Source organism: Psychrobacter sp. KH172YL61 (assembly GCF_007182895.1).
Classification (GTDB): Bacteria; Pseudomonadota; Gammaproteobacteria; order Pseudomonadales; family Moraxellaceae; genus Psychrobacter; species Psychrobacter pacificensis.
In genome coordinates, this window is record NZ_AP019516.1 from 3,056,594 (window position 1) to 3,171,936 (window position 115,343).

Annotated in this window: 89 protein-coding genes, 7 tRNA genes, 9 rRNA genes and 19 pseudogenes (1 of these 124 cut by a window edge); 59 read left to right on the top strand and 65 right to left on the bottom strand. The window is 43.4% G+C overall.

What is annotated here, in order from left to right:
• The 4 genes and pseudogenes from PKHYL_RS16320 to recG all read right to left on the bottom strand — a co-directional run.
• Positions 1-2,870 (bottom strand): annotated as a pseudogene (locus PKHYL_RS16320) (efflux RND transporter permease subunit) (it extends 223 nt beyond the left edge of the window).
• Positions 2,867-4,222: an efflux RND transporter periplasmic adaptor subunit gene (locus PKHYL_RS16325; protein WP_240365627.1), complete on the bottom strand. Its 1,356-nt coding sequence runs from the start codon at positions 4,220-4,222 to the stop codon at positions 2,867-2,869. Before PKHYL_RS16325 ends, PKHYL_RS16320 begins: the two are co-directional and overlap by 4 nt.
• Before the next feature lie 102 nt (positions 4,223-4,324).
• The gene (locus PKHYL_RS16330; protein ID WP_240365628.1) at positions 4,325-5,008 is read right to left on the bottom strand and encodes a TetR/AcrR family transcriptional regulator; all 684 of its coding nucleotides are present in this window, start codon (positions 5,006-5,008) and stop codon (positions 4,325-4,327) included.
• 73 nt (positions 5,009-5,081) lie between these two features.
• Positions 5,082-7,433 (bottom strand): annotated as a pseudogene (gene recG / locus PKHYL_RS16335) (ATP-dependent DNA helicase RecG).
• 301 nt (positions 7,434-7,734) lie between these two features.
• Between recG and PKHYL_RS16340 the strand changes: the two are divergent.
• Together PKHYL_RS16340 and PKHYL_RS16345 are read left to right on the top strand one after the other, a co-directional pair.
• Complete coding sequence (locus PKHYL_RS16340; RefSeq protein WP_240365629.1) at positions 7,735-8,229, top strand: patatin-like phospholipase family protein; 495 nt, start codon at positions 7,735-7,737, stop codon at positions 8,227-8,229.
• A gap of 56 nt (positions 8,230-8,285) precedes the next feature.
• Positions 8,286-8,720, top strand: a complete 435-nt coding sequence (locus tag PKHYL_RS16345) for a patatin-like phospholipase family protein (protein WP_240365630.1) — start codon at positions 8,286-8,288, stop codon at positions 8,718-8,720.
• Positions 8,721-8,861: 141 nt separating this feature from the next.
• Here PKHYL_RS16345 and PKHYL_RS16350 read toward each other — a convergent pair whose 3' ends face one another.
• Positions 8,862-9,335 carry a hypothetical protein gene (locus tag PKHYL_RS16350; RefSeq protein WP_240365631.1) on the bottom strand — a complete coding sequence of 158 codons (474 nt, stop codon included), beginning with the start codon at positions 9,333-9,335 and terminating at the stop codon, positions 8,862-8,864.
• Positions 9,336-9,790: 455 nt separating this feature from the next.
• On the opposite strand from PKHYL_RS16350, the gene argA reads away from it, so the two are divergent.
• The gene (gene argA, locus PKHYL_RS16355) at positions 9,791-11,113 is read left to right on the top strand and encodes an amino-acid N-acetyltransferase (RefSeq protein WP_071002725.1); all 1,323 of its coding nucleotides are present in this window, start codon (positions 9,791-9,793) and stop codon (positions 11,111-11,113) included.
• A gap of 95 nt (positions 11,114-11,208) precedes the next feature.
• Here the strand turns inward: argA and PKHYL_RS16360 are convergent.
• Positions 11,209-11,939: pseudogene (locus PKHYL_RS16360) on the bottom strand (FKBP-type peptidyl-prolyl cis-trans isomerase).
• A 462-nt stretch (positions 11,940-12,401) separates the two neighbouring features.
• On the opposite strand from PKHYL_RS16360, the gene PKHYL_RS16365 reads away from it, so the two are divergent.
• A complete protein-coding gene (locus PKHYL_RS16365) occupies positions 12,402-14,003 on the top strand; it encodes a mechanosensitive ion channel (RefSeq protein WP_240365632.1) in 1,602 nt (533 codons plus the stop codon).
• A 207-nt stretch (positions 14,004-14,210) separates the two neighbouring features.
• On the opposite strand, the gene PKHYL_RS16370 is transcribed toward PKHYL_RS16365, so the two are convergent.
• Together PKHYL_RS16370 and PKHYL_RS16375 are read right to left on the bottom strand one after the other, a co-directional pair.
• Positions 14,211-14,495, bottom strand: coding sequence for a hypothetical protein (locus tag PKHYL_RS16370; protein WP_240365633.1), 285 nt, complete (start codon positions 14,493-14,495; stop codon positions 14,211-14,213).
• A 28-nt stretch (positions 14,496-14,523) separates the two neighbouring features.
• Positions 14,524-15,654 (bottom strand): hypothetical protein, encoded by a 1,131-nt coding sequence (locus tag PKHYL_RS16375; RefSeq protein WP_240365634.1) that lies wholly within the window; start codon positions 15,652-15,654, stop codon positions 14,524-14,526.
• A gap of 308 nt (positions 15,655-15,962) precedes the next feature.
• Here PKHYL_RS16375 and PKHYL_RS17870 point away from each other — a divergent pair, with 308 nt between their 5' ends.
• From PKHYL_RS17870 to PKHYL_RS16390, 5 genes are all read left to right on the top strand, one after another.
• Positions 15,963-16,214 carry an SDR family NAD(P)-dependent oxidoreductase gene (locus PKHYL_RS17870; RefSeq protein ID WP_269778197.1) on the top strand — a complete coding sequence of 84 codons (252 nt, stop codon included), beginning with the start codon at positions 15,963-15,965 and terminating at the stop codon, positions 16,212-16,214.
• Positions 16,207-16,314: a hypothetical protein gene (locus tag PKHYL_RS17875; protein ID WP_269778198.1), complete on the top strand. Its 108-nt coding sequence runs from the start codon at positions 16,207-16,209 to the stop codon at positions 16,312-16,314. The genes PKHYL_RS17870 and PKHYL_RS17875 overlap by 8 nt, the downstream gene beginning before the upstream one ends.
• Positions 16,289-16,747, top strand: a complete 459-nt coding sequence (locus tag PKHYL_RS17880) for an SDR family NAD(P)-dependent oxidoreductase (RefSeq protein ID WP_269778199.1) — start codon at positions 16,289-16,291, stop codon at positions 16,745-16,747. The genes PKHYL_RS17875 and PKHYL_RS17880 overlap by 26 nt, the downstream gene beginning before the upstream one ends.
• A 102-nt stretch (positions 16,748-16,849) precedes the next feature.
• The gene (locus PKHYL_RS16385) at positions 16,850-17,239 is read left to right on the top strand and encodes a helix-turn-helix domain-containing protein (protein WP_240365635.1); all 390 of its coding nucleotides are present in this window, start codon (positions 16,850-16,852) and stop codon (positions 17,237-17,239) included.
• Positions 17,240-17,310: 71 nt separating this feature from the next.
• Complete coding sequence (locus tag PKHYL_RS16390) at positions 17,311-18,198, top strand: IS3 family transposase (RefSeq protein ID WP_240365636.1); 888 nt, start codon at positions 17,311-17,313, stop codon at positions 18,196-18,198.
• Positions 18,199-18,320: 122 nt separating this feature from the next.
• Here PKHYL_RS16390 and PKHYL_RS16395 read toward each other — a convergent pair whose 3' ends face one another.
• The 3 genes and pseudogenes from PKHYL_RS16395 to PKHYL_RS16405 all read right to left on the bottom strand — a co-directional run bounded on the left by PKHYL_RS16395 (position 18,321) and on the right by PKHYL_RS16405 (position 21,836).
• Positions 18,321-19,016: a lysophospholipid acyltransferase family protein gene (locus tag PKHYL_RS16395; protein ID WP_071002721.1), complete on the bottom strand. Its 696-nt coding sequence runs from the start codon at positions 19,014-19,016 to the stop codon at positions 18,321-18,323.
• A 166-nt stretch (positions 19,017-19,182) separates the two neighbouring features.
• Positions 19,183-21,072: pseudogene (gene parE, locus PKHYL_RS16400) on the bottom strand (DNA topoisomerase IV subunit B).
• A gap of 110 nt (positions 21,073-21,182) precedes the next feature.
• Positions 21,183-21,836, bottom strand: a complete 654-nt coding sequence (locus tag PKHYL_RS16405) for a YqiA/YcfP family alpha/beta fold hydrolase (protein WP_071002719.1) — start codon at positions 21,834-21,836, stop codon at positions 21,183-21,185.
• A 188-nt stretch (positions 21,837-22,024) separates the two neighbouring features.
• On the opposite strand from PKHYL_RS16405, the gene PKHYL_RS17885 reads away from it, so the two are divergent.
• Positions 22,025-22,150 (top strand): hypothetical protein, encoded by a 126-nt coding sequence (locus PKHYL_RS17885; protein ID WP_269778200.1) that lies wholly within the window; start codon positions 22,025-22,027, stop codon positions 22,148-22,150.
• Complete coding sequence (locus PKHYL_RS16410) at positions 22,111-22,284, top strand: DUF1289 domain-containing protein (RefSeq protein ID WP_240366558.1); 174 nt, start codon at positions 22,111-22,113, stop codon at positions 22,282-22,284. Before PKHYL_RS17885 ends, PKHYL_RS16410 begins: the two co-directional genes overlap by 40 nt.
• A 22-nt stretch (positions 22,285-22,306) precedes the next feature.
• Here PKHYL_RS16410 and PKHYL_RS16415 read toward each other — a convergent pair whose 3' ends face one another.
• The 16 genes from PKHYL_RS16415 to PKHYL_RS16490 form a co-directional block, all read right to left on the bottom strand.
• Positions 22,307-23,629: a DUF6602 domain-containing protein gene (locus tag PKHYL_RS16415; protein ID WP_240365637.1), complete on the bottom strand. Its 1,323-nt coding sequence runs from the start codon at positions 23,627-23,629 to the stop codon at positions 22,307-22,309.
• Positions 23,630-23,855: 226 nt separating this feature from the next.
• Positions 23,856-23,969, bottom strand: a 5S ribosomal RNA gene (gene rrf / locus PKHYL_RS16420).
• Between the two features lie 161 nt (positions 23,970-24,130).
• Positions 24,131-26,989, bottom strand: a 23S ribosomal RNA gene (locus tag PKHYL_RS16425).
• 352 nt (positions 26,990-27,341) lie between these two features.
• Positions 27,342-27,417: transfer RNA gene (locus PKHYL_RS16430), tRNA-Ala, on the bottom strand.
• Positions 27,418-27,514: 97 nt separating this feature from the next.
• Positions 27,515-27,591 (bottom strand) — tRNA-Ile (locus PKHYL_RS16435).
• Positions 27,592-27,664: 73 nt separating this feature from the next.
• Positions 27,665-29,200, bottom strand: a 16S ribosomal RNA gene (locus PKHYL_RS16440).
• Positions 29,201-29,908: 708 nt separating this feature from the next.
• A 5S ribosomal RNA gene (gene rrf / locus PKHYL_RS16445) occupies positions 29,909-30,022 on the bottom strand.
• A gap of 161 nt (positions 30,023-30,183) precedes the next feature.
• Positions 30,184-33,042, bottom strand: a 23S ribosomal RNA gene (locus PKHYL_RS16450).
• 352 nt (positions 33,043-33,394) lie between these two features.
• Positions 33,395-33,470 (bottom strand) — tRNA-Ala (locus tag PKHYL_RS16455).
• A 97-nt stretch (positions 33,471-33,567) separates the two neighbouring features.
• Positions 33,568-33,644, bottom strand: a tRNA-Ile gene (locus PKHYL_RS16460).
• Positions 33,645-33,717: 73 nt separating this feature from the next.
• Positions 33,718-35,253, bottom strand: a 16S ribosomal RNA gene (locus PKHYL_RS16465).
• 711 nt (positions 35,254-35,964) lie between these two features.
• Positions 35,965-36,078: ribosomal RNA gene (rrf, locus tag PKHYL_RS16470) — 5S ribosomal RNA — on the bottom strand.
• Between the two features lie 160 nt (positions 36,079-36,238).
• Positions 36,239-39,098 (bottom strand): 23S ribosomal RNA (locus PKHYL_RS16475).
• Between the two features lie 351 nt (positions 39,099-39,449).
• Positions 39,450-39,525, bottom strand: a tRNA-Ala gene (locus PKHYL_RS16480).
• 96 nt (positions 39,526-39,621) lie between these two features.
• Positions 39,622-39,698, bottom strand: a tRNA-Ile gene (locus PKHYL_RS16485).
• A 73-nt stretch (positions 39,699-39,771) separates the two neighbouring features.
• Positions 39,772-41,307: ribosomal RNA gene (locus tag PKHYL_RS16490) — 16S ribosomal RNA — on the bottom strand.
• The 16S, 23S and 5S rRNA genes sit together here with 6 tRNA genes alongside, the layout of an rRNA operon.
• A 1,113-nt stretch (positions 41,308-42,420) precedes the next feature.
• On the opposite strand from PKHYL_RS16490, the gene thrS reads away from it, so the two are divergent.
• From thrS to PKHYL_RS17900, 5 genes and pseudogenes are all read left to right on the top strand, one after another.
• A complete protein-coding gene (gene thrS / locus PKHYL_RS16495) occupies positions 42,421-44,355 on the top strand; it encodes a threonine--tRNA ligase (protein ID WP_240365638.1) in 1,935 nt (644 codons plus the stop codon).
• A 23-nt stretch (positions 44,356-44,378) separates the two neighbouring features.
• A complete protein-coding gene (infC, locus tag PKHYL_RS16500) occupies positions 44,379-44,882 on the top strand; it encodes a translation initiation factor IF-3 (protein WP_240365639.1) in 504 nt (167 codons plus the stop codon).
• 332 nt (positions 44,883-45,214) lie between these two features.
• Positions 45,215-46,460 (top strand): annotated as a pseudogene (locus PKHYL_RS18365) (toxic anion resistance protein).
• A 139-nt stretch (positions 46,461-46,599) separates the two neighbouring features.
• Complete coding sequence (locus tag PKHYL_RS16510) at positions 46,600-48,243, top strand: ribonuclease R family protein (RefSeq protein ID WP_269778203.1); 1,644 nt, start codon at positions 46,600-46,602, stop codon at positions 48,241-48,243.
• A gap of 40 nt (positions 48,244-48,283) precedes the next feature.
• Positions 48,284-48,862 (top strand): S1 RNA-binding domain-containing protein, encoded by a 579-nt coding sequence (locus PKHYL_RS17900; protein ID WP_269778204.1) that lies wholly within the window; start codon positions 48,284-48,286, stop codon positions 48,860-48,862.
• 89 nt (positions 48,863-48,951) lie between these two features.
• On the opposite strand, the gene PKHYL_RS16520 is transcribed toward PKHYL_RS17900, so the two are convergent.
• From PKHYL_RS16520 to hisA, 3 genes and pseudogenes are all read right to left on the bottom strand, one after another.
• Entirely contained in the window at positions 48,952-49,251 is a 300-nt protein-coding gene (locus PKHYL_RS16520) for a hypothetical protein (protein ID WP_240365640.1), read from the bottom strand.
• 81 nt (positions 49,252-49,332) lie between these two features.
• A pseudogene (locus tag PKHYL_RS16525) lies at positions 49,333-50,962 on the bottom strand (mechanosensitive ion channel domain-containing protein).
• An 89-nt stretch (positions 50,963-51,051) separates the two neighbouring features.
• Positions 51,052-51,789 (bottom strand): 1-(5-phosphoribosyl)-5-[(5-phosphoribosylamino)methylideneamino]imidazole-4-carboxamide isomerase, encoded by a 738-nt coding sequence (gene hisA, locus PKHYL_RS16530; RefSeq protein ID WP_071002707.1) that lies wholly within the window; start codon positions 51,787-51,789, stop codon positions 51,052-51,054.
• Positions 51,790-52,890: 1,101 nt separating this feature from the next.
• Here hisA and PKHYL_RS16535 point away from each other — a divergent pair.
• The 18 genes and pseudogenes from PKHYL_RS16535 (at position 52,891) to PKHYL_RS16610 (ending at position 71,043) form a co-directional block, all read left to right on the top strand.
• Positions 52,891-54,222, top strand: a pseudogene (locus PKHYL_RS16535) (Na(+)-translocating NADH-quinone reductase subunit A).
• 5 nt (positions 54,223-54,227) lie between these two features.
• Complete coding sequence (locus PKHYL_RS16545; RefSeq protein WP_071002705.1) at positions 54,228-55,463, top strand: NADH:ubiquinone reductase (Na(+)-transporting) subunit B; 1,236 nt, start codon at positions 54,228-54,230, stop codon at positions 55,461-55,463.
• Positions 55,444-56,347 (top strand): annotated as a pseudogene (locus PKHYL_RS16550) (Na(+)-translocating NADH-quinone reductase subunit C). The gene PKHYL_RS16545 and the pseudogene PKHYL_RS16550 overlap by 20 nt, the downstream one beginning before the upstream one ends.
• Before the next feature lies 1 nt (position 56,348).
• Positions 56,349-57,020 carry an NADH:ubiquinone reductase (Na(+)-transporting) subunit D gene (locus PKHYL_RS16555; protein ID WP_071002703.1) on the top strand — a complete coding sequence of 224 codons (672 nt, stop codon included), beginning with the start codon at positions 56,349-56,351 and terminating at the stop codon, positions 57,018-57,020.
• Positions 57,020-57,628 (top strand): NADH:ubiquinone reductase (Na(+)-transporting) subunit E, encoded by a 609-nt coding sequence (gene nqrE, locus PKHYL_RS16560; RefSeq protein WP_058025262.1) that lies wholly within the window; start codon positions 57,020-57,022, stop codon positions 57,626-57,628. Before PKHYL_RS16555 ends, nqrE begins: the two co-directional genes overlap by 1 nt.
• A 122-nt stretch (positions 57,629-57,750) precedes the next feature.
• Positions 57,751-58,987, top strand: a pseudogene (gene nqrF / locus PKHYL_RS16565) (NADH:ubiquinone reductase (Na(+)-transporting) subunit F).
• A gap of 176 nt (positions 58,988-59,163) precedes the next feature.
• Positions 59,164-59,964 carry an SDR family NAD(P)-dependent oxidoreductase gene (locus PKHYL_RS16570; RefSeq protein WP_240365643.1) on the top strand — a complete coding sequence of 267 codons (801 nt, stop codon included), beginning with the start codon at positions 59,164-59,166 and terminating at the stop codon, positions 59,962-59,964.
• Between the two features lie 230 nt (positions 59,965-60,194).
• Positions 60,195-61,292 carry an FAD:protein FMN transferase gene (locus PKHYL_RS16575; RefSeq protein ID WP_442966167.1) on the top strand — a complete coding sequence of 366 codons (1,098 nt, stop codon included), beginning with the start codon at positions 60,195-60,197 and terminating at the stop codon, positions 61,290-61,292.
• A gap of 113 nt (positions 61,293-61,405) precedes the next feature.
• The gene (gene nqrM / locus PKHYL_RS16580) at positions 61,406-61,666 is read left to right on the top strand and encodes a (Na+)-NQR maturation NqrM (protein WP_240365645.1); all 261 of its coding nucleotides are present in this window, start codon (positions 61,406-61,408) and stop codon (positions 61,664-61,666) included.
• 330 nt (positions 61,667-61,996) lie between these two features.
• Positions 61,997-63,211, top strand: a complete 1,215-nt coding sequence (locus tag PKHYL_RS16585; protein WP_240365646.1) for an MFS transporter — start codon at positions 61,997-61,999, stop codon at positions 63,209-63,211.
• A 189-nt stretch (positions 63,212-63,400) separates the two neighbouring features.
• On the top strand, positions 63,401-64,237 hold the full coding sequence (locus PKHYL_RS16590; RefSeq protein WP_240365647.1) for an arylesterase: 837 nt from the start codon (positions 63,401-63,403) through the stop codon (positions 64,235-64,237).
• A 12-nt stretch (positions 64,238-64,249) separates the two neighbouring features.
• Positions 64,250-64,966: an ABC transporter ATP-binding protein gene (locus tag PKHYL_RS16595; protein ID WP_240365648.1), complete on the top strand. Its 717-nt coding sequence runs from the start codon at positions 64,250-64,252 to the stop codon at positions 64,964-64,966.
• Positions 64,963-66,282: an ABC transporter permease gene (locus PKHYL_RS18370; RefSeq protein ID WP_332835907.1), complete on the top strand. Its 1,320-nt coding sequence runs from the start codon at positions 64,963-64,965 to the stop codon at positions 66,280-66,282. Before PKHYL_RS16595 ends, PKHYL_RS18370 begins: the two co-directional genes overlap by 4 nt.
• Positions 66,255-66,641, top strand: a complete 387-nt coding sequence (locus PKHYL_RS18375; protein WP_332835908.1) for a hypothetical protein — start codon at positions 66,255-66,257, stop codon at positions 66,639-66,641. The genes PKHYL_RS18370 and PKHYL_RS18375 overlap by 28 nt, the downstream gene beginning before the upstream one ends.
• Positions 66,580-67,317: a hypothetical protein gene (locus PKHYL_RS18380; RefSeq protein ID WP_332835909.1), complete on the top strand. Its 738-nt coding sequence runs from the start codon at positions 66,580-66,582 to the stop codon at positions 67,315-67,317. The genes PKHYL_RS18375 and PKHYL_RS18380 overlap by 62 nt, the downstream gene beginning before the upstream one ends.
• Positions 67,295-67,591: an FtsX-like permease family protein gene (locus PKHYL_RS18385; protein ID WP_332835910.1), complete on the top strand. Its 297-nt coding sequence runs from the start codon at positions 67,295-67,297 to the stop codon at positions 67,589-67,591. The genes PKHYL_RS18380 and PKHYL_RS18385 overlap by 23 nt, the downstream gene beginning before the upstream one ends.
• 1,087 nt (positions 67,592-68,678) lie before the next feature.
• A complete protein-coding gene (locus PKHYL_RS16605; protein WP_071002696.1) occupies positions 68,679-69,380 on the top strand; it encodes a hypothetical protein in 702 nt (233 codons plus the stop codon).
• Between the two features lie 344 nt (positions 69,381-69,724).
• Positions 69,725-71,043 (top strand): annotated as a pseudogene (locus PKHYL_RS16610) (valine--pyruvate transaminase).
• Positions 71,044-71,514: 471 nt separating this feature from the next.
• Here PKHYL_RS16610 and PKHYL_RS19140 read toward each other — a convergent pair.
• The 6 genes and pseudogenes from PKHYL_RS19140 to hisB all read right to left on the bottom strand — a co-directional run bounded on the left by PKHYL_RS19140 (position 71,515) and on the right by hisB (position 75,456).
• On the bottom strand, positions 71,515-71,742 hold the full coding sequence (locus PKHYL_RS19140; RefSeq protein WP_442966168.1) for an AAA family ATPase: 228 nt from the start codon (positions 71,740-71,742) through the stop codon (positions 71,515-71,517).
• Positions 71,743-71,818: 76 nt separating this feature from the next.
• Positions 71,819-72,034: an AAA family ATPase gene (locus PKHYL_RS16615; protein ID WP_240365649.1), complete on the bottom strand. Its 216-nt coding sequence runs from the start codon at positions 72,032-72,034 to the stop codon at positions 71,819-71,821.
• A gap of 325 nt (positions 72,035-72,359) precedes the next feature.
• Positions 72,360-73,289 carry a DJ-1/PfpI family protein gene (locus PKHYL_RS16620; RefSeq protein WP_240365650.1) on the bottom strand — a complete coding sequence of 310 codons (930 nt, stop codon included), beginning with the start codon at positions 73,287-73,289 and terminating at the stop codon, positions 72,360-72,362.
• A gap of 152 nt (positions 73,290-73,441) precedes the next feature.
• Positions 73,442-73,819: a hypothetical protein gene (locus PKHYL_RS16625; RefSeq protein WP_025645257.1), complete on the bottom strand. Its 378-nt coding sequence runs from the start codon at positions 73,817-73,819 to the stop codon at positions 73,442-73,444.
• Positions 73,820-73,989: 170 nt separating this feature from the next.
• Positions 73,990-74,625, bottom strand: a complete 636-nt coding sequence (gene hisH / locus PKHYL_RS16630; protein ID WP_093070311.1) for an imidazole glycerol phosphate synthase subunit HisH — start codon at positions 74,623-74,625, stop codon at positions 73,990-73,992.
• 184 nt (positions 74,626-74,809) lie between these two features.
• Positions 74,810-75,456, bottom strand: a pseudogene (gene hisB / locus PKHYL_RS16635) (imidazoleglycerol-phosphate dehydratase HisB).
• A 393-nt stretch (positions 75,457-75,849) separates the two neighbouring features.
• Between hisB and PKHYL_RS16640 the strand changes: the two are divergent.
• From PKHYL_RS16640 to PKHYL_RS16655, 4 genes and pseudogenes are all read left to right on the top strand, one after another.
• Positions 75,850-76,200, top strand: coding sequence for a hypothetical protein (locus PKHYL_RS16640; RefSeq protein WP_240365651.1), 351 nt, complete (start codon positions 75,850-75,852; stop codon positions 76,198-76,200).
• Positions 76,201-76,392: 192 nt separating this feature from the next.
• Positions 76,393-76,468 (top strand) — tRNA-Phe (locus tag PKHYL_RS16645).
• 193 nt (positions 76,469-76,661) lie between these two features.
• A pseudogene (locus PKHYL_RS16650) lies at positions 76,662-77,162 on the top strand (DUF4385 domain-containing protein).
• Between the two features lie 229 nt (positions 77,163-77,391).
• Positions 77,392-78,075 (top strand): annotated as a pseudogene (locus PKHYL_RS16655) (phosphoglycolate phosphatase).
• 49 nt (positions 78,076-78,124) lie between these two features.
• On the opposite strand, the pseudogene PKHYL_RS16660 reads toward PKHYL_RS16655, so the two are convergent.
• Positions 78,125-78,570: pseudogene (locus PKHYL_RS16660) on the bottom strand (ATP-binding protein); the annotation flags it as partial.
• Positions 78,571-78,710: 140 nt separating this feature from the next.
• On the opposite strand from PKHYL_RS16660, the gene PKHYL_RS16665 reads away from it, so the two are divergent.
• From PKHYL_RS16665 to PKHYL_RS16710, 11 genes are all read left to right on the top strand, one after another.
• On the top strand, positions 78,711-79,160 hold the full coding sequence (locus tag PKHYL_RS16665; RefSeq protein WP_240365652.1) for a Tn7 transposase TnsA N-terminal domain-containing protein: 450 nt from the start codon (positions 78,711-78,713) through the stop codon (positions 79,158-79,160).
• A gap of 28 nt (positions 79,161-79,188) precedes the next feature.
• Positions 79,189-79,356, top strand: coding sequence for a hypothetical protein (locus PKHYL_RS19145; RefSeq protein ID WP_442966092.1), 168 nt, complete (start codon positions 79,189-79,191; stop codon positions 79,354-79,356).
• A 385-nt stretch (positions 79,357-79,741) separates the two neighbouring features.
• Complete coding sequence (locus PKHYL_RS16670) at positions 79,742-80,218, top strand: helix-turn-helix domain-containing protein (RefSeq protein WP_240365653.1); 477 nt, start codon at positions 79,742-79,744, stop codon at positions 80,216-80,218.
• Between the two features lie 166 nt (positions 80,219-80,384).
• On the top strand, positions 80,385-80,708 hold the full coding sequence (locus PKHYL_RS16675) for a hypothetical protein (RefSeq protein ID WP_240365654.1): 324 nt from the start codon (positions 80,385-80,387) through the stop codon (positions 80,706-80,708).
• 179 nt (positions 80,709-80,887) lie between these two features.
• Positions 80,888-81,304 carry a Mu transposase C-terminal domain-containing protein gene (locus PKHYL_RS16680; RefSeq protein WP_240365655.1) on the top strand — a complete coding sequence of 139 codons (417 nt, stop codon included), beginning with the start codon at positions 80,888-80,890 and terminating at the stop codon, positions 81,302-81,304.
• Between the two features lie 11 nt (positions 81,305-81,315).
• Positions 81,316-81,495, top strand: a complete 180-nt coding sequence (locus PKHYL_RS16685; RefSeq protein WP_240365656.1) for a hypothetical protein — start codon at positions 81,316-81,318, stop codon at positions 81,493-81,495.
• Positions 81,495-82,445 (top strand): TniB family NTP-binding protein, encoded by a 951-nt coding sequence (locus tag PKHYL_RS16690; protein WP_240365657.1) that lies wholly within the window; start codon positions 81,495-81,497, stop codon positions 82,443-82,445. Before PKHYL_RS16685 ends, PKHYL_RS16690 begins: the two co-directional genes overlap by 1 nt.
• Positions 82,420-83,130, top strand: coding sequence for a TniQ family protein (locus PKHYL_RS16695; protein ID WP_240365658.1), 711 nt, complete (start codon positions 82,420-82,422; stop codon positions 83,128-83,130). The genes PKHYL_RS16690 and PKHYL_RS16695 overlap by 26 nt, the downstream gene beginning before the upstream one ends.
• 604 nt (positions 83,131-83,734) lie before the next feature.
• Positions 83,735-84,385: a hypothetical protein gene (locus PKHYL_RS16700; RefSeq protein ID WP_240365659.1), complete on the top strand. Its 651-nt coding sequence runs from the start codon at positions 83,735-83,737 to the stop codon at positions 84,383-84,385.
• 246 nt (positions 84,386-84,631) lie between these two features.
• Positions 84,632-84,907, top strand: a complete 276-nt coding sequence (locus PKHYL_RS16705; protein ID WP_240365660.1) for an excalibur calcium-binding domain-containing protein — start codon at positions 84,632-84,634, stop codon at positions 84,905-84,907.
• Positions 84,908-84,909: 2 nt separating this feature from the next.
• Positions 84,910-85,776 (top strand): thermonuclease family protein, encoded by an 867-nt coding sequence (locus PKHYL_RS16710; RefSeq protein ID WP_240365661.1) that lies wholly within the window; start codon positions 84,910-84,912, stop codon positions 85,774-85,776.
• Between the two features lie 126 nt (positions 85,777-85,902).
• Here the strand turns inward: PKHYL_RS16710 and PKHYL_RS16715 are convergent, their stop codons facing one another.
• From PKHYL_RS16715 to PKHYL_RS16745, 7 genes are all read right to left on the bottom strand, one after another.
• Positions 85,903-86,139, bottom strand: coding sequence for a hypothetical protein (locus PKHYL_RS16715; protein WP_240365662.1), 237 nt, complete (start codon positions 86,137-86,139; stop codon positions 85,903-85,905).
• A gap of 34 nt (positions 86,140-86,173) precedes the next feature.
• A complete protein-coding gene (locus PKHYL_RS16720; protein WP_240365663.1) occupies positions 86,174-86,818 on the bottom strand; it encodes a hypothetical protein in 645 nt (214 codons plus the stop codon).
• 498 nt (positions 86,819-87,316) lie between these two features.
• Positions 87,317-87,541, bottom strand: coding sequence for a hypothetical protein (locus tag PKHYL_RS16725; protein WP_240365664.1), 225 nt, complete (start codon positions 87,539-87,541; stop codon positions 87,317-87,319).
• A 435-nt stretch (positions 87,542-87,976) separates the two neighbouring features.
• Positions 87,977-88,753 (bottom strand): ATP-binding cassette domain-containing protein, encoded by a 777-nt coding sequence (locus tag PKHYL_RS16730; protein ID WP_240365665.1) that lies wholly within the window; start codon positions 88,751-88,753, stop codon positions 87,977-87,979.
• Positions 88,722-89,201, bottom strand: a complete 480-nt coding sequence (locus tag PKHYL_RS16735) for an ATP-binding cassette domain-containing protein (RefSeq protein ID WP_240365666.1) — start codon at positions 89,199-89,201, stop codon at positions 88,722-88,724. Before PKHYL_RS16735 ends, PKHYL_RS16730 begins: the two co-directional genes overlap by 32 nt.
• 103 nt (positions 89,202-89,304) lie before the next feature.
• Positions 89,305-89,856, bottom strand: a complete 552-nt coding sequence (locus PKHYL_RS16740) for a hypothetical protein (protein ID WP_240365667.1) — start codon at positions 89,854-89,856, stop codon at positions 89,305-89,307.
• Entirely contained in the window at positions 89,856-90,101 is a 246-nt protein-coding gene (locus tag PKHYL_RS16745) for a hypothetical protein (RefSeq protein WP_240365668.1), read from the bottom strand. Before PKHYL_RS16745 ends, PKHYL_RS16740 begins: the two co-directional genes overlap by 1 nt.
• A gap of 548 nt (positions 90,102-90,649) precedes the next feature.
• On the opposite strand from PKHYL_RS16745, the gene PKHYL_RS18390 reads away from it, so the two are divergent.
• From PKHYL_RS18390 to PKHYL_RS16760, 3 genes are all read left to right on the top strand, one after another.
• Complete coding sequence (locus PKHYL_RS18390) at positions 90,650-90,814, top strand: DUF4031 domain-containing protein (RefSeq protein ID WP_332835911.1); 165 nt, start codon at positions 90,650-90,652, stop codon at positions 90,812-90,814.
• Positions 90,815-90,910: 96 nt separating this feature from the next.
• Entirely contained in the window at positions 90,911-91,909 is a 999-nt protein-coding gene (locus PKHYL_RS16755; RefSeq protein ID WP_240365669.1) for a thymidylate synthase, read from the top strand.
• A 7-nt stretch (positions 91,910-91,916) separates the two neighbouring features.
• Positions 91,917-92,801, top strand: coding sequence for an alpha-glutamyl/putrescinyl thymine pyrophosphorylase clade 3 protein (locus PKHYL_RS16760; protein ID WP_240365670.1), 885 nt, complete (start codon positions 91,917-91,919; stop codon positions 92,799-92,801).
• Positions 92,802-93,032: 231 nt separating this feature from the next.
• Here PKHYL_RS16760 and PKHYL_RS16765 read toward each other — a convergent pair whose 3' ends face one another.
• From PKHYL_RS16765 to PKHYL_RS16775, 3 genes are read right to left on the bottom strand one after another with little or no spacing between them, the layout of a single operon-like run.
• The gene (locus tag PKHYL_RS16765) at positions 93,033-93,224 is read right to left on the bottom strand and encodes a hypothetical protein (RefSeq protein WP_240365671.1); all 192 of its coding nucleotides are present in this window, start codon (positions 93,222-93,224) and stop codon (positions 93,033-93,035) included.
• Positions 93,205-93,600 (bottom strand): hypothetical protein, encoded by a 396-nt coding sequence (locus PKHYL_RS16770; protein WP_240365672.1) that lies wholly within the window; start codon positions 93,598-93,600, stop codon positions 93,205-93,207. Before PKHYL_RS16770 ends, PKHYL_RS16765 begins: the two co-directional genes overlap by 20 nt.
• A 29-nt stretch (positions 93,601-93,629) precedes the next feature.
• Positions 93,630-93,884, bottom strand: coding sequence for a hypothetical protein (locus PKHYL_RS16775; protein WP_240365673.1), 255 nt, complete (start codon positions 93,882-93,884; stop codon positions 93,630-93,632).
• Between the two features lie 426 nt (positions 93,885-94,310).
• On the opposite strand from PKHYL_RS16775, the gene PKHYL_RS18395 reads away from it, so the two are divergent.
• Positions 94,311-94,526, top strand: a complete 216-nt coding sequence (locus PKHYL_RS18395; RefSeq protein ID WP_332835912.1) for an NUDIX domain-containing protein — start codon at positions 94,311-94,313, stop codon at positions 94,524-94,526.
• Between the two features lie 380 nt (positions 94,527-94,906).
• On the opposite strand, the gene PKHYL_RS16785 is transcribed toward PKHYL_RS18395, so the two are convergent.
• The 4 genes and pseudogenes from PKHYL_RS16785 to PKHYL_RS16800 form a co-directional block, all read right to left on the bottom strand.
• The gene (locus PKHYL_RS16785; protein WP_240365674.1) at positions 94,907-95,197 is read right to left on the bottom strand and encodes a hypothetical protein; all 291 of its coding nucleotides are present in this window, start codon (positions 95,195-95,197) and stop codon (positions 94,907-94,909) included.
• 307 nt (positions 95,198-95,504) lie between these two features.
• Positions 95,505-95,780, bottom strand: coding sequence for a hypothetical protein (locus tag PKHYL_RS16790; RefSeq protein ID WP_240365675.1), 276 nt, complete (start codon positions 95,778-95,780; stop codon positions 95,505-95,507).
• Between the two features lie 87 nt (positions 95,781-95,867).
• Positions 95,868-96,182 (bottom strand): hypothetical protein, encoded by a 315-nt coding sequence (locus PKHYL_RS16795; protein WP_240365676.1) that lies wholly within the window; start codon positions 96,180-96,182, stop codon positions 95,868-95,870.
• Between the two features lie 587 nt (positions 96,183-96,769).
• Positions 96,770-97,349: pseudogene (locus tag PKHYL_RS16800) on the bottom strand (magnesium chelatase domain-containing protein); the annotation flags it as partial.
• A gap of 376 nt (positions 97,350-97,725) precedes the next feature.
• Between PKHYL_RS16800 and hemN the strand changes: the two are divergent.
• Positions 97,726-99,218, top strand: a pseudogene (hemN, locus tag PKHYL_RS16805) (oxygen-independent coproporphyrinogen III oxidase).
• 76 nt (positions 99,219-99,294) lie between these two features.
• Here hemN and PKHYL_RS16810 read toward each other — a convergent pair.
• The 5 genes and pseudogenes from PKHYL_RS16810 to PKHYL_RS16825 form a co-directional block, all read right to left on the bottom strand.
• A pseudogene (locus tag PKHYL_RS16810) lies at positions 99,295-100,055 on the bottom strand (SPFH domain-containing protein).
• Positions 100,039-100,176, bottom strand: a complete 138-nt coding sequence (locus PKHYL_RS19150; protein WP_442966093.1) for a hypothetical protein — start codon at positions 100,174-100,176, stop codon at positions 100,039-100,041. Before PKHYL_RS19150 ends, PKHYL_RS16810 begins: the two are co-directional and overlap by 17 nt.
• Before the next feature lie 90 nt (positions 100,177-100,266).
• Positions 100,267-100,863, bottom strand: coding sequence for an NfeD family protein (locus PKHYL_RS16815; protein WP_071002685.1), 597 nt, complete (start codon positions 100,861-100,863; stop codon positions 100,267-100,269).
• 192 nt (positions 100,864-101,055) lie between these two features.
• On the bottom strand, positions 101,056-101,559 hold the full coding sequence (locus tag PKHYL_RS16820) for a porin family protein (RefSeq protein WP_240366560.1): 504 nt from the start codon (positions 101,557-101,559) through the stop codon (positions 101,056-101,058).
• A gap of 265 nt (positions 101,560-101,824) precedes the next feature.
• On the bottom strand, positions 101,825-102,364 hold the full coding sequence (locus tag PKHYL_RS16825; protein ID WP_071002683.1) for a porin family protein: 540 nt from the start codon (positions 102,362-102,364) through the stop codon (positions 101,825-101,827).
• A gap of 296 nt (positions 102,365-102,660) precedes the next feature.
• Here PKHYL_RS16825 and PKHYL_RS16830 point away from each other — a divergent pair, with 296 nt between their 5' ends.
• From PKHYL_RS16830 to PKHYL_RS16840, 3 genes are read left to right on the top strand one after another with little or no spacing between them, the layout of a single operon-like run.
• Entirely contained in the window at positions 102,661-103,881 is a 1,221-nt protein-coding gene (locus PKHYL_RS16830; protein WP_240366561.1) for an 8-amino-7-oxononanoate synthase, read from the top strand.
• A gap of 15 nt (positions 103,882-103,896) precedes the next feature.
• Complete coding sequence (locus PKHYL_RS16835; protein WP_240365677.1) at positions 103,897-104,355, top strand: methyltransferase domain-containing protein; 459 nt, start codon at positions 103,897-103,899, stop codon at positions 104,353-104,355.
• 40 nt (positions 104,356-104,395) lie between these two features.
• Complete coding sequence (locus tag PKHYL_RS16840) at positions 104,396-104,791, top strand: hypothetical protein (protein ID WP_240365678.1); 396 nt, start codon at positions 104,396-104,398, stop codon at positions 104,789-104,791.
• A gap of 128 nt (positions 104,792-104,919) precedes the next feature.
• Here PKHYL_RS16840 and dnaK read toward each other — a convergent pair.
• Positions 104,920-106,858: pseudogene (dnaK, locus tag PKHYL_RS16845) on the bottom strand (molecular chaperone DnaK).
• 184 nt (positions 106,859-107,042) lie between these two features.
• Positions 107,043-107,642: a nucleotide exchange factor GrpE gene (gene grpE / locus PKHYL_RS16850; protein ID WP_186475348.1), complete on the bottom strand. Its 600-nt coding sequence runs from the start codon at positions 107,640-107,642 to the stop codon at positions 107,043-107,045.
• 449 nt (positions 107,643-108,091) lie between these two features.
• On the opposite strand from grpE, the gene PKHYL_RS16855 reads away from it, so the two are divergent.
• Positions 108,092-108,841, top strand: a complete 750-nt coding sequence (locus PKHYL_RS16855; protein ID WP_240365679.1) for a hypothetical protein — start codon at positions 108,092-108,094, stop codon at positions 108,839-108,841.
• Entirely contained in the window at positions 108,724-109,485 is a 762-nt protein-coding gene (locus PKHYL_RS16860; protein ID WP_240366562.1) for an alpha/beta hydrolase, read from the top strand. Before PKHYL_RS16855 ends, PKHYL_RS16860 begins: the two co-directional genes overlap by 118 nt.
• A gap of 17 nt (positions 109,486-109,502) precedes the next feature.
• On the opposite strand, the gene PKHYL_RS16865 is transcribed toward PKHYL_RS16860, so the two are convergent.
• The 7 genes and pseudogenes from PKHYL_RS16865 to PKHYL_RS16900 form a co-directional block, all read right to left on the bottom strand.
• A complete protein-coding gene (locus PKHYL_RS16865; RefSeq protein ID WP_240365680.1) occupies positions 109,503-110,639 on the bottom strand; it encodes a metallophosphoesterase in 1,137 nt (378 codons plus the stop codon).
• A gap of 87 nt (positions 110,640-110,726) precedes the next feature.
• Complete coding sequence (locus PKHYL_RS16870) at positions 110,727-110,936, bottom strand: DUF1731 domain-containing protein (protein ID WP_240365681.1); 210 nt, start codon at positions 110,934-110,936, stop codon at positions 110,727-110,729.
• A 53-nt stretch (positions 110,937-110,989) separates the two neighbouring features.
• Positions 110,990-111,250, bottom strand: a complete 261-nt coding sequence (locus tag PKHYL_RS16875; RefSeq protein WP_240365682.1) for a hypothetical protein — start codon at positions 111,248-111,250, stop codon at positions 110,990-110,992.
• Positions 111,231-111,698 carry an NAD-dependent epimerase/dehydratase family protein gene (locus PKHYL_RS16880; RefSeq protein ID WP_240365683.1) on the bottom strand — a complete coding sequence of 156 codons (468 nt, stop codon included), beginning with the start codon at positions 111,696-111,698 and terminating at the stop codon, positions 111,231-111,233. The genes PKHYL_RS16875 and PKHYL_RS16880 overlap by 20 nt, the downstream gene beginning before the upstream one ends.
• A 324-nt stretch (positions 111,699-112,022) precedes the next feature.
• Positions 112,023-112,655 (bottom strand): L-threonylcarbamoyladenylate synthase, encoded by a 633-nt coding sequence (locus tag PKHYL_RS16885; RefSeq protein WP_240365684.1) that lies wholly within the window; start codon positions 112,653-112,655, stop codon positions 112,023-112,025.
• A gap of 124 nt (positions 112,656-112,779) precedes the next feature.
• Positions 112,780-114,036, bottom strand: a pseudogene (dprA, locus tag PKHYL_RS16895) (DNA-processing protein DprA).
• Positions 114,037-114,093: 57 nt separating this feature from the next.
• Entirely contained in the window at positions 114,094-115,203 is a 1,110-nt protein-coding gene (locus tag PKHYL_RS16900; RefSeq protein WP_442966169.1) for a LysM peptidoglycan-binding domain-containing protein, read from the bottom strand.
• Positions 115,204-115,343: the final 140 nt, after the last annotated feature.

A 115,343-nucleotide genomic window follows, 5' to 3' on the forward strand; every position in this document is an offset into this window, starting at 1 on the left:
GGTGGTCATGATGATAGGCCGCGCACGCTTGCGACAGGCATCCATAATGGCCTCAAAACGCGCGAGCCCGCGGCGCTGAGCAATCAACGCGTAATCGACGAGTAGGATTGAATTTTTGGTTGCGATACCCATGAGCATAATAAAACCAATCATCGACGGCATCGACAGACTACTATTGGTAATGACCAAACCCACAAACGCACCGCCTATCGATAACGGCAGTGCCATCAAAATGGTAAATGGCTGTAATAAACGGCCGAATAATAAGATCAGCACGCCCAAAATACAGACCACACCGACCGACATGGCAATGACAAAACCACTAAACAGCTCTGCCATGTTTTCTGCCCGACCTTGGTCAATGATGGTAATCGATGGCGGCAGCGTCTGCATCGCTGGTACCGACTTGACCGCCTGCACCAAGTCGCCAAGCTCGCCATCAGAAGGCTGCACAGTAATACTAATGGCGCGCTCACGATCGAGCCGGTTGATCTGGGCCGGGCCTGTCCCAAAATTTAGATCGGCCACCTCGCCCACGCGTACCCCTTGTCCTGCAGGCAGCGCGCTTGGCACGTATAGGCCTTCTAATTGGCTGACGTTTTGCTTGGCAACATCGGGTAGACGCACCACGATAGGAATCTGCCGAGTATCGAGATTAAGCTTAGATAAGCGCTGCTCATAGTCGCCGACCGTCGCCACTCGTAGCGTGGTGGCGATATCTTGCGTGGTGACGCCTTTATCTGCCATCGCCAGTCTGTCAGGCATGACCGTAAGCTCTTGCCTCGGCAGGCTACGGTCACTGGTCACTGCGCCGGCGCTGGGCAGCGCTCGGATTTCAGTCATAATCTGCTGGGCGGTCTGCTCTAGCACCTCTGGATTGGTACTGGTCAAAGAAAAGTTATAGCCTGTCTCACCGCCGCTCGATAGACCAACGGTAAAGCGTGCGCCAGGTACCTCCGCGAGCAGATGACTGATTTTGCGCTCAATCTCTTGCTTAGAGATACGCTCTGCTCGCGGCGCAAGGACGATATCTAGCCCTGCGATATTTTCGGCTTTGCCGCCAGAGCTGGGCTCCATAGCAGCTTGCGCCTCCCCCTACCGAGGTAAAGATATTGGTCACTTCGGGCATGGCCAAGATACGCTCACTGGCCATCGCTGCCACGCGCTCGGTATCTTCGAGCGCCACATCTGGCGTCAGCTCAATCTCAACACGCGTCTGATCGATATCATTGTCAGGGAATAAAGGAAGTTGGTAGCAACTTCACCAGCATCAATGAAGCGACAAACAGCATCAAAGTTGCGCCGATGGTGATCCAGCGTTGTCGTAAGGTCCATGAAACAATCTTAAGATACCAATCCATCAGCGCGCTTTGTTTTTCCACGCGATTTTTTTCTGGTCGCAGTACGTAAGCTGCCATCATCGGCGTGATCAGTCGCGCTACCATCAAGGACGCAAATATCGATAAAGCCGCTGTCCAGCCAAACTGACGGAAGAACTGCCCAACAATACCGCCCATAAAGGCCGTCGGCAAAAACACAGCAATCAAAGTAAAGGTCGTAGCAACCACTGCCAGACCAATCTCATCAGCCGCCTCCATCGCCGCTTCATAAGGGGTTTTACCCATACGCAAATGTCGTATGATGTTTTCGACCTCAACGATCGCATCATCGACCAGTACGCCAATGACGAGTGATAAGGCCAGTAAGGAGATAATATTGAGACTAAAGCCAAAGAGATACATGCCCAAAAAGGTAGGAATCACCGATAAAGGTAAAGCAACAGCGGCGACAATGGTCGCACGGATATTACGCAGGAATAAAAATACGACGACGACCGCTAAAATGCCACCTTCGATCAACATCCGTAGAGAGGCTTCATAATCCTCAGCAATGGGTGTCGCTCGATCATAGACTTTTTCGATACTAATATTGCCAGTATCAGCGGTCAGCTTGGCAAGCTCATCATCAACCAGCGCCATGACATCGACCTCACTGGCACCGCGCGAGCGAGTGATATTAAATGCCACTACTGTTTTACCGTCAAGCTTAGCAATAGAGCTTGGGTCAGCGGCGCCATCAGTGATTTGTGCCATCCGTCCGAGCGCTTGCGTCCCGCCAGTGGGAACTGCGACTTGTACATCGTTAAGCTCATTCGCTCGCTCAACGGCGCCAAGGACACGGATGGTCTGCGTGGTTTTACCGACCTCGGCTTCACCGCCTGAGCTGTCCTGCTGAATCCCAGCGATTTGCTGCGATAGCTGAGAGATAGGAAACTTTAAACCACTGAGCGCAATCGGGTCCGCTGCTACGGTGATCTCACGCTGCAGGCCACCGATACGGCTAACGGTACTGACACCAGGGATATCAGATAACCGCTTAGTGACCGTATCATCAACGAACCAAGACAGATCTGCCACATTCATGTTTTCTGCGGCGACAGAATACGTCACCACCGGAAACCCTGCGGTTGAGACCTTAGTAATAATCGGATCATTGGCCGCGGCTGGCAGATCCCCTCGCACCTCACCGACGGCTGAGCGCACATCATCGACCGCTTCTTGGATGTCTTTTTCTAGGACAAACTCAGTGACCATGGTGGCAGCGCCGGTTTGTAGGGTGGTGCGAATATGCTTGACACCTTCGATACTGGTCAGCTTATTTTCGACTTTTTTGGCAATGTCGTTTTCGAGCTGGGTAGGTGCCGCGCCAGGCAGGGTGACGGTCACTACCACGGCAGGCAAATCAATGTCAGGGAACTGCTGCACCTTCATTTGCATAAAGCCATAGATACCGCCCAACGTCAGCAGTACAAACAGCAAAATAGCGACCAACGGATTTCTAATCGAATAAGCAGATACATTTAGGCTCATGAGCGCGCCTGCGAAGCTGTATCAGCGTTATTATTGGATTGATTAAGACCATCGACGATGCGCACCAAATCGCCATCGTTTAAAAAACTACCGCCTTGCTTGACGATTTGACTGTCGCTCGGCAATGGCTCTGTGACCGCCACACTATCGCCGAGACGCTCACCCAAACTCACACGCTGCTGCTTGATACGGCCTGTTTTTTGCGCTGCGTGGTTGGTGCGAATTTGTGTGACCATCATCACATAGTCATAGCCATCATTGCTGACCACCGCACTGTTAGGAACGGTTTGGGTGTTGCTGCTACCCAATAAAAACTCACCCGTTTGATACATGCCAGCGCGTACTTTTGCGTTGGCCGCTAGGCTAGCATAGATGGTGATTTGGCGATTGTTATCCGCTGTCGGCGCGATGCGACTGACCTTCCCCATTACAGAGTCGCCATCTGGTAGGCTGACACGCACAGGCGTGCCAACAGTGACTTCCCCAACAAGCTTTGGATCGATATCTGCGCGCCATTCTAATTCCCCGCCTTTTATGATGGTAAATAGCGGTTCACCGCCTGCGACCATGCCGACGACCATGCCGACCTCCACCATTTTATCACTGATGACGCCGCTGACTGGCGCAACTACTGTGGCATTATCAAGGGTCAAACGCTGATTGCTTAAACGGGCTTTGGATGCTTGCAAAGCTGCGCGGGCACGTACCTCAGAAGTACGGTAGCGATCGGCTTCTTGTCTACTAATGGCGTCAATATCGATGAGTGGCAATACGCGGGCCGCATCGGCGCTGGCGTTGGCAAGTGTGGCTTCTGCCTCTGCCACATCTGCCTCAGCTTGCAGCACTTGCTGCTCCATCGCATCGGTATCAAACATTGCGAGCACTTGCCCCGCTCTCACGCGGTCGCCCTCTTCGACCAATACACGCTCGATGGCCACACCACTGACTTTTGCACTGACACTAGCGATATCTTTGGCGTTGATGGTGCCATCAGCGCTAAGTGTGCGACCGATATCATCTTGGCTTGGGCTAACGGTTTCTACTGACAAAACAGACTGCTCCATACTCGCAGTGCTATCAGCTTCATTGCCACCTGCCACACCACTAGAGGCAACCGACTCCTCTCGTAACTCGTCTGCACTACCGCCCCAATACTTACCTAGCACAAACCCAATCACCAGCACCGCAATCAATGCAGGTATGAGCCACGGGGGTAGTTTTGCAGATTTATTGGTAGAGGTAGCCTCAGCTTGACGATACGGGGGTAGCTCAGCGTGTTGAGGTGTCTCAATATTGGTTTGCTGTCCGCTAGTCGGTTCTTGCTTATTATCAGGGTCTTTAAAGTCACTCATAGTCGGTCTCTATAAATACGGATAATAATAAAAGCAGCGCTTAAACGCTCACTTAAACCATTACTCAAAAACAATTACTAGACAGCCACTAGTCAGAACAGCTTATGAATTAGTGGTTAGTGCGCTATTTTTTTGTAGCAAGCTCATTGCGAGATTTTTTGCAAACGATTTAAGCTGTTGTTGTAACTCTGGTTGCTCATAAACCGACCCGCCAAGCGTGGCTTGTTGTAGTGACGAGTCTGTAAACATACCGATGGTAAAATAAAGCAAGGTGAACAGGCGCAATGGCTTAGTATGATCGTCAGTTGGACCAAGAAATGTAGACAGATAGCCTTGAAACCGCGCCAATACTTGAATGTCATGTTCAAACAAAGTCACCATTTCTGGGTTATTTTGTACTGAGATATTCTGTGACGCTAGCTTAGCAATCGCTGGATTCTCAATCAGTAAATCCAAAGTTTTATCGATCCACTGCTCTAACGCTTGGGCGGGCTCAAGTGTACTATCTGCAATCGCGGCTTCTGTTTGAGACACAAAAGCCAACAGCTGACGAGCATGCATTCTACATACCGCTTCATACAGCGACCGTTTGCTTTGCCAGTGAAAGTGAATGGTGGAAATATTCTTGCCAGAAGCCTTGGCAATATCTCGAGTAGTAACCGCTTTAAAGCCTTTAGCCGAAAACAGCGCTTCGGCGCATCGTAAAATGGAGGCGGCGCTACTACTAGGTTCAGATTCGACTCGATCAAGCGCGGTTTCAAAGTCAATTTCAGATAATTTTGTCATGGGTCATTATTAATCAATCAATTGATTGAGTCAAACGTTTTAGATATCCAAACGGTATATAATAATAGCCCTTTTAAGCATTGGTATAACGACTCGCCTCAGGCATCCAGCGATGAATCAATTGGCTGACATCCGCTTTTCTGGTAGGGTCTGCAATCAAGTGCTTGGCCAAACGCTGCGCAATCGCAAATAACTGCTCATCACGGATAAGATCGGCCAAATAATAGCCAACATTGCCTGTCTGGCGTTTACCGAGCAGTTCACCCGGTCCGCGCAGCTCTAAGTCTTTTGAGCGATAACAAAACCATCAGTGCTATCACGTAGCACGTTCAAACGCTCCGTGCCTGTTTCTGATAATGGTTTTTGGTATAACAACACACAAAAGCTCTTGGTTGAGCCGCGCCCAACGCGCCCGCGAAGCTGATGCAATTGTGAAAGCCCTAGACGCTCCGCATTTTCGATCACCATGAGTGATGCATTGGGCACATCAACCCCCACCCTCAATCACGGTTGTGGCAATTAACAAATCCAAATCACCCGCCTTGAACGCCTGCATGATGGCTTGTTTATCCGCAGATTTCATTTTGCCGTGTACTAAACCAATGCGAATGTCTAAGCGCTCATTTAAATCTTCATACGTGGCTTCAGCTGCTTGTGCATCGAGCACACTAGACGCCTCGACTAAGGAGCACACCCAATATGCTTGCCTGCCCGCTTCGCAATTCACGGCAATGCGTTCGATCACCTCATCGCGGCGATTACGATCGATGGTCACCGTGGTAATGGGGGTACGTCCTGGCGGCAGCTCATCAATGATAGAGGTATCCATATCGCCATAAACGCTCATGGCAAGCGTTCGTGGAATCGGGGTAGCGGTCATGATTAGCTGATGCGGTGTGCTATTGGCAACGCCTTTATTGGTCAATGCCATACGCTGCTCAACACCAAATCGATGCTGCTCATCAATGATCACGAGCCCTAGCTTGGCAAACTGTACTTGCTCTTGAAACAAGGCATGCGTACCAACGACAATTTGTACCGTGTTTTCCGCAACCGCTTCTAAGGCCTCGCGGCGCTGTTTGGCAGTTTGCTTACCCGCGAGCCAACCAACACCGATACCTAGCGGCTCAAACCATTGCTTAAAGTTCACGAGGTGCTGCTCTGCTAAAATCTCAGTCGGCGCCATGACTGCCACCTGCCAACCACTATCAAGCGCATAACCCGCCGCTCCTGCTGCAACCAAAGTCTTGCCAGCGCCCACATCGCCTTGTACCAGTCGTAGCATTGGGATAGAGGTTGCCATATCAGTCGTGATGTCTTTCATCACTCGTTTTTGTGCACCTGTTAGATCAAACGGCAATGCACCAAACAGCTTATCAGCTAGCGGACTGTGGGTTGTACATTTGGGTGCTTTGTGCTGATGCAGCTGCTGACGACGGTACAACAGGCTAAGCTGATGGGCGGTCAACTCTTCGATAATCAAGCGCTGACAGGCAGCGTGAGTACGCGCAGTCAGTTGGGTCAACAGTTTGTATTGCTGGCTTGCGTTGGTGTAGGTGGGCGGTGTATGTAGCAGTACTAGCGCTTCAAATATCGTTAAGTTATAAACATTGCTATGAGCGATGCGAGCAGCTGCGCTATGGCTATCATTATTGACGTTGTAAACGGACGCAGTAGGCCTATTCACACTATTGCCAATCACATGATCAGGCACACTTCGCGCCAATGTCGAAAAAATATCTTCTGGAAACTCTGTCTCTAGCAGTAAAGATTTGGCTGGCTCAAAAGGTACTAATGGTAAGTCAGCCACGACGGCAAAATCCTCCTTCGTAAACAACGTCATCGGTAGACCCTGACTACGAACCGTTTGCAGGGCCAGCTTGATCAAAGTGCGTAGTTTATTTTGGTGCAAGCCTTTCACACTCGGATAAATGGGCTGTAGACCCGTATCAGTCGTAGCTATATTATCTGTGATAACTTGATATTCAGGATGGTGTATTTGTTTGCCGTAACGACTGACTTTGACTTCACCAAACAGCTGTAATCGCGTCCCCACATTCATGGTCTGCGCAAGGCCGCGATAGACTTTAAAAAACCGCAAAGCTATGGTGCCCGTATCATCGTTCACAGTTACGGTCATGCCGCTACGTTTAGTATCGACATGGACCACACGTCCGGTAATCATAGCCGACTGTCCGTGAGCCACTTCTGCGATTGATACCAGTCGACTGCGATCTTCATAATCACGCGGCAAATGCAGTAGCAAATCAAATATCCGCTTAATATTCAATTGTGCCAATTGCTCCGCTACCTTTGTCCCAACACCTGCCAACGCTGTCACTGGCATATCTAACGCCGAGAGTGGCAAGTCAGGCCTTATATGGTCTGCTGAATTGGCTGAAGAAACATTCATCGATACTGGCATCAAAGATCCTAACAAGGTTATTTATTATTTTTATCTATGTCATCGGCTGTTTTAAATATAACTCACCTAAGAAAGATTGTCATAAAATGACCCGTAAAAACAGCAAAATATAAACATCGATTCATCTCATTATAGCTGAACAGTCAATGACTTATGCTAAGCTATTCCGTCATGACTGCAAAACCCTTTAAGACAACTTGTTTACATCTATTATATAAATAGTAGCTGTCTTATTTTCTACAACATGGTTTTTCTGCATCATGGTTTTTATAAACTACGGTCATTTTATAAGGTGTTTTTTATGTCAGACTCTGCTCTATATCGACCGTCTCATCAAGGTTTAAGTATATTACGTCTTAGCATGCTTGCCATAGTTGGGTTATGCGTCAGTGCTTGCAGCACCCTAACACCCACTGCTCAAACACCTAAAACGCCAGAGCCTATCGTGAAGTTACCTAGCGTCGCATTGGTCTTGGGTGGCGGCGGTGCCAAAGGGTTTGCCCACGTGGGTGTGATAAAGGCATTGGAAGAGAATGGCATCAAACCTACCCTGATCGTCGGCACGAGTGTCGGCAGTTTAATCGGTAGCCTGTATGCCAGTGGATACGCGCCGTTACAGCTTGAGCAGTTGGCACTGACCACCACCGATAGCCAGTTGACAGACTTTACCTTATCCAATCAAGGCTTTGTCGAAGGCATCAAACTCAAAAACTTTGTGAATGAAAAAGTTCGCGGACAAGTCATAGAAGACTTTCCAATTACCTTTGCCGCCGTTGCAGCAGAAAAAACACCCTAAAAAAAGCCGTCTTTACCACAGGTAACGCAGGGCTTGCTGTCCAAGCATCCTGTAGCGTGCCCAATATTTTTATTGCCCCGCGTATTCCAGAAAAAGTCGGCAAAAAATATATTGACGGTGGCGTGGTCAGCCTCGTACCCGTTGACAGCGCACGCGACTTGGGCGCTGATATTGTTATTGCTGTTGATGTGACTGCCGCTCAAGTCAATGGCCCTATTGATAATAGAGCAATAACCATCAGCTCATTAAGCGACTTTTGGGGCTTTCTCGAAACCAATATCGTATCCCCTACCAATCGCTCCCCATCAATAAGCCGCGAACGAGATCGCGCGGACATTGTCATTACGCCTAATGTCGGTCGTAATAGCTCAATAGATACCAGGCAGCGTCGTACGCTGATAGAAGCAGGTGCACAAGCCACAACGCCACAAATCAACGCCATCAAACAGCTGATTCGAGAGAAATCTTCTAGCAAATATGCGACGCTTTGATTAACTCTATTGCGTACTCATCACAAGAGTTAAGCGACATTAGATCCAATGCATAAAAAAGCACCACCGTTATAAACGGTGGTGCTTTATCAATAATAAACATCATTATCTGACGAATTTTTTACTATGAAAGTCTTAGCGTTACTTTACGCGCGCGCGATATTTCACTGCAACGGTGTCGTTCAAACCAACACCTTCAAGATCCCAACGAACCGCTTTATAGTATTTTAGTGCCACATCTTGTAGTTGATTGTCTACCTTGGTACGTAGTGGCATACGGGCGAAGTTGTTGCCATCGACACTCCCATATGGGAACTCAGGTGCCACTGTACCAAGCAATTCTACTTGATCCGGAATACTCATGGTGACCGTCATCTTACGGACGCGATCGGCATTGGTGTTGGTAAAGTAGCCTTGATACTCCAATACGTTACCTGATTGCAAACGAGTATTTGTATCGACAGGGACGAGTACTTCTTGACCATTGGCATCAACACTGACCAACGATGCGGTGATTTTACTATTGACCGCTTGAGCACTTGAGTTGCTGCTCGCATTTGTATTGGCTTGAACTGCCATTGAGCTATCAACTGCTTGCTCTGGTGTCGGCAGCATGGCAGATGCCTGCGTGACTACCATCGCACCGATGAGCGTACCGGCAACAACGTGAAATAAGCGATGACCGCTCCAAGCACTAAATGGGCTAGCAAATTGGTTACTTTTTTCATAGTTCTCATTATCCCTGATTGATATATCGGTAAAGCACAGATGGCAAAAACTGAGTTATCTTAATACATAGTCAATAATTAAAAGAATCAGATTCATCATTTTTATTGATTATCTTCGTTCATTGACAGTAAAGCAATAGCGCTTAGCATAGCAAAAAAGCATTTGTGGGTACATTAACCCCGTGTTGAGGTTGTGTATATCACCGATGGGCAATAAAAAGACCTCAACACAGCTGAAATAAAAGATAGCTCATAACCGCGTTTTTTGCTATGGTAAATCTTTAGCGTTAGGCATTTTTTTGCTACGCCCTTTTTCTTATTCTAACGACTACTGTTCCCATTATGACTACTAGTTCCATGCCACAGATTAACCCTGAATACGTCCATTGGTTCCGTAACTCTGCCCCATACATTAATACGCATCGCGGTAAGACTTTCGTGATTATGTTTGGCGGTGAAGCGGTCAATCATCCTAACTTCAGCACGCTGATTCATGACTTTGCCTTGCTCCATAGTTTGGGTATCAAGCTGGTACTGGTACACGGGGCGCGACCGCAGATCGAAAAAAACCTAAAAGACGATAATATTGAATCTCCGCTGCATCAAGACATTCGTATCACGCCGCGTGCTGCAATGCCCGCTATCCTGCAAGCGGTTGGCGCAATTCGCTTACAGATCGAAGCACAGCTGTCGATGGGACTGGCCAATTCGCCGATGTACGGCTCACGTATTGACGCCATCTCAGGCAATTTTGTCACGGCGCGCCCTTATGGCATTCGTGAAGGCATTGATTATCAAATGACGGGTGAAGTGCGCTCTATTGACGTTGAAGCCATCAAAAACAACCTACTGCATGACCACATCGTGATATTGGGCTCGATGGGCTACTCTGCGACAGGTGAAGTGTTCAATTTGCTCGCTGAAGACGTTGCACTTAGCGCCGCAGTAGAGCTGGGTGCTGATAAGCTGATATTTTTGGGCGAAGAAGCAGGTATCAATGATGGTGATCGTTTGCTACATGAGATGATTCCTAACGAAGTGGATCGCTTCTTACGTGACCGTGATTTGAACTGTGAAATCAATTATTTCTTGAACTGCGCAAGCTTGGCTTGCCGTCAAGGTGTCCATCGCACGCATATCATCTCCTATGCCAAAAACGGTGCACTATTAGAAGAATTATTCACTCGTGACGGTTCTGGTACGCTAATTAGCCATGATCCTTACGAAGAAATTCGCCGTGCCAATATCGATGACGTCGTTGGCCTTATCGAGCTGTTATCCCCTCTAGAAGAGCAAGGTATCTTAGTCAGCCGCTCACGTGAACGCTTAGAGCAAGAAATCGACAACTATAGCGTCATCGAACGTGATGGTATGATTTTGGGTTGTGCAGCCTTGCATACGCTAGACGCAGAGTCCGCAGAAGTCGCTTGTGTTGCCGTACGTCCTGAATATCGCAATGGTAGCCGCGGTGCTGATTTGCTCGCGTTTTTAGAGCAGCAAGCGCGCAGCCATGGTCTACATAAACTGTTTGTACTGACCACGCGTACCGCCCATTGGTTCGTTGAGCAAGGCTTTGCGGAAGTTGAGGCAAGTGCCTTACCAGCAGCACGTCTAGAGAAGTACCACAATGGTCGCAACTCTAAAGTCTTTCAAAAAAACCTATAATTTATAGACAAACTGATATAAAACCTCTGCGCATAAAAAAAGCCTTCATAATCATTATGAAGGCTTTTTTTATAGATGAATGCTTCAGCCGCGCATTACTTTACTTTTAATAGCTCAACCGTAAAGATAAGCGTGCTATTTGGCTCGATACCAGCGTTACCCGCTTCGCCATAGGCGATGTCTGATGGGATATAGAACTCGTACTTGCCGCCCTCTTTCATCAACTGTAGACCTTCCGTCCAGCCAGCGATTACTTGGTTTAGTGGGAACTCAATTGGCTCACCACGCTCATATGAGCTGTCAAATACGGTACCATCGATCAATTTACCTTCGTAGTTCACTTCCACCACGTCAGTTGCTTTTGGCGATTTACCTGTACCTTCTTTTAATACTTTATATTGCAGGCCAGAATCCGTTTGCTTCACGCCTTCTTTTTCGCATTTTCTGCTAAGAATGCTGTGCCAGCAGTTTTATTTTCTGTTGCTTTGGTTTGCATGTCTTTTGCGAACTGCTCTTCTTGCTCTTTTTGATACGTCATCAATACTTCTTGCATTTGCTCTTGGGTCAATGCTGAATCATTGCCTTCGTAACCATCACGGAAACCTTTTTCAAAAGTATCCAGGTTCAAATCTTTGACAGCTTCTTTATTGCCTTCTGCCATCATGAATCCTAAGCTATAGCCCACTTTTTCACTTGCTGAGCTTTGCTCTGTGATAGAAACGCTTTGAGCAGCTGTTTCTTGACTGCCGTTATTGGTGCTACAGCCTGTCATTAACAACATAGCACTAGCAAGGGCACTAATGCTTAAAGTAGTGATTTTTTTCATAGATTACTCTCTGATTGTAAGAATAGTGGCGAGATGTCACATTGCTCTATAATAACAAATCTTAGTTTTGGGAACCACGCTTTACACGAAATTATCGGGCGAATGTACAGTCTGTGTTAATATTTCCTATTATAATAACAAGTTATCACACAAATATAGTGGCAGGTAAAGCTTTCTATCTTTAAATCCATCAATACATAGGCTAAGCTAGATTGGGTAAGGAGATAAGTAATCGAATGTTGGTATTTATCATTGATATATGAGCGTCAGTAGCAAAGCGATAACTAAAAACCAGCCTGATACTTTTGATAATTACCTTTATTCGAAAATGATAATATCTTCCCATAACTCAATTTAAAGACACTATTTATAATAAACCATCTGTATATTTGTCTCATTCAACAGTGATTGTAATCACAATACTTTTGAGTGTTACCTATAGGATGATTCAAGGAGGATAAGATGAACCCAATGTATACATCTTTTAACGGTTATCTTGGTGGGCCTATCGGTTCTATCATTGGCGCTATCTTGATATTTATCATTGGTTGGCTGGTCGCACTTGGTATCGCAGCACTTGTCCGCGGTGTGCTCTCTAAAGTCAATCTTAATCAACGCATGAACTCTTCAACCGGTAAAAATTACGATCTTGAGGGAATTATCTCCAAGATTGTTTTTTGGTTTATCTTTATCATTGCTATTTCAGGGGCGCTTAGCCAACTAAACTTAAACTCAATCTCGGCACCATTTGCAAATATGGTTAATCAAGTATTGGCATTTATCCCTAACCTCATCGGTGCGATCGCGCTTGGTGTAATTGGTTGGGTTATCGCCACTGTCGCACGCACTACAATCAATGCGGCGCTTTCTAAAACGACAATGGACGAGCGTCTAAGCACACAAGCAGGCGTAAAACCGATGAGCAGCACCATCGCTGATATGGTTTACTGGTTCATCTTATTGGTTGTTTTGACCATGGTACTCGGTCAGCTAGAGCTTGATGGTTTGTTTGCACCATTGACTAATATGGTCGACAAAATCTTCAGCTTTATCCCTAACATCCTAATCGCTGGTGTGGTTTTTGTTGTTGGTTATATCATTGCCAAAGTCGTACGCGGCATTGTGACCAACCTTGTTTCTACTTTTAATGTTCAAGAGTTAGCGACGAAAGCTGGCTTAAGTGAACAAAACAGCCTACCTAATATTGCAGGTTCGCTAGCATTTTTAGTGGTTATTATCCCAACGATTATTGCTGCTTTGAACGCATTAAAAATCGACGTTATTGCTCGCCCTGCGACCAATATGTTGAATAAAATCATGGAAGCATTGCCTAACATCTTCATGGCAGTGGCTATCTTATTTGTGACTTTTTATGTTGTACGTATGGTCGCAAATATCGTCAAAGGATTGCTTGAAAACACTCAAATCAATCAAATGCCTGCCAAAGTTGGCTTGCAAGAGACTATGGGTGACAAGAGAATCTCTGACTTAGTTGCTTATGCGATTATCTTCTTTGCTATGCTATTTGCTGCTATCGCAGCTGCTGATTTACTAGGTTTCGAGCCTATCTCAGCTATTATTACGATGTTTATCGCATTTGGCGCTAACATCATCTTAGGTGCGATTATCCTGTTCATCGGATTTTGGCTTGCCAATATTATTGCAGGTGTTGTTGAGCGCTCTGAACAAGGTTCACAATTCTTAGCAAACATTGTGCGTGTATTGATTATGGGCCTTGTACTTGCTATGGGTCTAAAAGCAATGGGTATTGCAGATTCAATCGTGAATCTAGCATTTGGTCTAACGCTAGGTGCCGTCGCCGTCGCCTTTGCCCTATCATTTGGTCTTGGTGGCCAAGAAGCAGCCGCACGTTTCCTACGTAAAATGCAAGATAGAATGGATCGTGAGCGCGACGAAGCAAAAGCAAAATCCACGCTGCAGCCAAGCTCATCAACGCAAGAAAAAGTTGCTGATTCAGTTCGTGACAACACACCTTCAGCTGCTAGCACGTCAACGACTGATTTGCGCACTGATGTGATTGACACTCCCTCGCGTAGATATTGATACCAATGATATCTATAACAGTAATCAAATCCTTCCTGGTAATGATCTTAACGATGACATCAATAAATAAGTATCAATAATTACCTACTCTTAGATAAAAAAAAGACAGCCTAGGCTGTCTTTTTTTGTGAGTGTCAGTATAAGTTAGACTTACAGCAGCTTCTAGCAGAATACTCAGCTCGATTTTCAAAATATGTTACGTGCTCATTATTTCTTTCGCGCTGGTATAGAAAGGCTTAGACGTACTTGAGGCAACTTGTCAGATTGAGGATGACTTTCAGAGTTTTGAGCAGTTTGCTTCTCTGCCTCTTGCGTATTTTGATGCGACTTTTTGCTCTTTAATTGTTGTATTTGCTTGGTTAGCTGTCGCTCTCTTTGCGTCATCGCGTCCACTGACTGAATCCACACATCAATATCGATGAACGTTTCATTTGCCTCAGTAATAAAGTCGATACCGAGTACAACGATATGATGCAGCTCTGCTATTGGCAATCGAGTCGCAACATCCTGTGCAATTTTGCTAGATTCGGTTGAATAACATTTTTGCTATTTTTGCTTGAGCGTCTTGTCCATAGAATATCAGTACATAATGCCGCCCCAAGGTTTCGTAGGAATGCTGATGTACGATATAACCATCTTGTTGCAGCGTCTTACTTTGCTTAGGATGTCTATATAGCGTACGGATCAGCTCATGACGCGAAAATAAAGACTCATCTAATAGTTGCTGCTGCCAACGAAACCCCAACGGCTCAGTTGATGATTCTTGGCCATTACTAGATGTCTGCTTATCAGCATATGCTGCTATCATTTGTGTACTGAGCTGTGACCATAGCGTGGCTGCCTGCTGCATATGCTGTTGGTACATCTGCGCAGTCGTGCTCTGATTCTTATATGCAAGCGCCATGGCCACCAACGCTGGATTAGGTTTGTCCTGAATGTCGTACTTGATAAGTGCATTGTCTACTGTGATCGCAGGTGTGAATAAAGAGGCGCTTTGCAAAAATTCAGCGACTAGCACTTCTTCTGATACAAAACTTGGGACATGGCTGATAGCCGAATATTGTAGTTGCTCTAAGTGATAATTCAAAAACCGCCATAACTCATAGGGTGTCTGTACCGCAACCAGTATTGAGTGCCAGTCATGCCAGCTGAAGACTTGCAATTGCTGCCCGCCCTCACTCATGTCTACAACCAAGTCCTCCAAAAAATAACGAGCACCAAAAGCATGTTGCAAGTGATTTAATTGCTTGCTGTCCTGACTATCAGTATTTTTCTTATGACCATCTACTACATTATCAGTCAGCTGAATATCGAAAACCAAAATATCATGAGTCTGTGCAACATGTTCATTTTGAGACAATGATGATTTATGCCATGCCAGCGCAGCTTTTATAGCAGTCATACGTGCTCGCTCAATATCAGCTGAGCTTGTACTCATTGGCAAGTATAATGTCAGTGCCAGCAGTTGCAGCTTGCCCGACGAAAGCTGGTAATGATACGAGCGTGCGCTATAGCGAGCATCATATTGCTGTTCAATAGTCTGCATACCAGCTAGAGCGATGTCTACCGCTGCTGTCTGTAAGTAACAGGCCAGCTCACTAGCAAGGTCAAGGTAGCCCCCATCGGATATTATAGTAGACGAATGAGACACAGATTCTAGCCCTTTATAATCTTATGATGTGTGATGAATGACATTTTGGCTGATTAAAATGGTGGCATATTTATAAACGCATATTTATAAACATAGTCATCAGCATTTCAACATTTTTACGAATGTAAAATTACGCTACATAAGCACTATCAGACGCAGTCGCTTTCAACGTAATGACTTGTTATGATGATATCAAAGCAGCAATGCTTGTGCGTGGATCTTATAGTTATAAGCTGCGCTCACGTATTAATGTCAGGTACGTTTATCGAATTTTAATAAGCACTATATAATAACAAGGATTGAGCATTATGAAGCGTTTTAAAGAAAAAACCGTCATTGTCACTGGAGCCGGCTCAGGTATGGGACGCGCCACTGCTCTGCGTTTCGCTAATGAAGGCGCGACTGTGGTACTAGTGGGACGAACCTCTGAAACTTTAGAGGAGACCGCAAAACAGTTTCCAGAAGATCATACATGGATTCATACCGACAACTACATGACCATCACCTGTGATATTAGTGTACAAAAGCCAAGTACAAGAAATGGTAAAACGAGTGATTGAGAGGTTTGAAAAGCTCGATATCGTCGTCAATAATGCGGGCAAAGGTATGGAAGGCAAAATAACGGACTTATCTAGTGAGGGATTGGCACGCAGCTATTGATGTCAATTTAAATGGTACTTTTTATGTCTGTCAGGCTGCAATGCCGCATCTCATCAAGACACAAGGCAATATCGTCAATGTCTCATCGCTCTCAGGTATCGGCGGTGATTGGAACATGGCCGCTTACAACGCTGCCAAAGCAGGCGTCACCAACTTGACACGTACGTTAGCGATGGATCATGGCCCTGATGGTGTGCGCGTCAATGCGGTCAACCCTACCGCGACTAAGACCAACATGACCAAAGACATGCGAGAAGATCAAGAAAAGGTCGATAAATTTTTAGCACGCTGCCCTCTAGAACGCTTTGTGACTCCTGAAGATATCGCCGCCGCGATTACCTTTTTAGCCAGTAATGATGCCTCTATGATTACTGGGGTAAATCTACCAGTTGATGGTGGTGTCAGCGCATCTAATGGGCAGCCACAGTTTTAGTATATTGGCTGTCTGATGGATAAGTATTAAAGCGATTCAATTAAAAAAGCCTCACTTATGAACTGCCCCCCATAAGTTGGACACAACTTATGGGGTATTTTTATGCGCTACGATCTAGACTTTAAGCTTGAAGTCATCGCATACTATATGCAAGGACATACTGGTCGTGCTACAGCTGAGGAATTTAACCTAGATAATAAGATAGTTATCAAATGGGTTAAGCAATATCAAAGCGGTGGTATTGAAGCTATCAAACCAAAGACCAGCAAAGCTTACTATAGTCACGAGTTTAAACACAAAGTCATTACAACGATGCTTAGCCAAGGCTTAAGTCAATTGGAAGTTGCTTTAAGGTATAACATCAGCTCACCGGCGCTTATTAGTCACTGGCATAAAGCGTATCGACTAGAAGGCATATCTGGACTCATCTCCAAACCTAAAGGTAGAACCGTCATGAGCAAACCCTTCATTACAGACAAACCAGAGGGATGAAAAAAGCTTAGCAGAATTGAAGCGTGAGAATGAGTACTTACGTGCAGAGGTTGCCTACCTAAAAAAGCTCGATGCCTTGCTCAAAGCGGGAGGAAAAAGCAGGCAAAAAGCAAGGCTCATCGAAGGGACTAAGAGAGCGCTGCTGTTTATCTGACTTACTTAAAGCCGCTGGTATGCCTAAAAGCGTCTTTTACTATCATAGAGAAAAGCTTGGTGATAAAGATAAACATGCTGACTTAAAACAGCGTATTACTAAGCTGTATCACCAGCATAAAGGCAGGTACGGCTATCGTAGAATAACGGCAGCGCTAAAGCAGTTAGGTAGCCATTACAATCACAAGCTCATCGCTAAGCTTATGCGTCATTTAAACTTAAGTGCACGGATTCGACGACAAAGATATCGCTCTTATAAAGGTGTACAAGGCAAAATTGCAAAGAATTATTTAAAGCGTCAGTTTCATGCAGATAGACCAAACACACGCTGGCTCACTGATATTACTGAGTTTAAGGTAGGTGATCATAAGCTATATTTATCACCGATACTCGATTGTTATAACAATGAGATCATCAGCTATACGCTCTCAAAGAGACCTACCTATGATTTGGTTAGCAAGATGCTAGATAAGGCGTTAGATAAGATAGATACGCACCAGAACAACCGTTTAATGCTGCATTCAGATCAAGGCTGGCATTATCAGATGAGACCGTTCAGTAAGGCGCTTAAACAGCACGGTATTAAGCAAAGCATGAGCAGAAAAGGCAACTGCTTGGATAATGCGCTGATGGAGGGGTTCTTTGGTACGCTGAAGTGCGAGACGATTTATATTGAGAAACCAAAATCGATTGAGCAGTTAGAACAACAGATTCATGAGTATATGCATTATTACAATAATGAGCGTATTCAACTCAAACTAAAAGGACTGAGCCCTGTGCAGTACAGAACTCAGTCCTTGGTATAAACTAAACCGTCCAAGTTTCGGGGGTCAGTTCAAATTTAGTTTCATATCAGGGGCTTTTTTTGTTTTTAGAGCTAAATTATAAAAACTTATTAAGGCCAGTACCAATAATGCTGTCACAAGCTTTATTCAGCTGCGTTATTAACATCCTGTAGCGGCTGCGATAAACGCTCAGGATGGCGCGGCATCACGCCTTGGTACTGGGCATAAATTTTCGGTAAATCTGCTTCGATATCGCCAGTTGGATGGACCAGAGACAAAAAACGAACTTCTTTAGTATTATAATCTAACGCTACTGGTAAGATAGGTACATTGGCTCCTACTGCCAAGTAATAAAACCCAGTTTTCCAGCTGTCAGTATATTTGCGCGTGCCTTCAGGCGCTAAACCCAAAAACAAAGTCTTATTATTTTTAAACTTATCGATACTCGCTTGTAGCACTGAGCCTTTGGCTTCGCGATTAATAGGTATGATACCAAGCCAGCGCATGAGCTGCGCCAGCACTGGTATTTTGAACAGCGTATGCTTGCCCATAATACTGATTTTGAGATCCAGTGCAAACAAGCAAGGTAGCGCATATATCCCGTCGATGTTGGAGGTATGAGGGACAGCCAAGACCACCGCTTGTGAGATATTAGGGATAGAGCCTACGGTCTTCCAGCCCGCCGACTTCATCAGCATACGACCTATTTTAGGAGTCAGTTTACCGCCGCGCTTAGGGATTAAGTTGCCCAGATCTTTTTTATTAAGCTCAGGCAATACTTTAGAGCGTCTGTTCGCAGTAGGTTTAGCAGTGGGACTGGTTTTTGGGTTTGAGGACATAATAGCACTACACAATGAGAATACCCCATCATAGCATTAACCTGAGCGGACTAACTTATTATTTATATTTTGCTTTATTTGTATAGCTTGACTAGATTTTAGTCATAAAAAGGGATAACGCTTAACGCTTATCCCTGTGTGAAAATCGTTTAAAAACTTTGTAACTCTATAACGCAATATCGGCTAAGTTACCTTTACTCTCAAGCCATGACTTGCGATCAGCGGCACGTTTTTTCGCCAGTAGCATATCCATGATGCCATTGGTCAGTACCATATCGTCCATATCAAGCTGCACCAAGCGGCGCGTATCGCGGCTCATCGTCGTCTCACGTAGCTGCTCAGCACTCATCTCACCCAGTCCTTTAAAGCGCGTGATTTGCGCTTTTTTATTGCCCGATACCTTGGCTAATATATGCGCAAGCTCTGGCTCATCTAGCGCGTAATGCACCTCTTTACCCACATCGACACGGTATAACGGCGGCATGGCAACGAATAAATGACCGGCATCCACTAGCGCAGGGAAATGCTTCACAAATAACGCGCAGATCAGCGTCGCAATGTGCAGGCCATCAGAATCAGCATCTGCTAAGATACATATCTTGTCATAGCGCAGCTCGGACAGATCATCAGAGGCAGGATCCACACCGATCGCAATAGCAATATCATGAATCTCTTGGCTTGATAGTACCGTATCCGAAGAGACTTCCCATGTATTCAAAATCTTACCCCGCAGTGGCAATATCGCTTGATAGTGACGATCACGTGCTTGCTTAGCACTACCGCCTGCCGAGTCACCCTCTACTAGGAACAGCTCTGCGCCATCGCGCAAATCACCGCGACAATCCGCCAATTTTCCCGGTAACGCTGGTCCCTGAGTGATTTTCTTACGAGCGACTTTTTTAGCTGACTTTAGGCGACGTCCTGCTTTATTAATCGCCAATTCAGCAATCTGCGTGCCCATATCCGCATGTTGATTTAGCCACAAGCTAAAGGCATCTTTGCCAAGGTCTGTACAGCGGCTGCAGCTTCGCGGCTAGAGAGACGTTCTTTGGTTTGACCAGAAAACTGCGGCTCAGAAAACTTCAGGGATAAGATATAGTTCACCCCATCCCACACATCTTCTGCGGTTAGCTTCACACTGCGTGGTAATAAATTATGAATATCACAAAACTCACGTAACGCTTCTAAAATACCTGTACGCAGTCCATTGACGTGGGTACCGCCCTGCGCTGTCGGAATCAGGTTGACATAGCTTTCTTGAATCGGTGTACCACCCTCAGGCAGCCAAGACAAGGCAAAGGTCACACCCGCACGTTCGCCCGCTTTTGCATCATAATTATAATAAAACGGTGCTTCAGGTAGTGTCTCAAGACCGTCTAGCTGCTCGCTTAGATACTCGACAACCCCATCGGTAAATTGCCAAACGACCTTTTCATCATTGATATCATCGGTGAACTCAATCGTTAGTCCCGCGGCCAAAACCGCTTTGGCTTTTAAATTATGCTTGAGCTGCTTAACGTTAAATTTGGGCGTATCAAAGAAACTACCATCGGCCCAGAAGTGCACTCTGGTACCACGTTTGCGTTTGTTTGAGCTGACTGATTCCGTCAACGGCGTCACGGCTGCGCCATTTTCAAACGCCATATCAAACTGGGTACTATCACGCCATACCGTCACTTCAACGTGCGTAGATAGCGCATTGACGACAGAGATACCCACACCATGCAGACCGCCCGATACTTCATAATTAGAAGTCGAGAACTTACCACCCGCATGCAAACGGGTCAAAATCAGCTCAATACCGGATTGACCAAACTCAGGGTGAATATCGGTTGGCATACCGCGCCCATCATCTTCGACAGACAGCGATCCATCACTATGCAGCTGCACTTTTGATGGTTTTGGCATAACCCGCCAACGCTTCATCCACCGAGTTATCAATGACCTCTTGCGCCAAATGGTTTGGTCGCGTGGTATCGGTATACATACCTGGGCGACGACGTACGGGTTCCAGCCCTTCTAAAACTTCTAACGATTGCGCATTATATTGACTCACAAATGCATCCTTAACTATTCATGTGCGTTTAACTCTATAAAACCATTATAACCAAAAACAGCGACGTTAAGGTCAATAGTCCATCGTTCACGTCATATAATGTCGTCTATCTAAGACCTTACTAACTCTCGTAGCATCTCTATCACCATCGGTAGCTGCTCACCAAAGTCACTAAAGCGATGGTCTCCTCCTGCTTGTACGGTTACTGATGCGCCCTGACTTTGATAAAAGGCCTGAGACAACTCAGCGTTTAATAGCTCATCACCTTGTTTCAGCAGTACAGCAACTTTATTAGGAGAAGTGACTTGAGAAATTTGATGATCTGCAAACCACTGCAAATCTGACGGCGTAATACGCCAGCCACCTGCCGTCGTATGCAGGACTTTATTATCCGATGACTCATCACTACTATCTTGATTTGATGCTGAGTTATCAGAAAAGCGCTGTAGCGTGATATGAGGCTGTGTGCTAGGATTTAGCAGCAATGCAGGACAATCTATTTGATTACTGATTAAGGTAGAAAAATACCCACCCAATGAGCTACCGACCAATACCGTGTTGGACGATCCCGTCTGTTGGTCTTTGCTATTATTTAACCCTTCTATCAATGACAACAACTGCTCACGCACTTGCGCAGGCGATTTATTAAGATCAGGGCGCAGCACCGTGATATCAGGATGATGCTGCTGGCAATATTTTTCTAACAGCAGCCCTTTAGTCGAGTTTGCATCGCTGTCCAGTCCATGGATATAAATCAGGTTCACGTATCATCTCACTTATTAATTTTGTTATGATTGTCTTATATAGACCAGTGACGCTAAGCATAGCACCCGATGCACAAAAATAATAACAATAAAACGGCACACTATTAGTCAATATTTGCGACATAATAATATAGTCATAATCGTCTGGTACCAGTCAAAGGAATGACGGTAATCGCAATGGAGTCGCCATGAATCAACAGTTTGAGCTGTTCGACATTGACAACCCTTGTATCGGTGTCTGTCAAAGCAATAAAAAGGCTATTGCTTTGGTTGCCTGCGCAGTCGAGCCGAGCGCCAACGATGGCATGATATGACGACTGAGCAGCAACGCGAGGTGCTGAGGCTTATCGCAGGACGTAAGTTACGTATAGAGCTCATGCGACTGCGTAAGAATGAGCAGTTAGGATTTGATTTTGAAGAAAAGTTTGAGATGGGTGAGTTGTTTTGAAAGGTACAGATAATAAGAAAAATTACTCAAGGAACATAAAGCTTATATAAGAAGGTTCTAGCTCATTTTCATTACACCACAGGTCGAATCTATCTCGCTCACTTGCAATAAAACCTTCATCATCATCAGTGATCATAATATAAGTATTTATATTAATTGGTTTCAAGTAGCCTTCCCCAGATATAAACAGCCTTGTTAAAATAAGACTTTCTATTACCTCGTTGAATGTGGTTCCATGATGGTTTCTTAAAAACTCTTCCACTTGATCATCTGATGTTAAATAGCCACCATTCAGCATCATAAGACGGATAGCTGCAACTTCTGCTTTTCCAATAGCAGCAGGTCTCCAACTATTATCATCCTTTCTTTTGAGATGTTTTTCCTTGAGTTCTAATGATTCATATTTCCAACCTACTCTACCTTCGTGTTCTACTACTTCAGCTATCAATAAAGGCTGAATATTATCCATATAAAGTTTATCATTCCAAGGCATATCTACATTGAAATATATAGATATTTTAGACCATATTATTTCAAGTATCATTTTTGCTGGATTATATCTTGTTGAGCAGATAGCTACCCATTCGTTCTTATCCTTGATAACCGAGAAAGGTACGCTATTACTTTTTATAAGGCAAAACTGATTCGACGTAACTAGAGCAGGAATACTCGGTATTCCTAAGCCATCGCCTTCTTCCTGTATTCTTTCTTCTATTATGTCCACAAAAGTGGTACGCAATCCTTGCTCTGTTTTATACCCTTCGTAACCATGAATAATGGTTATGGGAGCTAACGACTCTTGAACCAATACATAGAATAATATGGCATCGCTTTTAGAAAGGTCATGTATATCAGAGTATTTCTTAGGTGCAGTTTTCCCCGTAATTTTTGAAAATTCTTTTGCAGCAATCCTAATATCAGGTTTATAACTTTCGTGTATAAGTCTATGTTCAAAATGTTCAGCAAACTTTGTACGTATAGAGCCAAGATGTTGAATGGCGTCTATAAAATCAGCTTTTCTCAAATTTTTCTTGACCTCAAAGATACAAAGTACCTTATCAATACTATAAACATATTGTTCAGTTAGTCCATATCTATTGCCATCTCCATACACAAGCATACAATCAACTTGTTGTGGTAGCATCTCATCTCCAGTAGAAATAAAGCCAGAAACAACGCGCAACTTCAGAAATTTTGGAATAGTGAACTCATTATCGATACCTTGTTTAGTAACCTCTTCATAGGCAGAGCCTAGAGTAGGCATATGAGGCATCTTAATACCTTGTAACTTTTCGGATTCAGCTTTTATAAACTTCTCAAGTAGCTCAGATGCTTTCTCAATCAAAGTAAATTTCCTAAATTTTTCAAAATTATATAGTCATTTATGAAATGTAATTTAGCATCTATATTAAGAACCAACAATCTATATATAGCAATAAAAGTTATATAATAGTGCAAGTTAGACTTTAAACTAAATATAAAATTTTTACTGAGCAAAATTTAATATTTCCAATAAAATATCACACAAAAGCCCCCTTCTACTTTCGCAGAAGGGGGCTTTTGGAATAGAGAGCTGACGATGACCTACTCTCACATGGGCGAACCACACTACCATTGGCGCAACGATGTTTCACTTCTGAGTTCGGGAAGGGATCAGGTGGTGCCATCGCGCTATTGTCGTCAGCAAAGGGGGTTAGATATGAGTCTGTTCGTGTGACTTTTGATAAGTACCACTTACCCTAACTGAATCAAGGTTAACGGTGATATCGAAATATTCTGTCTGTTTCTATAGCCTGGGCTATACAAGATAGATTAATTAGACTTGATACAAACCACTTGGTGTTGTATGGTCAAGCCAAACGAGCAATTAGTACAGGTTAGCTACACACATCACTGTGCTTCCACACCCTGCCTATCAACGTCCTAGTCTTGAACGGCTCTTTAGGGAAATCTAATCTTGAGGTGGGCTTCCCGCTTAGATGCTTTCAGCGGTTATCCCATCCGAACGTAGCTACCGGGCAATGCCATTGGCATGACAACCCGAACACCAGTGGTTCGTCCACTCTGGTCCTCTCGTACTAGGAGCAGATCCTCTCAAATTTCCAACGCCCACGGTAGATAGGGGACCGAACTGTCTCACGACGTTCTAAACCCAGCTCGCGTACCTCTTTAAATGGCGAACAGCCATACCCTTAGGACCTGCTTCAGCCCTAGGATGAGATGAGCCGACATCGAGGTGCCAAACACCGCCGTCGATATGAACTCTTGGGCGGTATCAGCCTGTTATCCCCAGAGTACCTTTTATCCGTTGAGCGATGGCCCTTCCATACAGAACCACCGGATCACTAAGACCTACTTTCGTACCTGCTCGACTTGTGGGTCTCGCAGTTAAGCGCGCTTTTGCCTTTATACTCTTCGACCGATTTCCGACCGGTCTGAGCGCACCTTCGTACTCCTCCGTTACTCTTTAGGAGGAGACCGCCCCAGTCAAACTACCCACCATACATTGTCCTCGGTATTGTGATACCTGAGTTAGAACCCCAACATGACCAGGGTGGTATTTCAAGGATGGCTCCACCAAGACTGGCGTCTCAGTTTCAAAGCCTCCCACCTATCCTGCACAAGTCAGGTCAAAGTTCAATGTAAAGCTGTAGTAAAGGTTCACGGGGTCTTTCCGTCTAGCCGCGGGTACACAGCATCTTCACTGCGATTTCGATTTCACTGAGTCTCTGCTGGAGACAGCGCTGCCATCATTATGTCATTCGTGCAGGTCGGAACTTACCCGACAAGGAATTTCGCTACCTTAGGACCGTTATAGTTACGGCCGCCGTTTACTGGGGCTTCGATCAAGACCTTCGCTTACGCTAAGCCCATCAATTAACCTTCCAGCACCGGGCAGACATCACACCCTATACGTCCACTTTCGTGTTTGCAGAGTGCTGTGTTTTTAATAAACAGTTGCAGCAGCCTGGTATCTGCGACTGCCAGCAGCTCAAGGAGCAAGTCCTATCACCACCAACAGCGTACCTTCTCCCGAAGTTACGGTACCATTTTGCCTAGTTCCTTCAGCAGAGTTCTCTCAAGCGCCTTGGTATTCTCTACCTGATCACCTGTGTCGGTTTAGGGTACGATTCGTTTATAACTATTGCTTAGAAGCTTTTCCTGGAAGCATGGTATTTGCCACTTCGCTGTACAAGTACAGCTTGCTATCAGATCTCGGTATAGAATAGCCCGGATTTACCTAAGCTATAAACCTACATCCTTTCACCTGGACAACCAACGCCAGGCTGACATAACCTTCTCCGTCCCTCCATCGCATTATAAACAAGTATCGGAATATTAACCGATTTCCCATCGACTACGCCTTTCGGCCCTCGCCTTAGGGTCGACTCACCCAGCCCCGATTAACGTTGGACTGGAACCCTTGATCTTCCGGCGTGGATGCTTTTCACACCCATTATCGTTACTCACGTCAGCATTCGCTCTTGTGATACCTCCAGCATGCTTTACAACACACCTTCACAGGCTTACACAACGCTCCCCCTACCACTTGAAAACAAATTCAAATCCGCAGCTTCGGCTCCTAGTTTGAGCCCCGTTACATCTTCCGCGCGGGCCGACTCGACTAGTGAGCTATTACGCTTTCTTTAAAGGATGGCTGCTTCTAAGCCAACCTCCTAGCTGTCTATGCCTTCCCACCTCGTTTCCCACTTAACTAGGAATTTGGGGCCTTAGCTGGCGGTCTGGGTTGTTTCCCTCTCCACGATGGACGTTAGCACCCACCGTGTGTCTCCCGGATATCACTCATCGGTATTCGGAGTTTGCATCGGTTTGGTAAGTCGGTATGACCCCCTAGCCGAAACAGTGCTCTACCCCCAATGGTGTTCGTCCGAGGCGCTACCTAAATAGCTTTCGGGGAGAACCAGCTATCACCGAGTTTGATTAGCCTTTCACCCCTATCCACAAGTCATCCCCTGGCTTTTCAACGACAGTGGGTTCGGTCCTCCGGTGCCTGTTACGGCACTTTCAACCTGCTCATGGATAGATCACTCGGTTTCGGGTCTATACCCTGCAACTAGTCGCCCTATTAAGACTCGGTTTCCCTACGGCTCCCCTAAACGGTTAACCTTGCTACAGAATATAAGTCGCTGACCCATTATACAAAGGTACGCGGTCACCCAACAAGTGGGCTCCCACTGCTTGTACGCACACGGTTTCAGGTTCTATTTCACTCCCCCTCACAGGGGTTCTTTTCGCCTTTCCCTCACGGTACTGGTTCACTATCGGTCAGTCAGGGAGTATTTAGCCTTGGAGGATGGTCCCCCATCTTCAAACAGGATTTCTCGTGCCCCGCTCTACTTAATATGTTAACGCTAATGTTTCGAATACAGGACTATCACCTACTATGGTCAGCTTTCCCACGCTGTTCTTCTACATTAGCATTAATCGGCTTCTCCCCGTTCGCTCGCCGCTACTAGGGGAATCTCAATTGATGTCTTTTCCTAAGGGTACTGAGATGTTTCACTTCCCCTCGTTCGCTTCCCTAATAAATTAGGATACCTACCTTATGGTAAGTGGGTTTCCCCATTCAGAAATCTCCGGATCACAGGATATTGCCGCCTCCCCGAAGCTTATCGCAGGCTGTCACGTCTTTCATCGCCTCTGACTGCCAAGGCATCCACCATGTGCGCTTCATTACTTGACCATACAACCCCAAGTAGTCTTTCGACTTCTATGTGTCATACAATCTAATTATGATAACGATATCACCTATGTTTATACGCTTGATTCAGTTCTCTTTACTTTTTTAATAACTCACCCCTGGGATAACAAACAATGTCGTTAAGAGGGTGAGTTATTAAGGTTAAGATGGGCGCGTGAATACGCTCATCCTAACCCAGACTCATATCTATGTTTTTAAATAGTTCCTATGCTCTCGTCGAGTCATAGTTTTCTGTATAAAACAGAAAGAAGTAATCGTGTCTTTATTCAAGATGAATCACTTGTTTCTATTTGATACCTATTTTATTTAGCACGCTAAGCTTAGCTGTATGTAGTGGTGGAGCCAAACGGAGTCGAACCGTTGACCTCCTGCGTGCAAGGCAGGCGCTCTACCAACTGAGCTATGGCCCCTGAGCGAGGATACAACCGAAGCACTGCTTCGATCCGAGCGCAAGAGGAAATCCCTTAAAGGGGGATTGACTTAGGGCTCTTTCACCTACATTAATAATGGTGGGTCTAAGTGGACTCGAACCACTGACCCCCGCGTTATCAACACGGTGCTCTAACCAGCTGAGCTACAGACCCTAATACGTCCTAAAACGTAAGCTTAAACTAAAGAACAACTTGTTGTGAATTCTTGCTGAGCGAATGCTGTCTATAAGGAGGTGATCCAGCCGCAGGTTCCCCTACGGCTACCTTGTTACGACTTCACCCCAGTCATCAACCACACCGTGGTGATCGCCCTCACTAAGTTAGGCTAACCACTTCTGGTGCAATCAACTCCCATGGTGTGACGGGCGGTGTGTACAAGGCCCGGGAACGTATTCACCGCGGCATTCTGATCCGCGATTACTAGCGATTCCTACTTCATGGAGTCGAGTTGCAGACTCCAATCTGGACTACGATAGGCTTTTTGAGATTCGCATCACATCGCTGTGTAGCTGCCCTCTGTACCTACCATTGTAGCACGTGTAGCCCTGGTCGTAAGGGCCATGATGACTTGACGTCGTCCCCGCCTTCCTCCAGTTTGTCACTGGCAGTATCCTTAGAGTTCCCACCCGAAGTGCTGGTAACTAAGGACAAGGGTTGCGCTCGTTGCGGGACTTAACCCAACATCTCACGACACGAGCTGACGACAGCCATGCAGCACCTGTATCACAATTCCCGAAGGCACTCTCGTATCTCTACAAGATTCTGTGTATGTCAAGACCAGGTAAGGTTCTTCGCGTTGCATCGAATTAAACCACATGCTCCACCGCTTGTGCGGGCCCCCGTCAATTCATTTGAGTTTTAACCTTGCGGCCGTACTCCCCAGGCGGTCTACTTATTGCGTTAGCTGCGTCACTAAGTCCTCAAGGGACCCAACGACTAGTAGACATCGTTTACGGCGTGGACTACCAGGGTATCTAATCCTGTTTGCTACCCACGCTTTCGAGCCTCAGTGTCAGTATGATGCCAGGAAGCTGCCTTCGCCATCGGTATTCCTTCAGATCTCTACGCATTTCACCGCTACACCTGAAATTCTACTTCCCTCTCACCTACTCTAGCCTAACAGTTTCAGATGCAGTTCCCAGGTTAAGCCCGGGGATTTCACATCTGACTTATCAAGCCACCTACGCTCGCTTTACGCCCAGTAATTCCGATTAACGCTTGCACCCTCTGTATTACCGCGGCTGCTGGCACAGAGTTAGCCGGTGCTTATTCTGCAGCTAATGTCATCGTCCCCGGGTATTAACCGAAGAGTCTTCTTCACTGCTTAAAGTGCTTTACAACCAAAAGGCCTTCTTCACACACGCGGCATGGCTGGATCAGGGTTCCCCCCATTGTCCAATATTCCCCACTGCTGCCTCCCGTAGGAGTCCGGGCCGTGTCTCAGTCCCGGTGTGGCTGATCATCCTCTCAGACCAGCTACAGATCGTCGCCATGGTAGGCCTTTACCCCACCATCTAGCTAATCCGACTTAGGCTCATCTAATAGCGAGAGCAACAAGTTGCCCCCTTTCTCCCGTAGGACGTATGCGGTATTAATTCGAGTTTCCCCGAGCTATCCCCCCACTACTAGGTAGATTCCTAAGTATTACTCACCCGTCCGCCGCTCGACGCCTGATAGCAAGCTATCATCGTTTCCGCTCGACTTGCATGTGTTAAGCCTGCCGCCAGCGTTCAATCTGAGCCATGATCAAACTCTTCAGTTTAATCTATCTGAAGCCTTTACCTATAAATAGGAAGACGACTTCTAATCTTGGCTCATTTAATCTGGCAAAATCGCTCGTAATTATGTTCGTAATGAATTAACTTTGAGTTTTTCTGCTGTCTTAAATGATAATTTTTATAGTTGGTGTTCTACCAAAAGATAGTCGACCAACTTTATTTTTTAGCATTCTGAATCAGCAAAAATCCACACAAGTTGTTCTTTAGTTATGCTTTTAAATAGTCTCAATCACTGTCGTCCAGTCATCGATATATAGGGTATTACTAACGCTATCTGCCTTTTCCGTCTCCGGTTAAGCTATCTAGCGAGCCGACTATCTTATCATAATGATTTGAATTGTCAAGACTTTTTATAATTTGTTTCGCCAGGTTAACTGGGTTATTAATGTGTAATCTACACATCTCTCACTGCCAGTCCGTCTGATGAGGGCGTATTATAGACCCTTTATTTATTTAGTCAAGAAGTATTTTTAATTAGTTTGAAATAACTTAATCGCTTAGGCTTCCTCACCACTTCCCTTTCGACTGGGACGCATTATACGCGGGTTTGAGGCTGGGTCAAGGCTAATTGATCCTTTTTTATAATTATTTTGCCAAATAAAATGAGCAGCTATTGATTAGGAAATTATTATTAAAATGCCGACAAGAAAAGCCCCTTGATACGTTAGTATCAAGGGGCTTTTAGAATAAGGAGCTGACGATGACCTACTCTCACATGGGCGAACCACACTACCATTGGCGCAACGATGTTTCACTTCTGAGTTCGGGAAGGGATCAGGTGGTGCCATCGCGCTATTGTCGTCAGCAAAGGGGGTTAGATATGAGTCTGTTCGTGTGACTTTTGATAAGTACCACTTACCCTAACTGAATCAAGGTTAACGGTGATATCGAAATGTTCTGTCTGTTTCTATAGCCTGGGCTATACAAGATAGATTAATTAGACTTGATACAAACCACTTGGTGTTGTATGGTCAAGCCAAACGAGCAATTAGTACAGGTTAGCTACACACATCACTGTGCTTCCACACCCTGCCTATCAACGTCCTAGTCTTGAACGGCTCTTTAGGGAAATCTAATCTTGAGGTGGGCTTCCCGCTTAGATGCTTTCAGCGGTTATCCCATCCGAACGTAGCTACCGGGCAATGCCATTGGCATGACAACCCGAACACCAGTGGTTCGTCCACTCTGGTCCTCTCGTACTAGGAGCAGATCCTCTCAAATTTCCAACGCCCACGGTAGATAGGGGACCGAACTGTCTCACGACGTTCTAAACCCAGCTCGCGTACCTCTTTAAATGGCGAACAGCCATACCCTTAGGACCTGCTTCAGCCCTAGGATGAGATGAGCCGACATCGAGGTGCCAAACACCGCCGTCGATATGAACTCTTGGGCGGTATCAGCCTGTTATCCCCAGAGTACCTTTTATCCGTTGAGCGATGGCCCTTCCATACAGAACCACCGGATCACTAAGACCTACTTTCGTACCTGCTCGACTTGTGGGTCTCGCAGTTAAGCGCGCTTTTGCCTTTATACTCTTCGACCGATTTCCGACCGGTCTGAGCGCACCTTCGTACTCCTCCGTTACTCTTTAGGAGGAGACCGCCCCAGTCAAACTACCCACCATACATTGTCCTCGGTATTGTGATACCTGAGTTAGAACCCCAACATGACCAGGGTGGTATTTCAAGGATGGCTCCACCAAGACTGGCGTCTCAGTTTCAAAGCCTCCCACCTATCCTGCACAAGTCAGGTCAAAGTTCAATGTAAAGCTGTAGTAAAGGTTCACGGGGTCTTTCCGTCTAGCCGCGGGTACACAGCATCTTCACTGCGATTTCGATTTCACTGAGTCTCTGCTGGAGACAGCGCTGCCATCATTATGTCATTCGTGCAGGTCGGAACTTACCCGACAAGGAATTTCGCTACCTTAGGACCGTTATAGTTACGGCCGCCGTTTACTGGGGCTTCGATCAAGACCTTCGCTTACGCTAAGCCCATCAATTAACCTTCCAGCACCGGGCAGACATCACACCCTATACGTCCACTTTCGTGTTTGCAGAGTGCTGTGTTTTTAATAAACAGTTGCAGCAGCCTGGTATCTGCGACTGCCAGCAGCTCAAGGAGCAAGTCCTATCACCACCAACAGCGTACCTTCTCCCGAAGTTACGGTACCATTTTGCCTAGTTCCTTCAGCAGAGTTCTCTCAAGCGCCTTGGTATTCTCTACCTGATCACCTGTGTCGGTTTAGGGTACGATTCGTTTATAACTATTGCTTAGAAGCTTTTCCTGGAAGCATGGTATTTGCCACTTCGCTGTACAAGTACAGCTTGCTATCAGATCTCGGTATAGAATAGCCCGGATTTACCTAAGCTATAAACCTACATCCTTTCACCTGGACAACCAACGCCAGGCTGACATAACCTTCTCCGTCCCTCCATCGCATTATAAACAAGTATCGGAATATTAACCGATTTCCCATCGACTACGCCTTTCGGCCCTCGCCTTAGGGTCGACTCACCCAGCCCCGATTAACGTTGGACTGGAACCCTTGATCTTCCGGCGTGGATGCTTTTCACACCCATTATCGTTACTCACGTCAGCATTCGCTCTTGTGATACCTCCAGCATGCTTTACAACACACCTTCACAGGCTTACACAACGCTCCCCCTACCACTTGAAAACAAATTCAAATCCGCAGCTTCGGCTCCTAGTTTGAGCCCCGTTACATCTTCCGCGCGGGCCGACTCGACTAGTGAGCTATTACGCTTTCTTTAAAGGATGGCTGCTTCTAAGCCAACCTCCTAGCTGTCTATGCCTTCCCACCTCGTTTCCCACTTAACTAGGAATTTGGGGCCTTAGCTGGCGGTCTGGGTTGTTTCCCTCTCCACGATGGACGTTAGCACCCACCGTGTGTCTCCCGGATATCACTCATCGGTATTCGGAGTTTGCATCGGTTTGGTAAGTCGGTATGACCCCCTAGCCGAAACAGTGCTCTACCCCCAATGGTGTTCGTCCGAGGCGCTACCTAAATAGCTTTCGGGGAGAACCAGCTATCACCGAGTTTGATTAGCCTTTCACCCCTATCCACAAGTCATCCCCTGGCTTTTCAACGACAGTGGGTTCGGTCCTCCGGTGCCTGTTACGGCACTTTCAACCTGCTCATGGATAGATCACTCGGTTTCGGGTCTATACCCTGCAACTAGTCGCCCTATTAAGACTCGGTTTCCCTACGGCTCCCCTAAACGGTTAACCTTGCTACAGAATATAAGTCGCTGACCCATTATACAAAGGTACGCGGTCACCCAACAAGTGGGCTCCCACTGCTTGTACGCACACGGTTTCAGGTTCTATTTCACTCCCCCTCACAGGGGTTCTTTTCGCCTTTCCCTCACGGTACTGGTTCACTATCGGTCAGTCAGGGAGTATTTAGCCTTGGAGGATGGTCCCCCATCTTCAAACAGGATTTCTCGTGCCCCGCTCTACTTAATATGTTAACGCTAATGTTTCGAATACAGGACTATCACCTACTATGGTCAGCTTTCCCACGCTGTTCTTCTACATTAGCATTAATCGGCTTCTCCCCGTTCGCTCGCCGCTACTAGGGGAATCTCAATTGATGTCTTTTCCTAAGGGTACTGAGATGTTTCACTTCCCCTCGTTCGCTTCCCTAATAAATTAGGATACCTACCTTATGGTAAGTGGGTTTCCCCATTCAGAAATCTCCGGATCACAGGATATTGCCGCCTCCCCGAAGCTTATCGCAGGCTGTCACGTCTTTCATCGCCTCTGACTGCCAAGGCATCCACCATGTGCGCTTCATTACTTGACCATACAACCCCAAGTAGTCTTTCGACTTCTATGTGTCATACAATCTAATTATGATAACGATATCACCTATGTTTATACGCTTGATTCAGTTCTCTTTACTTTTTTAATAACTCACCCCTGGGATAACAAACAATGTCGTTAAGAGGGTGAGTTATTAAGGTTAAGATGGGCGCGTGAATACGCTCATCCTAACCCAGACTCATATCTATGTTTTTAAATAGTTCCTATGCTCTCGTCGAGTCATAGTTTTCTGTATAAAACAGAAAGAAGTAATCGTGTCTTTATTCAAGATGAATCACTTGTTTCTATTTGATACCTATTTTATTTAGCACGCTAAGCTTAGCTGTATGTAGTGGTGGAGCCAAACGGAGTCGAACCGTTGACCTCCTGCGTGCAAGGCAGGCGCTCTACCAACTGAGCTATGGCCCCTGAGCGAGGATACAACCGAAGCACTGCTTCGATCCGAGCGCAAGAGGAAATCCCTTAAAGGGGGATTGACTTAGGGCTCTTTCACCTACATTAATAATGGTGGGTCTAAGTGGACTCGAACCACTGACCCCCGCGTTATCAACACGGTGCTCTAACCAGCTGAGCTACAGACCCTAATACGTCCTAAAACGTAAGCTTAAACTAAAGAACAACTTGTTGTGAATTCTTGCTGAGCGAATGCTGTCTATAAGGAGGTGATCCAGCCGCAGGTTCCCCTACGGCTACCTTGTTACGACTTCACCCCAGTCATCAACCACACCGTGGTGATCGCCCTCACTAAGTTAGGCTAACCACTTCTGGTGCAATCAACTCCCATGGTGTGACGGGCGGTGTGTACAAGGCCCGGGAACGTATTCACCGCGGCATTCTGATCCGCGATTACTAGCGATTCCTACTTCATGGAGTCGAGTTGCAGACTCCAATCTGGACTACGATAGGCTTTTTGAGATTCGCATCACATCGCTGTGTAGCTGCCCTCTGTACCTACCATTGTAGCACGTGTAGCCCTGGTCGTAAGGGCCATGATGACTTGACGTCGTCCCCGCCTTCCTCCAGTTTGTCACTGGCAGTATCCTTAGAGTTCCCACCCGAAGTGCTGGTAACTAAGGACAAGGGTTGCGCTCGTTGCGGGACTTAACCCAACATCTCACGACACGAGCTGACGACAGCCATGCAGCACCTGTATCACAATTCCCGAAGGCACTCTCGTATCTCTACAAGATTCTGTGTATGTCAAGACCAGGTAAGGTTCTTCGCGTTGCATCGAATTAAACCACATGCTCCACCGCTTGTGCGGGCCCCCGTCAATTCATTTGAGTTTTAACCTTGCGGCCGTACTCCCCAGGCGGTCTACTTATTGCGTTAGCTGCGTCACTAAGTCCTCAAGGGACCCAACGACTAGTAGACATCGTTTACGGCGTGGACTACCAGGGTATCTAATCCTGTTTGCTACCCACGCTTTCGAGCCTCAGTGTCAGTATGATGCCAGGAAGCTGCCTTCGCCATCGGTATTCCTTCAGATCTCTACGCATTTCACCGCTACACCTGAAATTCTACTTCCCTCTCACCTACTCTAGCCTAACAGTTTCAGATGCAGTTCCCAGGTTAAGCCCGGGGATTTCACATCTGACTTATCAAGCCACCTACGCTCGCTTTACGCCCAGTAATTCCGATTAACGCTTGCACCCTCTGTATTACCGCGGCTGCTGGCACAGAGTTAGCCGGTGCTTATTCTGCAGCTAATGTCATCGTCCCCGGGTATTAACCGAAGAGTCTTCTTCACTGCTTAAAGTGCTTTACAACCAAAAGGCCTTCTTCACACACGCGGCATGGCTGGATCAGGGTTCCCCCCATTGTCCAATATTCCCCACTGCTGCCTCCCGTAGGAGTCCGGGCCGTGTCTCAGTCCCGGTGTGGCTGATCATCCTCTCAGACCAGCTACAGATCGTCGCCATGGTAGGCCTTTACCCCACCATCTAGCTAATCCGACTTAGGCTCATCTAATAGCGAGAGCAACAAGTTGCCCCCTTTCTCCCGTAGGACGTATGCGGTATTAATTCGAGTTTCCCCGAGCTATCCCCCCACTACTAGGTAGATTCCTAAGTATTACTCACCCGTCCGCCGCTCGACGCCTGATAGCAAGCTATCATCGTTTCCGCTCGACTTGCATGTGTTAAGCCTGCCGCCAGCGTTCAATCTGAGCCATGATCAAACTCTTCAGTTTAATCTATCTGAAGCCTTTACCTATAAATAGGAAGACGACTTCTAATCTTGGCTCATTTAATCTGGCAAAATCGCTCGTAATTATGTTCGTAATGAATTAACTTTGAGTTTTTCTGCTGTCTTAAATGATAATTTTTATAGTTGGTGTTCTACCAAAAGATAGTCGACCAACTTTATTTTTTAGCATTCTGAATCAGCAAAAATCCACACAAGTTGTTCTTTAGTTATGCTTTTAAATAGTCTCAATCACTGTCGTCCAGTCATCGATATATAGGGTATTACTAACGCTATTCGCCTTTTCCGTCTCCGGTTAAGCTATCTAGCGAGCCGACTATCTTATCATAATGATTTGAATTGTCAAGACTTTTTGTAATTTGTTTCGCCAGGTTAACTGGGTTATTAATGTGTAATCTACACATCTTTCACTGCCAGCTCGTCTGATGAGGGCGTATTATAGACCCTTTATTTATTTAGTCAAGAAGTATTTTCTATTTAATTCAAACAATTTGCATCGTTCAAATCAGTAAATCACTTCCCTTTCGACTGGGACGCATTATACGCGGGTTTGAGGCTGGGTCAAGGCTAATTGATCCTTTTTCATAATTATTTTGCCAAATAAAATGAGCAGCTATTGATCAGGAAATTATTATTAAAATGCCGACAAGAAAAGCCCCTTGATACGTTACTATCAAGGGGCTAATCAGGAATAAGGAGCTGACGATGACCTACTCTCACATGGGCGAACCACACTACCATTGGCGCAACGATGTTTCACTTCTGAGTTCGGGAAGGGATCAGGTGGTGCCATCGCGCTATTGTCGTCAGCAAAGGGGGTTAGATATGAGTCTGTTTGTGTGACTTTTGATAAGTACCCTTACCCTAACTGAATCAAGGTTAACGGTGATATCGAAATATTCTGTCTGTTTCTATAGCCTGAGCTATACAAGATAGATTAATTAGACTTGATACAAACCACTTGGTGTTGTATGGTCAAGCCAAACGAGCAATTAGTACAGGTTAGCTACACACATCACTGTGCTTCCACACCCTGCCTATCAACGTCCTAGTCTTGAACGGCTCTTTAGGGAAATCTAATCTTGAGGTGGGCTTCCCGCTTAGATGCTTTCAGCGGTTATCCCATCCGAACGTAGCTACCGGGCAATGCCATTGGCATGACAACCCGAACACCAGTGGTTCGTCCACTCTGGTCCTCTCGTACTAGGAGCAGATCCTCTCAAATTTCCAACGCCCACGGTAGATAGGGGACCGAACTGTCTCACGACGTTCTAAACCCAGCTCGCGTACCTCTTTAAATGGCGAACAGCCATACCCTTAGGACCTGCTTCAGCCCTAGGATGAGATGAGCCGACATCGAGGTGCCAAACACCGCCGTCGATATGAACTCTTGGGCGGTATCAGCCTGTTATCCCCAGAGTACCTTTTATCCGTTGAGCGATGGCCCTTCCATACAGAACCACCGGATCACTAAGACCTACTTTCGTACCTGCTCGACTTGTGGGTCTCGCAGTTAAGCGCGCTTTTGCCTTTATACTCTTCGACCGATTTCCGACCGGTCTGAGCGCACCTTCGTACTCCTCCGTTACTCTTTAGGAGGAGACCGCCCCAGTCAAACTACCCACCATACATTGTCCTCGGTATTGTGATACCTGAGTTAGAACCCCAACATGACCAGGGTGGTATTTCAAGGATGGCTCCACCAAGACTGGCGTCTCGGTTTCAAAGCCTCCCACCTATCCTGCACAAGTCAGGTCAAAGTTCAATGTAAAGCTGTAGTAAAGGTTCACGGGGTCTTTCCGTCTAGCCGCGGGTACACAGCATCTTCACTGCGATTTCGATTTCACTGAGTCTCTGCTGGAGACAGCGCTGCCATCATTATGTCATTCGTGCAGGTCGGAACTTACCCGACAAGGAATTTCGCTACCTTAGGACCGTTATAGTTACGGCCGCCGTTTACTGGGGCTTCGATCAAGACCTTCGCTTACGCTAAGCCCATCAATTAACCTTCCAGCACCGGGCAGACATCACACCCTATACGTCCACTTTCGTGTTTGCAGAGTGCTGTGTTTTTAATAAACAGTTGCAGCAGCCTGGTATCTGCGACTGCCAGCAGCTCAAGGAGCAAGTCCTATCACCACCAACAGCGTACCTTCTCCCGAAGTTACGGTACCATTTTGCCTAGTTCCTTCAGCAGAGTTCTCTCAAGCGCCTTGGTATTCTCTACCTGATCACCTGTGTCGGTTTAGGGTACGATTCGTTTATAACTATTGCTTAGAAGCTTTTCCTGGAAGCATGGTATTTGCCACTTCGCTGTACATGTACAGCTTGCTATCAGATCTCGGTATAGAATAGCCCGGATTTACCTAAGCTATAAACCTACATCCTTTCACCTGGACAACCAACGCCAGGCTGACATAACCTTCTCCGTCCCTCCATCGCATTATAAACAAGTATCGGAATATTAACCGATTTCCCATCGACTACGCCTTTCGGCCCTCGCCTTAGGGGTCGACTCACCCAGCCCCGATTAACGTTGGACTGGAACCCTTGATCTTCCGGCGTGGATGCTTTTCACACCCATTATCGTTACTCACGTCAGCATTCGCTCTTGTGATACCTCCAGCATGCTTTACAACACACCTTCACAGGCTTACACAACGCTCCCCTACCACTTGAAAACAAATTCAAATCCGCAGCTTCGGCTCCTAGTTTGAGCCCCGTTACATCTTCCGCGCGGGCCGACTCGACTAGTGAGCTATTACGCTTTCTTTAAAGGATGGCTGCTTCTAAGCCAACCTCCTAGCTGTCTATGCCTTCCCACCTCGTTTCCCACTTAACTAGGGAATTTGGGGCCTTAGCTGGCGGTCTGGGTTGTTTCCCTCTCCACGATGGACGTTAGCACCCACCGTGTGTCTCCCGGATATCACTCATCGGTATTCGGAGTTTGCATCGGTTTGGTAAGTCGGTATGACCCCCTAGCCGAAACAGTGCTCTACCCCCAATGGTGTTCGTCCGAGGCGCTACCTAAATAGCTTTCGGGGAGAACCAGCTATCACCGAGTTTGATTAGCCTTTCACCCCTATCCACAAGTCATCCCCTGGCTTTTCAACGACAGTGGGTTCGGTCCTCCGGTGCCTGTTACGGCACTTTCAACCTGCTCATGGATAGATCACTCGGTTTCGGGTCTATACCCTGCAACTAGTCGCCCTATTAAGACTCGGTTTCCCTACGGCTCCCCTAAACGGTTAACCTTGCTACAGAATATAAGTCGCTGACCCATTATACAAAGGTACGCGGTCACCCAACAAGTGGGCTCCCACTGCTTGTACGCACACGGTTTCAGGTTCTATTTCACTCCCCCTCACAGGGGTTCTTTTCGCCTTTCCCTCACGGTACTGGTTCACTATCGGTCAGTCAGGAGTATTTAGCCTTGGAGGATGGTCCCCCCATCTTCAAACAGGATTTCTCGTGCCCCGCTCTACTTAATATGTTAACGCTAATGTTTCGAATACAGGACTATCACCTACTATGGTCAGCTTTCCCACGCTGTTCTTCTACATTAGCATTAATCGGCTTCTCCCCGTTCGCTCGCCGCTACTAGGGGAATCTCAATTGATGTCTTTTCCTAAGGGTACTGAGATGTTTCACTTCCCCTCGTTCGCTTCCCTAATAAATTAGGATACCTACCTTATGGTAGGTGGGTTTCCCCATTCAGAAATCTCCGGATCACAGGATATTGCCGCCTCCCCGAAGCTTATCGCAGGCTGTCACGTCTTTCATCGCCTCTGACTGCCAAGGCATCCACCATGTGCGCTTCATTACTTGACCATACAACCCCAAGTAGTCTTTCGACTTCTAAGTGTCATACAATCTAATTATGATAACGATATCACCTATGTTTATACGCTTGATTCAGTTCTCTTTACTTTTTTAATAACTCACCCCTGGGATAACAAATAATGTCGTTAAGAGGGTGAGTTATTAAGGTTAATGACGACACGTGAAATGTCATCACTAACCCAGACTCATATCTATGTTTTTAAATAGTTCCTATGCTCTCGTCGAGTCATAGTTTTCTGTATAAAACAGAAAGAAGTAATCGTGTCTTTATTCAAGATGAATCACTTGTTTCTATTTGATACCTATTTTATTTAGCACGCTAAGCTTAGCCGTATGTAGTGGTGGAGCCAAACGGAGTCGAACCGTTGACCTCCTGCGTGCAAGGCAGGCGCTCTACCAACTGAGCTATGGCCCCTGAGCGAGGATACAATCGAAGCACTGCTTCGATCCGAGCGCAAGAGGAAATCCCTTAAAGGAGATTTACTTAGGGCTCTTTCACCTACATTAATAATGGTGGGTCTAAGTGGACTCGAACCACTGACCCCCGCGTTATCAACACGGTGCTCTAACCAGCTGAGCTACAGACCCTGATACGTCCTAAAACGTAAGCTTAAACTAAAGAACAACTTGTTGTGAATTCTTGCTGAGCGAATGCCGTCTATAAGGAGGTGATCCAGCCGCAGGTTCCCCTACGGCTACCTTGTTACGACTTCACCCCAGTCATCGACCACACCGTGGTGATCGCCCTCACTAAGTTAGGCTAACCACTTCTGGTGCAATCAACTCCCATGGTGTGACGGGCGGTGTGTACAAGGCCCGGGAACGTATTCACCGCGGCATTCTGATCCGCGATTACTAGCGATTCCTACTTCATGGAGTCGAGTTGCAGACTCCAATCTGGACTACGATAGGCTTTTTGAGATTCGCATCACATCGCTGTGTAGCTGCCCTCTGTACCTACCATTGTAGCACGTGTAGCCCTGGTCGTAAGGGCCATGATGACTTGACGTCGTCCCCGCCTTCCTCCAGTTTGTCACTGGCAGTATCCTTAGAGTTCCCACCCGAAGTGCTGGTAACTAAGGACAAGGGTTGCGCTCGTTGCGGGACTTAACCCAACATCTCACGACACGAGCTGACGACAGCCATGCAGCACCTGTATCACAATTCCCGAAGGCACTCTCGTATCTCTACAAGATTCTGTGTATGTCAAGACCAGGTAAGGTTCTTCGCGTTGCATCGAATTAAACCACATGCTCCACCGCTTGTGCGGGCCCCCGTCAATTCATTTGAGTTTTAACCTTGCGGCCGTACTCCCCAGGCGGTCTACTTATTGCGTTAGCTGCGTCACTAAGTCCTCAAGGGACCCAACGACTAGTAGACATCGTTTACGGCGTGGACTACCAGGGTATCTAATCCTGTTTGCTACCCACGCTTTCGAGCCTCAGTGTCAGTATGATGCCAGGAAGCTGCCTTCGCCATCGGTATTCCTTCAGATCTCTACGCATTTCACCGCTACACCTGAAATTCTACTTCCCTCTCACCTACTCTAGCCTAACAGTTTCAGATGCAGTTCCCAGGTTAAGCCCGGGGATTTCACATCTGACTTATCAAGCCACCTACGCTCGCTTTACGCCCAGTAATTCCGATTAACGCTTGCACCCTCTGTATTACCGCGGCTGCTGGCACAGAGTTAGCCGGTGCTTATTCTGCAGCTAATGTCATCGTCCCCGGGTATTAACCGAAGAGTCTTCTTCACTGCTTAAAGTGCTTTACAACCAAAAGGCCTTCTTCACACACGCGGCATGGCTGGATCAGGGTTCCCCCCATTGTCCAATATTCCCCACTGCTGCCTCCCGTAGGAGTCCGGGCCGTGTCTCAGTCCCGGTGTGGCTGATCATCCTCTCAGACCAGCTACAGATCGTCGCCATGGTAGGCCTTTACCCCACCATCTAGCTAATCCGACTTAGGCTCATCTAATAGCGAGAGCAACAAGTTGCCCCCTTTCTCCCGTAGGACGTATGCGGTATTAATTCGAGTTTCCCCGAGCTATCCCCCCACTACTAGGTAGATTCCTAAGTATTACTCACCCGTCCGCCGCTCGACGCCTGATAGCAAGCTATCATCGTTTCCGCTCGACTTGCATGTGTTAAGCCTGCCGCCAGCGTTCAATCTGAGCCATGATCAAACTCTTCAGTTTAATCTATCTGAAGCCTTTACCTATAAATAGGAAGACGACTTCTAATCTTGGCTCATTTAATCTGGCAAAATCGCTCGTAATTATGTTCGTAATGAATTAACTTTGAGTTTTTCTGCTGTCTTAAATGATAATTTTTATAGTTGGTGTTCTACCAAAAGATAGTCGACCAACTTTATTTTTTAGCATTCTGAATCAGCAAAAATCCACACAAGTTGTTCTTTAGTTATGCTTTTAAATAGTCTCAATCACTGTCGTCCAGTCATCGATATATAGGGTATTACTAACGCTATTCGCCTTTTCCGTCTCCGGTTAAGCTATCTAGCGAGCCGACTATCTTATCATAATGATTTGAATTGTCAAGACTTTTTATAATTTGTTTCGCCAGGTTAACTGGGTTATTAATGTGTAATCTACACATCTTTCACTGCCAGCTCGTCTGATGAGGGCGTATTATAGAGGGTTTAACTTTTGTGTCAACCTGTTTTGTTGATGTTTTTGGACTTATTTTAGTGGAACATAAAAATGGTAGTTTTTTCAATGGGTTGGAGCTGGCTGCTTTAAAAGGAAAGAAAATAGAAGTGTGCTCTGATTGATAGTTTTATCAGATATGTATTGCCGTTTATTATCTTTGAAGTATTTTTTACCTCTTTGAATTTGCTTTTACTTCTTCCACCTTCAATATTGATATTACTACAAACATCGCTATACAGAAGGTCAATCGCCAAGTTTTATATAGTTTTGCCAACATTCTATTTTGAAATGTTCAAAAATAACTTTCGCAGTTTATCTCTGATTGAGCTTAAGGCTCTACCCCTTGCTATCTAGTCTTGGTAGACGGTTTTTGCTATAATCATCCTTTTATTGCATTACTTATTTTTGCTGATTATCTGTATTAGATAGATGACAGAGTTCTGTCTATGATGTCGTTATTGGTTAGACACTCTTGAATAACCAATAAAACCCACAATATATAGCAGTACAAAGCAGTAGCAAGTAATGTGTCACTCTTACTATATATCACAATAATTAGATATAATTGATGCGGTCTCACGGTTATATGATTGATGGTTGCAATCATCACTGCCAACGGACCCAATAACAGGCGAATAGATTATGGTAGCGATTACTTTACCCGATGGTAGCGTGAAAAACTTCGAAGGTCATACAACAGTCATGGAAGTGGCGCAAAGTATTGGGACAGGGCTCGCTAAAGCGACAGTTGCTGGACGTGTCAATGGTCACCTAGTAGATGCGTACGATCCTATCGTCGCTGATGCCAACGTTGAAATCGTAACGCCAAAAGACGATGACGGTGTCGATATCATTCGTCACTCATGCGCGCATTTGCTTGGTCATGCAGTTAAACAGCTATATCCTGATGTGAAGATGGTCATTGGTCCTGTTATTGATGATGGTTTTTATTACGATATCTTTAGTGAAACGCCATTTACGCCTGAGCACATGGAAGCTATTGAAAAACGCATGATGGAGCTGATCAAGCAAGATTATGACGTTATCAAAAAAATGACGCCACGTGCCGAAGCAATTGAGATCTTTGAATCACGTAACGAAGACTATAAGCTAAAACTGATTAATGATATGCCAGGTGAAGAAGCTTTTGGTCTGTATCATCATCAAGAATACGTCGATATGTGCCGTGGCCCGCATGTGCCCAATACGCGCTTTTTGAAAGTATTTAAACTGACCAAAATGTCAGGTGCTTATTGGCGCGGTGATGCGAAAAACGAGCAGCTGCAGCGTATCTATGGTACTGCTTGGGCTGATAAAAAACAGCTAAAAGCCTATATCCAGCGTATTCAAGAAGCAGAAAAACGTGACCATCGTAAAATTGGTAAAGCGTTAAACCTATTTCATATGCAAGAGCAAGCGCCAGGTATGGTATTCTGGCATGCGAATGGCTGGACAATTTATCAAGTACTTGAGCAGTATATGCGCAAAGTACAATACGACAATGGCTATCAAGAGATTAAGACACCGCAAATCGTTGATCGTAGTTTGTGGGAGCGCTCAGGACATTGGGGCAACTACGCAACTAATATGTTCACAACCTCTAGTGAAAATCGTGATTATGCCGTAAAACCAATGAACTGCCCTTGTCATGTGCAAGTGTTCAATCAAGGCTTAAAGTCTTACCGTGATTTGCCACTACGTATGGCAGAATTTGGTTCTTGCCATCGTAACGAGCCATCAGGTTCATTGCACGGTCTGATGCGCGTACGTGGTTTTACGCAAGATGATGCTCATATCTTTTGCACGCAAGCACAGATTCAGCAAGAAGTAGCAGAATTTATCAAGCTAACGCTTGCTGTCTATGAAGATTTTGGTTTCGACAACATTATTATGAAGCTGTCTACTCGCCCTGAAAAACGTGTTGGTAGTGATGAGTCTTGGGACTTTGCAGAAAAGGCGTTAGCAGATGCGCTTGATAGCTCAGGCCTAGACTGGGATTATCTACCTGGCGAAGGCGCTTTCTATGGTCCAAAGATTGAGTTTAGTCTAAAAGACTCGTTAGGTCGTATTTGGCAATGCGGTACCATTCAGGTAGATCCCAATATGCCTGAGCGCCTCGATGCTGAGTTCGTCAATGAGCAGAACGATCGTGAAGTGCCTATTATGTTGCACCGTGCCATCTTAGGGTCATTTGAGCGCTTCATTGGTATTTTGATCGAACACTATGCTGGTTGGATGCCAGTATGGCTAGCACCGCAACAAGTTGTGGTCATGAACATCACTGATAAGCAAGCTGATGCCTGTGAAAACGTGGTTAGTGAGCTCAAAAATGCAGGTTTGCGTGCGGTTAGCGACTTGCGTAACGAAAAGATTGGATTTAAGATACGAGAGAAAACATTAGAACGTATTCCCTATATGCTAGTATTAGGGGATAAAGAAGTGGAATCGGGCAGTGTCAACGTCCGAACGCGCGAAGGTGAGAACCTTGGCGTGATGAGTGTTTCTAAATTTATTACATTAGTACAGACCGCTGTCAGTAAAAAAGGCCGACAGACCCCAAAAACAGATGAGGAGTAATACCTATTAAACAGTCCAACCGTTTGAACATCAACGAAGATATCAACGTCAAAGAAGTCCGTCTCGTCAAAGAAGATGGCGAGCAAATGGGTGTAGTTGATATCGCAACCGCGATGAAAGCGGCACGTGATGAAAACCTAGATTTGGTTGAATTAGTTCCTGAAGCTAAGCCGCCAGTATGTAAGATCATGGATTATAAACATTTCCTCTATGATCAAAAGCAAAAGGCTAAAGAAGCTAAAAAAAACCAAAAGCAGACTCAGCTTAAAGAGATGAAACTACGCCCTAGTACTGAAGAGGCGGATTATCAAGTTAAGCTGCGTAAAATCATTAGTTTCTTAGAAAATCAAGATAAGGTTAAGATTAGTATTCGTTTCCGTGGACGCGAAATGGCGCACCAAGATATTGGTCGCAAGCAACTTGACCGCATCATTGAAGATACCGCTGATATCTCAAACGTCGAACAATTTCCTAAGATGGAAGGTCGTCAGATGGGTATGTTGCTTGGACCTACAAAGAAAAAGTAGTCTTTTATGAGATTGCTTTAAGTAGTGGCTGTCAGTCCATATAGTTATTTATAACTCTAACCATCAATATGCTACGGGATATTGATGGTTTTTTATTATTTGGACTGCCTACTGTCTCTTTTAAATGTATTTAGCCAGATATAATTGGCTGACGCTATTTTACAAAATCTACCTTCTCAACTATTAGATTACGCGGTAGTCTAAAAGTCTGTTTTATATTTGCTAATCAGCATTTATCAAAATTTTTAGTCAGTGTACAACAATAATCTATATCACGACCAATAGAGTCGTTTATAAAAACACTGCTTTTATCTGACATCAAAGGAAATTTCATGCAAGAATTAACACCACCAGAAAACGCCACAACTCCTAGTATCTCTCTCACAGCGCCTGAACCTGTCAAAGAAATACAAAAAAGTGAAGCCGATCAAATGGTTAAGTTGGATGAAAGCCAAATTCCGGAGCTGGATGCCAAAGTGGATGCGTTCGTCGATCACGTGATTACTAACTCCGTGCACAGTCCAGAATTTCAGCAAAACGTCCAATCCATTCATAATCTGGGCACCAAAGAGATTCGTGAGTCAGCGCAAGTCTCTAATCGTATGCTTGAGCTACCGGCCAAAAGCCTCAATGACAGCTTGTTTGATAACTCCCCTATCGCCAAATCTTTAACCGAATTACGCGGTATCGTCGAAGATTTGGACCCAAGCAAAAAAGAGCTGACCAATTCACGTAAGCTATTCGGTCTGATTCCATTTGGTAATAAAGTGCAAGACTATTTCCGTCAGTATGAGTCAGCGCAATCGCATATCAATGCAGTAGTAACCAGTTTATATAACGGTAAAGATGAATTGCTCAAAGACAATGCAATGATTGAGCAAGAAAAAGTCAATATGTGGGAGCTGATGCAGTCTATACGCCAGTATATCTATGTTGGCAAAAAGATAGATGAGCAACTAGAGCAAAAAGTCTACGCCATAGAAGCGACTGATCCTGAAAAAGCGCGTATTATCAAAGAAGAGATGCTGTTTTATGTACGTCAAAAAAACACTGACTTTTTTAACTCAGTTGGCCGTCAACGTACAAGGTTATCTAGCGCTCGACACCATCCGTAAAAACAATCTAGAGCTGATTAAAGGGGTTGATCGAGCAACGACGACCACTGTTTCAGCACTACGTACGGCGGTGGTAGTTGCTCAAGCCATGACCAATCAAAAGCTGGTACTTGATCAAATCACTGCGTTAAACAAGACCACCAGTAGTTTGATTGAGTCAACCTCTGCCATGCTTAAGCGTCAGTCAGGTGAGATTCATGAACAAGCAACAAGTAGTAGCATTGAGCTTGATAAACTGCAAAATGCCTTCAATAATGTCTATGACACCATGGATATGATTAGTAATTATAAAATCGAAGCATTAGAAAATATGAAACAAACGGTCAATAGCTTGACCACTGAAGTCGATAAAGCACAGAAATACCTGGATAAATCAAATCAAACCACAGTGCTAGAAGTCTCAAAAGAGCTAGACAGTAAAAAAATCACCAATCAATCAAGCAGTGTTGATATCGATATTTGATTGATCCCAATAGCGTTCATTTAAAAATGCAACGCTTTTTGCTATTGAAGGCACATAAGGCAATTGACGCAAGATATTGCGCTGCCGTTCGTGTTAATATAGTCACTATTAATAATTTAAAAAATAGATACGGTAATTTATGAGTTGGAATGATCCAAACGCCTCAAGTGAGGCACAAAAATACGACAACCCAATCCCTAGTCGTGAGTTGATACTCAGTACGATTGGTGAGCATGGGGAAGTCACTCACAAGCAGCTGGCGCAGATCTTTGAGATTGAAGATCCAGATCAGTTTGATGCTTTGGGCAATCGCCTAAAAGCCATGGCACGCGACGGTCAAGTCAATCGCGAAGGCCGTCCCTATCGCTATCGCACAGTCACTAAGCAAGATATCGTTACAGGCACCGTATCTGCACATCCAAAAGGCTTTGGCTTTGTGGTGCTAAGTGATATGCCAGATTTATTTTTGCATGAAAAACAAATGCGCTGGGTATTCAATGGCGATACAGTAGCAGCAGTTGGCACGTCAACAGACAATCGCGGTCGTACTGAAGGTCGTATTGTCGATGTGATTGAGCGCCGCCAGAACAACTTTATCGGTACACTTGCGCGTGATGAAGACGGCTATTGTGTTGAGCTTGGTAGTCCAAACAGTCATCAACCAATCACTGTCACTGATGATAATGTCCAAGCCCTCAATATCAAACAAGGCGCGCCTGTCAAAGTCGATATCATCGACTGGCCGAACCAGCATGAATTTGCCACTGGCAAAATCACTGAGGTATTGTCTGATGATAACGATCGAGAGCTGATTATTGAGACCACTTTACTGAACTATGATATCCCATCAGATTTCAGTGAAGCGGCGCTCAAACAAGCTGCTGAATATCAAGAACCAACTGAGAAAGACATAAAAGGTCGCAAAGATTTGCGTCATCTGCCACTCGTTACTATCGATGGTGAAGATGCTCGTGACTTTGATGATGCCGTATTTGCTGAGAAGCGCTCAGGCGGCAACTACCGCGTCGTGGTCGCAATTGCGGATGTCAGCTATTATGTCACGCCAAACTCACCACTAGATCAAGATGCTTACGAGCGCGGTACGTCTGTATACTTCCCGCATCGTGTGATTCCGATGCTCCCTGAAGTTCTCTCTAATGGTCTGTGTTCATTGAACCCTAACCTTGATCGTCTATGCATGGTGGCTGATATTAAAGTATCACGTGCAGGTAAGGTCACAGGATATGAGTTTTATCCATCGGTGATGCACTCACAAGCGCGTCTCACGTATAACCAAGTGAACGACTATTTTGTCAATCCGACTGATAAGAGACTTCCTAAATCATTAACGGGTAATAAAGACGTCAAAAAATCGATTGATACATTGCATCAGCTTTATGAGTTACTGCTCAAAAAACGTGAAGAGCGTCATGCCATGGAGTTTGAGACGGTCGAAACCTACATCAAATTTAATGAAAAAGGCGGGATTGACGCTATATTACCGCGTACTCGCGGTGACTCTCAGAAGCTGATTGAAGAGTGTATGCTCCTCGCTAATACCTGCGCGGCAAACTTTGCACTCAAACATGAGCTGCCAGTCTTATATCGTAACCACGATAAGCCTGATAATGAAAAATCAATGCGTATTCACGAATATGCAAAAACTTTGGCCTACCCTTCCCACAAGAGAATCCAACGCAAGCCGATTATCAGCGTATTATTGAAGCAACCAAAGACAGACCAGATGCGATTAGCATTCATAGCATGTTGCTGCGCTCGATGATGCAGGCAAATTATGCCCTGACAATATTGGTCACTTCGGCTTGGCTTATGATGAATATAGCCACTTTACCTCGCCGATTCGCCGTTATCCAGATCTAATGCTGCATCGTGCGATCAAAGCAAAAGTAACAAACAGCAAGCAACCTGTCATGGATTTTTCACTTGACGGCGCGGGTACACAGACGTCTGATACAGAGCGCCGTGCAGAAAAAGCATCTCGCTTTGTAGAGTCTTGGCTCAAGTGTCATTATATGACGGATCATGTCGGTGAAGAGTTCGAAGGGGTTGTGACGACCGTGACCAACTTCGGCCTATTCGTTACGTTGACTGATCTATACATCGATGGCTTGGTACATATCTCCAATGTGGGCGATGATTTCTTTGTTTATGATGAGCAGCAACAGCAGCTCATCGGCAAAGACAAAGGCACGCTGTTTGGACTTGGTGACTTGGTCAAGGTACAGGTTGCTGGCGTCAACATGGACTTACTGCAAATTGATTTTGATTTGAAAGAAAAACTTCAGTCTAGTGCCATGAATCAGACCAAAAAACAGCCGTCTAAGAAAGGTCCAGCAAAGAGAAGTAGTCGTAGAAGCTCTAGCAAAAAAAAGCTAATCTGAAACTGTAGCACCATAAATAAAAAAGGGCTAACGATAACGTTGGCCCTTTTTTATGCTTTGTTATTTATAGTTTTAGGCTAAATATTTTTTTACTGTGCATTACTCATCTGTTCCAAACGATCTTGCTCAGATTTCTGCGCTTGATCGATTTTATTGGTTGCATCATCTAAAATGGCTTTTGGCTGTTCGCCAAGTGGTTTGCTGGCGATATTTGCAGAGCTATTCTTAGAGCTATCTGCATCAGATACAGCTGCTGTAGGCTGTTCAGAAACAGTACTGCTAACGGCAACCTCTCTGTTTTTCTCATGACTGTTACCATTAACGATATTAAAGCCCAATAGTGCCACGATTCCGATTACGGCAAATATGATTACATGCTTCATTTCCATAAAAAATCTCGACTTTGATTAATTACCAAATACGAGTTCCATTGCACTTTTTGTGCCTACTTTTAAACCTACTATCTCTTACTATTCTTGCGGACTATTATTATTGAGTAAATCCGTTTCATCTGAGCTTTGAGCAATCTCTTGCTCGACCTTTTCCATCAGCTTGTCATCAGGGCGGGCATCGAGGACCTCATCAGCATTACGGCCTTGCAAAATAACTTTGGCTCGCGCCTTCGCTTGCTTTTTTATCTTTATCATCAACAGGATTCTCATTATCTTGATGGGTAAAAGTAGGCTCAGGCGTGGTTGAGGTTATCGTCATGTCAGATTTAGCGCTGCTCGTACTGTTCTGCATATGTTCAATGGCTTTCTCTAATTTGTCGTTAAACCGCAAACGATAAATGGGTTCAGGCAAGCTAAAGCCTTCGTTTTCTAGTGCATGTTTGGTCTCTCTGATGGCAATACTACGCGCTTTAGCAAAGTCCGTCTCTGATTGATCTACCCAAACCTGAAACTCTAAAACGATATTGGAATCACCCACATTGGTAATCACCGCGATGGCTTTGGGCTCCTCCAATACAAATGCGAGCGTACCTATTGCATCCAGTCCTACTTTGATAGCTGCTAGCGGATCATCATTCGCATCAACACCTAATTCAAAAGTAAAGCGGCGCTCGGGATTTTTAGTGTAGTTGAGAATGGTGCCTTTAAACACCCTCAGCATTCGGAATACGCAACTGATTGCCATCCAATGTCATCAGTATCGTCGCACGTGAGGTCAGACGAACGACAATACCCTCTTGCCCATTGATAACCACCTGATCACGGGCGCGAAATGGCTGGCGGATACTGAGCATTAGTGAGGCAATATAGTTTTCGATAGTGTCTTTGACTGCAAAACCAACGGCAATACCGATGACACCTGCGCCGCCAAGCAAAGTACCTAAGATGGTTTCTGCCCCGATAAGGCTCAGTCCCAAGATCAGACCAAAGATTATAAAAATAACTTTGACGGTCTGCGATAATAGCTCAGCGACAAACGGATTTGGCGTTAAGCGTTGCCACATTCTTTGCAATTGGACAACCAACTACCAAACCATGTGACCAATGCAAATATAACAACGCCGACCAATAGCAAAGGCAGCGCCTTCACTAAATTTTCCAATTGCGCTTTTAGTCCTTGATAAACTGTCGAGACATTTTCTTGGACATCTAATGTGCGATTGATATTGTCATCAACGGTGACTACATCAGTCAAACGGTTGGTCAGATTGATGGCCTGCTGCGCTTTTTTTTCGTTGGCAGTCTCTCCTGCCAAGGTGACCACGCCTTGGCTCACACTGACAGTAACGGCTTGTAGACCTTCGATTTCAGAGAAAATACCATTGATACGCTGACGGATTTCATTATCTTTTTGCGGAGTGGGTGTGGTTTCAATTTGACCGTTATTGGTGCTCTCACCGCTGATGACGGGGGGCTGGGCAGGTGTCGGTGATGAGGTGGCGGGGTCTGATGCTTCCTCGTCTGGCGCAGGATCACTATCAGGTGTTGCCTCTTGTGTACTTTCCATGCCGAGCGCAGTTGCAATGCCAGAGAGTTCTTCACCAGCTGCATAGGCGGGCCACGTACAAACGATGCTTAACAGCAACACCATTTGACCCCACGCTTTTATAAAACGGCGTATCATTGGACGGTCAAAATAACTGGCCATAAGCATCCTTTATTTTTTACGGGTTTTTCTTGCTTAGCTGATTGCTGATAATTAGCTGTCTGATTTTAACCGACTAATTTTTGATTTATTTAGCTATCTAAGTAAAGCTGCGCTTCGCTCAAATTCAACGTGCCTTCATAGATAGCACGACCAGTAATAATACCTTCGATACAATCACCATAAGGCTTTAACAGCTCGATATCTTTCATATCGGTAACGCCGCCTGATGCAATCACTGGTAATCCGCCTTCACGCGCCAAATTAACGGTTTGTTCAACATTCACGCCCTGCATCATGCCATCGCGGGCAATATCAGTATAAACGATTGATGACACACCTACATCAGCGAAGCACTTGGCAAGCTCAGTAGCCTTGGTATCGGTAACATTGGCCCAGCCATGAGTGGCGACCATACCGTCTTTGGCATCGATACCAACAATGATGTGTCCTGCAAATTCACGGCAAGCTTTAGCAACAAAATCCGGATCTTCAACCGCTTTTGTACCGATGATAATATAAGTTAGACCTGCAGTGATGTACTGCTCGATGGTATTCATATTACGCACGCCGCCGCCCAACTGAATAGGCAGGTTCGGATATGCTTTGGTAATATCATTGACCACTTGTCTGTGTACTGGCACGCCATCAAAAGCACCATTCAAATCGACCAAATGCAGACGGCGTGCGCCCTCATCTACCCAACGTGCAGCCATAGCGACTGGGTCATCAGAAAACACCGTATCATCTTCCATACGGCCTTGTTTTAAACGTACACATTTACCATCTTTTAAATCAATAGCCGGGATAATGACAGGCACAGCACACATATAGCATTCCTTATAAAGCACAATATTGGCAATAAATTTAGACAATTACATTGTTGAGAATGAAACGATATTAGAGAATCAAACAACGATAGAAAACACCACGCAAACGTGGCATGGCGTACAGACAGCGTCACCAATCAGGCAAAATAGGGTGAAAGTCTATTCAAACAAAGATGGAATACAACCAAAACCAAATAGTTATGGCCGTCAGTTGTAGTACGTAGAATCACCACCAACATTCGTTAAATTCTATTACTGACTGGCAATTTTAGGTCAATTTAGCGTATAATCCTAGGTAAATTTTTATTTGTTTCTATGTGATAGTAACCATGCGTTACGCTTTTTGTTGAGACGGTATTGCTTAATCGCACTTCATAATGCCTCAGAGACAATGAGCAATGGCTCAATATATCCGTATGATATTAACTGATATATTGCCAAAAAGGGTTATAATAGAAATCTAATCTGGTAGTCTGTATACCACCGATACTGCAGTATAAAGCCCCATTGGTTGCCGTTTAAAACACTATTACTAGCTAACAATATAAAACAGTTATGACTAGAGTTTGGCAGCTCACAAAAATAATGTGATGCTTGCTTATCTAGGTTGTCTTTTAGCCAGTTGATCATCTACTTCAATAGATCGTTTTTAGTCATACCTCTAAAAAATTGCGTATTTTTGAATGATGCTGATTGGATAAAAGTGGCCCATCATACTGGTATTACAAGTTTTTAATTTCAATGAAACGTATGATAAGGCTGTTATTTTCAAAGTAATCTCTGTTGGCAATGTGCTTTTGGCGATTGATTTTGATTCAATAGTTTTAGCATACACCTTGGTAGCCAGTCGCCACTTTGGTAATTCGAATAAGACATTAACGTGTTGTTAAGGAGTCTAAGGTCAGCGTTAATACTCTTAATAGTAGTTATGATCATGTATTATCTTCAGAGAGCTTTCATCCTTATTTCAGTATAGAAATAGATGATTGAAGGCTTTATTGAGTGAGATAAATGTTCAAGCTACCGATGTACCAAACAGGATGTCTGGTATCGTTTTAGACTATGGACTAAGTTTTCGCTTATGATTACCATCAAAAAGGTTTGGATTTGCCCATCACCGGTGAACCCTCCCGCGAGATATCTGAGCACCAACCGACACATGTAGCACTTATTGGCTATGATTACGTGGGCATGAAGCCTACGATGAATGTTAAAGAAGGTGACATTGTAGCCAAAGGTCAGCCCGTTTTTGAAGACAAAAAGCGTGTTGGCGTCATCTATACTGCCCCTGCTGCTGGTAAGGTCGTCGCTGTTAAACGTGGCGAACGTCGAGTGTTTGAGAGTCTTGTGATTGAGGTCGACCCGAATGGTGAAGAAGTAGACTTTGAGCGCTATGACTCACAGCAGCTTGCTGACCTAGACTCTGAAGTCGTTGAAACCCAACTGATTGCCTCTGGCGAATGGACTGCGTTTCGCACACGTCCCTATAGCCGTGCGCCCGAAATCGGCGCTCGTCCACATGCTATCTTTGTGACAGCAATGGACACCAATCCACTCGCCCTTGATCCAATGCTGGTGATCAATGAGCAGCTACAAGCGTTCAATGATGGCCTAGCAGTACTCTCAACACTCACGCCCAAGACCTTTGTCTGCCACCATGGCGACGCCCAGTTGACGCCAGTTGCAAAAACTGCGGCTAATAATGTCACTGAGTATCATGCTTTTGCGGGTAAACATCCAGCAGGTCTTGCAGGTACGCACATTCATTTCTTGCACCCTATCAGCCGCGGCGTGACCGTATGGACGATTGGTTATCAAGATGTGATTGCGATTGGTAAGCTGTTCACAACTGGACGTCTATATACACGTCGTATGCTAAGCTTGGCCGGCCCTGCGGTTACCAATCCGCATCTGATTGCAACCGAGCGTGGTGCTGATATTACGGCATTAACCAAAGGTCAGCTAGCGGCAGGCGAGAACCGTATCATCTCAGGTTCAGTATTGTCTGGTCGCAGAGTATTTGACAATATCGCTTATCTTGGTCGTTTTCATAATCAGATCAGTGCACTGCCTGAAGGTCGTGAGCGTCCTGCGTTTCACTTCTTTAGCCTCGGTAAAAACCGCTTCTCAAAGCTGCCTATCTATATTTCGCAGTTTTTTGGTGGCAAAAGTACAATTTCACCACAACAAGTAATGGCTCACCACGAGCAATGGTACCGATTGGTGTCTATGAAGAAGTCATGCCTCAAGATTACCTGCCCACTCAATTGTTACGTGCTTTGATTGTCGAAGACATCATCAGTGCCACTGATTTGGGTGCACTTGAGTTGGATGAAGAAGACTTGGCACTATGCACCTTTGTATCTCCCTGGCAAATATGAGTTCGGTGATATTTTGCGTGATAACTTAACGCGCATTGAGCTGGAGGGCTAACCACGATGAAATTTTTACACAATATGTTCGATCGTATGGAGCCATCTTTTACCAAAGGCGGCAAACACGAAAAGTATTATGCTATTTTTGAGATGTTTGATACGTTTCTTCGTCAGCCAGGCACCACAACGTACGCTTCATCACACGTTCGTGACGGTATCGACTTAAAGCGTATTATGATTACGGTATGGCTATGTACTTTCCCAGCAATGTTTTGGGGTATGTACAACATCGGTCATCAAGCACTAACCGCTATCGCTCAGCTCGGTCTGCAACCTGAAGGCTGGCGTACCGTCATCACTAGTATGGCAGGCTACAACCCAGACAGTATCTGGGCAAGCTTTGTTTATGGGGCCATGCAGTTTTTGCCGATTTATATCGTGACGTTTGCCGTCGGTATTCTCTGTGAGATTATCTTTGCGGTCGTCCGCGGACACGAAGTTAACGAAGGTTTCTTTGTGACGTCAGTTCTGTTTGCACTATGTTTACCACCTGATATTCCTTTATGGCAAGTTGCCCTCGGTATTATCTTTGGTGTGGTGGTCGCAAAAGAAGTGTTCGGTGGTACTGGTAAAAACTTCTTGAATCCTGCCCTATCAGGCCGTGCGTTCTTATACTTTGCCTATCCAGCCTATATGTCTGGCGACTCAGTATGGACAGCTGTAGATGGCTTCTCAGGTGCGACCCCGCTTGGGCTTGCCGCGCTTGGTGTGGTTCCTCAAGATTTTGTTGATGTCTATGGCAATGCCATCACGTGGAGTGATGCATTCTTAGGCAACATGCAAGGTAGTATCGGTGAAGTATCGACGCTAGCTATCCTAATGGGTGCTGCGGTGTTGCTTTGGACGCGTATTGCTTCTTGGCGCATCATGGCAGGTTGTGTGGTTGGTTTGATTGCTACTTCATTGGTGTTCAACCTGATTGGCTCTGATGACAATATGATGATGAGCTTGCCATTCTACTGGCACTTGGTTATCGGTGGTTTTGCGTTCGGTGCAGTATTCATGGCAACCGACCCCGTTTCTGCTGCGCACACCAATAAGGGCCGCTGGGCTTATGGTATCTTGATCGGTTTTATGACCGTTCTGATTCGTGTTATTAACCCAGCTTTCCCAGAAGGCATCATGCTGGCTATCTTGTTTGCCAACTTATTTGCTCCACTGTTTGATTATTTTGTGACCCAAGCAAATATCAAACGCCAAACTGCTCGGAGGGTTCGTTATGTCCAAGCCCAAAAGTAATAATGCCAAAACCATCAGTGTGGCTTTGACGCTGTGCTTGGTTTGTTCAGTATTGGTCTCAGCTGTCGCTGTTGGCCTAAAACCTGCACAAATCGAAAATGCACGCTTGGATCGCAATAAAAACATCTTGGTCGCCGCTGACATGTACAATACTGAGTCTGATACAGCAGATGATGTCGCCGAACGTTTTAAAGATTTTGATGTCAAAATCATTGATCTAAACAAAGGCAACTACCTTGATGATGATGAGTTAAAAACGGCGGGTATTCCTGATCGTAATGCTTATGACGCCAGTCAAGCGACCAAAAACCAAGCCTTAAGCGAAGACTTGGGCGACAATGATCCTGCTGGTATTGGCCGTAAGCCAAAAATACGCCAAAGTCTATGTCAAAGAAGATGACGCAGGCAAACCTGAACTGGTTGTATTGCCTATTCAAGGCTACGGGCTATGGGGTACGATTTATGGTTTCTTAACGCTTGAAAGTGACATGAATACCATCAAAGGTATCAGTTTTTATGAGCATAAAGAGACCCCAGGTCTTGGCGCTCGTATTGAAGAGCCAGAGTGGCGCGCACAGTGGAATGGCATCCATTCTTATGATGACAATGGCGACGTTGCTACTGGTGTGACCAAAGCGGGTAATCCGAAAGACAATTGGGTCGATGGTATCAGCGGCGCAACACTAACAAGCCGCGGCGTCAGCAACATGATTCAGTTCTGGTTAGGCGATCAAGGCTATAAGCCTTATCTAGATATGCTACGTAAAGAGAGCGGTCAGACCCTTGATGATGCAGATACACAAGCAAATCAGTCAACGTCGGTCGCTCAACTTAACACCGAATTGGCAGCCGCGCTACCAATAGCTAATGGCAAGGAGGCATAAAATGGCTGACACTAAAAGTATTTTAACCACGCCTATTTTTGACAATAATCCCATTGGTCTACAGATTCTTGGTATCTGTTCGGCACTGGCAGTCACAACGAGTATGGCCAATGCCATGGTCATGTGTGTGGCACTCACCTTGGTGACGGCATTTTCAAGCTTCTTTATCTCTATTATTCGTAAGCAGATTCCATCGAGCATTCGTATCATCGTACAGATGACCATTATTGCTTCATTGGTTATCTTGGTAGATCAGGTACTAAAAGCGGTCGCTTATGATGTGAGTAAAGGTCTGTCGGTCTTCGTTGGTTTGATTATCACCAACTGTATCGTTATGGGCCGTGCTGAAGCATTTGCCATGAGTAACCCACCAGTCCCAAGCTTTTTAGATGGTATTGGTAACGGTCTTGGTTACTCGGCAGTCTTGCTATTCGTTGCCACCATTCGTGAGCTGTTAGGCGCAGGAACTTGGTTTGGTATCACTATCCTACAGCCAGTTACTGATGGCGGTTGGTATATACCAAACGGTCTGTTGCTATTGCCACCATCAGCGTTCTTCATTATTGCTTTGTTTATCGCAATCGTCCGTACCTGGAAACCAGAACAAGTGGAAGAAGCTGAGTTTGTAATGAAGCCGCAGTCTAAAGGCATGGCACATGGAGGCGGTCACTAATGGGACATTATATTAGTTTATTTATAACCTCAGTCTTTATCGAGAACATGGCACTTGCCTACTTCTTAGGCATGTGTACTTTTTTGGCCGTATCCAAAAAAGTCTCGACAGCGATTGGTCTAGGGGTTGCTGTGATTGTCGTGATGGCCATCACCGTTCCGCTAAACAACTTGCTATTCCAGTTCATCCTAAAAGATGGTGCATTGGCTTGGGCAGGCTTCCCTGATATCAACTTGAGCTTCTTAGGGTTGCTTAGTTACATCGGTTTGATTGCAGCCACCGTACAGATTCTAGAGATGTTCTTGGACAAGTTTGTACCAAGTTTATACAACGCGCTTGGGGTATTCTTACCACTAATCACCGTAAACTGTGCCATCTTGGGTGGTGTACTATTTATGGTCGAGCGTGATTATAACTTTGGTGAATCTGTCGTCTATGGTGTGGGCGCAGGCTTCGGTTGGGCACTTGCTATTACTGCATTGGCAGGTATTCGTGAAAAGCTCAAATACTCAGACATTCCAGCGCCATTGCGCGGTCTTGGTATTACCTTTCTCACGGTTGGTCTTATGTCGCTCGGCTTTATGTCGTTCGGTGGTATGTCCATCTAAACTACTAAGCTCAAAGCTTCTATTAGCTATTTGATCTATTTAATTCATTTATTCGGTAAGGGTTCGGACACAGCATAAAAAATGTCTTCGCACCCCTACCCCATAGATTAAGGATACCTACCATGGATTACGCTACGGCGATTGGTGGCGTTGCTATGTTTACCTTGATCATCATGGGCCTCGTCGCTATTATTTTGGCGGCGCGCTCAAGACTGGTCAGTTCAGGCGATGTCACTATCCATATTAATGATAATCCCGATAATGACGTGGTGACACCAGCAGGCGGTAAACTACTGCAAACGCTAGCGGGCGAAGGCATCTTTTGTCTTCAGCGTGTGGTGGCGGTGGTACCTGTGCGCAGTGTCGTTGCCGCGTTATTGAAGGTGGCGGTTCTATTTTGCCCACCGAAGAAGGCTATTTTACTCAAGGCGAGATCCGCAATCACATGCGCTTGGCTTGTCAGGTAGCTGTTAAGCAAGACATGAAAATTGAGATTGATCCTGAATTCTTTGATGTACAAAAATGGGAATGTGAGGTTATCTCAAACGATAACGTTGCGACTTTCATTAAAGAGCTGGTGCTAAAAATCCCAGAAGGCGAAGAAGTCAACTTCCGCGCTGGTGGTTATGTGCAGCTTGAAGCGCCACCGCATGAAGTGCATTATAAAGACTTTGTGATTGACGAAGAATATAGAGAAGACTGGGAAAAATTCGGTATCTTCAACTATGTCTCGAGAAAGTTGATGAGCCCGTTATCCGTGCTTACTCAATGGCCAACTACCCTGAAGAAAAAGGCATCATCAAATTCAACATCCGTATCGCAAGTCCACCGCCACGTGGTCCTGACGGCATTCCACCGGGCAAAATGTCTTCATGGGTGTTTAGTCTGGTCCCTGGCGACAAAGTGACGGTTTCAGGTCCTTATGGTGAATTCTTTGCCAAGAAGACTGAAGCTGAAATGATCTTTGTCGGTGGTGGTGCTGGTATGGCTCCCATGCGCTCGCATATCTTTGATCAGCTCAAGCGCTTGAAAACCGATCGTAAGATCAGTTTCTGGTATGGTGCTCGCTCGATCCGTGAAATGTTCTATGTTGAAGATTACGATCAGCTAGAAGAAGAGTTTGACAATTTTGAATGGCATGTGGCTCTGTCTGACCCATTACCAGAAGATAACTGGGAAGGTCCAACAGGCTTTATCCATAACGTGTTGCTCGAAAACTATCTGAAAGATCATCCAAACCCAGAAGACTGTGAATACTACATGTGTGGGCCACCGATGATGAACGCTGCTGTGATCGATATGCTACACAGCTTGGGCGTAGAAGACGAAAATATCATGCTTGATGATTTCGGTGGTTAAATAACCCCGCCAGATAAACTTAAAAGTGTATATAATATATAAAAAGAGTCTCAATTGAGGCTCTTTTTTTGTGTGATTTTAGCAATCATTGTGGTTGTTGAAACTACAAATCTAACTGGTAGATCAGCATTGCTATCCTATATCATGAACGCTCTAAATATTAAGAAAGGACGCTTATGAAAACCAAATACAAAGATCTGACCATTTGGATCACGGGTGCTTCTAGTGGTATTGGGCAAGCATTGGCGATTGCCTTTGCCAAGCGTGGTGCTAGAATTATTCTCAGTGGCCGTGATAACCAAAAACTAGAATCCGTCAAAAAAAGCTGTAAGCGTGCGAATAGGCATATTGTCATTCCGTTTGATATCAGTGACGCTGCTCAAGCAAAAGCCGCCTATGACAATGCCAAAGCTCAGGCTGGAAACATTGATTGGCTCATCAATAACGCCGGTATTAGCCAGCGCTCACTCATCATGGAAACTGACGAAGACGTCGAGCGTCAGATTATGGAGGTAGATTACTTTGCTCAGACGCGACTAACCAGACTGATACTGCCTGATATGATCGCACAAGGTGGCGGCAAAATCGTCATGGTATCGAGTGTGGCAGGATTACTAGGGACACAATATCGCGGTGCTTATGGCGCAGCCAAAGCCGCATTGCATATGTGGGCAAACAGTTTACGGGCAGAGTTGCATGACAAAGGTATAGAGGTTGCGACGATATTCCCAGGATTTATTCAGACCAACATCTCTATCAATGCCTTGACAGGTGATGGCAGCGTTCAGGGCACCATGGATGAAGCAACCAGTAACGGTCTCACGGCAACTGATTTTGCAAAGCAAGTGGTGAAGGCACTCTCAAAAGGTGAAGAATATATCGTGGTCGCTGGCAGTAAAGAAAAGCTGGCCACACGGGTCAATCGTGTCTCACCGCCCAAACTTTATAAGCTCATACGTGAGTCGCAAGTAAAATAGCTTGGTATGCAGTAGATTAGTATGCAGTGGCTTGGTATGCAGTAGATTGTCACCGAACATTGCCATCATTGGTATTTGTGGGGTCAAGGGGTGTAAAATAGGCCTGACCTATTTTATACCCCAACTCATTTCTGCGTTATACCGAAGATCCTATGAAAAATACCCGATACTGCTCCGCCTCCTCAAAACCCATAAATGCTTCTTTGCTTGGCATCGCGGGTCTCGCTAGTATGGTGAGTCTCAGCGCCTGCCAGCAAACACCAGATTATAACTATCTGACTGGTGAAACGATGGGGACAAGCTACCATATCAGTTATCAACTCCCTGATAATGCAGATGAAGCTGCCATACAAGCGTCAATCGATGAACGCTTGAAACAGATTAATGACAGCATGTCGACCTATCAGAGCGACTCAACCATAACCAAATTCAATCAGCTGGGCAAAGGCACACCGATTGCCATCGACGCTGATTTTAGTCGGGTGCTGGATGTGTCAAAGATTGTCTACGAGCAGTCTGGCGGCGCATTCGATCCTACGGTGATGCCGCTTGTCGAGACCTGGGGTTTTGGCAGCACCATGACAGTCGAGCGTCTACAAAGTCCGCCTACAGCGCTCGAGATTGCCCAAGCAAAAGCACTGGTAGACTTTGAGAGTATTATAAAAAAAGATCAAACGGTATCCAAAACTAAAGACGGCGTCGAGCTTGATTTTTCTGCCGTTGCCAAAGGGTATGGGGTTGATGTCATCGCCGATGTGCTGAGAGAGGATTATCAAATTCGTAATTATATGGTTGAGATTGGCGGTGAAATTTCGACATCTGGCGTTAACAACCAACAGCAGCCATGGCAAATTGCGATTGACGCCCCTATTGAAGGCAGCACTGTCAGCGAGCGTCAAACAATCTCTGCCATCCGCCAACCAAAAAATACGGCTAGCCAAATGCATCTGGCAACCTCAGGAAACTATCGCAACTCCGTCATATTTGATGGCAAACGCTATAGCCATACCATCGATCCGACCACTGGCAAACCCATCGCGGGCGGTGCGCCCTCCGTCACTGTCGCGGCTGATTCAGTTGCATTAGCTGATGCATGGGCGACAGCGCTGACAGCGATGCCCTATCATAAAGCACTAGATGTCGCTAAAGCTCAAAACTTGGCTGCTATGTTTGTAGTATTGGCTGACGATATAAAAACAGACGGGTCTGAGAGTAATATTTCTGATAACGTGTCTGATGATAATATCGATGACTGGCAAGTGGTTCAGACACCAGCAATGCAAGCATTACGCGCTGACAAAAAAGCCCTAGTAAGTTTTTGGCATTGAAACAAGAGAATACGATAACGCGCAACGAGCAACACCAAAATTTGCTATACTATTAGTTAGTTGCCATTAAAAGTACATCATTATCATTAACAGCAACCGCCCCACTTTTGACAATGAGGTTTCCTCTATGCTTAGCCAATTGCTTCCCTATGCTTGCCATTACCTTTACAGTGTTTATCCTATTTTTCGTTTTTATGGGCATCGGTTATATGGTCAAAAAAAAGCCGCTCAAAGGCTCTTGTGGTGGTGTTGCCAAATTGATGGGGGATGAGCAGTGCTCATTTTGTGGCGATGATCCCAACAAGTGCGACTCATTGATGGCAGAACAACAAGAAAACGCGTTAAGAGCTGCCCAACTCGGCAAATCTGTGTAAAAACTCATTGGTTACCATACGCGGGTAGTATTTACCTAACATCTGTTCGTATAATAGCGTCAAGTCATTCAAAGTGACTTGGCGTTATTTTCATGTCGCCATCTCTTATTATGCCTATTTAGACACTCTCTATCTAGATATTTTCTATTTAAAAAACTGGCTAGCAAACATATCTGTTTTGCCCTCTGCAAATTTTTAGTTCTGATTGACGTTATTGATTACCGTTTGGGTACGTGTCTGAGTAAATGATCTTTGGTGTTGTTTTTACAAGCGACGATTTTTCGGTGCTGTTTTATAACGTGTCCTTTTCCCTGTTATCGTTGTGCTGTTATGTCTACCTCATCCAATCTGCCTTCATCACGTTTCACCTTTTGGTTAGTGCTATGCGCCATGATTTTGCTAGCGACCAATATGCGTGCCCCTATCGTTGCGCTGGGCGCTATCGCGCCAGTGGTGAAAGAAGCACTCAATATCTCGGAGATACAGATTGGCTGGTTGGGCGCTGTGCCGATGCTGGGTTTTGCCCTTGGTGCGCTGATCTCGCCAGCCATTGGCAAGCGCTTCGGACTTGAAAATACGCTGATTGCCATGATCGCGCTATTAACCACTGGCATGATTCTGCGTACCGTTATCCCGACGTGGACTGGGTTTTTGATGGGGACGTTGTTACTTACCCTAGCCATTGGCTTTGCCAATACACTGGCCGCGCCTGTCATCAAGCAACGTACTCCGCAACATATTCCGCTGATTACGGGTTTGTTTAGTTTAACAATGACGGTGACCGCTGGGATAGTCTCAGGCATCGTCCTCCCTTTGTCTGAGCAAGTAGGCTGGCAATGGGCGTTGGGTGGATGGACGGTTTTAGGTATTTTTGCGTTATTGATTTGGTTATTTTTGCGTGTGCGTTTGGGCTCATCCAACCACCAACCCGTCATATCTACAGATAAAGATGCCTCTGATATCTCTATTTGGCGAACGACGTTTGCTTGGCAAATTGCTGTCTTTATGGGGCTACAATCATTACTGTTTTATACCGTTGCCAGTTTTTTGCCTTCTATTTTGGTTAGTAAAGGGCTATCTGCCGTGAGCGCTGGCCAAATGGGTTCTGTGTTTCAGTTTATGGCACCCATCTCTATTTTGAGTCTGACATGGCTGATTAATCGTGGTCGTCCTATTCAAGCACTCGCCGTGTTTGCCGCTGTGCTCAATGTCATTGGCGTATTAGGTATCAGCTATCTATCTACTGAGTTGGCGTGGCTATGGTCAGCCATGATGGGGATTGGTTGCTCAGCGATTTTTACCTTGAGTATGATGCTGTTTTCCCTGCGTACCTATACTACCAATCAATCAAGTGAGCTGTCTGGTATGGCACAGGCCGTCGGTTATTTGATTGCCTTTTTTGGTCCGCTTGGCACAGGCTGGCTCCATGAAGCGACTGATAGCTGGAGTCTGCCGCTTTTTATTATTCTGATACTGATGATTGCAAACGTTGTGATTGCTTGGCTCGTCAGTCGTCCAGTGATGGTCGATGGCAAATATATTTGATATTAGCTTATCAAAATCTCTACATACTGCTGTCTATAAGTCCTTGATTTCTAACGCGCAATAAAGCTGTCTTGAAATTAACCTTAGGGCAATATTGGTGGCTGTCTTATTTTGCTATAGTCAGTGCAAGATGATTTAAATCTTGAGCTGACTCTACATCAGCTTGATTGCTTATAGGACATAACACCCATGCTAAATACCCCTTCTCGGCTCGCTCAGCGCCTGCCTGCCATCGCCATGCTCGCTGCTGTCATGGCGATCAGTGGTTGTCAAAAAGAGACTGAGCCGACCACACCGAATCAACCGACTGACACCCAACGCTCAGATACTGAAACGACAGACAACCAAGCCAATACAACGTCCGTAGACGCCAATGCTGATGCACCCACCGATATGCAAGTCAACGACGCCCCAATCACTATTTTGGCCCTAGGTGATTCATTGACAGAGGGTCTTGGGGTGGATAAAGATGATAACTACCCTGCGCAGTTAGAAGATCGTCTGCAAGCAATGGGTTATAAGAATACTGAGGTGGTCAACTCCGGACTGAGCGGTGAAACCAGTACGGGACTCGTCAATCGCTTAGACTGGGTACTACAGACCAAACCTGATGTGACGATTTTGACCATTGGGGCTAACGATGCGATACGCGGTATCGATGTGGCGACGATTGAAGCCAATATTCGGACAGCTGTTAAACGTTTGCAAGACAATGGCAGTGTCGTCATTTTGGGCGGGATGTCGATCTATGATAACTTGGGCGATGACTACGTTGCCGCATTCTCAGATATCTATCCTCGCGTCGCTAAAGACATGAGCGTCCCTCTGATACCATTCTTTTTGGAGGGTGTCGGCGGTGAGGCTGAGCTCAACCAAGCAGATGCCATTCACCCAACCAAAGAAGGCTACACAATCATCGTCAATGACAATATCTTACCTATCTTAGAGCCCACGCTACAAGAAGTCACAGCAGCCGAAACCTCTCAGGCCGACACAACCAAAAATACGACAAACGAGTCCACTTAACGAGATACTGTAATGACATCACCTTCGACTGCCCCATCAATACCGCCAGTAGATACTGAAAAATCTGCCCTACTCACCGCCTCCCAGTTAAACAAAACTGTGCAAGTCGGTGAGCAAAAATTGTCTATCATTAAGGACGTAGATATTTATGTCAATGCTGGCGAGTTTGTGGTCATTATGGGCAAATCAGGCTCGGGTAAATCGACCTTGCTGGGCTTACTCGCAGCACTAGATTATCCTGATAGTGGTACGGTATCGCTGGCAGATCAAACGCTCAGCAGCTTGGATGAAGACTCACTTGCGGTTATTCGTCAACAGGACATGGGTTTTGTCTTTCAGTCATTTCATCTACTGCCGACCCTAACTGTCGCTGAAAATATCGCCTTTCCTCTTGATATTGCCAGACGTCCAAACCCAGCACGAGTCAACGAGCTGATCGATGCGGTTGATTTGGGTCATCGCCGTCATAGCTTACCCAATCAGTTATCAGGTGGTGAGCAGCAGCGTACGGCGGTGGCACGAGCGCTAGTATCGCATCCAAAGATTGTCTTTGCCGATGAGCCGACAGGGAACCTCGATGAGCAAAATGCCGATCAAGTCATGCAGCTGCTATTAAATCTACGCCAGCAAGTTGGCTCGGCACTGGTAGTCGTGACTCACGATCCTGCGCTTGCCGAGATGGCAGATCGCGTCATCACCATGCATGACGGCCGGATTGTACCGACATGAATGAAAAGCTGACAGACAACACATCGACTGATATAAAAAAGACTGATACCAGTATGCGTCAAGAGACCAGTTATTCTAGCGGTATCCTCAATCAACTTTTCACCAAAACACTAGGCTCGCAAGCACTCAGCCGTAGCTGGTGGCAGCGCTGGGTGTATCCAGTGTTGTTTCTACTCACATTGACCTTGTCACTTGCAACCTACCTGACCCTCGACTCTGTGCAGCAGTCTGTCGATCGTTATATCAATGACAATCAGCGCGCACTCGTTGGTGGGGATTTGATCTTAAACAGTAAGCAAGACTGGCCAAGCGAGGTATTGGCGCAAGTAGAAACCATCCCCGATACGCAGACCGTGTATGACTATCAGTTTAGCGCCATGCTCGTCACCGATGAGCAAACTTTACTTACCAGCGTCAAAGCCGTCACACCGTCTTACCCTTTGTACGGTACCGCTGAGCTTGCCTCAGGAAAGCCGCTGTGGGAGCAACTAACCGCTGACAATATCGTCGTCGCCCCAGAAGTGCTCAGTAGCCTAAATGCTAGTGTCGGCGACCATATCGATATTGGCGATGCGCAGTTTACGATCAGTGATGTGCTGACCAAAGAGCCTGACAGACCTTTGACCGCCTTTGGTTTTGGTGGGCGGGTCTTGATGAAACAAGATGCGTTAGAGGCCACCAATCTACTCGGTCAGCGCAGCCGCATCAATTACCGTATCGAGATAGCAGGTGATCCTGAACTGATAAGCACGCAGCGCAAAAAGCTCACAGGCATACTGACCAGCTATCCTGATATCGAGCTCTCTGATGCCGAGTCAGCAGATACTTCGGTCTCACGTATCTCTGATAATGTATTGATGTTTTTAAAGTTACTTGTCATCGCAGTGTTGCTACTCTCTGCGGTCGCCATGTACGGCGTCATTAGCGCGTTCGTTAGTAAGCAGCAGTCCAATAATGCCATTCGTTTGGCGTTAGGCGAGCCGCTTGGTTCACTCAAACGTAGCTATTATCAATTGCTTATCGTCACCACCGCCATTGCTTGTATTGCCGCGATTGTACTTAGTCTGGGTTTGCTTAAAATTGGTCAGCCGTATCTCGTGGCTATCTTACCTGCTGACGTGGGTCTATCTATCAATCCAATTAGCGCGATTAAGACCATTGTGATTGCCTTAGCCCTCACGTTGCTGATAGCGCAGCGTGGTTTAACGCGCTTAACACCACCAAACCCGCGACCCTACTCAATCAAGGGGCAAGTACGCAGTCGCAAAACTTGCCTTGGTATCGACGCGTGCCATTACTGTGGTATGGCTTGGTGATGACAGGGCTGTATGCCTTCTTTGCTTATGAAGTGGGCTCGCTGTCATTAGGCGCGCAATTATTGGGCGGCTTGATCGGCTTTGTGGCGATATTTTGGCTATTGGCGCGTGGGTGGCTGTGGTTGCTTAATAAGCTAGCGAGCAATGCCAAGGTCAGTTGGATGCAGCGTATCGCCATTCATAATCTGGCGCGCAAGGGCAATCAGTCCGCATTATTCTTTGTCACTTTATCGCTATCGGTTGCGGTGCTGACGCTCATCACCACACTCAATCACAGTATCAATGCGCAGTTTATCAATGCCTATCCTGAAGACGCGCCCAATCTGTTTTTTGCTCGATGTGCAAAGCGATCAACATGACGATATTGATGCGATCATTGAGGCGCCTGTCACTTATTATCCGGTCATTCGTGCGCGTGTAGAGACGGCGAACGATGTACCGGCAAAAGATATCGAGCCTGAGGATGGCTTTGATGATCCCACGCGGGTGTTTAACTTAAGCTACGCCGATACGGTGATGGATACTGAGTACATCACTGAATCGCTCACAGACGATGCGCTATATACGCCTATCGATGCGACAAATGAACAAATCAAACCCCTATCTATCTTGGACACTGCCGCCAGTATGCTCAATGTCGGCATGGGCGATCAGGTGCGCTTTAACATTCAAGGTATCGAAATCGTCGGGCAGATCACCAGTATTCGCACGCGCTATGAGCGTGGCCCAAGTCCGTATTTTTACTTCTTGTTTGAGCCGTCGGTGCTGTCCGCTGCCCCGCAGATTCAGTTTGCTACCGCGCACGTATCAGAAGATACCATTCCAGAGCTACAAGGCAAACTGGTACGCCAGTTCCCTGCGGTCACGACCATCGATGGCACGGCTATTGCCAAGCAAATTCAAGAGCTGGTGGTACAAATGAGCCGCTTGGTCTATGTGTTTACTTTGCTTGCCCTACTCACTGGCGTCATGGTGCTGATCAGCTCGCTGCTGTCTACCCTCGCAAGATCGTATGAAGGACAGCGCGTCATTTAGACTGCTCGGTATGCAAAAGCGCGATCTGTATATGCTCAATATTTTAGAGTTGGGTGTGCTTGGTATTAGCGCGGCAACCTTTGCCGTCGTTATCGCTAGCGTTGGCGCTTGGGCGGCTATCACGCAGTGGTTTAATCTGCGCTTTAGCGTGCCGTGGGCGAATCTGGCTATTGGTGGCGGATTGCTGCTTGCCTTACTGCTAGGTATTGCTATTATTTATGTACGCTTGGTGATTGGGCGTGGGATTATGGCTCGGGTACGGGCAATGATTTAGTGAAAACTCTAAGTCTTTTATAATTCAATCTTTAATATCAATACCTAGACAAATAGACCGACCCTATGTTACTCAACACTTGCTAGTAGAATAGCCATCATATATATTGACATACCAAAATATTTCTAGCGAACAGGGTTTTTATGGATATACCGAGTAAAGAGGAAGTTATAGATTTTGTGCACAAGAACTTCGGCCAAGAAAGCTCTAAGAATCTAAAAAACATCAGTAAAGGCGGAAATAACAATCAAAAGGCAGAGACTACGAAAACCAATTCTTGCTTTATAAAACTTTTGAAATAGCTAATAAGTACCCTCATAGTTGTGCTAATCAAATCGTTGATTCTCAAGTCATTGGTTTTGTAGATGATATTTGTCATATTGACTATGAGGTAAGCACAAAGTACAATTTTCAAGCTAAAAATTCGTCTGGAGATGCGGCTAAATGGACAGATGAGATTAGCAATCGTTTCCGAAAACAAAGAAGTATTGATGCTAATCTTTTTAAGGTTGACACCACGGAGAACTGCTTATTAGTTTCGAGCAAAAACATGCCTCAGAGAACCAAGAGAAAATCCCTATTGATTTAAAGAATAATGATACTTGTGAATACTTTGAGTTTTACCCAAACATATATGACCTAGTTCGCAATACTGACTTGTATCAATATATTGCCAAACTTATCGAACGTCCTTCTAGTTCTGAGTGTGATTATGCTGCTATCTTAATAAATGGCGTTTTGCAGGCTGGAAAGCATAAAACTATTGAAGATATTTTCAAGCAAGCAGAGTCTGATGCGAACCCAAATCCTTTCATAAAATTTCGTACCCATACTGCTCAAATTCTAATTGGGTACAACAAATATTGACAAAATATTCACATTGTGTTGTGTATAGTTTAAACTATGACAAGTTGATCCTTGATGTAAACGGAATGAAGGTAACATGTAGTGTACAGTTTCTAAGAGAAGTTCCTGAATCCGTAATGAAGAGCACTACAAATATCCAAAAATTAGTGAGCTTGATGCTGTCGGTTACTGGTTATAATATTATGAAATCTCTAGAGTCCTCCAATATGGGAGAGATAAAATGAGTAGAATTTACACCTCTATTGCTACACCTGAAGCACAAAAGCAACTTAACTGTCTTTTGAAAAGCTCAGATGTGCCTAAATTATATCAGTCAGCTATGAAAGAGTTAGGTAGACTCCTAGCTGAAGCTATTTTACCTGATTTTATAAAACAGAAAAGTACTGAGGCTATTGTAGTTTCAACTGCCGAAGATGCTGATTATCTTCAGTATGGCGTATCAGCTACATTGAAAAGCAATAAGGTAAATACTAAGCTCGCTGTATTTTGGAATCATCATTACCAGTTACCTAGCCAAACTAGCGTAGCACCAATTCTTCATAGCTTTATTGAACCAAACTATGAAGATATAGATAATGTTATAATCGTTAAATCTGTTATGTCAGGTAGCTGTGTGGTTCGTACTAACCTTATTGAGATGTTAGACAAAATTAATAAGATTAATAAAATATATATTCTTTCACCTGTAGCTCATGAAAAATCTGAACAAAAATTAAAGGACGCTTTTCCAAAGGAAATTTCTAGTAAATTTGAGTTTATTTGTTTTGCTATAGACGATAGAAAAAATAAGGAAGGTGAAGTTGTTCCTGGCATAGGAGGCCAAATCTATAACTTATTAGGCTTAGATAACCAACCAGCTCTCACAGGATATATGCCTAATGTAGTTAAAGATCTTGCTTTTGCTGATTTAGAATATTCTTGAATAACGAGAAGCTTTGGAAGATACTACTATTTTAAATAAGTAGTTCTTTTTTCTTGCTTCGGAACAATTAATATTAAACTAGCACCTTACTTAATAAATAGAATTTAGTGAGTAGTTATTTACTTCTTTTCTAAACACCCTTACTAGAAATTTTCTTAGCCTCACAAACCCAAAACGCCTTCTACTCCCATAGAAGGCGTTTTTGCTCTCACAATCTGTATAGAAATATAAGTCAATATCTGCCCCGCACTTTGCTTATTTTATAGCCCTCATTTGCTATACTAGCCCCACTTTATCGGTTAAACACCCACTTATAACACCCTCCCAAACAGCATGGTAGCCTTATGAAATTCTCAAAGTTCGGTCAAAAATTTACCCAACCCACCGGCATCTCACAATTGATGGATGATCTGGGCGACGCGCTCAAAAGCGATCAGCCAGTCAACATGCTGGGCGGTGGTAACCCTACCAAAATTGATGCCGTCAATGAGTTGTTTTTAGAGACCTATAAGGCGCTGGGCGTTGACAACGATGCAGACGTGCCCAACAGTAGCGCGATTATTAGCATGGCGAACTACTCCAATCCGCAAGGGGATGCTGGCTTTATCGATGCGTTGGTTGGCTTTTTTTAACCGTCATTATGATTGGAATCTCACGGCAGACAACATCGCTCTGACCAATGGCTCACAAAATGCGTTTTTCTATCTGTTTAATCTGTTTGGCGGTGCTTTCACTGATGAGCAGAACGAATCTGTCGACAAATCCATTCTACTGCCATTGACCCCTGAGTATATCGGCTATAGCGATGTGCATGTCGAAGGTCAGCATTTCACTGCCGTATTGCCGCATATCGATGAAGTGACGCATGATGGCGAAGCAGGCTTCTTTAAATATCGCGTGGATTTTGACGAGTTGGAGAACTTGCCCGCGTTAAAGGAAGGTCGTATCGGGGCGATTTGCTGCTCACGCCCGACCAACCCGACGGGCAACGTGCTGACCGATAACGAAATGGCGCATTTGTCCGAGATTGCGGCGCGCTATGACATTCCGCTGATTATCGACAACGCCTACGGTATGCCCTTCCCGAATATCATCTACTCTGATGTGAATTTGAACTGGGATAACAATACGATTCTGTGCTTTAGTCTGTCGAAGATTGGCTTGCCCGGTATGCGTACCGGTATTATCGTGGCTGATGCTAAAGTGATTGAGGCGGTCAGCGCGATGAATGCCGTGGTCAATCTAGCGCCGACCCGCTTTGGGGCAGCGATTGCCACGCCACTGGTCGAAAACGACCGTATCAAGCAGTTATCTGATAATGAGATTAAGCCTTTTTATCAGCAGCAAGCGAAGACCGCAGTTACCTTACTTAAAAAAGAATTGGGCGATTACCCGCTAGTGATTCATAAGCCTGAAGGCGCGATATTCTTGTGGCTGTGGTTCAAGGATTTACCGATTACTACCCTTGAGCTGTATGAGACTTTGAAAGAAAAAGGGACGCTTATCGTGCCGAGTGAGTATTTCTTCCCCGGTGTCGATGTCAGTGACTATCAACACGCGCATGAGTGTATTCGCATGAGTATCGCGGCAGATGAGGACACGTTGGCCAAAGGCATTGCGGTGATTGGTGAGGGTGGTGCGAAAGCTGTACGATGGTGAGTAGTCCGTTCTAAAAAACATGTTTTGAAAGTAAAAGGTAATAATGAATTATCACTACTACATTTTATTAAGCCTAGTAATAAACCTTCAAAATATATTTATGAATTGCAAGACACTGCTAATGTATTCTAAGACTAATTAGTTAAAAAAACTTCAAATTTATCACTTTTGATTATATCTATCATTTTCTTAGTAGATTCGTGGATTTCTTCTTCTGTATAAGGTTGATTGTACGTATTCTCTGGATGGTGAATACTGTGCCTTATATAAGACATAAGAGTAAGAAGATTCGTACTAGTATTGCCATTGCCATTATCTCTTATCCAGCTTTTACTTTTTTCTACACTGTGCTCTTCATGTAACCAGCTATCTAGTTTTTTAGAGTTATTTTTATTAGTGATAGAAGAGATATATCCATAAAGTTCATTATGAAAATCAGTTGAGCATATTTCGTAAGTAAAATAGTTTATTTCGGCTAATGTAGGCGAAAAGAAAAAGTTCTCATTGTTTCAACCGCGATTGCATGGGCTGATTGATTAACCTTCTTAGTCATGTACGTGCAGATATCATCACTAGCAAAATGTTTTAAAAGAAAAGGGGAATGAGTAGTAATAAAAACCTGTTGGTGCCTTGAAATTGTGATTATAGATTCAATTAAAGTTTTTTGAGCTCTAGGGTGAAGAGAAATCTCAGGTTCATCAATAAAGAAGAATAAAGGTTTTTCAAATCTGAATTGCTTGGATGTTTAATTAAAAAATCAGCATATACTTTCATTACAGCTAGTGCGAATGCTCTCTGCACTCCGCTACCTTTTTGTAATCATCAATAGTTTTATCTTTTGAAACACCAGACCTTAAAAAATCTATCGCCTTAAAAACTGTAGTTTTACCTGTGTTATTCTCTCCAACTAAGCATACGACCGGCTTATTAGTATCAAAAACAATTGTCTCTGCAAAAGCTTTAAAGTTTTCTAAAATTAGCTTGCTAATTTTCATACTCATCCTTGGGTAATATTTTTACGAATTATCATAAGTTTAGAAAAGTTAAATTTTACGTAAAATATACACAACTACTGAAAATAAGTCTATATTTTTGTTTCTTCGACTGAAAACCGTTGTCCATTTGTTCAAAACATAAGTTTAAAAAGGTGGTAGCTAGGTGTTAACAGGGTTATACAAACTCTGACTGATGACATCCATGTGATTGGTGAAGTGGTGCGTGAGCTTTATGATGAAGCTAAGTAAAACCATCTCTTTTTGAATGTAAAAAACGGACTAATAAATAGTCCGTTTTTTTATATAATGACTTTATGAAAACGATCTAACCAAACTCTTTTAGTAAAGCTTTAGCACTCATTTTACCAAAGTCATTTGCCGCGAGTGGCCCATCGCCTGAGATAAGCTTTCTATCTTGATGCGTTTGTCCTGAGACCAGTTTATTATCAATAGTAACGCCTAAATCTTCTAACTTTTTACCAAAGTACCATGGCATCGTACCAGGCAGATAGCCAATTTTTGGCATTTGCTTATCCATGACAGTGGGGAACGCGACCATCTTATAACCTTTAAAAATAAAGTCACGCTTGGAATTGTCTTCATCAGAACTGTCAGGACTATTAAGGTCAGCCGCCAATAACGCTGCAGGCCCGTGACAAATCGCTAAGGTAAAGAGATCATTATCGTGTCCCCAACGTAGCAATGCACCGAGGTTCTTGTCCTCAGGCAAGCCTAGCATCGCGCCATGACCACCCGGGATAAAAATCGCTGCATAGTCGTCGCTATTGGCCATGTCATTTTTGACAAAGTCAGCGATACTATTGGGATTGTTAAACTTGGACTCGTACTCACTATAGATTTGTTTAACGTCGTCATCGTCCTCTGGCATCGCCCACTGCTCGACCTTGACCGCCTCGCCTGTTGGCGTAAACACATCGACATCAAAGCCTGCTTTTTTAAAATGTAATAACGGCACCATCATCTCCACCGGATGATTACCGGTATCAAATTTATTGCCGTTCTCCATAGTCATGTACTGCTCTTCGGTACAGACCATCATGATTTTCTTATCGCCCTTATAGGGATTATCGTAATTAGTATGATCGTAGTTGGTTTTATTCGGCGCAGCTATCTTTAGCGATGATGTTGAGGGAATATAAATGCCTGCTTCAGTTTCTTGCGGCTCTAAGCCTAGAGTATTTTTGGCGTTGTCTAAGGTGTCTTTGGCTTTATCTAATAGATCTTGCATATTCATAGTGGCTTCCTTTTTTATGATTTATATTTATTGAGTAGCTATTTATTAAGTAGCTAGAAATGATCAATCTAAGGTAACAAATGAAGACAGCATTAAATAGATGAGAATTTTTATGTTTCGTAAGCTTTGTAAAGCAGGATTGAAAAACTGTTTTAACGGGTTTTCTTTAGTAGCTTACTTGGTGAGCTGCTCGCTTGAAAAATCCTTGTCCACTTATTTAGAGCAAACAGCACGAAAGGCAGCAGGCAGGTATTAATGAGATCATGAATACTTGCTTTGATATCTGTACCTTTTAGAGCCAGAAGGCCTTTTGGCACGATGATGTGACGATTGTCGAAATATTCACCTAGCAGTGCTACGCTAATGACGACTAATAGTGCTAAAAAGGCTCTGATAGTCTGATTCTTAATGATAGGGCGTAAGATAAACATGCTGAGCAGATAGACGCCGACGCCGACGTAAATGTGTAACGCATCTTTGGCAAGGCCAGTTGTTTCAACAACGTTTATTTTAAAGGTGTTAAAGTCCACTAGAGTATTCCAAATATAAGCGAGCAGAAAATGATTGAGCGTATCACTAAACAATAATAACTAAAAATTGATAGTTAAGAATGACAATAGTGGAGAATAAAAAGGCAGACTATACAAGCGATAACCTACCCTATTCTGAAGCAAATGTGCAATTTACGTTTACTGCCTATCTACACATTCCACTCGACAAAATTCTTTAGCAGTTGCAAGCCAGCGGTATGGCTCTTTTCTGGATGGAACTGGGTGGCAAATAGATTGTCTTTGATGATACTGGCACAAAACGGCTGGCCATAATCACAGATAGCGGCGACTTGAGAGTTATCGTTAGGTGCGCAGTAGTAGCTGTGCACAAAGTAAAAGTGCGCGTTGTCCTCGATACCGTGCCAAAGCGGATGGTCAAAATCCATACCACTAATCGTATTCCAGCCCATATGTGGTACTTTTATCGTTGCGCCTTGTTTGTCTTTCCACGTAGGGTCAAACGCTTCTACCGTACCGTTTAAGATGCCAAGGCAGTCTGTACCTCCATTTTCAGCCGATTGCTCAAATAACGCTTGCATCCCCACACAGATGGCCATCACGGGTTTGTTAAACACTGCATCGCGTACCACGTCATCAATGCCTGCCTCATGCATACCAGCGATACAATCACGCATCGCGCCAACACCAGGGAAGACAATTTTATCTGCTGCCGCGACAACTTTTGGAGCATTGGTGATAGAGACATCTGCCCCGACTACCGACAAGGCTTTGCCAGCTGAATGCAAATTGCCCATACCATAATCTAATAGCGCTACTTTGGTCATCAATTGGTTCTCGTTTTTAAATATTTTGACTACTATACTATTTATACTATTTTGTATACTATTTTCTGTTCCTAAGGTGTAGATAAGGTTTTGCTACAAGGAAGTTAAGCGCAGGCTGTACAACCAGTACGCCAAACTTAACTGACCCTCTTGAGTAACCTTGTAGAACAGCCTTAAATGCGTCTTAGAAAGCCTCTTTGGTCGATGGCAAGGTATTCAGCGCACGCTCATCATATTCGCAGGCCATACGCAGCGCACGAGCAAAGGCTTTAAAGGTTGATTCAATCTGGTGATGGCTGTTTTTACCTTTGAGATTATCCAAGTGCACCGTCATCCACGAGTGATTGACGAACCCATAAAAGAACTCACTGAATAGGTCAACATCGAAGCGGCCAACGTGCGAGCGCGTAAACGGAATATCCATATGCAGCCCTGGACGCCCTGATAAATCCACCACAGCGCGTGTCAACGACTCATCTAATGGCGCATAAAAGTGCCCATAACGACGGATGCCTTTTTATCGCCCAACGCTTTGTTAAATGCTTGACCAAGGGTAATACCGGTGTCTTCAACGCTATGATGGTCATCAATAAAGGTGTCACCGTTGCACTTGATATCCAAGTCAAACAAACCATGACGCTTAATCTGATCGATCATATGATCCAAAAATGGTACGCCCGTGTCTACCACGCCTTTGCCTGTACCATCGAGGTTGATGGTACAAGTGATTTGAGTTTCGGCAGTGATACGCTCAACGGTCGCGATGCGCTCAGGGCGACCGTATAAATTTAGGTTTGTTGCTTGATTTTGCTCAGTTGCATTGGCTGTCATGGCTATTCTCTATCGGTTTTATCAGTGAAAAGCGGTCAATTATAAATAGGGTAAAACATCGCCCATTGCTGTCTGTTACATTGAGGCTAGCGCTGCCATCAGCGCCCACAAAAATGTATGAAAAGTGATATATACAAAGATATCAATATATTAGGGTTGATGTGTATCACATATGATTTAGCCTCATCATAGCAAACCCTAACATTTACTGCCACGACCAAGCACCAAACCACGCACAAATTTACGTCATTCTGCTAAAATAGTGTGTTTAGTATTATCAATCATGACTGGCGCGAACGTTGACAGTCTCACCTTTATGGCACTACTCTCTATGACATAGTGCGGTGTAATACTGACTTTATACTATAAAACCCTCTGTTTATAGGAACTGCTATGCCTTTAGAAGCGATCGCTATTAATAGCTTGGATGCGCCACTTATCAAAAAACCTGCTCGCGATAATGAGCTAGCAGAACGCTTGCAGGCATTGTACGATAGTGATGATGCGCAGCCTGATGGTGCTGAGGTGTTAAGCATAGTGGCGCAAGGATTCAAACGCGGGCAATACCTCTATGTTGGTATGTTCAATGATAAGCCTATCGCTGCGGTTGCCTGTTTTGATGATGGACAGACCGATGCCAAGCGTTTGCAATATCTGACGGTACATCCAGAGAACCGTAAACGCGCCATCGATGCCAAATTTATTAAACTGGTCTATGATGCCGAGGTCAAAAGGCGTGCGTGAATTTGTCCCTGCGGATGCAGATATTCACCGAATTATGAGCGAGTACGAACTCCTGCGCGTAAAAGACTAAATATAGAGTAAATAGGGTTTATTTCGCCAATATTTGTTTATTTATCGACTTTTATGAGATATAACGCAAAAATCACTTGACAGCCGAGCCTATATTTAGTTTAATAGCGCCTCAACGAAGACGGCTCGATAGCTCAGTCGGTAGAGCAACGGATTGAAAATCCGTGTGTCGGCAGTTCGATCCTGCCTCGAGCCACCATTCGTTAATAGATTCTAAAAGCCCCGAACAGCAATGTTTGGGGCTTTTTTTATGTCTGTTATTTATACTCATCGCTCGCTTTACTCACGGTTGTATAACATTTTTGTGCTTTTTTCTACACCGCTTGGCTCAGTATACTCAGTAACTATGAATGAATAGATACCCATCATAGTACAGAGCCTAGGTGGCAGATATGAGAGAATTTGATTACGACTTGGATTATAAAAATCTTGATCTGCGCGCGCATCCTGAGTTATACCGCGTCGGGCGCGGTGAGCAAGGCGTATTACTTGTAGAGCCTTACAAGTCTGAAATCCTCCCGCATTGGCGTTTTGCCACGCCTGATATCGCCCGCGAGAGCAGTGAAACCATTTATCAGATGTTTTTAGATTATTTAGCAGATGATGACTTCGTTGGCGCGGATATGGCACGTAAGTTCATCCAAATGGGTTACACTCGTGCTCGCCGCTATGCCAATCACAAGGGCGGTAAAAAAATATAAAGGGCCAGTACCTGATGACAAAAAGGCCAAAGCGGCGCCCATGGTCGCGAAGAGTTACCACGACAAGCCGAAGACCCGATCAAGGCAGAATCGGCGCGTATTTTTAAGCAAAAATGGGACCAGTGTCGTGAGAACGAAGATTATCTAAGAATGAAAAAGAACACCGCGCGCGTTATAGTTGATCCAATTTAAGAGTGGTACAAGGCAACCGAGTGCAGATGTATACGTCATACTTCAAGCGAGGTTAACGCTGTAACGCTTTTAGTGGATTGACTATATAAAGATGTCGAGTAACTGCTAATGCTCATAAACTTGAGAATATAACAACACTAAATTGACCAGTCTTAAAATACTACCGTGCTAAGGTATAACACGGAATATCTAATACAATAAATATAATGACTTTCAATAGTGAGGAACAATGAATAAGCAACTTTTAATTTTTGATTTTTGATGGCACACTCATTGATAGCGTGCCTGATTTGGCCGATGCCACCAATGCAATGCTGACCACGCTTGGTAAAGACACCTACCCAATTGAGACGATACGCAATTGGATAGGCAATGGTTCACGAATGCTTGTAGAGCGTGCTTTGGTCGGTGATATCACTGTCCCAGAGGGCGCACTGACCAAAGCCGAGGCCGATCACGCGGAGCAAATATTTTTGAGGCATATACTAAGATTGGTGGTAGCAAAACCGTTGCTTATCCCGATGTCGATAGTGGCCTTAAACAACTTCACGCGGCTGGCTACACGCTCGCTCTAGTCACTAACAAACCCATTCGTTTTGTCCCCAAAATATTAGAATCATTCGGCTGGCAAGATCTGTTTAGTGAAGTGATGGGCGGCGACAGTCTATCCACCAAAAAGCCAGATCCAGCGCCCCTACTGCATGTCTGTACTCAATTGGGGATTACTCCTGACCAAGCGATTATGATTGGCGATTCTAGAAACGACATCTTGGCGGGTCAAAACGCCAATATGGACACGCTTGGACTATCCTATGGCTATAACTACGGGCAAGACATTCGTGAACTCGGCCCAACCGAGGCGTTTGATCATTTTACGGATTTGGTTACTTGGATTATGAAAGATAACATCTAACCCATAAAAGCCTCTATCAAACGGATGTGATAGTTGGCTCAAACGAAGACTACTCCTTACTACGATAGCTGAGCGCCTCTGACACATGGGCGCTGTTAATATCTGTACTGTTGGCCAAGTCCGCGATAGTACGCGCGACTCGTAACACCGATGGTAGCCGCGTGCGGATAAATTCAAGCGCTGCTGAGCAAGTTGCAATAGTTGTTTTTCGCTGTCGCCTAATTTGATATATTCATCGATTTCGCTCGGGCTTAGCTCATTATTGACTTTTTGTTGTCGTTTTAATTGATGCTGATGCGCGGCTGCTACTCGCTCGCGTACTTGTTTGGATGTTTCCCCTGCCTGCGCGCTTTGTAAGTCAGCAATCTGCAATGCTGGTACGGTAATATGCAAATCAATACGATCTAATAGTGGCCCTGAGAGTTTGTCTTGATAGCGTTTGATTTGCTCAGGTCGACAGCGGCAGCGCCCTGAGGTATCGCCATCATAACCACACGTGTAATAATCCCAAATTACTGGCACAATACCCTTCAATATCATCTCTTTTCTATTCCAATACCTACCAATTAAATGGCAAATATATACCAAATAGCTGTCATAAATTTCAATAAATGCTAAATAAGCGACAAATTATTATGAAACAAATGCGCAAAATAAAACCGACTAGAATGAGCGTATCAGGAAGAATTCCATATAAAGGTGAATCATTACCTTATGAATCAACTTTAGAGCGCGATTTAATTATAGTCCATGCCTTTCGAGAAGATGTAGAGGATATAGTTGCTCAACCAATTACTATACCTTTCGTCAAGAATGGCATTACTTATAAGTATACCCCTGACTTTTTTATCAAGTTCGCAGAAGATGTTGATAAGCCAAATATGATTATTGAGGTTAAACCACATGATCTATGGCAAGCGCACTGGAGAGACTGGTCGGATAAGTGGAAGACGATGCAGCGCTATTGTAAAAACAATGGTTATGTATTTCATATCTATGACGAGAGTCGTATTAAGAATACAGCTTTAGATAATATCAATCTCTTAATGAGGTTCAAAAACTCTGCAATCGAAGAAGAGGGATAAGGAAGCGGTTTTAGAGCAGGTTATGCTTATGGGTACAACCACCATAGATTACCTATTAACCCGTTTTTACACAGGCTCTTGCTTGCGCAATCACGGATTACGAGTAATTTATCATTTACTTGCCACTAAACGATTAAAATTTAATTTATTCCTTGAAATTAATGACTTAACAGAGGTATGGGTGGATTATGAATAATAGTAGAATTGTAGACACTAATTCATCTATCTTTGACAGGCATTTAGATGATTTTCAAAAATTAGGTATTGATGTAGATACAATAAATGAGTCAATATCAACAACGAAAGGGTATGGTTTCATGATTGACCATGATGATGAGGGGTTTAGATAGGTTTGAGATCAGGCGTGGACGTATTGATTTGCGTAAAGGGAAAACCTATCTAAATAAGTCTGATAATAAACACTATGAGCTAGTCGAGTACTTAAACGAGAGTACAGAGGTCGTAGTTCGTAGTGTTGAAACGGGTAAAACCAGTATTGTTAACATACAAAGTTTGTTAAATATTAAAGATCAGAATAATGATCATATCAATGTTGATATTAGTGCTATTGGCGATGAAGAGTGGCAAAAGCACAGTCTAAGTTTGAGGCAATCAAACCTATTATCAATACTGAGCATAGCTATAACCATCGAAAATTAATTATGGAACGCTCAAAGGAGATCAATGTCTCAATTCGTTCATTATATCGCTGGATTAAGCAGTATCAAGCTGTTGGTTCTATTGCAGGGCTGGTAGAGAAAAAACGGGGTTGGAAAGAAGGTGACTCACGTTTAACCAAGGCTCAGGACGATGTTATTCAAAGAGCCATAAAAGCATTCTATTTAACGAAACAAAGGGCTAGTTTAGAGCAGACTTATCGTGAAGTTTTTCGTCTTTGTTCTATGGAGAAAATCGATAAACCAAGTAAAAAAGCTATCAAATTACGTATTGATCAAATTTCAGAGTATGAACAGCTTAAAAAGCGTGGACAAATAGAGCAAGCTAGGAAAAATTCAAACCCACGCCCCATTCCTTTCCTAACGCAGATTACCCATTGAGCGTGATTCAAATAGACCATACACCTGTTGATTTAATGCTAGTCGATAACGAACACCGAAAATCTATTGGTAGACCATATTTAACACTGGCTATCGATGTCTATAGCCGAATGATTACAGGATATTATTTGTCTTTAGATCCACCGTCAGCAACCTCCGTTGCAATGTGTGTTGCAAGAAGTATCTTACAAAAGAGAGTCTTTTACTTGAGCATGGTATTGACCATACAGAATGGCAAGTGTATGGCTATCCACAAAAAATACACGTCGATAATGGTGCCGACTTTCGATCAAACACTCTGGCTCGTTCGTGTGAGATTCACGGGATTAACCTTGAATTTAGACCAGTAGCAAGACCTCAATTTGGTGGGCATATTGAACGTCTCATTGGTACTTTTATGAAAGAGGTTCATGGCATCAATGGTACGACATTTTCTAATATCAAGGAAAAAGACAATTATGACTCTGAAAAGAAGCGACACTTACCTTAGATGAGTTTGAGGTTTGGCTTCTTACCTTTATAACAAAGGTTTATCACAAGCGAATTCATAGCACTTTAGGGCGAAGTCCTACGGAACAATGGTATCTAGGTATTCATGGTGATGGTGAAAGCATTGGTACAGGCTTACCATCATTACCAGAAGATTCAAAAACCTTACTGTTAGACTTCATGCCAAGTTTTGAGCGAACTATTCAGCATTTTGGTGTAACTATCGACTCCTTACGCTATTACGATCCCTGCTTAAATATTTTTATTAATGCCAAAAATAAAGATGGAAGTAAGAAACACTTTTTATTTAGACGCGATCCAAGAGACATTAGTAAAATTTGGTTCTACGATCCAAGTTTACATCAGTATTTCACCGTCCCCTTTGCTAACCAGCAGCTACCAAGTATGAGTCTATGGGAATACAGAAAAATTCGGAAGCAAATTGCTGATAAAGGAAATGAGTATATAAATGAACATCAAATCTATGAAGCTTTGACCGAGATGCGAGACTTAATCGAAGATTCTTCTAAAAAAACAAAGTCTGCTCGTAGACAAGCGCAACTTCAAAAACACATGCTAAAAGTCAAACTATCGTAGCCAAAACAATAATGGCGAGTAAAAGAAACAATGCCAATACTGCTAGTGATCTAGAGCCGACTAACAGTGATGATATTCAAACAAACTTGCAGCCATCAATAGAGGCTTCTAAAAAATCTGAAAAGAGTGTCGTTGAGCAAAATGGTCTACTTCTAGATACGACTGATTTTGATTTTGGAGATATTGAATAATGAATGAAATTACCGCTGATAACAATGAGTCTTACCTTCATGTATATAAAGATTTTCGTCATCTTGTAGAATATCCTGATGATGATCGATTAGATTTTATTAATGAAGTCCGTTGGGTCAATTATGAGGTAGCAGACAATATAATTTTAGAGCTAAATGGGCTTTTAAGGTTTCCAAAAAGACTAAGAATGCCGAACCTGCTAATAGTCGGTGATTCGAATAACGGAAAAACCAGTATTGCTCATCGTTTTTTTAGAAAGCACGGTATGCCAGTGGAAGAGAACGGCATTTTAGTCAAGCCTGTTATTTTTGCAAATGCACCTTCAAGCACTAATGAAAAAGACCTCTATATGTCTATTCTAGAGGCACTTCATATGCCCTATAGAACGAAAGATTCAGCATCTTCATTGCTCTATCAAGTGCTTCATTTATGCCGCGAGTATCAAGTCAAGATGATCATGGTTGATGAGCTTCACTCATTACTTACAGGTACACCAAGACAGCAACGTCAGGTAATGAATGCTTTGAAGACATTATGTAATGAATTACAGATACCGATTGTCGGTATTGGAACACAGGATGCAAAACGTGTACTACATACTGATCCTCAACACGCTAGTCGATTCGACATTGTAGAAGTCCCTCTTTGGAAATTAGATAAAAAGTTTCAAGAACTACTTTTTCGACTCGAAAGCGTCTTTCCGCTTAAAAAGCCATCTGAGTTACATCAACCGAAAACTGCTGCTCTTATTCATGCTGTTTCAAAAGGAAATTTAGGCAATGTTCATAGGCTTCTATCAGTTTGTGCCAAAGATGCCATCCTTAGCGGTACAGAACAAATTACCGAAGATATTCTAACTAAAAACAAAGATATTCGTCCAACCGAAGGGACTCAGGTGATGGTTAGCGTAAAACCATTACCCGTTGCTACGCCCTCTTTTAGATGGTGAAAGCATAAACTCATGGTTAATACGGGCATCTTTAAATCAAGGCTGTGACCTTTCTACAATTCTTTTTTATCACTGGTCTAAATACAATTTGCGTCATCATGATTTTGATAAAGGCTTTAATCATATTGATAAGCAAATACATCAGGACATGGCAGTGCTTGCTCAAACTAATATTGAATTCTTTGATAATAGAAGCTTAATACAGCTCAACGAAGATATTGGGTTAGAGTATCGATCAAATATTAGTCTTACTTGGGTATTACCTATTCCCAAGTTTCATTCTAAAACTATGGTAGGTCATCAATATTGTGCCCAATGTATGCAAGAGGACAAAAATGCATATTTGAGATTAAAATGGCGATTTAGTTGGATTGTTTACTGTGAACAGCACTTAAAACCACTACAAAATTCGTGTTCTAGCTGTGAATTGCCGTATCAACCACATCTGATTAAAGCAAATCATCGATTTATCAATAGATGTCCTCATTGCCGAGAAAAACTAAGTGCTGAAAAAGTAAATCAAGTTCTATGCGCAGATACTTATGAGTTTCAATTACAGGCTGAACGAGTATTGAGCACCAATCAAGCAGTGATTTTTGGGCATTCAATAACCTCCGGTGACTGGTTTGAGCTGATATTATTTTTTATCAACCTCATAAGAAAGAGTACTTTAGAAAAGATTTAATTTATAAAAACCTAATAGAAACCCTTAATATAGGTATTGACGGTTTTGAGCTAAGTAAAACTAGAACAGGGCTGAAATTTGACTACTTACCCTATGAAGAAAGAGTAATGCTTATGGCCTACGCTAACCGAATGCTCAAAATCACATTTGATAACTGGCTATTGGCCTGTAGGAAAAATAATTTAACGCAAAATAGCTTTCGGTTGGGTAAGCGACCTGTCATACCACAAGCTTTTTGCCCATTTACAATGAGCTTCCTCCAGCTGTAAAGCGTCGAATTAAAGGAAGTAGAATATCTGCTAAACCTAAGTCAGCAAAAGCGGTTAATACTTCTTGGGAAAGAATGCAGATAAGGATTGAGAAGTTGAAAATATATGACAAAGCGAAACCTAACAAGAGAACCAGAAGAGCTACTAAGTCATAATCTTTATCGAAGCTACACTGATTTTAGTGCGTTCCTTAGTAGTCGAACTGGCAAAAGAAACTTCGTTGCCCCTGCGTACAGATTTCTTGAGTTTTTCAAGGAGTGCGATTTACAATGGGGCAAGATACCATCCTATGAGAGTATAACTTACACCTTTGATAATCATTTTATCCAAAAAATATGCCCGTACTTGGATGGCTTTTAAAAACTCATCAAATCTGTGTCGATGACACAACAGAACAAATTATTATTTCACAAGCGGCTATCCAAGAGATGTTCGTAGCCTTCGATGATGACCCGCCATGCATATTGCAAGAATATTTGTATTTTTTGAATGAAAGACAGAAGCGCCGTCAAAGCAAACCAAGCTCTGTTAGAACGACTTTTCAACCTATGATTAGTTTATACTACTACTATGGTTTACACGGCTCACAAACGCCTTCACAAGCTCAAATAGATAGGTATTTGATTATGAATAAAGGTCAAATATCAGCTATGGTCTGTTTTGTTCAATACTTGAACAATCATTATCAACTTAATCTTGTTTGTAAACGGGTGTCTAAACAAGAACCTGTTAGACCAGCTTATAAAATAGTTGGAGATAAGGATCGACAAAAATTTGAAAGGCGATTTATAGCGCTAGCCATGCTAACCGACCCGTTAAACGATAAGGAAAAGATCCAATGGATCAACTATGGTATTAGGTATTTCCATCGATTTTTCGTCAGCATAAAAACGCTATCAGATGTGGATATCAAGCCATGTAAAGAGTACCAAAATCTAATGCTAGTTCAATACGACAATAAACAATTTGCATTACCTAAATTTTAGTTAACTTTCAATAACTTGAATATCAGAGATTACATAAAAATACTAATTCAATGTTCAAGACCAAAGTTTACATAAGATCTCTTGCATAAGTCATTGCTAGCCCTTGATACTCCGTTAACGAAGGTCAATAAAACGGTACTTTTGCAAGAGGTCTATATATAATATATTTTCTTATTGAACAAATATAGAGTTTCTAGTGTAGAGGATAATCCCTCTTCTCTAGAAATTTTTTAAAAGGATTTATTTATGAAAAGATTAATCTTAGCAACAGTAATATCTGTCTTTGCAATGTCGTCAAATGGCACTGTTACTACTACTGATAATCCGTTTTATAATGCCGCTGAGGTTAATCATCCTCTGTTTGCTAAGGATGATGGTGGCTCGCAATGTAAAGGTTTACCGCGTGTTTGTGGTCAGATGGTTAGTTGTGAACAGGCCAAGCAAGCGCTTAAATGCGGTAATACCAGATTAGACCGCGATAAAGATGGCGTACCTTGTGAATCTATCTGTCCGGGCGGTTAAATATGAACCTCTTTATTAAAGGTTTATGCTTAACTATCGCTGTTTCCTTGGTGGGATGCGGTGGTGGTTATGACGAGCTTCCCCCCAATCCTTCTGGCGTCATTGAAAGTAGCTCAGGATCTAATAATAGCGATAGTAATGGAGATGACGGTGATAACGCCATTAAGTGCTTTGATGCTAACGTTCTAAACACCACAGGTATTCGTGTTATTGATGGTGACACTGTTGAGGTCACTCCATTATCAGGGCAAAGTGAGCGTGTACGCCTATTAGGTATTGATGCACCTGAGTCGAAACAAGAATATGGAACTAAAAGCACCACAGAGTTATCTCAGTGCGTGAACAATGCTATTGTAACTATCGAGTGGACTGAACGCGATCGATACGATCGCTTGCTTGGTAAAGTGATTGCTAATAATATTGATTGCAATCTAAATCAGCTACAAAAAGGAGCTGCTTGGCATTATAAAGAGTATCAAAGCAGTCAGACACCTTACGACCGTATTGAATACGCTAACGCTGAAATTGTAGCTCGATTAAATGGACGAGGATTATGGTCAAACTTGTATCCTATCAAACCATCAGACTACCGTAGCGGTAAAAACAGCTCTGATCTTACATTCGATAATGAGCGACTACCATCGAAAGGAGTAAGCAAGTGTTATAGCAAACCAAGTGCAGACTCCTCTAGTGGTTCCGACCATATTATCCCAAATCCACCTAGTAATGCGATTTGTAGCAACTTCATTAAAAAAACTTGTAGCCAAATGTCATCTTGCGTGGAGGCCAAGCAGCAGCTTAGGTGTGGTAATACCACCATTGATGGTGATAAAGACGGTATCCCTTGTGAAGCGTTATGTTCAAATTAAAATACTTGTAGTCAACACGTTGAACACTCTACGGTTCTGATCAGCTTACTTACCACTATCTTTATACTAAAAACCAGAAACTAGAGTTTCTGGTTTTTTACGTTGTCACCGATTGTTTGCAAGCTTTTAAGCCTCAACTTCATTTTCGCTGAGAAGTCCTTTATCTATTAAGCTTTGTCTAAATCTAGCTGATGCTTTACTAGCTATATGGTCTGAAATACGCTCACGATTTTCATAAATATTACTGTACATCTCTTCTTCAGTCAATTTGTCCTGTCCAAGAAGAAATACATCTTTACTCTTTCTGACCGTATTGTAAGCGTTGCTATCAAACGCAAACGGGAATTCAGTTTTGTTTAACATGGTATATCTCCTTATTTGGAATAATTGCAGCAACTCACTGATCAAAGTAGTTTTGAAAGAAATGTTGATTAAGCTTATCTTCAAAGTAATGTTTTCGCTTTTTCCAAATAAAGCCATCGCCTTTACTGATAATTGCTACATCAATCGCACCACCAACACTTTCCAATGAAGACGTCGTTCGTCTTTTCAGGAATGTTAGATAGATCAAACTCTCTGCAAGTTCCGCTAAATCTTCCTTAGATAGAAATCTTAAAGCTTGTAAAGTTGGTTGTATATGGGAGTTATGTAGAACAGATTGTATATTATTCTGCATCGATACCATAATACTTTCTTTAAAATCTTGCTTTAAAGTCTCTAGAAGCTCCTCGTTAACCTCTCCCTCTGTATTCGCAATAATTATATCATTATAAGTATCTAAATTACTCGCTAATGATTTGTACAATGAATCATTGACGACGTTGTACAGCTCAGGATTTATGCCTTGAATAAAAGTATTCATTACATCAGTTTGTGCAAATGGTACAAGGTCGCAGTTATGTTCGTCACTAATTACGATATCGCCAGTAACACTGTAACGAAGGTTCCCACTGACTACACCATCTGTTTGGATAGAATATAGAGCTGGATATAACTGTTCATTACCGTAGCCTACAAAAACTAACCCCGTAAAACCTAACAAAAGTGATTAGATGATAGAATACTAATGAATAAATCAGCAATCTTTGCTCTTAATTCTTCAATATTATCTGAATGTAGTAGTAACGGAGTGCTATTTTTAAATACATCATCAATAATTTCATAAATAAAACTCTTATTACTCTGCTTAAAACTTTTTAGATCTACCTCATTTAGACCTTCTACCTTATCTGAGTCGTTGAAAATTACGATATCTTTATCAATGATGCTTTCTAGTATAGATATTATCCTTTTCACACTATCAATTTTTTCAGAAGGTATATCTTCATGTGAATCTAAATCTTGTAACGCCGATAAAGCGTCATAATCACTCTGAGAGTATAGATGGTTTCTCGTCTCATTTATAATTCCATTGACTATAACCTGTAACTTCGTCGTAAGAAAAGCTTTTTCTTTTTTCTAAAGTTCAACAATTCATTTTTTATAAGAAATTTTCTGAAATCATCGCTGTACTCTTTAACCGTTCTGAATGATTTTTTCTTTAGATTTTTCTATACAACTTGATGATTAGCTCCCAAGGTGTATAAAGAAACTCTGCATTGTTAAAGATCATGATCGCAACTGGATGGTGTTTGGATAAAGTGAAGACTTTGTTAGCTGTATTGAAAACCTTGCTAGTTGATGTATCACCATTAGTAATTGTCGCAGCACTATCTGCGGCTAACGCCATACCTGTCTTATTTAAAATCGCTACAACTGCTGTCATATAATTCTCTTTGGTTTAAAAGCTCAAATACTAAAAATATAAACAAAACCTGATTGGTTTTATTTGTCTATTTTACAATCTATATATACAGCATTAACTCTATACTAATCAACAGCTTAATATGTTAAGCATACACTTTTCCCTATTAATATTTATATCTTAAAACTATTTTTTTAATGTCAGATTATCTATATCACCTATAGCCTCTATAAAACTCTGATCATGAGATACCAAGATAATTGCACCTGTATAGTCGTGTAATGCTTGCTGGAGCAAGTTTTTCGATTCTATATCTAAGTGGTTATCAGGTTCATCTAGTAACAGTAAGGCTGGAGCAGTAGGACCACAAAATAGACATGCAAGGGCTACTTTTAATTGTTCGCCACCGCTTAATGTATTAACTGGCTTTATTGCAGCATCTCCTTTAATCCTCAGTTATGCCAATCGAGTTCGATATAAATCCTCTGTCCAACCAGATGCTTGCTGACGAAAATTATCTAATGCGGACAGATCTTTATCGAGAAAAGAAAAATGCTGATCCATGAGGCGATAGGACTGAGTAACTGCTATTTCACCTTGTAGCGCTTCAAGCTGACCTGATATGACCTTTAGCAAAGTGGATTTGCCACTACCATTCTTACCAGTAACGGCAATACGTTCACCCTTATTCACGATTAAACTCAATGGAGTTGTGATGCCAAAAGGTAAGACAACGTTAGATAGATGTAGCAGTGGATTACTGGCAACTTCGGGAGTAGCCGTTACGATAGCAAGCGGCTCTATAATCTCTAATTGAGCCTTAGCACTAGCTGCTTGTTCACCAGCATTTTGTATTCGATCATCGTGTAGCTTCGCTTTACGTGATTGAGTAGCCTCTGAGCGCCCTAACTCACGATCTAAAATAATCTTACTTTGATTGCTATCTTTACGTTTGCTTTTACCACGACTTTGGCGCTGTTCGGTCTTCTCTTGAGCAGCTTGCTGTTCTCGCTTGGCTTGCTGTAGTTCTTTTTTTGCCTGATCAGCACTTCTTTGCGCACCTAAAAGTAGCTGTTCTTGACTTTCTAACCAGTCATGCCAACCACCACGACTTATCGAAATCCCCGTACTCGTTAATTCATAAACAATCTGTACTTGTTCTAATAAAATGGGATCATGTGACACTAACAAAACACCGCCATTAAAACTCTTTAGCCATTGAGATAACCACACGCGACCATCCCTGATCTAAATGGTTGCTAGGCTCATCAAGTATTAAAAACTTACATCCTTGCCTTTTTAATGCTAAAAGTTTTAAACGTGTCTGCTCACCACCGCTAAGTGACTTAAATGGACGCTCAAGTATATCTAGTGATAGCTCACCTTCTGCCAACAATGCGTCTGTTTCAGCCTCCCAGTTCCACTTATCGTCCATAAAACTAAAATCTTCTGGCGTACCTTCACCATTGAGAATACGTGAGCTTACTCGTTGTATTTCACTAACACCTAAAACATCACCTGCGGTTCCTACTATTTCAGTTTCTCCCTGAGCCAAGTAGCCTATTTTGCAAAAGCGTTGTACAACACCTTCACTAGGCTGCAACCTATCTGCTAGTATTGCTGCTAAACAGGATTTTCCTACTCCATTTCTGCCAATTAACGCATGTAACTCATTAGTCAAAAAATATCAATTTCTGAAAATAAAGGCAATGATGATTCAGGAAAAACTAAACTTAACTGTCTTGCTTCTATTAGGTTTTGCATAGATCCTCTTTTAAAACGTATTACATCAGCCAAATAAATACAATCCAAGCTCCAATAGATGCTAAAAAGCAAAGTAGACTAGCTCTTTTACAATATGAGAATATGCGAAAGTTGCTAGAAGGAATAATGGACTCGTACCTGTTAGCTCCTTCTAAGAGTAGGTACAAACGTTGAATACTTAGTTTATCAGCTAAATCTCTCTCACTTCTTATATCAGCATACAAATAAACAGCTCCAAAGATAATACCCAAAGCATTAGCAATAATAGCTACTTTAAATAGGGATAACTGATTACTCTGTATGAACAGCAGAGAGCTGTCAAGTGCTGGGGACATTCTAGTAATTTGAGACACTATGACTGAAAATACTCCAGAAGCAATAACAATAAGCCATTTCATCCATTCATAGTCTTTTTCATTAGCAGTATTATGCTTCTCTGCAAGCGCTCGGCCTATTTCATCCAGTGTAGGTTTCAAAGCTTCATGACGATTATAAAAATCTACCGTAATTCCCTCTTTATCTAGTTTATTGTTGAACTTCCTTTGAAGAGCCTTTAACTCTCGCTTACTCATCAGCTCGTTACTCGCTTAATTGTCCAATGCAAAACTAATACCCCTAATAAAAGTAGGTAGCCAAACAACCAGTACCCTTGTAATGTATCAATAACAACTAAAGGCGCTTGATTAATACCCACGTTACTATCAGCTGTATTAGAAACATGGCTTTTAGCAATATAGTTCAACGCGAAGTATCCGGTTAAGGCAAAAAAAGTAAATATTAATGATGATTTTAAGAATTTTTCGTCAATTTTTCGCATAGCTTACTTTTCCGTAATTAGCTTTTCTTTAAACATTAGTATGAACCCAAAGCTAAATATGAGGCAGCCTAGACCACCTACTAACTGCTCTGACATAGTTGTTTGATGCTCCCAGTCATACGCTATAATGATTATCAGGATAGATATAATCCAAGATATAGTCGCAACTAAAGCAAATAGTATTCTATTACTTGGCAAAAGTTAGTAGACTGTAACCATTTAGGTTTCAAACACAGCCAGAAAGCCACAAGTGGAATTGCTAGCATGGGGAATACTAGGAAAACAGCTATATAATTGTTCATTCTAATCTCATAAGTTGTTAGATTACTTTTATAGTTTGTAAAACTCCACATGCAGTATGGGTCAACCCGTTACCACAGAAAAACTTAATTTCAGTATCTCTTCCTATTTTAGTGACATAATAATTAAAGTACTATAGTCTAGTTATTTTTTAAAGTACATTTTATACCTTGTTTGACGGGAGCAAACTAATGGCTGTCTACGTAGATTTTGCAAATATAAGTTTTAGGCAAGACAGGTGGTGTCACTTGCTGGCCGATAGTCTTGATGAGCTGCATGACTTTGCTTTGCTTATTAATGTAGACAAACGATGGTTCCATAAAAATGCCAGTTATCCTCATTATGATATTACTGTCAGAACCAGAGAAATAGCCATCAGTAAGGGGGCTTTACCATCAAGTAGAAAAAAATAATTGAATGTGCAAAGAAGTTAAAAGCTGAGCTTGAATACAATCGCTCTTTAACCCTGAATACGAATCAAATGAGCTTATTTTAAGTAAGGTGTTAAAATGATTATTAAAGAAGATTCGTTGGATGATCTATTGAACTCAACTTTCTCTCAAATCATAAATTGCGGAGATGAAGTGGAGTCCTCAAAAGGAGTAAACAATGAAATTAGAAATGTTCAACTTATTCTAACTAACCCAAGAGCAAGACTAAGTATCTCAGAATCTAGAAGTAAACTGATCAGCTGTATTGGCGAGTTTTTTTGGTACGTGAGCGGAAGTGATAGTATTAATTTCATAGAATATTACATATCAAACTACCGAGATTTTATCGACTATAAACAAGGTGAAAACACCCCTGTTTTGGGTGCGTATGGTTCTAGAGTGTTTGGTATAAAGAATCAATTTAGAGCGATTAAAGATCTTCTCAAACAAAAGCCTGAAACACGAAGAGCTGTAATATCTATATATGATAAAGAAGACCTTTTTAGGGACGACTCTAGAGACATTCCTTGTACCTGTTCATTACAGTTCTTCATCAGAGATAATGCGCTCCACTTGACTACAATAATGAGATCTAATGATGCTACTAAAGGTCTAATACATGACTTATTTAGTTTTACTCTTATCCAAGAACTTATGTGGGCAGAGTTAGCGAAAGACAATGAAGCGTTAGAATTAGGCATTTATACACACTTCGTTGGAAGTCTACATATCTATAATAAAGATAAAACTATAGTTGATAGTTTTTTACATATTGAAGGATGGCAAAACAAAGCTACGATGGAACCCATAAACCCTTCTTATTTAGAGAATGATTTTAACATCATTAAAGAATTAGAAGAAAAGCTGAGAACGCAGTCTTTACAAGACGACTTTGATATCCACAGCATTAAAGATATATTTTGGCAAGAGATAGCTATCATCCTATTGTCTTATTCATACGCTAAGCGAGGTAGACAAAACGAATTAAAAGAACTTAGAGATTTATGTAGAAGTGACCCTATACTCTATTTTCTAGATAAAAAAATCAATGAAATTAACAGAAAAGACTTTAAGTAGGCCGTTTATGAAATATCAAGAAAGAGTCGATTATTCAGTCATATTAGCTAATGACATTACCGAATACCTTACAAACGAAGGGCTTTCCTGTGGGCTTTCTAGAATCTCGTATGAGGTTTTAGCTATGCAAATTATCGAAAGCATGAAACGGGTTAAATACTTCAATGCTGTTTCAAACAGAGATATTGATACCCGAAGGCTAGACCCTCAAGACCCTATTTTTGACCCAGTAAGAGCAATTTTATACCTAAAAGACAGAGATTATGATGAAGCATGTTGGTTGACTTTTCTATTGGTCTATACAGCAGAGAATTACCAATCAAACTGGAATTTCTTAAGACAATTATACTCGGGTGTAGATGAGAAACTGACGTGGGAAGTTGCTAGTAACAATACTCAAATATTTCCTAGATTAGCAGATAATCTTATCAACTCACAAAATAAACCAAAATTTGGTAATCATGCGAAGTTTAAAACTTTAAGAGATATACCTAGAGTGTTTGAAGATTACATAAACTTCGTTAAAGTTAACGATGGTCACTACAACCTGTTCATAAATAACAGTTTAGAAGATCCTAAAGAACATTTTAGAACACTTTTCCCAGTAATTCGACGTAATATACATAGCTTTGGGCGATTATCGACATTTGACTATTTATCTATGCTATCTAAAACTGGTTTGGTTAACGTTGAAGCTGATAACTGCCATATCGTTGGGTCAACTGGTCCTAAAGACGGGGCTAAACTTATCTTTGGTAGTTTCTCAGACGAGCAATTAGATAGCTACGCTATGGGTCTAGCAGACCACCTTGAAATTGGCTATCAAGAGATGGAAGACGCATTATGCAACTGGCAAAAATCACCTAATGAATTTCATGCTTATAAAGGGTAATCAATTTAGACCCTACCCTTTACCATCTGTTATTTACAGAATATGCCAAGGTTTAACTAAGTACCTCTGGTATAGAGGAGTTATCAAATATAGGTCTATGTCTATCATTAAAATACCTGTAATCTATTTTTTGAGAAGACTTTAATACTCCTATAAGTAGGCTTGGTGACAGATTAACCTCGTTAGCGACTCTACACAAATTTGCAAAGCTAGAACGTTTGTCTCTACGTACTAATTTAAAATCAACTTTTGTTCGATCTCTTTTAGAGTGAAAGGGTGGATTAACTGTGAAACCATAAAATCATCAGCTTCCTTTTCACACTCATCATATTGTTCATTGTCTTTAGGCTCACCAAAATCGTAATGTGTCATTTGATCTTGGTGTAAAATCAGGTGTGCAGCCTCATGAAAAAAGTCTGCCAAAAAGATGGTCTTGATTGTATTTGTTAGTAATGACAATCATTCCTTTGCCTTCTATAAACTTTGACACGCCCCTTATAGGGCATTTATCCAAAGTACTTAAGAACACTACAGCGACACCACATTCAATACAAGTTTCCAGCAAATCTTCCTTAAAATTTTTTAACCCTCTTTTCCTAGATAAGATTTTGATTTGTTGTAATTTTTCTAGAAAAAGATGCTTATTGAAATCGTTTGGGATATGTTGCTTCTTAAACTCTAACTCTGCCATACGCATAAATGCTGCAATGTTCATTGTTGAAAACTCATAGCTTCCAATTCTTTTATACTTTGATCCTAAGAAATTCTTATATATACTTTCTTCGTTTAATGGACTCAAATCCGAAATACCAAAAAAACTTTTTAAGTTCAATTGATCAAGGTATTTATAATCTGAACTTGGTAACCACGATCTTTTTTCATCTCTTGAACAAGTGTGTAGTAATCTTCAAAATTGCTATCGATACTGCTCTCTTGAAATCTTCTAATACTCTTCTCATAGTTGTTTTGTATATTTAGCCAAAAATCTTCACTCCCACCTATAAGTTGAGTTAGGTAAGTAGCTATGTCAGAATCGATATCTATCTGTTGATTGTTTAACTTCTTAAGAAAACTGCCACTCAAACAAGATTGGTCAATATTACTTCCCTTCCAAAAACTTTAGTATAGTTTGAGAAGGGTGGTAAACCCAATTAGGCTGAAAATCGTGTATCATTGCTATTTTATCCTATATATTTGAGCTTTAGCCTACTAACTGTTTTCCAGTCGTAATTCTCGCTTTTACCTAGATGGGACTTATTAGCTATAGAAAATTGAGCTACAATATCACTAGATAAATTAACTTGCAAAGTATCTTTTCAAAATAAAAGTCATTTTGAGCAGGTATGTCTTGTAGGGTGTCTCCTGCTGCTAAGGTTGTCAAGATAAACTTTAGCTTTTCTCTAGCTTCTTCTGTAAGCTGATAGAAACTAAGAAAGTCGTTTATTGAGCTATCTCTTAGTTCTCTTGATTGATATGAAATGATCATCTTTTTTCCCGTAAGAGGCTATTATGAGTGTGATTAATGTTGTTGCCGCAGTAATAAAGCACGACGATAAATATCTATGCGCACAAAGGAAAAAAAGTAAGTTCGAATATCTATCGTATAAATTTGAATTTCCGGGTGGTAAAGTTGAGTCTAACGAGACTCTCGAACAAGCACTCCATCGTGAGATACTAGAAGAGCTAGATGCAAATATTGAAATAGTATCCATACTAAAAAAATAGAACATCAATATCCAGACTTCAAGGTTCATATTACTTTTTATAGATGCAGCATTTATAAAAAAGAATCTATAAAAAAAGTAGAGCATAATAACTTATCTTGGCTTACAAAGCAGGAACTTCATGATCTAGACTGGGCTGAAGCGGACATACCTATTGTTAAGTTACTTTGAATATAGTCGCATTGTCGATAATAATACTAATTTTATATTTGATTAGTTGGTTTCTAAGTGTGTTATAAGTTATCTATACCGTTTCTGACCCAATTACTATTAATCGAGTTAGGATGCTTAAACAAAGCTAACTTTCCATTATAAAAGTTAGTAAATTCAGAGTTTAAAGTTCCATTTAAACTAACAACTTTTGTTATTAATTGAACTAGCTTACCATCCCTTACTAAAAAAATCTTCATCTTTGTCAGTTTTATAAGCGATACCATTAAAACCTTTCAGTCTTATTCCAACGTTTTTTGAATCATTTTTCTTCTTTAAATCTACTTCTCCAAACTCTAAAATATAATATTTATTTTCCGCAATTTGCAATTCTATTACTAAAACATACTCAGGCCAGTATAAATCATGAAGAGTAGAGTGTAACTTTGCTAATGACATCACATAAAAATCGTCCTGCTCTTGCAGCCCCTGACCAAAAAGTAAACCAGCGAGCGGTTCCATGATTTTTGTTTCGAGTAATCTTTAGCATGTTGCCAAATTTTGTTAAAGCGAGACTGATCGTCTTTTTTTACGTCAAAGAGTCCTTTGGCTAAACCCGTTGATCCTTTCCAATTTTTTTCTCCTACACCCAACTCCTCTGGCATCTCTTCTTTGACAAAATGTGTGCTACTATTGATGGGCTTAGAAACTATACCGCTTGTTATCTTATTGATTATAACTAGATCGCCTATTGCTTCCAGTCTTTCAAGCAGTACTAGGGTCGTTAGGTTGTTCACAGGGTTATGAGTAAAATTCAAATCCCTCAATATTATCTGGTGGTATATACTGCCTTACTGTCAAAAAAATCTTGACTCTCTATAGATTCATCAGTGCTAAGTCGTCTTTTTGGTTGAAGAACAAGATTAATGGGATCAAGTTTAGGTTCACTGATACCAATAATATTTGCACATAATATCTTGTCTCCAATAGGGATGCCCTTGATACGTAAGGTCAAAGGTCGATGCCAAAAATCAATTCGAACATTTCTTTTTTTATTATCTTTAGCTTCTTGGATATTGTTATGTATTTTCTCAACTTTTTCCATACATTTAAGTTATATTTTAACTGATGTAGGAATACAGCATCTCTTTGAGTAAATTTTGGAGGCAATAAAATGTACTCACCCACTCCCTCAGCCTTCATTCTTTCTTCGATCTGTTCGTTTTTTTGGGATTAGTTTTTCCTTTATTTTATCTAAGTTATATCTACTAATAATACGTTTTATATCCATTGAATACCCATAATGGATAATAAATAAAGATAGAGGGTGAATTATAATCTTACGTTCACCATCATTAATATTTATCAATTGATTTTTATCATAGCTATTTATTTTTTCAAAGTATTTTGTACTATCGAATGGCATTTCGTTTATTAGTTGACTTCTTTTAATAGTTTCCTCAGATGTAGGACTTTCTTTAAGATCTATTGCTGCACCAACGCTCATATCATAATATGCTTTTGAAAAGAATGAATATTATAATTATCTTTGACTTCAACCTCGTAGGACTCAAGAACAAAACGCTCTTTTGATTTACCATTCTTCCAGATGCTACCAAAAGGTAACTTATGTATGTGGTTAATATGAATTCTTAGCTTTAAATAGCTAGTAGCCTTTTCTTTACTTCCTTTTTTAATGTATTTAGGCTCTGTTAAATTAGCGAATAGGGACGTCTATATAAGTAACTGTTCCATTACTATTGGAGCTTGAACTTGCATTAGTAGGCGCAATAAAATCCTTGTCATACCACACAACTACATATTCAAAATTCTTGTTAAAATGATTTACCGTATAATTACGGTCAGGTTCAGAATTAGCGTCTGTATCATAATCGACCTGAGAATGAGGCTTAATGTAGTTGCTAATATCGAAGGAATTTTTATACTTTTCTCTAGGAGTATTTTTGTCAAAAAATGGCTCATACTGTTCTCATATTCATTAGTAATATTATTGTGCCATTAATTTAGATTTTTTGCCATTAATTTGGAACTATTACAGCAGTCATAAGATCCGCTTGGATCCGCCAGTGACTGCAAGTGGTTACATACTGCTTTTAGACTCTTCGCTGCCAATATCGTCACACCATCAACGCGACTGGCCTCACGACCATTGTCAATCGGTACGATTAATTGTGGTGCGCTCTGTAAGGTAACATTTTGCTCATTTTTTACAGAGTCACTCGCCTTTGACAACGTTTTCGACAACGTTGATGTCAATCCTTCTGCCTTAATCGCGCGAGCGACAGCCAAGCTACCGGTCACCTGCCGCAGCTCACCGTTGAGTGCCAACTCGCCAATAAACTCAAACCCCGATAATACTTCTGGCTCAAGTTGTCCGCTTGCCGCCAATATCCCAATAGCGATTGGCAAGTCCAGACGCGCGCCATCTTTAGGTAAATCAGCAGGTGCTAAATTAATCGTTAGACGCCGATTGGGAAACTGAAAACCTGAATTAAGAATGGCAGAGCGTACTCTGTCTTTACTCGCGCACGGCCGCTTCAGGTAGACCAACGATGGTTAGTGCTGGTAACCCTTGCGATAAGTGAACTTCGATGATGACTTTAGGTGCATGCAAACCGACAACTGAGCGAGTATAGACTTGAGCAAACGACATCAGCGTTTCCTAATATTAGAGATTAATCGATGATAAAGTATTATTTATCAGCGTGCAAATGTCGTGTTTTATAAAAAAATATAGGTAGGACATTAAAACAATCATCTCAAACCAAAGCCGTCAATATTAATGCTAAAAACCATCACGATATACCATACTAAAAGTAGGGATTTGGTATAATAATGACCATATTTTAAGACAGTTGCTATAATAGCCAAGCTGTTACTGCAAACGTTATCATCTGGCAGCACAAAAAAGCGACGCTATAGCCACTATGGGTCAAAACGAGGAATACCGCATGACAGATTATTCAGCACAAACTAACCCGCAGCCCTACAATGATGCGGAAGCGCCGCCGTCGACCACGCGTCCTGTTATGCAACCAGACAACCCTTATGCCAGTACCCGCGGTAGTATTACTAGTAAGCAGCTACCAGCATTCGATGAAGCCATCATCAATAAGTACAATCGTTCAGGTCCGCGTTATACCTCTTATCCAACTGCTCTAGAGTTCACGCCGATACCTGAGAATATTGGAGTAAATGGTTTTGAGGCAGTTGGTCTTGAGACGAAAATCTTGCAGAATCGTGAGTCACGCGCGCCGTTGTCTTTATACTTTCACATTCCGTTTTGCCGTCACCTTTGCTATTACTGCGCCTGCAATAAGATTATTACCAAAAAAAATAGCGACTCTGGTGATTATCTGCAGTATTTAATGGCTGAGATTGCCCTTAAACGCCGCTTGCTGTCTGTGCCAGAAGGTAGCGATAAGCCCTTGGTCAAGCAGCTGCATTTGGGCGGTGGTACGCCAACGTTTTTGCGTGATGAAGAGATGGTTAAGCTGTGGGAGTTTTTACAGACGCAGTTTGAGTTTTTGAGTGATGATGAAGGCGACTACTCTATCGAAATCGACCCGCGTGAGCTGAGTGATAATACGCTAAAGATATTACGAAACCTTGGTTTTAATCGTATCAGCTTAGGCGTGCAAGACTTAGATGAAACGGTACAAATCGCGGTCAATCGTGTGCACTCAGTAGAGCTTATTGAGAATGTATTAACAGAGGCGCGAGGGCTTGGTTTTCACTCCATCAATATCGATCTGATTTATGGTTTGCCGCATCAAACGCCTGACACGTTAGACAAAACGGTACAACGTATCATTGAAATGTCACCAGATCGTCTGTCTGTCTTTAACTATGCGCATCTACCTGAGCGTTTCAAAGCCCAACGTCAGATCAAAGATGAAGACCTACCTAGCCCAGCAGCTAAGCTCGCTATGCTCGGCAACACCGTTAACACGCTAACCGAAGCGGGCTATCAATATATCGGTATCGATCACTTTGCTAAGCCTGACGATGAGCTAGCGATCGCCCAGCGCGAAGGAAAATTACATCGTAATTTTCAGGGCTACACCATCATGGGCGATTGTGATTTATTGGGCTTTGGTGTCTCATCCATCAGTCAAATTGCCAATAGCAATACGCGCTATATCCTGCAAAATGATACTGATTTGCAAAACTATCAAGCTAAGATTGATGCTGCCAAAACCAATCCTATGGTCATGCCTGCGGTGAAATATATTAAAACGTCCATCAAAGATCGCTTACGTGAATATGTCATCATGAACCTGCTCTGCCACGACTATCTTGATTTTAAAGATGTGAATCAAAAATTCGGTATCGATGCGATTACCTACTTCATCAATGAGATTCAACAGCTGGGAGAGATGCAAGCAGATAGACTGATTGATATGGATGCTGCTGGCATTCGCGTCTTACCTAGGGGCCGCTTGCTTGGTCGCAATGTTGCCATGGTATTTGATGAATATTTAGAAAAAAACACAAAAACCGCTTCTCAAAAGTTATCTGACATAACGATTTGGCAGCCAATTATTAGCCATTAAAAAGACCTCAAACGAGGTCTTTTTTAGAAATTTTTGAAATATTTACAGCTTTAATTTATCGCCTACCATCCCTTTAACAGTGCTCAAGATATCGGCTGGCAACACCACCATTTTTGAATTGTCAGACTCCGCTAGTTGACGAATAGACTTGATGTACTGCTCGCCAAGTAAGTAGACAATCGGCATCTCTTCATCACCCATCGCCGCTGTGATAAGACGAATTGATTCCTCCGAGCCTTTGGCCAGTACTACTTGCGCTTCGGCATCGCGGCGTGAGGCTTCCAGACGTCCATCTGCTTCCAAAATAGCAGCTTGTTTTTGACCATCGGCACGAGTAACGGTCGCTCGGCGTAGACGCTCTGCTGCGGCCTGCTCTTCCATAGAGGCTTGCATGGTTTGCGAGGGATTAATGTCTTGAATCTCTACAGTTTTAAGCGTAATACCCCAATCTGCGATGTCTTCTGAGATCGCATGTTTGAGCAATGCTTTGATCTCATCACGACTCGATAAAGCATTATCTAGATCCATCTCGCCGATGATCGAGCGCAAAGAGGTTTGTACCAAATTGCGGATACCATGTTCATAATCTTCAATACCATAGACCGCTTTGTCTGGACGCAAGATGTTGATATAAGCCACAGCATTAGCGATGATCACGACGTTATCACGGGTGATGACTTCTTGAGATGGGATATCTAGTACGATGTCCTTTGTGGTGACTTTATAAGCGACTCTATCCACAAAGGAATGATGATACTAAAGCCAGGCTCTAGTGTTTGCTGATATTTACCCAGCCGTTGCACGACCCACTTTGTACCCTTGCGGGACAATACAAACGCCTTTAAAAACGGTAAAAATCACCAATGCTGCCAACACCAGCATCACGATACCGACGCCATTTAAACTACTCAAGATACTACCCATGTGATTCTCCTTGACCCTTGCTTTATTTGCCAGCGACGTGATTTATGTCCTTTTTTTCTTAATTTAAAAATCTTTAGTACCTGATAACGTTTATTTGCTAGTACCTGTCTCTTTGAGATCAGGTTTGTGCAAACTCAGTCTACTCGCTTTAGATTGTTTGGTCGGCACTTGACTGTTAATCGTCGGAGTAATGTTTGGCCGTATGGTTTTGGGTGCTTGGAGGCGCTGCGTGGGTGCAACCACCATCTCATCGCCGACCACCTTTATGACCACCACACGATCACCTGTCTCGACATTCACGCCTGCTGTGCGACATGGCCACTCATCTGCACCCCAAATAGGCACGTTAAAGCGCACCATACCTGAAATGCCTTTTTGCGGTTTGACCACGATCATGCCCGTCTCACCAATAATCAGATCGCTACTTTGCCCCATCTTTTTACGGCTCATTGACAGCGGCTTGATGTATTTGACCCAAACAAACATAAACAAAACCGATAGCGTAAGCCAGATCAGTACTTGAAATAATAATGGAATGGGGAGCAACCACGCTAAGGCAGCAACGATCACCGCAGCCGCACCAAACCAGAGGCTAGCAAAGGTCGGAATAAATATCTCAGCAATCATCAAAGAGAAGCCTAACACCAACCAATGCCAAGGTTCAATCATCCAGATAGTCTCAATCATCGCTGTCTACTCCTGTATCTGCCTACCTTCCAATGTAGCACAGTTTTGCAGATAATATTATCTTAAAAATCAATTACCTATTATTATTTATGGTGTGGTATTTTGATAAAACAAGCACAATGAATGCTAAAATTGACACAAAAAAACGACCACTTAAAGTGATCGCTTTTAGTCATCCACACGAATCAAAGCTTAGAATTTGTAATGTGCACCAAGAGTTAATAGCGTAAGGTCTTCAGCAACATAGTCATATTCAGCTTCAACACTCATATTAGGATTGAAGTTATAACCCAAGCCAATACCGCCAGCTACACCACTGTCGCTATCGCTGTCACTTCCAGAGTTTCCAAGAAAATCCTCAGCAGAAACTTCAATCTCAGCTTTAGCAAAGCCTAGTTTACCTTTCGCATATAAACCAGTATTTGGGAATGCATAACGGTAAGTACCATAAGCACCATAAGTTTTTAGATCAAATTCAGCGTCAATACCACTGATACCTGTATCAACATCAGCGTCATTAGAACCTACATACTCAATCTCAGCACCAAAGTTAGGATCGAAGTTATAACCAGCATAAACGCCATATGCGGTTGGATCATCTAAATCATCAGCATCTACCATGAATTGACCAGCTTTAATACCAACGTATGATTGGCCAGCACCATAAGAAATGGCTGCTTGTGCGCTCATGGTCATTACTGAGCCCGCGATTACTGCAAGTAACGTTTTTGTAGATTTTTCATAAAGTATTTTCAACCTTGGATTCAATAAACAAATAATTTGTTTAATATCAAATACTACTCAACTATTTTCTACTTGTTATTAGTAGTGGCGGTATCATACCAAATTATTTGTCAAAGTAAACATGTGTTGCAAAAATATTTTACAGGCATAAAAAAACGACCATATAAAATGGTCGTTTCTTCGTTTTTGACTATAGGTACAAGTACGCTATATTATCTTAGAACTTTAAGTTAGCGCCTACAGTAAGCAGCTTAGTATCTGCATCACTATCCATCATGGCATATTCTGTTTCGACATTGAAGTTAGGATTCACTGCGTAACCAAGACCGATACCACCAGCAATGCCAGTATCACTGACTGAGTCATTGTTACCGTTATCAAAATCAGCTTCTAACTCTGTCTTAGCGATACCAAGTTTACCTTTGGCATATAGTGCAGTATTTGGGAACATATAACGGTAAGTACCGTACGCGCCATAAGTTTTGGTATCATAGTCGCCAGCATTGTTATCTAGGTCAGCATCATCTGAACCAACATATTCAACTTCCATACCAAAGTTAGGATCAAAGTTGTAACCAGCATATACACCATAAGCAGTTGGATCGTCACCGCTTACATCATTGTCAAATTGACCGATCTTGGCACCAACGTATGGTTGACCAGTGTAGCCGTTACCATAAGTGACAGCTGCATTTGCACCTACAGTAAGTAAAGAACCAGTTGCTAGTGCAAGTATAGTTTTTTGTAGAGTTTTCATTATTAGCTCCTTCAAGTAAATTTGGACAAACAAGTTATTTAGTTGTATTGACCATTTGGCCGTATCGCCTTGTTTGCTAACGATGGGTACATAGTAACAAACTATTTCAGACACTCTGTCAGTGTTTAATGGTATGAGAGTTAAGATTTGAAAGCATTTGTCAGTGCTCGGGTTACAAAGGCTGATATATGAAACTTTTTGTTACACATCCCGTTTTTGTGCAATAATCCCTACTCATTGTGTTCCGCATATACTGACGAATAAAGAAAAAGGACGGCTCTGCATGTCAAGCTTTTATCGACGCGCAGCTACAAACTGCGCTCTTACAACTCAAAGACAAACAGCAGTATCGCAAATTACCAGATATCGAACACCACGGACGGTATGTAATCGCTGATGACAATACCCTATTAAATATCGCTAGCAACGATTATCTAGGTTTGGGCAGTGATGCTGAGTTGCAGCGTGAGTTTTTTGAATTTATTCAGCAATCAATGGACTGTTTGCCCAAAATGAGCGCAACATCATCGCGTCTGTTAACTGGCAATGATACACAGCTACAGGCGTTAGAGGATGAGCTACAAGCATGGTATGAAACCGCAGCTGGAATAAATCAAACCGCGACGAAATCTGCGTTGGTATTAAATAGTGGCTACCACGCCAATATCGGGATCTTACCTGCATTGACTGCACTACCAGTGAAGACGGTTATTTTGGCAGACAAACTGGTACATGCCAGTATGATTGATGGTATTAAACTCAGCGAAAGCAAACGCTGTCTGTATCGCCGCTATCGACACAATGATTATGCGCATTTGGCTACTATGCTTATGCAGGTTGAAGAGGATGTGGAGCGTATCATCATCGTCACCGAAAGTATTTTTAGCATGGACGGGGATCGTGCTGATCTACCCGCTTTAGTTAAGCTAAAAGCCATTGACAGTCGTATTGAGCTGTATGTCGATGAAGCCCATGCCGTCGGTGTGCTTGGCGCGCAAGGATTAGGGCTGGCTGAAGAAACAAACACCTTGGCTGATATTGACTACTTAGTAGGAACCTTTGGTAAAGCATTTGCCTCCGTTGGTGCTTATATTCTATGTGACAAGATCGTTAAGTCATGGCTGATTAATCAGATGCGTCCGCTGATTTTTAGTACCGCGTTGCCACCAATCAATCATGCTTGGACACGGTTTATTTTGGCAAAAATGCCACAGCTACAGACGCGGCGACAGCATTTGGCGCAGATTTCATTACAACTGAGCCAAGCCATTAGCCCTGAATATCGCGTGGCATCGGCAGCAAAAGATCCTATTTACGAGTCACCCATTGTGCCTTATATTTTAGGTGATAATGCTCGTACGATGACAAAGGCAAAACAACTCCAAGACGCTGGATTTTATGCGCTGCCTATCAGACCACCGACCGTTCCTACTAATACGTCACGTATTCGCTTGGTACTCAACGCAGCCATTACCCATGCTGAGTGCGAGCGCCTAATCATGCAATTATCCATATGACGGCAGCAGTTTTTGATGCTCATTATAAACTTTTATGTGAAAGAGCGATTATGGAACATCCCCCTCACTACTTCCGAGCTGAGTGCCCGCAAGCAGAGCATTGCGCGGCATTTTTCTCAAGCCAGTCAGTACGATAAACATGCTTATATTCAGCAGCAGGTTTGTCAGCACTTATTAATGGCTATCGATAATACCCATCAAGACAGTGTGCTTGAGGTCGGTGCAGGCACGGGACAACTAACGCAGCTACTAGCAAAATATGTACAAAGTGAGCGATGGTCTATCAACGAGTTATGTGAGCAGCAAGCCACTCATTTACAGGAATTGTTGCCACAAGCACAAATCCTTATTGGCGATGCGGAAACCATGGATTTAGGCGGTGAGCATAGCTTAGTCATCAGTGCCAATGCGATTCAGTGGTTCGATAACCCACTGCATTTCATTGCACAGTCAGCCCTCACGGCTAAAACCTAATGGACAATTATTACTAAGCACCTTTACCCCAGATAATTTCTTGCAAATAAAAACCCTAACAGGACAAGGATTGCATTATCCAGATATTAGTGAATGGCAATCAGCGCTAGATCAAGCGGAATTTCAACACATAAAGCTATCAACACAGCGTTTCAATGTGCCATTTGCCCAGCCTTATGATGTGCTCAAACATATGAAGATGACAGGTGTATCGACCAATCAAATAGATAGCAATCAAACCTGTGGCAAGCAAACCTATGACAAGCAAACGATTGGTAAGCAAACATCTAACACACAGCCTTTTGTCTGGACCAAAACCCGCTTGCAAGCATTCGAGCGCGATTATTGGCAGCAATTTTCGGGCATAGATGAGGACGGTCAACCTTGCGTGTATCTGACTTATGACGTACTAATCGTTGATGCGCATTTACCATAACGGCACGCTTGAAAATATATACTTAAATATCAGGCATAAAAAAACGCATCTCGAAAGATGCGTTTTTTTTGATCTAGCTAATTTAATCTAATTAACGATTAAATCAGCCTTGAACATCAAGTCATTGCTTACTTTTTGTCTTCGTCTACTTCAGTAAACTCAGCATCAACGACATCGTCATCCGCTTGGTTGCTACCAGTAGCGTCAGCACCTTGTTGGAACTGGCTTGGATCCATACCCTCGCTACCTGCGCCGCTGTCAGCATAAATCTTCTGGCTAACTGGCAAGAATGCATTGTCTAGCGCTTCAAGCTTGGCTTTGATTTCGTCATGGTCGTCTTCTTTCGCCGCCGCTTCAAGCTCAGTGATCGCAGACTCTACTGTTGATTTTTCTTCGTCAGTGACTTTATCTTCTGCTTCTTTCAGCGCTTTTTGTACGGCGTGGATACGACCATCTGCTTCGTTACGAACTTGCGCTAAGTTAGCGAACTTCTCATCTTCAGCAGCATTAGCCTCTGCATCACGAACCATTTGCTCGACTTCTTCGTCCGACAAGCCAGAATCCGCCTTGATCTGGATGCTCTGTGCTTTACCAGTACCTTTATCAGTTGCTGAGATGTTCATGATACCATCAGCGTTGATGTCAAAAGACACTTCGATTTGTGGTAAGCCACGTGGTGCTGGTGGGATATCCGTCAAGTCAAAACGACCAAGCAGTTTGTTTTGGTTGGCGATTTTACGCTCACCTTGATATACCTGAATCGTTACTGCTGGCTGGTTGTCTTCAGCGGTTGAGAATACCTGTGATTTCTTAGTAGGAATCATGGTGTTTTTCTCGATAACTGGCGTCATAACACCGCCCATCGTTTCGATACCTAGCGTCAATGGCGTTACATCAAGTAGCAATACGTCAGTTTTATCACCAGACAATACCGCACCTTGGATTGCCGCACCAGCTGCCACAGCTTCATCAGGGTTCACGTCTTTACGTGGCTCTTGACCAAAGAACTCTTGTACTTTTTGTTGTACTAGTGGCATACGAGTCTGACCACCAACCAAGATTACATCGTTGATATCGCCAATTTTTAGGCCAGCATCTTCAAGGGCAGTTTTACAAGGGTCCATGGTGCGCTGTACTAGATCTTCGGTTAGGCTTTCAAGCTTAGAGCGGCTGATAGTGATGACCAAGTGCTTAGGACCACTGCTGTCAGCAGTAATATAAGGTAAGTTCACTTCAGTGCTTTGTGCACTTGATAGCTCAATCTTCGCTTTTTCAGCTGCTTCTTTTAGACGTTGCATCGCAAGAGAGTCACCTTTTAGGTTTACATCTTGCTCTTTTTGAACTCATCTACCAAATAATCGATCAACGCTGAGTCAAAGTCCTCACCACCTAGGAACGTATCACCGTTGGTCGCTAGTACTTCAAACTGTTGCTCGCCATCGACGTCTGCGATTTCGATAATTGAGATATCGAAAGTACCACCACCCAAGTCATATACAGCAACGGTGCTATCGCCTTGCTTTTTGTCCATACCGTAAGCAAGTGCCGCAGCAGTTGGCTCGTTGATGATACGTTTTACATCAAGACCTGCAATTTTACCCGCATCTTTGGTTGCTTGACGCTGTGAGTCATTGAAGTAAGCAGGTACGGTTACAACTGCCTCAGTCACGCTCTCACCAAGATAGTCTTCTGCTGTTTTTTTCATTTTTTTCAAGATTTCAGCAGAAACCTGTGGTGGCGCAAGCTTTTACCGTTGATTTCTACCCACGCATCGCCGTTGTCTGCTTTAGCGATTTTGTAAGGTACCATACCGATATCTTTTTGCACGACTTTGTCATCAAAACGACGACCGATCAAACGCTTAATCGCAAACAAAGTGTTGCTTGGATTGGTGACCGCTTGACGCTTAGCTGACTGACCAACCAATGTTTCGTCATCTTTATAAGCGACGATTGATGGTGTGGTACGCGTACCTTCAGCATTTTCAATGACTTTAACTTTGTCACCTTCCATTACTGCTACACACGAGTTAGTCGTACCTAAATCAATACCAATTACTTTACCCATAATCAATTGCTCCTAATTTATTTTTAACTATAAATACTTATTTATCCAGACCGTAGTCGGTCACTTGTTGCTATATATCGGTTTGCTTGTTGTATTTTTCAAGGCGATAATCAAGCAAAAACAGTCTTTTCATGTGATTTTTTGTGAAAAACCTTCATATTAGTAGGGTTTAACCCCAAAAATATTATTGACCAACACGTACCATGGCTGGACGTAGTAGACGACCGTTTAAGCTATAGCCTTTTTGTAGGACTGTACCGACGGTGTCAGCTTCTGCTTCTGGATCGATACCCACTGCTTCATGGAAATCAGCGTTGAATTTCTCACCTTCTGGATCGACCACTTCTACGCCGTGACGTGTAAGTACAGAGACCAATGCTTTGTGGGTTAATTGCACCCCTTCAGCGACTGGGTCATTCGCGTCTGCGTTTTCGATAGCGCGCTCTAAGTTATCGACGATATCGAGTAGCTCTTTTGCAAATTTTTGAAGAGCGAATTTTTTACTCTTATCCGCTTCTTGCTCGGCGCGCTTTTGTGCATTGTAAGCTTCAGCGTTGGCGCGAGCAGTGCTTTCTTTGGCTTGCTTCACTTCACCTTCTAACTCAGCGATACGCGCTTTGAACGTATCAAGATCGATCTCGTTTTCGATAGTGGCTTCTTCACCTGAGTTGTTCTGTGGATCAAACTCGTTCATGGTTTCTTCTAAGATGCTGTCTTTGTGATCAACATTATCATGTGCCACTGTTTGATCAAAGTTTTCTTGGTTGGTATTTTGCTCGCTCATGATAGCTCCTTGGAATGTCAATAATAATTGAGATAAGACACAATAAATCAGCCAATCGCCGGCTGTATCATGCCTTTATCAGATACTTAACGGTTATCACTCATTTTTTTTATTAATACGCTCTAATAGCTGCTTGATAAAGGTAATAAGTATAAATTTCAAGCCTGAAGTAAAGGAATTTTTCGCATTTACGACAAATATGGTTAGATCTTTCTTTAAAACAAGTACTCAGCATTTCTGGGCTGTGTCAACTGGTCTCAATATACGTTAACAAAACGTACAAAAAACCGTCAATTACTCTAAATAGGTTACCGTTGCTACCCACGCCATTACTAAATAACACCCTGCTTTACGCACTACTGCCTTATTATTGCTACAAATATTATTCCTTATCTTAAAGTGTACGCTGATGTAACAGTAAACACTCAAAAACAGTTATGAGAGATATTATGTCTAATTCAACAGTATCATCAATCAATACCTTACTGAACAAAACATTGATGACGCTTCATTTGGCGTCGAACGGTGAGATGGTTGGTGAAGTGAAAGACAACGGTGTACAAAAAAAGCGTTTGAGCGTGAAAGAAAAAATGCTCAGTTATAACCCAATGGCACATTGCCAACCACACACTCTGCACTATGCGATGAAAGGTCTTGGCTATCTACCAACACCAGTATTAGAAGGTTTGATTGGTTACTTAAAAGGGCCTCACTCAAAACAATATCAGCACGCCAATGCTCATTTGCGCCTGATCCTCGCGGTGAATAGTCATCTTAAGACGCCATTAGAGCTAACGCCCATGCATGAACTCCGTGAAAGGTTTGCTGCTGATGCGGTGGCGATGCAAGCACCAAGCGTATGGCACCAAGCAGGTGGCAGTATGCTAAGTAACATCAAACCTTTTATCAAAAAGGGTGAAACACCTGTCAATTGGGAAGATAAAACCATAGCCAACGCGGATGATGGCGATATGACCATTCGCTGCTATCAGGCAGGTACCAAGAGTATTGGCGCTAAAAAAGACGTGCTCATAACCCTGACCAAACAGTCATGTTGTTTTTTCATGGTGGTGGTTTTTGTATCGGTAATGTCGATACACATCACGAGTTCTGTCACGCAGTCTGTGAGCAGACTGGTTGGCCTGTGGTCAGTGTGGATTATCGCTTGGCTCCTGAGTGTCCTGCACCTGCAGCGTTAAAAGACTGTATCACTGCTTATGCTTGGTTGGCTGAGCATTGCCATACCTTAGGTGCCTTACCGTCACGCATCGTTCTTGCAGGCGATAGCGCAGGTGGTGGCCTTTCTACCTTGATTGCACAGCAACTCACCGCACCAAACGAAAACGCTTGGTTAGATTTGGGTGCAGATGGTCAGAAAATGTTTGATCTATTAAAGAAGCTGCCTGCGCCGCTAGCACAGATGCCGCTGTATCCTGTGACTGATATCGAGACAGATTATCCGAGTTGGGAGCTGTATGGTGAAGGCCTGCTATTGGATCATGCTGATGTGGCAGTATTTGACGCCGCTTGTCTTGAGAATAGTCCGTTGCCACGCATACATATACTCAATTCGCCAATGCTTGGTGATAATAGCAAAGTATGTCCCACCTATATCGTCGCCGCTGAACTCGATGTATTGCGTGATGAGGCATTTGCTTATGCCAAACAGCTAAAGAGTTATAAAGTCCCTGTTGAGACCCATACTGTGCTGGGCGCACCGCACGGCTTTATTCATTTTATGAGCGTGCATCAAGGACTTGGGCAGGAAACAAAAAATATTATTCATGGTTTTGGCGGCTTCGTCCGTGAGGTCATTAGTACAAAATCGCGGCTCGCGGCATAGCGGTTAGCTGGAACTAGCTATTTATTAGTATGATCAGAAACGGTAATTAACCAAATTTCTGAGCGTGAGCCCAATCGAAACGGAATACCCCAAAAGCCATAACCCGAGGACACCACAAAATGTCCTCTGCCAATGGCCTCATACCCATAGCCTAATCGGTTGATGGCGCTCACTATAAAGTTGGCGGGGAATACTTGTCCATTGTGAGTGTGTCCTGATACCTGTAGATCGATTGGTAACTGGCTGTGCTCATCAATATCGCTTGGTCTATGATCCAGCAGTATCACTAGCTGTGAAGTATCAACGTTCGCGAGCAGGTCAGTTGTCGCGACACGCTGGTGTTTATGATTATCAAAACGTCCAACCAGCCATATAGGCTGACCCTCATGTTCGATACCAAACACGTCATCATTTAATAAATGTACGCCTGCATCGACTAACGCTTGGCTGATTGGCTGTTCGTGCCCATACAAATCATGATTACCCAATGTTGCATAGACGCCGTATGGCAGGCTACTGCATAGCTGAGCTAAGTTTTTCGCCATATTATAGCTATTAAACGCATCTGTATTGTCATCCATGATATCGCCTGGCATAAGCAGCATATCAGCCTGCGAGTCAATCATTAGACAGTTCAACCTATCTATCGCTGCTACGCCAAATAGTCGTCCTAGATGCAGGTCACTCGCGACCGCAATGCGCAGTGGTTTAGCGAGCGGTTTGTTGATACTAATGGACAGCTTACGTACGACTGGCACATAAGCACTATATAATGCGAAACCGAACAACCCTAAGAATATCACCAATGCAAGCGCTCGTAGGCCAATAAAAATCATATTAGATTCATATGACGAGGCGCCTAAGAGTGATGTTACTAGCCAGTATCCACCATAGAATAGGGTTATCAGCAATGCCGTGAGCAGCATAAAATGCATAACCAACATCCAACCGCTAACCCAGCGGTAGCTATTAGCAAATACTCTTTTGACACTTAATATCAACAATCCATTAGTAATAATAAATATAGCAGACCATATAGCGATCTGAAGCGTTGGCGTGATCCAAGGCTGTAACCACCACTGTAAGCTTAGAGCAGCGCCCGTACTAAACAGCTGCAAGAGCAAAAAAATGATGATGAAAAATGCGTAACGCATGGATTGCCCTTAGACAGAAATACAATCTAGTGAATATTTAATATAAGCCGACCTTCTTATATTTCACATGAAACAATCATGATGTAACTACTTTTGATCCTCTAATGCCTGTTTGAGTGTCACATGCTTGAATGTGTAACCTACATCTGATAGCGCTTGTGGCAGCACCTTTTGACCATCTATTAGTAGCGTCGACATCTCACCAAACATCAGCTTAAGTAAAAACTCTGGCAAGGTAAAAAGTGTCGGCCGATGTAACCATGAGCCAAGCGTTTTAGTAAAAGTATGGTTACTCACAGGATTGGGCGCCGTGAGATTATAGACAAAGGCTGGCGTATCATTTCTTGTCTCTATGATATTATCGTTATTTGAAACTCTTTGTTTATGGCCAAATTGACTAGCAAGATGCTGCTCAATAATAAAAATCGCCGCCCCACCCAATCGTCACGGCTAATCCAGCTCATGATTTGCTGACCATCAGCCAACTGCCCGCCAACGCCAAACTTAAATGGCAGTAGTAATTTGGCAACCATACCACCTTCAGGATGTATCACAACGCCTGTTCGTACAATAGCGACAGGGACATTGTAATCAGTCGCTTTGAGCGCCAAGCTCTCCCACTCCCTCACATAAGCGATGGGCAAAGTCTGTCTCAAAACTGCTGTGTTCAGTCAATGGCTTATCACCTTGCGTGCCGTACCAACCGATTGCTGAGCCGCTTATTAGTAGTTTTGGCTTTGTTGCAGTACGTTCGATGAAGCTTAATATCGATTGAGTAGGCTTAATACGACTGGCTATTAATTGCTCTTTGCGCTCATCGCTCCAACGCGCGTCAGCAATACCTGCGCCAGCTAAGTTCATTATGACATCAAAGCTCATGTCAGACTTTTTAAGCTCGTCATAAGTCATCATATTAATGTCAACAGGATGAGCTTGATTGCTATCTCTGGTCAACCAAGTAATCATCACCTCTTTACCTTGTGTGCGATACCGTTCGATTAACTCTTGGCTAAATGCACTACCCAAAAACCCTGAGCCACCACTAATTAAAACCTTCATAGCCTACTCCCTATGTGTATCAAATATCGCAGCGATGACCTATTGCTGAAAGATTCATCGTTCAATAAAAATCAGCTCCTTTTAACTATCGTCTACTTTTTTGTCGTTTTTATCAAAATGACTTTTACATACTTTTAGTAAAGCAACGGGAACTAAGGAAGCGGGTTTAGCGATAGCTAGCGCTGAGACGGTATATTTTGCTATGGCTACAGAACGATAACCATAGTAATCTTCAGCTAGTGAAATATGGTTTATCGATGGCGACAGCACAAAAAAGACAGTACAAAAGACTAGGCTATAATGGTATGAAAGTTCGTTTATTGCCTACCAACGAATGACTGAGCCTGTCGTTGCATCACGGATTTGGCTGGGTAAGATATAACCTAGAGTATCAGCCTGAAAATAGCCAATCTGCTCACCGAAATAACCATAGGCAGTGTCAAAGGTGCTAGCAGGCGCTTGACCTGATGGGTTGCAGCTAGTCGAAACAATGAAGCCAAATGGGTTATTTTCGCTGACCATCTGTTGGCACAGTTCTCGTATGATAGGATGGGCGATGACCCTGACTGCAATGGTCTGATGCTCACCCATTATCCATGAGGGCATCGTGGTCGAAAGTGTCTGAGGAATGGGTAATAACCAAGTATGCGCTTGGCGATTGTGTAGCTCGCTGTCATTAACATCTGACTGCCAGCTATCGATAATTTGCTGGCGCTGGGCATTATTTAAAGACGCTAGTAGAGGTGACAAACGCTCTACGCTATCGGTAATGACGATCATGCCTTTGGCTTGCGGACGTTGTTTAATATCCAAGATACGCTGCACAGCGGCTTTGTTATAAGGGTCGCAACCAATACCCCAAACGCTTTCTGTTGGGTATGCAAGTAGCTTTGCTTCTTTAAGCCAGTTTGCAGCTTGTGTGGCAGAGTCAGTGATAAAAGGTATAGATTGGCTCATAGCTTACATGATTCATGCTGGAATAGAGACACTAATAATAGCACAAGAGACAGTCTGACTAAGGTAGCGATATTTAGAACCCATTCTACTTATTCTTATGTGGCAGGTAGGGAGTATCGATACGCTATACACGTAAATAGCGTCCGCCTTGCACACTGATAACGCCCATTAGTTCAAGTTCCATCAGCTGTCCAATGAGCTGTGGCGCGGATAGTTTGGTTGCGATAATCAGCGCATCTAAATCCTGTCCGTGCCAGTCAAGACGCTCATAAATGTCGGTCAAATGCTCAGGTACAATAACCTCACTACGGCTAGATTTTTATATTAGAAGATTTTTGCTCACTATGCGCGGTAAGCGAGCGTTTGTCTATATTTGACACAGCGAAGAAATGGCGAATGTCCGACTGAGACTTATCAGAGCGCATCGTTGCCTCCCTTTTGTATATACGATCGACGATCATAATCGAGTTGACCATTGACGTCCTCTAACACCTGCTGAGGATGATAAATCAGCGTTGCGCCTTCACGTATCAGATGATGACAACCCTCGGCATTGCTATTATCAATATGACTTGGAATGGCAAAGACTTGTTTGCCTTGCTCAGAGGTTAAACGGGCGGTAATGAGCGAGCCACTTTTGATCGTCGCTTCAGTCACAATCGTGGCTAGACTCAGCCCAGCAACCAGACGGTTACGGCGCGGAAAGGTATGTTTGTGCGGCTGAGTATGCGGTAGTAGCTCACTAATAATGCAGCCACCTTGCTCGATGATTTGAGCAAATAACTGGTCACGATGATTGGGATAATTCACATCAATCCCTGTCCCCATCACGCCGATAGTACGACCTTGATAGTCAAGATCAGTCTGCGCCAAAGCTCCTAGATGAGCCCGTTTGTCCACGCCTATTGCCAGACCACTGGTGATGACATACCCTGCCTGTGCCAGATATTGCGCCATATCGAACGTGATTTTTTTGGGCATGGGCTGTTGGTTTTCGGCTGCCCACGATAGCAATTTGAGCCTGATGCAGACGCGCGCTATTTCCTCGAAAGAACAATAATGGCGGCGGATCATAAATATGAAGAAGCTGAGCAGGATAGTCGGGCTGACCGGCAAACAATAAACCATAGCGACCTTCTGTAAGTGCTTGCTGTATCTTATCAATAGCAGCACGTGTTTGCTCTGGCTGTTCATGGCGTTTGAGATGGGTATGATGAAGTCCTAACTGCTTCCAAGCGCCTACTGTAGCCTGCCAAGCAAGCTGCGCATCACCATAAGTCGTTATGAGCTTATGATAAGCAGACAATGATGCATTCACCTCATACCATAGCGCCAATATGGCGCGCTGATCATCGGATAAAGAAGAGGTGACTGCGGTCATTGTCATCTGTCTCGTTTGGGCAAACTTAGTAAAATCGCTTCACAAAGCCTTATGTGCTTATAGATAAGGGGGTGGCAATAGTTGGTCGCCAACATTGAGTGGTAGTTCAGAGTCAAGTACGTAAGCATAGCTGATGTTGTCAAAGGTATTAAACACCATCACCATACCGCTTGGCTCATTTGGCAAGCGTACCGGCATGTCATTATCTCTTACGTCCCTGACCAGCGGGCCTTTTTGATAAACGGTCAGTACATCACCTGGTTTGGCACCATGCAAGCTGCCTAAATTGATCGCTACCACGCTGCCTTTAGCGGCAGAGCTGATTGAGTCCATCACCCGCACAATCATACCACCACGACTGACGCTGGCAGGCGTTGGATAAAAGACAGGTGGGATAGCGTTGTCTAGCTCGACAAACACGCGATCGCCTTCACGTACTTCTTTGTCGTAACTGTCAGTAAGCTGTAAGCTGGTAATACCATTCGTTTCTGTCGATGTGACAAGACCAGTCGCGACTTGTGTGACTTCTAGGCCGATAACCTCTTGAGTTTTGGGATCCACATATAGGTCACCCTCACGGTATACCCCGTAGCGCTGACCCACGATAAGCGGGACGCCTTTGGCATAGACTTTATCCCCGCTTGCGGTGATTAGATTGCGATTTTTGGACGCCAAAATATACGGTGTGGTATTGAAATCTTCTGGATCTACAATGAGGGTTTTATCCAGCCAATGCTGAATAGCAGACCATGGTACAGGCGGGATACTATTAGCAGTCGAGGTGATCGCGACGGTGCTGGCAACCACATTACCTGTTAGCTGCTTTTCAATACCTGCACAGCCCTCACCAGTATCAACCCCTACCAAAGTCTTGCCCTGAATGACACACAAAATAAGAATATCATCAGGATAAATAAGGTTTGGATTTTTGATTTGCTTGTTGGTGGCCCAAATCTCTTTCCAGCGCCACGGACTGTCGAGGTAGCGACCTGAGATATCCCATAGCGTATCGCCTTTTTTAACGATATAGCGATTGGGGGCATCTGCTTTTATGGTAGGTGGTGGATTATTGGCGTGGGCTGTGGTCATCAACATGGCACTGCTAAATGTCGTAACTAATAATCCTTTTGCCAGTGCTTTTGCTGTCTTTTTTAAGCTCATCTTCATCGTTATATCCACAATAGGCACCACTGTTTCGGTCACAATAAACCACACTCGTTTTTTACCAAATCTATATTTTATTTTATAAAAATAACTTATATTATCAGTAGTTTATAGGTGATTTCATCATAACAACGATAGGGCAG

Excerpts from the sequence above, each read along its gene's own strand:
- PKHYL_RS16325 (WP_240365627.1), bottom strand. The coding sequence starts at position 4,222 with ATGAGTGACTTTAAAGACCCTGATAATAAGCAAGAACCGACTAGCGGA.
- PKHYL_RS16330 (WP_240365628.1), bottom strand. The coding sequence starts at position 5,008 with ATGACAAAATTATCTGAAATTGACTTTGAAACCGCGCTTGATCGAGTC.
- PKHYL_RS16340 (WP_240365629.1), top strand. The coding sequence starts at position 7,735 with ATGTCAGACTCTGCTCTATATCGACCGTCTCATCAAGGTTTAAGTATA.
- PKHYL_RS16350 (WP_240365631.1), bottom strand. The coding sequence starts at position 9,335 with ATGCTGCCGACACCAGAGCAAGCAGTTGATAGCTCAATGGCAGTTCAA.
- argA (WP_071002725.1), top strand. The coding sequence starts at position 9,791 with ATGACTACTAGTTCCATGCCACAGATTAACCCTGAATACGTCCATTGG.
- PKHYL_RS16365 (WP_240365632.1), top strand. The coding sequence starts at position 12,402 with ATGAACCCAATGTATACATCTTTTAACGGTTATCTTGGTGGGCCTATC.
- PKHYL_RS17870 (WP_269778197.1), top strand. The coding sequence starts at position 15,963 with ATGAAGCGTTTTAAAGAAAAAACCGTCATTGTCACTGGAGCCGGCTCA.
- PKHYL_RS16385 (WP_240365635.1), top strand. The coding sequence starts at position 16,850 with ATGCGCTACGATCTAGACTTTAAGCTTGAAGTCATCGCATACTATATG.
- PKHYL_RS16390 (WP_240365636.1), top strand. The coding sequence starts at position 17,311 with ATGCCTTGCTCAAAGCGGGAGGAAAAAGCAGGCAAAAAGCAAGGCTCA.
- PKHYL_RS16395 (WP_071002721.1), bottom strand. The coding sequence starts at position 19,016 with ATGTCCTCAAACCCAAAAACCAGTCCCACTGCTAAACCTACTGCGAAC.
- PKHYL_RS17885 (WP_269778200.1), top strand. The coding sequence starts at position 22,025 with ATGAATCAACAGTTTGAGCTGTTCGACATTGACAACCCTTGTATCGGT.
- thrS (WP_240365638.1), top strand. The coding sequence starts at position 42,421 with ATGGTAGCGATTACTTTACCCGATGGTAGCGTGAAAAACTTCGAAGGT.
- PKHYL_RS16510 (WP_269778203.1), top strand. The coding sequence starts at position 46,600 with ATGAGTTGGAATGATCCAAACGCCTCAAGTGAGGCACAAAAATACGAC.
- PKHYL_RS16520 (WP_240365640.1), bottom strand. The coding sequence starts at position 49,251 with ATGGAAATGAAGCATGTAATCATATTTGCCGTAATCGGAATCGTGGCA.
- hisA (WP_071002707.1), bottom strand. The coding sequence starts at position 51,789 with ATGTGTGCTGTGCCTGTCATTATCCCGGCTATTGATTTAAAAGATGGT.
- PKHYL_RS16545 (WP_071002705.1), top strand. The coding sequence starts at position 54,228 with ATGAAATTTTTACACAATATGTTCGATCGTATGGAGCCATCTTTTACC.
- PKHYL_RS16555 (WP_071002703.1), top strand. The coding sequence starts at position 56,349 with ATGGCTGACACTAAAAGTATTTTAACCACGCCTATTTTTGACAATAAT.
- nqrE (WP_058025262.1), top strand. The coding sequence starts at position 57,020 with ATGGGACATTATATTAGTTTATTTATAACCTCAGTCTTTATCGAGAAC.
- PKHYL_RS16570 (WP_240365643.1), top strand. The coding sequence starts at position 59,164 with ATGAAAACCAAATACAAAGATCTGACCATTTGGATCACGGGTGCTTCT.
- PKHYL_RS16575 (WP_442966167.1), top strand. The coding sequence starts at position 60,195 with ATGGTGAGTCTCAGCGCCTGCCAGCAAACACCAGATTATAACTATCTG.
- nqrM (WP_240365645.1), top strand. The coding sequence starts at position 61,406 with ATGAGGTTTCCTCTATGCTTAGCCAATTGCTTCCCTATGCTTGCCATT.
- PKHYL_RS16585 (WP_240365646.1), top strand. The coding sequence starts at position 61,997 with ATGTCTACCTCATCCAATCTGCCTTCATCACGTTTCACCTTTTGGTTA.
- PKHYL_RS16590 (WP_240365647.1), top strand. The coding sequence starts at position 63,401 with ATGCTAAATACCCCTTCTCGGCTCGCTCAGCGCCTGCCTGCCATCGCC.
- PKHYL_RS16595 (WP_240365648.1), top strand. The coding sequence starts at position 64,250 with ATGACATCACCTTCGACTGCCCCATCAATACCGCCAGTAGATACTGAA.
- PKHYL_RS18370 (WP_332835907.1), top strand. The coding sequence starts at position 64,963 with ATGAATGAAAAGCTGACAGACAACACATCGACTGATATAAAAAAGACT.
- PKHYL_RS18380 (WP_332835909.1), top strand. The coding sequence starts at position 66,580 with ATGCCTATCCTGAAGACGCGCCCAATCTGTTTTTTGCTCGATGTGCAA.
- PKHYL_RS18385 (WP_332835910.1), top strand. The coding sequence starts at position 67,295 with ATGAAGGACAGCGCGTCATTTAGACTGCTCGGTATGCAAAAGCGCGAT.
- PKHYL_RS16605 (WP_071002696.1), top strand. The coding sequence starts at position 68,679 with ATGAGTAGAATTTACACCTCTATTGCTACACCTGAAGCACAAAAGCAA.
- PKHYL_RS16615 (WP_240365649.1), bottom strand. The coding sequence starts at position 72,034 with ATGAAAATTAGCAAGCTAATTTTAGAAAACTTTAAAGCTTTTGCAGAG.
- PKHYL_RS16620 (WP_240365650.1), bottom strand. The coding sequence starts at position 73,289 with ATGAATATGCAAGATCTATTAGATAAAGCCAAAGACACCTTAGACAAC.
- hisH (WP_093070311.1), bottom strand. The coding sequence starts at position 74,625 with ATGACCAAAGTAGCGCTATTAGATTATGGTATGGGCAATTTGCATTCA.
- PKHYL_RS16640 (WP_240365651.1), top strand. The coding sequence starts at position 75,850 with ATGCCTTTAGAAGCGATCGCTATTAATAGCTTGGATGCGCCACTTATC.
- PKHYL_RS16665 (WP_240365652.1), top strand. The coding sequence starts at position 78,711 with ATGAAACAAATGCGCAAAATAAAACCGACTAGAATGAGCGTATCAGGA.
- PKHYL_RS19145 (WP_442966092.1), top strand. The coding sequence starts at position 79,189 with ATGGGTACAACCACCATAGATTACCTATTAACCCGTTTTTACACAGGC.
- PKHYL_RS16680 (WP_240365655.1), top strand. The coding sequence starts at position 80,888 with ATGCCAAGTTTTGAGCGAACTATTCAGCATTTTGGTGTAACTATCGAC.
- PKHYL_RS16685 (WP_240365656.1), top strand. The coding sequence starts at position 81,316 with ATGGCGAGTAAAAGAAACAATGCCAATACTGCTAGTGATCTAGAGCCG.
- PKHYL_RS16690 (WP_240365657.1), top strand. The coding sequence starts at position 81,495 with ATGAATGAAATTACCGCTGATAACAATGAGTCTTACCTTCATGTATAT.
- PKHYL_RS16700 (WP_240365659.1), top strand. The coding sequence starts at position 83,735 with ATGCCCGTACTTGGATGGCTTTTAAAAACTCATCAAATCTGTGTCGAT.
- PKHYL_RS16705 (WP_240365660.1), top strand. The coding sequence starts at position 84,632 with ATGAAAAGATTAATCTTAGCAACAGTAATATCTGTCTTTGCAATGTCG.
- PKHYL_RS16710 (WP_240365661.1), top strand. The coding sequence starts at position 84,910 with ATGAACCTCTTTATTAAAGGTTTATGCTTAACTATCGCTGTTTCCTTG.
- PKHYL_RS16715 (WP_240365662.1), bottom strand. The coding sequence starts at position 86,139 with ATGTTAAACAAAACTGAATTCCCGTTTGCGTTTGATAGCAACGCTTAC.
- PKHYL_RS16725 (WP_240365664.1), bottom strand. The coding sequence starts at position 87,541 with ATGACAGCAGTTGTAGCGATTTTAAATAAGACAGGTATGGCGTTAGCC.
- PKHYL_RS16740 (WP_240365667.1), bottom strand. The coding sequence starts at position 89,856 with ATGAGTAAGCGAGAGTTAAAGGCTCTTCAAAGGAAGTTCAACAATAAA.
- PKHYL_RS16745 (WP_240365668.1), bottom strand. The coding sequence starts at position 90,101 with ATGCGAAAAATTGACGAAAAATTCTTAAAATCATCATTAATATTTACT.
- PKHYL_RS16755 (WP_240365669.1), top strand. The coding sequence starts at position 90,911 with ATGATTATTAAAGAAGATTCGTTGGATGATCTATTGAACTCAACTTTC.
- PKHYL_RS16760 (WP_240365670.1), top strand. The coding sequence starts at position 91,917 with ATGAAATATCAAGAAAGAGTCGATTATTCAGTCATATTAGCTAATGAC.
- PKHYL_RS18395 (WP_332835912.1), top strand. The coding sequence starts at position 94,311 with ATGAGTGTGATTAATGTTGTTGCCGCAGTAATAAAGCACGACGATAAA.
- PKHYL_RS16785 (WP_240365674.1), bottom strand. The coding sequence starts at position 95,197 with ATGGAACCGCTCGCTGGTTTACTTTTTGGTCAGGGGCTGCAAGAGCAG.
- PKHYL_RS16790 (WP_240365675.1), bottom strand. The coding sequence starts at position 95,780 with ATGGAAAAAGTTGAGAAAATACATAACAATATCCAAGAAGCTAAAGAT.
- PKHYL_RS16795 (WP_240365676.1), bottom strand. The coding sequence starts at position 96,182 with ATGAGCGTTGGTGCAGCAATAGATCTTAAAGAAAGTCCTACATCTGAG.
- PKHYL_RS19150 (WP_442966093.1), bottom strand. The coding sequence starts at position 100,176 with ATGGGTAGTATCTTGAGTAGTTTAAATGGCGTCGGTATCGTGATGCTG.
- PKHYL_RS16815 (WP_071002685.1), bottom strand. The coding sequence starts at position 100,863 with ATGATTGAGACTATCTGGATGATTGAACCTTGGCATTGGTTGGTGTTA.
- PKHYL_RS16820 (WP_240366560.1), bottom strand. The coding sequence starts at position 101,559 with ATGACCATGAGCGCACAAGCAGCCATTTCTTATGGTGCTGGCCAATCA.
- PKHYL_RS16825 (WP_071002683.1), bottom strand. The coding sequence starts at position 102,364 with ATGAAAACTCTACAAAAAACTATACTTGCACTAGCAACTGGTTCTTTA.
- PKHYL_RS16835 (WP_240365677.1), top strand. The coding sequence starts at position 103,897 with ATGCTCATTATAAACTTTTATGTGAAAGAGCGATTATGGAACATCCCC.
- grpE (WP_186475348.1), bottom strand. The coding sequence starts at position 107,642 with ATGAGCGAGCAAAATACCAACCAAGAAAACTTTGATCAAACAGTGGCA.
- PKHYL_RS16855 (WP_240365679.1), top strand. The coding sequence starts at position 108,092 with ATGTCTAATTCAACAGTATCATCAATCAATACCTTACTGAACAAAACA.
- PKHYL_RS16865 (WP_240365680.1), bottom strand. The coding sequence starts at position 110,639 with ATGCGTTACGCATTTTTCATCATCATTTTTTTGCTCTTGCAGCTGTTT.
- PKHYL_RS16880 (WP_240365683.1), bottom strand. The coding sequence starts at position 111,698 with ATGAAGGTTTTAATTAGTGGTGGCTCAGGGTTTTTGGGTAGTGCATTT.
- PKHYL_RS16885 (WP_240365684.1), bottom strand. The coding sequence starts at position 112,655 with ATGAGCCAATCTATACCTTTTATCACTGACTCTGCCACACAAGCTGCA.
- PKHYL_RS16900 (WP_442966169.1), bottom strand. The coding sequence starts at position 115,203 with ATGAAGATGAGCTTAAAAAAGACAGCAAAAGCACTGGCAAAAGGATTA.